General features: G+C 54.0%; 94 protein-coding genes, 2 pseudogenes and 1 riboswitch. Of the genes and pseudogenes, 52 read left to right on the top strand and 44 right to left on the bottom strand.

Going from position 1 to position 96,408, the window contains the following annotated elements; translation table 11 throughout:
• Positions 1–105 precede the first annotated feature (105 nt).
• From DW806_RS09285 to DW806_RS09260, 6 genes are all read left to right on the top strand, one after another.
• Complete coding sequence (locus DW806_RS09285) at positions 106–801, top strand: 4Fe-4S binding protein (protein WP_118729762.1); 696 nt, start codon at positions 106–108, stop codon at positions 799–801.
• Positions 802–1,068: 267 nt separating this feature from the next.
• Positions 1,069–2,091, top strand: coding sequence for a LacI family DNA-binding transcriptional regulator (locus DW806_RS09280; RefSeq protein WP_118729761.1), 1,023 nt, complete (start codon positions 1,069–1,071; stop codon positions 2,089–2,091).
• Positions 2,092–2,099: 8 nt separating this feature from the next.
• On the top strand, positions 2,100–2,873 hold the full coding sequence (locus DW806_RS09275) for an alpha/beta hydrolase (RefSeq protein WP_118478566.1): 774 nt from the start codon (positions 2,100–2,102) through the stop codon (positions 2,871–2,873).
• A 2-nt stretch (positions 2,874–2,875) separates the two neighbouring features.
• Positions 2,876–3,370, top strand: a complete 495-nt coding sequence (locus tag DW806_RS09270) for a GNAT family N-acetyltransferase (protein WP_118478568.1) — start codon at positions 2,876–2,878, stop codon at positions 3,368–3,370.
• Between the two features lie 138 nt (positions 3,371–3,508).
• Positions 3,509–3,811, top strand: a complete 303-nt coding sequence (locus DW806_RS09265) for a DUF2089 family protein (protein ID WP_110437322.1) — start codon at positions 3,509–3,511, stop codon at positions 3,809–3,811.
• Complete coding sequence (locus DW806_RS09260) at positions 3,811–4,185, top strand: hypothetical protein (RefSeq protein ID WP_118478570.1); 375 nt, start codon at positions 3,811–3,813, stop codon at positions 4,183–4,185. Before DW806_RS09265 ends, DW806_RS09260 begins: the two co-directional genes overlap by 1 nt.
• 841 nt (positions 4,186–5,026) lie before the next feature.
• Here DW806_RS09260 and DW806_RS09255 read toward each other — a convergent pair.
• From DW806_RS09255 to DW806_RS09230, 6 genes are all read right to left on the bottom strand, one after another.
• A complete protein-coding gene (locus DW806_RS09255; RefSeq protein WP_118729760.1) occupies positions 5,027–5,569 on the bottom strand; it encodes a nitroreductase family protein in 543 nt (180 codons plus the stop codon).
• 65 nt (positions 5,570–5,634) lie between these two features.
• Positions 5,635–6,036: a secondary thiamine-phosphate synthase enzyme YjbQ gene (locus tag DW806_RS09250; RefSeq protein WP_110437318.1), complete on the bottom strand. Its 402-nt coding sequence runs from the start codon at positions 6,034–6,036 to the stop codon at positions 5,635–5,637.
• Between the two features lie 2 nt (positions 6,037–6,038).
• The gene (locus DW806_RS09245) at positions 6,039–6,608 is read right to left on the bottom strand and encodes a hydrolase (protein WP_118729759.1); all 570 of its coding nucleotides are present in this window, start codon (positions 6,606–6,608) and stop codon (positions 6,039–6,041) included.
• Positions 6,598–7,932 (bottom strand): CCA tRNA nucleotidyltransferase, encoded by a 1,335-nt coding sequence (locus tag DW806_RS09240; RefSeq protein WP_118729758.1) that lies wholly within the window; start codon positions 7,930–7,932, stop codon positions 6,598–6,600. The genes DW806_RS09245 and DW806_RS09240 overlap by 11 nt, the downstream gene beginning before the upstream one ends.
• The gene (locus DW806_RS09235; RefSeq protein WP_116704796.1) at positions 7,932–8,138 is read right to left on the bottom strand and encodes a DUF896 domain-containing protein; all 207 of its coding nucleotides are present in this window, start codon (positions 8,136–8,138) and stop codon (positions 7,932–7,934) included. Before DW806_RS09235 ends, DW806_RS09240 begins: the two co-directional genes overlap by 1 nt.
• Before the next feature lie 45 nt (positions 8,139–8,183).
• Positions 8,184–8,684 carry a hypothetical protein gene (locus DW806_RS09230; RefSeq protein ID WP_118729757.1) on the bottom strand — a complete coding sequence of 167 codons (501 nt, stop codon included), beginning with the start codon at positions 8,682–8,684 and terminating at the stop codon, positions 8,184–8,186.
• A 142-nt stretch (positions 8,685–8,826) separates the two neighbouring features.
• On the opposite strand from DW806_RS09230, the gene DW806_RS09225 reads away from it, so the two are divergent.
• The 3 genes from DW806_RS09225 (at position 8,827) to DW806_RS09215 (ending at position 11,229) form a co-directional block, all read left to right on the top strand.
• Positions 8,827–10,092: an O-acetylhomoserine aminocarboxypropyltransferase/cysteine synthase family protein gene (locus DW806_RS09225; RefSeq protein ID WP_118729756.1), complete on the top strand. Its 1,266-nt coding sequence runs from the start codon at positions 8,827–8,829 to the stop codon at positions 10,090–10,092.
• A gap of 56 nt (positions 10,093–10,148) precedes the next feature.
• Complete coding sequence (locus tag DW806_RS09220; protein WP_118285100.1) at positions 10,149–10,604, top strand: GNAT family N-acetyltransferase; 456 nt, start codon at positions 10,149–10,151, stop codon at positions 10,602–10,604.
• Between the two features lie 109 nt (positions 10,605–10,713).
• Complete coding sequence (locus DW806_RS09215) at positions 10,714–11,229, top strand: HD domain-containing protein (protein ID WP_110437311.1); 516 nt, start codon at positions 10,714–10,716, stop codon at positions 11,227–11,229.
• A gap of 45 nt (positions 11,230–11,274) precedes the next feature.
• Here the strand turns inward: DW806_RS09215 and DW806_RS09210 are convergent, their stop codons facing one another.
• Both DW806_RS09210 and DW806_RS09205 read right to left on the bottom strand, forming a co-directional pair.
• Complete coding sequence (locus DW806_RS09210) at positions 11,275–12,264, bottom strand: hypothetical protein (RefSeq protein ID WP_118729755.1); 990 nt, start codon at positions 12,262–12,264, stop codon at positions 11,275–11,277.
• Positions 12,251–12,745: an RNA polymerase sigma factor gene (locus DW806_RS09205; RefSeq protein ID WP_158578337.1), complete on the bottom strand. Its 495-nt coding sequence runs from the start codon at positions 12,743–12,745 to the stop codon at positions 12,251–12,253. The genes DW806_RS09210 and DW806_RS09205 overlap by 14 nt, the downstream gene beginning before the upstream one ends.
• 223 nt (positions 12,746–12,968) lie before the next feature.
• On the opposite strand from DW806_RS09205, the gene DW806_RS09200 reads away from it, so the two are divergent.
• Positions 12,969–14,063 (top strand): stalk domain-containing protein, encoded by a 1,095-nt coding sequence (locus DW806_RS09200; RefSeq protein ID WP_118729753.1) that lies wholly within the window; start codon positions 12,969–12,971, stop codon positions 14,061–14,063.
• Positions 14,064–14,110: 47 nt separating this feature from the next.
• Here the strand turns inward: DW806_RS09200 and DW806_RS15420 are convergent, their stop codons facing one another.
• Entirely contained in the window at positions 14,111–14,671 is a 561-nt protein-coding gene (locus DW806_RS15420) for a hypothetical protein (protein WP_188885673.1), read from the bottom strand.
• 234 nt (positions 14,672–14,905) lie between these two features.
• Between DW806_RS15420 and rlmB the strand changes: the two genes are divergently transcribed.
• The gene (gene rlmB, locus DW806_RS09190) at positions 14,906–15,679 is read left to right on the top strand and encodes a 23S rRNA (guanosine(2251)-2'-O)-methyltransferase RlmB (RefSeq protein ID WP_117752336.1); all 774 of its coding nucleotides are present in this window, start codon (positions 14,906–14,908) and stop codon (positions 15,677–15,679) included.
• A 13-nt stretch (positions 15,680–15,692) separates the two neighbouring features.
• A complete protein-coding gene (locus DW806_RS09185; protein WP_118729752.1) occupies positions 15,693–17,903 on the top strand; it encodes a hypothetical protein in 2,211 nt (736 codons plus the stop codon).
• Positions 17,904–18,067: 164 nt separating this feature from the next.
• Here DW806_RS09185 and DW806_RS09180 read toward each other — a convergent pair whose 3' ends face one another.
• Complete coding sequence (locus DW806_RS09180) at positions 18,068–18,949, bottom strand: AraC family transcriptional regulator (protein WP_158578336.1); 882 nt, start codon at positions 18,947–18,949, stop codon at positions 18,068–18,070.
• Between the two features lie 369 nt (positions 18,950–19,318).
• Here DW806_RS09180 and DW806_RS09175 point away from each other — a divergent pair, with 369 nt between their 5' ends.
• A complete protein-coding gene (locus DW806_RS09175) occupies positions 19,319–20,125 on the top strand; it encodes a 5-deoxy-glucuronate isomerase (protein WP_110437304.1) in 807 nt (268 codons plus the stop codon).
• A gap of 309 nt (positions 20,126–20,434) precedes the next feature.
• On the top strand, positions 20,435–22,396 hold the full coding sequence (gene iolD, locus DW806_RS09170) for a 3D-(3,5/4)-trihydroxycyclohexane-1,2-dione acylhydrolase (decyclizing) (RefSeq protein ID WP_118729767.1): 1,962 nt from the start codon (positions 20,435–20,437) through the stop codon (positions 22,394–22,396).
• A 224-nt stretch (positions 22,397–22,620) separates the two neighbouring features.
• On the opposite strand, the gene DW806_RS09165 is transcribed toward iolD, so the two are convergent.
• The 14 genes from DW806_RS09165 to DW806_RS09100 form a co-directional block, all read right to left on the bottom strand.
• Complete coding sequence (locus tag DW806_RS09165; RefSeq protein WP_118285092.1) at positions 22,621–23,025, bottom strand: VOC family protein; 405 nt, start codon at positions 23,023–23,025, stop codon at positions 22,621–22,623.
• Between the two features lie 119 nt (positions 23,026–23,144).
• Entirely contained in the window at positions 23,145–24,863 is a 1,719-nt protein-coding gene (locus tag DW806_RS09160; protein WP_118729750.1) for a solute:sodium symporter family transporter, read from the bottom strand.
• A 416-nt stretch (positions 24,864–25,279) separates the two neighbouring features.
• Positions 25,280–27,283, bottom strand: a complete 2,004-nt coding sequence (locus DW806_RS09155) for an LTA synthase family protein (RefSeq protein ID WP_118729749.1) — start codon at positions 27,281–27,283, stop codon at positions 25,280–25,282.
• Between the two features lie 73 nt (positions 27,284–27,356).
• Positions 27,357–29,168, bottom strand: coding sequence for an aspartate--tRNA ligase (aspS, locus tag DW806_RS09150; RefSeq protein ID WP_118729748.1), 1,812 nt, complete (start codon positions 29,166–29,168; stop codon positions 27,357–27,359).
• A gap of 103 nt (positions 29,169–29,271) precedes the next feature.
• The gene (locus tag DW806_RS09145; RefSeq protein ID WP_118285089.1) at positions 29,272–29,481 is read right to left on the bottom strand and encodes a hypothetical protein; all 210 of its coding nucleotides are present in this window, start codon (positions 29,479–29,481) and stop codon (positions 29,272–29,274) included.
• A 75-nt stretch (positions 29,482–29,556) separates the two neighbouring features.
• Positions 29,557–30,915: a histidine--tRNA ligase gene (gene hisS / locus DW806_RS09140; protein WP_118285088.1), complete on the bottom strand. Its 1,359-nt coding sequence runs from the start codon at positions 30,913–30,915 to the stop codon at positions 29,557–29,559.
• Positions 30,916–30,990: 75 nt separating this feature from the next.
• Positions 30,991–31,401 carry a methylglyoxal synthase gene (locus DW806_RS09135; RefSeq protein WP_110437294.1) on the bottom strand — a complete coding sequence of 137 codons (411 nt, stop codon included), beginning with the start codon at positions 31,399–31,401 and terminating at the stop codon, positions 30,991–30,993.
• 40 nt (positions 31,402–31,441) lie between these two features.
• Positions 31,442–32,182: a nucleotide-binding protein gene (locus DW806_RS09130; RefSeq protein WP_117490997.1), complete on the bottom strand. Its 741-nt coding sequence runs from the start codon at positions 32,180–32,182 to the stop codon at positions 31,442–31,444.
• Positions 32,183–32,402: 220 nt separating this feature from the next.
• A complete protein-coding gene (locus tag DW806_RS09125) occupies positions 32,403–34,739 on the bottom strand; it encodes a penicillin-binding transpeptidase domain-containing protein (protein ID WP_118729747.1) in 2,337 nt (778 codons plus the stop codon).
• Positions 34,740–34,765: 26 nt separating this feature from the next.
• On the bottom strand, positions 34,766–35,278 hold the full coding sequence (gene mreD, locus DW806_RS09120; RefSeq protein WP_118729746.1) for a rod shape-determining protein MreD: 513 nt from the start codon (positions 35,276–35,278) through the stop codon (positions 34,766–34,768).
• 3 nt (positions 35,279–35,281) lie between these two features.
• A complete protein-coding gene (mreC, locus tag DW806_RS09115) occupies positions 35,282–36,127 on the bottom strand; it encodes a rod shape-determining protein MreC (protein WP_158578335.1) in 846 nt (281 codons plus the stop codon).
• 60 nt (positions 36,128–36,187) lie between these two features.
• On the bottom strand, positions 36,188–36,748 hold the full coding sequence (locus tag DW806_RS09110) for a Maf family protein (RefSeq protein ID WP_118729744.1): 561 nt from the start codon (positions 36,746–36,748) through the stop codon (positions 36,188–36,190).
• Positions 36,748–38,781 carry a U32 family peptidase gene (locus tag DW806_RS09105; RefSeq protein ID WP_118729743.1) on the bottom strand — a complete coding sequence of 678 codons (2,034 nt, stop codon included), beginning with the start codon at positions 38,779–38,781 and terminating at the stop codon, positions 36,748–36,750. Before DW806_RS09105 ends, DW806_RS09110 begins: the two co-directional genes overlap by 1 nt.
• Positions 38,778–39,089 carry a cell division protein ZapA gene (locus DW806_RS09100; RefSeq protein ID WP_158578334.1) on the bottom strand — a complete coding sequence of 104 codons (312 nt, stop codon included), beginning with the start codon at positions 39,087–39,089 and terminating at the stop codon, positions 38,778–38,780. The genes DW806_RS09105 and DW806_RS09100 overlap by 4 nt, the downstream gene beginning before the upstream one ends.
• A 287-nt stretch (positions 39,090–39,376) precedes the next feature.
• On the opposite strand from DW806_RS09100, the gene proB reads away from it, so the two are divergent.
• The 8 genes from proB (at position 39,377) to DW806_RS09060 (ending at position 49,479) form a co-directional block, all read left to right on the top strand.
• Complete coding sequence (proB, locus tag DW806_RS09095; protein WP_243022701.1) at positions 39,377–40,183, top strand: glutamate 5-kinase; 807 nt, start codon at positions 39,377–39,379, stop codon at positions 40,181–40,183.
• Positions 40,184–40,202: 19 nt separating this feature from the next.
• A complete protein-coding gene (locus tag DW806_RS09090) occupies positions 40,203–41,459 on the top strand; it encodes a glutamate-5-semialdehyde dehydrogenase (RefSeq protein WP_442861149.1) in 1,257 nt (418 codons plus the stop codon).
• The gene (locus tag DW806_RS09085) at positions 41,459–42,064 is read left to right on the top strand and encodes a CYTH domain-containing protein (protein WP_118729740.1); all 606 of its coding nucleotides are present in this window, start codon (positions 41,459–41,461) and stop codon (positions 42,062–42,064) included. The genes DW806_RS09090 and DW806_RS09085 overlap by 1 nt, the downstream gene beginning before the upstream one ends.
• A gap of 41 nt (positions 42,065–42,105) precedes the next feature.
• Positions 42,106–42,200, top strand: a riboswitch (Fluoride riboswitch).
• Between the two features lie 48 nt (positions 42,201–42,248).
• On the top strand, positions 42,249–43,466 hold the full coding sequence (locus tag DW806_RS09080) for a cation:proton antiporter (protein WP_118729739.1): 1,218 nt from the start codon (positions 42,249–42,251) through the stop codon (positions 43,464–43,466).
• 161 nt (positions 43,467–43,627) lie between these two features.
• Complete coding sequence (gene putP, locus DW806_RS09075) at positions 43,628–45,124, top strand: sodium/proline symporter PutP (RefSeq protein ID WP_118729738.1); 1,497 nt, start codon at positions 43,628–43,630, stop codon at positions 45,122–45,124.
• A 117-nt stretch (positions 45,125–45,241) separates the two neighbouring features.
• On the top strand, positions 45,242–45,475 hold the full coding sequence (locus tag DW806_RS09070) for a DUF3006 domain-containing protein (protein WP_117490977.1): 234 nt from the start codon (positions 45,242–45,244) through the stop codon (positions 45,473–45,475).
• Between the two features lie 31 nt (positions 45,476–45,506).
• Positions 45,507–46,775, top strand: coding sequence for a diaminopimelate decarboxylase (locus tag DW806_RS09065; RefSeq protein ID WP_118729737.1), 1,269 nt, complete (start codon positions 45,507–45,509; stop codon positions 46,773–46,775).
• 919 nt (positions 46,776–47,694) lie between these two features.
• On the top strand, positions 47,695–49,479 hold the full coding sequence (locus DW806_RS09060; RefSeq protein WP_118729736.1) for a Na/Pi cotransporter family protein: 1,785 nt from the start codon (positions 47,695–47,697) through the stop codon (positions 49,477–49,479).
• A gap of 62 nt (positions 49,480–49,541) precedes the next feature.
• Here the strand turns inward: DW806_RS09060 and DW806_RS09055 are convergent, their stop codons facing one another.
• Both DW806_RS09055 and DW806_RS09050 read right to left on the bottom strand, forming a co-directional pair.
• A complete protein-coding gene (locus tag DW806_RS09055; RefSeq protein ID WP_118729735.1) occupies positions 49,542–50,837 on the bottom strand; it encodes a M23 family metallopeptidase in 1,296 nt (431 codons plus the stop codon).
• A 129-nt stretch (positions 50,838–50,966) separates the two neighbouring features.
• Complete coding sequence (locus DW806_RS09050; protein ID WP_118729734.1) at positions 50,967–51,869, bottom strand: hypothetical protein; 903 nt, start codon at positions 51,867–51,869, stop codon at positions 50,967–50,969.
• Positions 51,870–52,008: 139 nt separating this feature from the next.
• On the opposite strand from DW806_RS09050, the gene ychF reads away from it, so the two are divergent.
• The 4 genes from ychF (at position 52,009) to DW806_RS09030 (ending at position 55,038) form a co-directional block, all read left to right on the top strand.
• Positions 52,009–53,112 (top strand): redox-regulated ATPase YchF, encoded by a 1,104-nt coding sequence (gene ychF / locus DW806_RS09045; RefSeq protein WP_118729733.1) that lies wholly within the window; start codon positions 52,009–52,011, stop codon positions 53,110–53,112.
• A 348-nt stretch (positions 53,113–53,460) separates the two neighbouring features.
• Positions 53,461–54,234 (top strand): IclR family transcriptional regulator, encoded by a 774-nt coding sequence (locus DW806_RS09040; RefSeq protein WP_118478628.1) that lies wholly within the window; start codon positions 53,461–53,463, stop codon positions 54,232–54,234.
• Positions 54,235–54,246: 12 nt separating this feature from the next.
• Positions 54,247–54,795, top strand: a complete 549-nt coding sequence (locus tag DW806_RS09035; RefSeq protein ID WP_118729732.1) for a tRNA (mnm(5)s(2)U34)-methyltransferase — start codon at positions 54,247–54,249, stop codon at positions 54,793–54,795.
• A 6-nt stretch (positions 54,796–54,801) separates the two neighbouring features.
• Complete coding sequence (locus tag DW806_RS09030; RefSeq protein ID WP_118285072.1) at positions 54,802–55,038, top strand: hypothetical protein; 237 nt, start codon at positions 54,802–54,804, stop codon at positions 55,036–55,038.
• A 61-nt stretch (positions 55,039–55,099) separates the two neighbouring features.
• Here the strand turns inward: DW806_RS09030 and DW806_RS09025 are convergent, their stop codons facing one another.
• The 3 genes from DW806_RS09025 to DW806_RS09015 all read right to left on the bottom strand — a co-directional run bounded on the left by DW806_RS09025 (position 55,100) and on the right by DW806_RS09015 (position 58,689).
• Positions 55,100–56,725, bottom strand: coding sequence for a class I adenylate-forming enzyme family protein (locus DW806_RS09025; protein WP_199677293.1), 1,626 nt, complete (start codon positions 56,723–56,725; stop codon positions 55,100–55,102).
• Between the two features lie 246 nt (positions 56,726–56,971).
• Positions 56,972–58,207, bottom strand: a complete 1,236-nt coding sequence (gene fabF / locus DW806_RS09020) for a beta-ketoacyl-ACP synthase II (protein WP_118729731.1) — start codon at positions 58,205–58,207, stop codon at positions 56,972–56,974.
• 221 nt (positions 58,208–58,428) lie between these two features.
• On the bottom strand, positions 58,429–58,689 hold the full coding sequence (locus DW806_RS09015) for a manganese catalase family protein (protein ID WP_367399550.1): 261 nt from the start codon (positions 58,687–58,689) through the stop codon (positions 58,429–58,431).
• A 259-nt stretch (positions 58,690–58,948) separates the two neighbouring features.
• Between DW806_RS09015 and DW806_RS15210 the strand changes: the two genes are divergently transcribed.
• The 16 genes from DW806_RS15210 (at position 58,949) to DW806_RS08940 (ending at position 72,503) form a co-directional block, all read left to right on the top strand.
• Positions 58,949–59,104 (top strand): hypothetical protein, encoded by a 156-nt coding sequence (locus DW806_RS15210; RefSeq protein WP_158574629.1) that lies wholly within the window; start codon positions 58,949–58,951, stop codon positions 59,102–59,104.
• Complete coding sequence (locus DW806_RS09010) at positions 59,091–60,152, top strand: DNA cytosine methyltransferase (RefSeq protein WP_118360194.1); 1,062 nt, start codon at positions 59,091–59,093, stop codon at positions 60,150–60,152. Before DW806_RS15210 ends, DW806_RS09010 begins: the two co-directional genes overlap by 14 nt.
• A gap of 17 nt (positions 60,153–60,169) precedes the next feature.
• A complete protein-coding gene (locus DW806_RS09005) occupies positions 60,170–60,493 on the top strand; it encodes a YdcP family protein (RefSeq protein WP_116704820.1) in 324 nt (107 codons plus the stop codon).
• A gap of 22 nt (positions 60,494–60,515) precedes the next feature.
• A complete protein-coding gene (locus DW806_RS09000; protein WP_117751331.1) occupies positions 60,516–60,896 on the top strand; it encodes a YdcP family protein in 381 nt (126 codons plus the stop codon).
• Positions 60,896–62,206: an FtsK/SpoIIIE domain-containing protein gene (locus tag DW806_RS08995; protein WP_118360193.1), complete on the top strand. Its 1,311-nt coding sequence runs from the start codon at positions 60,896–60,898 to the stop codon at positions 62,204–62,206. The genes DW806_RS09000 and DW806_RS08995 overlap by 1 nt, the downstream gene beginning before the upstream one ends.
• Positions 62,207–62,286: 80 nt before the next feature.
• Positions 62,287–62,589, top strand: a complete 303-nt coding sequence (locus DW806_RS08990) for a type II toxin-antitoxin system RelB/DinJ family antitoxin (protein ID WP_110437267.1) — start codon at positions 62,287–62,289, stop codon at positions 62,587–62,589.
• Positions 62,586–62,891 (top strand): type II toxin-antitoxin system RelE/ParE family toxin, encoded by a 306-nt coding sequence (locus DW806_RS08985; RefSeq protein WP_110437266.1) that lies wholly within the window; start codon positions 62,586–62,588, stop codon positions 62,889–62,891. The genes DW806_RS08990 and DW806_RS08985 overlap by 4 nt, the downstream gene beginning before the upstream one ends.
• A 282-nt stretch (positions 62,892–63,173) precedes the next feature.
• Complete coding sequence (locus DW806_RS08980) at positions 63,174–64,328, top strand: replication initiation factor domain-containing protein (RefSeq protein WP_243038521.1); 1,155 nt, start codon at positions 63,174–63,176, stop codon at positions 64,326–64,328.
• The gene (locus DW806_RS08975; RefSeq protein WP_110437264.1) at positions 64,328–64,549 is read left to right on the top strand and encodes a hypothetical protein; all 222 of its coding nucleotides are present in this window, start codon (positions 64,328–64,330) and stop codon (positions 64,547–64,549) included. The genes DW806_RS08980 and DW806_RS08975 overlap by 1 nt, the downstream gene beginning before the upstream one ends.
• Before the next feature lie 46 nt (positions 64,550–64,595).
• A complete protein-coding gene (locus DW806_RS08970) occupies positions 64,596–65,084 on the top strand; it encodes an antirestriction protein ArdA (RefSeq protein ID WP_199677292.1) in 489 nt (162 codons plus the stop codon).
• Between the two features lie 2 nt (positions 65,085–65,086).
• A complete protein-coding gene (locus DW806_RS08965; RefSeq protein WP_243022699.1) occupies positions 65,087–65,419 on the top strand; it encodes an antirestriction protein ArdA in 333 nt (110 codons plus the stop codon).
• 172 nt (positions 65,420–65,591) lie between these two features.
• Complete coding sequence (locus DW806_RS08960) at positions 65,592–65,984, top strand: conjugal transfer protein (protein WP_118360191.1); 393 nt, start codon at positions 65,592–65,594, stop codon at positions 65,982–65,984.
• Complete coding sequence (locus DW806_RS08955) at positions 65,968–68,418, top strand: ATP-binding protein (protein WP_118360190.1); 2,451 nt, start codon at positions 65,968–65,970, stop codon at positions 68,416–68,418. Before DW806_RS08960 ends, DW806_RS08955 begins: the two co-directional genes overlap by 17 nt.
• Before the next feature lie 3 nt (positions 68,419–68,421).
• Positions 68,422–70,548: a CD3337/EF1877 family mobilome membrane protein gene (locus DW806_RS08950; RefSeq protein ID WP_118729730.1), complete on the top strand. Its 2,127-nt coding sequence runs from the start codon at positions 68,422–68,424 to the stop codon at positions 70,546–70,548.
• The gene (locus tag DW806_RS16075; protein WP_118360188.1) at positions 70,548–71,582 is read left to right on the top strand and encodes a lysozyme family protein; all 1,035 of its coding nucleotides are present in this window, start codon (positions 70,548–70,550) and stop codon (positions 71,580–71,582) included. Before DW806_RS08950 ends, DW806_RS16075 begins: the two co-directional genes overlap by 1 nt.
• Positions 71,583–71,600: 18 nt before the next feature.
• Complete coding sequence (locus DW806_RS08940) at positions 71,601–72,503, top strand: conjugal transfer protein (RefSeq protein ID WP_118360187.1); 903 nt, start codon at positions 71,601–71,603, stop codon at positions 72,501–72,503.
• Positions 72,504–72,638: 135 nt separating this feature from the next.
• Here DW806_RS08940 and DW806_RS08935 read toward each other — a convergent pair whose 3' ends face one another.
• The 8 genes from DW806_RS08935 to DW806_RS08900 all read right to left on the bottom strand — a co-directional run bounded on the left by DW806_RS08935 (position 72,639) and on the right by DW806_RS08900 (position 81,064).
• Positions 72,639–73,787, bottom strand: coding sequence for a hypothetical protein (locus DW806_RS08935; protein ID WP_118360186.1), 1,149 nt, complete (start codon positions 73,785–73,787; stop codon positions 72,639–72,641).
• A 580-nt stretch (positions 73,788–74,367) separates the two neighbouring features.
• Positions 74,368–75,411 carry a stalk domain-containing protein gene (locus tag DW806_RS08930; RefSeq protein WP_158578333.1) on the bottom strand — a complete coding sequence of 348 codons (1,044 nt, stop codon included), beginning with the start codon at positions 75,409–75,411 and terminating at the stop codon, positions 74,368–74,370.
• A 141-nt stretch (positions 75,412–75,552) separates the two neighbouring features.
• Positions 75,553–76,251, bottom strand: a complete 699-nt coding sequence (locus DW806_RS08925) for a hypothetical protein (protein WP_117491610.1) — start codon at positions 76,249–76,251, stop codon at positions 75,553–75,555.
• A gap of 506 nt (positions 76,252–76,757) precedes the next feature.
• Positions 76,758–77,390 (bottom strand): copper amine oxidase N-terminal domain-containing protein, encoded by a 633-nt coding sequence (locus DW806_RS08920; RefSeq protein WP_117491608.1) that lies wholly within the window; start codon positions 77,388–77,390, stop codon positions 76,758–76,760.
• A 46-nt stretch (positions 77,391–77,436) separates the two neighbouring features.
• Positions 77,437–78,579 (bottom strand): amidase domain-containing protein, encoded by a 1,143-nt coding sequence (locus DW806_RS08915; protein ID WP_158574627.1) that lies wholly within the window; start codon positions 78,577–78,579, stop codon positions 77,437–77,439.
• 207 nt (positions 78,580–78,786) lie between these two features.
• On the bottom strand, positions 78,787–80,052 hold the full coding sequence (locus DW806_RS08910; RefSeq protein WP_118360183.1) for a sensor histidine kinase: 1,266 nt from the start codon (positions 80,050–80,052) through the stop codon (positions 78,787–78,789).
• A complete protein-coding gene (locus tag DW806_RS08905; RefSeq protein WP_117491603.1) occupies positions 80,049–80,735 on the bottom strand; it encodes a LytR/AlgR family response regulator transcription factor in 687 nt (228 codons plus the stop codon). The genes DW806_RS08910 and DW806_RS08905 overlap by 4 nt, the downstream gene beginning before the upstream one ends.
• Before the next feature lie 11 nt (positions 80,736–80,746).
• On the bottom strand, positions 80,747–81,064 hold the full coding sequence (locus DW806_RS08900; RefSeq protein WP_117491601.1) for a helix-turn-helix domain-containing protein: 318 nt from the start codon (positions 81,062–81,064) through the stop codon (positions 80,747–80,749).
• Positions 81,065–81,284: 220 nt separating this feature from the next.
• Here DW806_RS08900 and DW806_RS08895 point away from each other — a divergent pair, with 220 nt between their 5' ends.
• The 7 genes from DW806_RS08895 (at position 81,285) to DW806_RS08865 (ending at position 90,266) form a co-directional block, all read left to right on the top strand.
• Entirely contained in the window at positions 81,285–81,881 is a 597-nt protein-coding gene (locus tag DW806_RS08895; RefSeq protein ID WP_118360182.1) for an accessory gene regulator B family protein, read from the top strand.
• Positions 81,878–82,024 carry a cyclic lactone autoinducer peptide gene (locus DW806_RS08890; protein WP_117491597.1) on the top strand — a complete coding sequence of 49 codons (147 nt, stop codon included), beginning with the start codon at positions 81,878–81,880 and terminating at the stop codon, positions 82,022–82,024. The genes DW806_RS08895 and DW806_RS08890 overlap by 4 nt, the downstream gene beginning before the upstream one ends.
• 293 nt (positions 82,025–82,317) lie before the next feature.
• Positions 82,318–82,803: a sigma-70 family RNA polymerase sigma factor gene (locus DW806_RS08885; protein WP_118360181.1), complete on the top strand. Its 486-nt coding sequence runs from the start codon at positions 82,318–82,320 to the stop codon at positions 82,801–82,803.
• A 446-nt stretch (positions 82,804–83,249) separates the two neighbouring features.
• Positions 83,250–83,450, top strand: coding sequence for a hypothetical protein (locus DW806_RS08875; protein WP_110437253.1), 201 nt, complete (start codon positions 83,250–83,252; stop codon positions 83,448–83,450).
• 131 nt (positions 83,451–83,581) lie between these two features.
• Positions 83,582–88,396: an isopeptide-forming domain-containing fimbrial protein gene (locus DW806_RS08870; RefSeq protein ID WP_118729727.1), complete on the top strand. Its 4,815-nt coding sequence runs from the start codon at positions 83,582–83,584 to the stop codon at positions 88,394–88,396.
• A 94-nt stretch (positions 88,397–88,490) separates the two neighbouring features.
• The gene (locus DW806_RS15415) at positions 88,491–88,640 is read left to right on the top strand and encodes a hypothetical protein (protein WP_188885711.1); all 150 of its coding nucleotides are present in this window, start codon (positions 88,491–88,493) and stop codon (positions 88,638–88,640) included.
• A gap of 69 nt (positions 88,641–88,709) precedes the next feature.
• A complete protein-coding gene (locus DW806_RS08865) occupies positions 88,710–90,266 on the top strand; it encodes a recombinase family protein (RefSeq protein WP_118360179.1) in 1,557 nt (518 codons plus the stop codon).
• Between the two features lie 110 nt (positions 90,267–90,376).
• On the opposite strand, the pseudogene DW806_RS08860 reads toward DW806_RS08865, so the two are convergent.
• The 3 genes and pseudogenes from DW806_RS08860 to DW806_RS08850 form a co-directional block, all read right to left on the bottom strand.
• Positions 90,377–90,784: pseudogene (locus tag DW806_RS08860) on the bottom strand (manganese catalase family protein); the annotation flags it as partial.
• Positions 90,784–91,041: a spore coat protein CotJB gene (locus DW806_RS08855; protein WP_118729726.1), complete on the bottom strand. Its 258-nt coding sequence runs from the start codon at positions 91,039–91,041 to the stop codon at positions 90,784–90,786. The gene DW806_RS08855 and the pseudogene DW806_RS08860, both read right to left, overlap by 1 nt.
• A complete protein-coding gene (locus DW806_RS08850) occupies positions 91,038–91,217 on the bottom strand; it encodes a spore coat associated protein CotJA (protein ID WP_117491585.1) in 180 nt (59 codons plus the stop codon). The genes DW806_RS08855 and DW806_RS08850 overlap by 4 nt, the downstream gene beginning before the upstream one ends.
• A gap of 181 nt (positions 91,218–91,398) precedes the next feature.
• On the opposite strand from DW806_RS08850, the gene DW806_RS08845 reads away from it, so the two are divergent.
• From DW806_RS08845 to DW806_RS08835, 3 genes are read left to right on the top strand one after another with little or no spacing between them, the layout of a single operon-like run.
• Positions 91,399–91,959, top strand: coding sequence for a TIGR01440 family protein (locus DW806_RS08845; protein ID WP_110437247.1), 561 nt, complete (start codon positions 91,399–91,401; stop codon positions 91,957–91,959).
• 7 nt (positions 91,960–91,966) lie between these two features.
• Positions 91,967–92,671: an HAD family hydrolase gene (locus DW806_RS08840; RefSeq protein ID WP_118729725.1), complete on the top strand. Its 705-nt coding sequence runs from the start codon at positions 91,967–91,969 to the stop codon at positions 92,669–92,671.
• A gap of 25 nt (positions 92,672–92,696) precedes the next feature.
• The gene (locus DW806_RS08835; RefSeq protein WP_118729724.1) at positions 92,697–92,951 is read left to right on the top strand and encodes a TIGR03905 family TSCPD domain-containing protein; all 255 of its coding nucleotides are present in this window, start codon (positions 92,697–92,699) and stop codon (positions 92,949–92,951) included.
• Between the two features lie 45 nt (positions 92,952–92,996).
• Here DW806_RS08835 and DW806_RS08830 read toward each other — a convergent pair whose 3' ends face one another.
• The 4 genes and pseudogenes from DW806_RS08830 to DW806_RS08815 all read right to left on the bottom strand — a co-directional run.
• Positions 92,997–93,656, bottom strand: coding sequence for a 4'-phosphopantetheinyl transferase family protein (locus DW806_RS08830; protein ID WP_118729723.1), 660 nt, complete (start codon positions 93,654–93,656; stop codon positions 92,997–92,999).
• A 229-nt stretch (positions 93,657–93,885) separates the two neighbouring features.
• On the bottom strand, positions 93,886–94,287 hold the full coding sequence (locus DW806_RS08825) for a (deoxy)nucleoside triphosphate pyrophosphohydrolase (RefSeq protein ID WP_118729722.1): 402 nt from the start codon (positions 94,285–94,287) through the stop codon (positions 93,886–93,888).
• A 12-nt stretch (positions 94,288–94,299) separates the two neighbouring features.
• Positions 94,300–95,955 carry a DUF3427 domain-containing protein gene (locus DW806_RS08820; protein WP_118729721.1) on the bottom strand — a complete coding sequence of 552 codons (1,656 nt, stop codon included), beginning with the start codon at positions 95,953–95,955 and terminating at the stop codon, positions 94,300–94,302.
• A gap of 128 nt (positions 95,956–96,083) precedes the next feature.
• A pseudogene (locus tag DW806_RS08815) lies at positions 96,084–96,408 on the bottom strand (MobQ family relaxase); the annotation flags it as partial.

The raw sequence follows: 96,408 nt of genomic DNA, 5'->3' as shown, positions 1-96,408 counted from the left end.
ACCGCAGGTGTCTACCCTCTTGTGCCCCCGCCGGGTAGGCGGCCCCCCGCTGGCTCAGCGGAACCATCTCAAGACAAGAAACAGGATATATAAGGAGAAAACACTATGATTCGCAAAATTATCGAAATCGACAAAGAAAAATGCAACGGCTGCGGCCTGTGTGCCCACGCCTGCCACGAGGGCGCTATCGGCATGGTGGACGGCAAAGCCGCTCTGCTCCGCGACGACTACTGCGACGGCCTCGGCAACTGCCTGCCGGTCTGCCCGACAGGCGCTATCTCGTTCGTCGAGCGCGAAGCCGCCGCTTACGACGAAGCCGCCGTGCAGGCCAATATGCAGGCAAAATCTCAGCCGCACACCGGATGCCCGGGCAGCATGGCACGGAGTATGGAACACGCCCCGGTCAATCAGCCGGCCTCGTTCATTCCGATGCCGAGCCAGCTGCGCCAGTGGCCGGTGCAGATCAAGCTTGTGCCGGTGAATGCGCCTTATTTTGACGGCGCAAACCTGCTCATCGCGGCAGACTGCACCGCTTACGCGTACGCAAATTTCCATCAGGATTTTATCCGGGGGAAGGTAACGCTCGTCGGCTGTCCCAAGCTGGATGATGTGGATTACAGCGAGAAGCTGACCGAAATCCTCCGTCAGAACAACATCAAAAGCGTAACCGTTGTCCGCATGGAGGTGCCGTGCTGCGGCGGACTGGAATACGCCGTCCGCACCGCGCTGCAGAACTGCGGCAAGCTGTTGCCGTGGCAGGTGAAGACCATTTCCATCAAGGGCGAACTGCTGGACGACTGACCGATTTCTGTCGATTTCACTGATTTGCATTTGCAATTTTCGTTCAAAACGTGTAAAATAAAAAGGTAACACCACATAATTGGACAAGAGTGATTTGTGAGTAAAGTTTGTGTTCTGACGCGGCACGGTTTCGCAGCAATACTTGATGTGTTGCAAGAAATCGTAACAAAGTCAGAGTGCAAAATTTCCACAAAGCACCGCAGTCAAATTGTGTGGTGGTGCCTTTGGAATGACACCGCGCAACGCGGTATGTAGGAGCGAAAATTCATGGCAGTCACTTTGGCAGAAATCGCTGCGCTGGCGGGCGTTTCCCGCGGTACGGTGGATCGGGCACTTAACGACAGAGGACGCGTCGATCCCAAGGTTGCGGCACGCGTGCGCTGCATTGCAGCAGAGCGAGGCTACCGCCCGAACCGTGCGGGACGCATGCTGGCACGCGCGAAAAACCCGATCAGGATCGGCGTGATCGTCCAGTCGGTCGAGACCATGTTCATGCACACGGTATTTGAGGAGATCGAACGCGCATCGGCGCACTTTACCACCACCGGCGCAGAGGTGCTCGTGCGGCCGCTTGAGGGCATCGATGCACAGCAGCAGCTGGACGTGATCGACGAGCTGCTCGAGGCAGGCGTGCAGGGCATCGCGCTTTCTCCGGCGGAGGACGAGCGGATACGCGCCCGTATTCAGGAGCTGTCCGGGCGCATGCCGGTCGTTACCTTCAACTCGGATCTGCCGGACTCGGGCCGCCTGTGCTATGTCGGCGTGGACAATTTCGCGTGCGGACGCATGAGCGCCGGTCTGATGGACCTGCTGCTCGCCGGTCACGGGGAAGTCCTGTTGGTTGCCGGTCAGGAAAACAACTGGTCACATCAGCAGCGTGTGGACGGCTTTCAGACCGAGGCTGCCGCAAATTTCCCCGGTTTGAGTCTGCTGCCGCCGCAGACCTGCGGGGACGATCAGCAGCTGGCGCATGATATTGTGTGCCGCGCCGTGCAGGAGCATCCGTCGCTGCGCGGTGTGTACGTTTCGGTAAACGGTCAGCTCGGCGCGTGCGACGCGCTGCGTGAACTGGGTTTACAGGGCAAGGTGCACCTGATCTGCCACGATTTGATTCCGGCAAATGCGGAGAATGTCCGCCGCGGACTCATCGACTTCCTGATCGATCAGGATGCCGCCCTGCAGGGGGCACGTCCGATCGAGCTGCTCATGGACTACCTGTTGGCAGGCGAAAAGCCGGAGACCGACCGCATTCTTGCGTGCATTGATATCCGCAACCGCTACAACGTGTGAGGTGCGCGATGAAAGAGGTTTTGCGGCTCGATCACGGCGTTTTGACGCATTTTCCGGCACCGGCCGGATGGAATAAGCCTGCGCTCATCCTGTGCCCGGGCGGCGGCTACGAATACTGCTCCATCCGGGAGGGCGCACCGGTCGCGCGTGCGTTTGCGCGGGACGGTGTGGAAGCGTTCGTGCTCGAGTACGACTGCACGGAGGTGCCGCTTGGCGTAAAGCCGCTGCACACGCTGTCCGCGTCTGTCGCCTGGGTGAGAGAACATGCGGCACAGCTCGGCATCGCGGCAGACCGCATTGCGGTCGGCGGATTTTCGGCGGGCGCCCATCTGGCGGGACTGCTGGCGGCGACGTGGCACGACGCGGACTGGTTTCCTGCGGGCACGGATTTGCAGGCGCACCGACCGAATGCGGCGGTGCTGTGCTATCCGGTGGTCTCGGCGGGAGCGTATGCGCATCGCGGCAGCTTTGTGCGTCTGGCAGGTGAAAATGCTGCGGAACAGCGGAGATTTTCGCTGGAAACGCTGGTTTCCGCGCGCATGCCGCGTACATTTTTGTGGCACACCCTGACGGACGCGACCGTTCCGGTCGAGAACACGCTGCTGCTCGAGGCGGCTTTGCGCCGAGAGAACATCAGCCACGAGCTGCACCTGTTCCCGCACGGCGTGCACGGACTCGCGCTCGCGGATTTGGAGACAGCAGACCCGATGAAAGGGCGCGTGCCCGACCGGCATATAAACCGCTGGCAGGTACTCTGCGCGGAATGGCTGAAGGAGGAATAACAATGCAGATTCGACACGCCCGGCCGGAGGATCTTCCGGCGATGCAGAAAATTTTTGCGGACGCGCGGGCATTTATGCGCGAAAACGGCAATCCCGATCAGTGGGGAGACAGATTCCCGACGCAGGAAATGCTGGACAAGGATCTTGCACTGCACCGCAGCTACGTCTGCGAGGACAACGGCAAAATCGCAGCGACCTTTGCGTTTACGACCGACGGCGAGCCGACCTACCGCGTCATTCGCGGCGGCGCCTGGCTGGACGATGCGCCGTACGGCGTTGTCCACCGTATCGCGGCGGCAAAGGGCACGCACGGCGCGGCTTCGTTCTGCATGAACTGGTGCATGGAGCAGTGCGGCAACATCCGCATCGACACGCACGCGAACAACAAGCCCATGCAGGGTCTGCTGAACAAGCTCGGCTATACCTATTGCGGCGTCATTGAGCTGGAAAACGGGCGCGGAGAACGTCTGGCGTTCCAGAAACGAGTAGAAAAGTAAGTAAGAAACAGCAAACGGCATACCGGAGAGAATCTCACGGTGTGCCGTTTTTTTATTTCCGGACTTTGATAAAATTAAAGATTGACTTTAATATAATTTGATATTATAATGAAGTTGCAATGAAAGGAAGTGATAGCCGTGGCAATCGAGGTAATGCCGGAGTGGCTTGCATCGCTGGACGAGGAGGACGTGTCGTTCATCAAAAAATTCGTGCTGGCGTCGGGTTCGCTCAAGGAGGTCGCGGGCATTTACGGTGTGACCTACCCGACCGTGCGCCTGCGTCTGGACCGTCTGATCCAGAAGATCAGACTTGGCGAGCAGGCGGACGAGGAGCCGTATATCGCGCTCATCAAGCGTCTTGCGGTCAAGGACAAGCTGGATTTTGACACGGCGAAGCTGCTCATCAACGAGTACAAAAAGCTGAGAGAGGGGAACAAATAATGCTGATTGCAACGGTTTCTACAATTATTTCGCTGATTTTTCTGATCGCGTTTGTCGCGGCAATGATTATTTTGCAGGTCTATCTTTCCAGACGGAAGAGCAAAGTGCCGGGACTGGTACTGCCTGCCATCACGTTTTCGGGGGAGCTGTTCATCCTGCTGAACGTGGTGACGAATGTGGTGATGACCTCAGTGGCTGACAATGCGGTTGGCGGAGTGGATTCGTATGACGTGTTCGTGACGGTGCTCAACACGGTGCTGACGCTGCTCGTTATCTCCATGCCGACCATCGTGCTGCTGGTGATCTACTTCCTCAGCCGCAGAGGGATGAACCGCAAAAAGCAGATCGAGAAGATGAATATTCAGGATTTGTGAGTTTTTCGCTGAAATTCAGCGGGACATGGCCTGCCCGGCCGGGGCACAAGAGGGTAGACACCTGCGGTTTCCACCCTCTTGTGAATCACCCCTTTCCCTTGGAGGGCACGGTGGTGATGGGAGAACTGAGACTATAGAGGAACGGCAGAGGATTTTTTCTACCGTAGGGGAGCACAGTGTGCTCCCATTTCTTTACCTATTCGCAGTGTCAGATACCGTTCTGCTACACATAAGATTAAGTCCACGCAGAGGGCGGCATGACAGTGCCGCCCAATTTTTTTGCGCGTTATACCGCCCGGCACCTGCGAAGATAAATTGTACCGAATGCTTAATTCGCAGGTGCCGTGCGTTACAACATGCCAAAGTGTTGCGCGACACTGTTATGTCGCGCCTGCGTAGAGTAACTCGCCTGTGTAGCAGTATGCTATCTGTGAACTGCGAAAAGGTGGAGAGAGCCACGCAACGGTAACCCGACTGCCGTTCCTCTTTTCGAAGCGGTCGCCGGTCTCTGGTCTGCGCCAGATTAGGAAGCAAGGGAAAGGTAGGAGTTCAAAGAGGAAGGAAAACCGCAGGTTGTCCTTCCTTTTTGCCCCCGCCGCGGGCGCGGCGAATCCCCGCGCTCCGCAGAGCGCAACTCCCCGCTGAGGTTCAGCGAAAAACTCCCCGCCCGTCAGGGTCGAACACGCTAACGCAGTTCGCGCACCCCGGCTTTCCGGTGCAGAAAAAGGAGCCGCCCAGATAGGGCGAACCCGCCGACGGCAGTTCGTGTGCCCTGGTCACCTTGTGTCGAGAAAAGAAAAGCACCGCAGAATTGCTTCCACGGTGTTCAAAGTATGCGCTTTTACTCAAATCGCAGCAGCGTATCGACATCCTTACGCGCCGGCGCCTGCGGGTCCTGTGCCGGATGACCGAGCGCGATGAGCGCGGCCACTTCCTGACCCTCGGGGATTTCCACAACCTTGGCAACCTCAGCGGGATCGTAAATACCCATAATAACCGTGCCGAGACCGAGCGCATGCGCGGACAGGCAGAAGGTCTGTGCGGCGATGCCCGCATCAAAGGACTGCCAGTGAGTGGCAAGCGGGGTACTGAACGAGCCGTCGCGCTCGTAGCCGGAGCGCTCCTTGATCATGGTCAGCACGACCAGCGCCGGTGCGCCGTGGGTGGTCTTCTGGTTGTAGGTAAAACCGAGCATGCAGTTGTCGGCCAGCTTGTCCTTCTTTTCCTTGTCGGTCACAACGATGTAGCGCGCGATCTGCGTATTCTTCCAGCTCGGCGCAAAGGCGGCAGCTTCAACGACCTGACGAACCTCGTCCTCGGTCACAGGCTGCTCGGTGAACTTGCGGATGCTTCGGCGGGTTTTGATACATTCCAGTGCTTCCATGAGAATATCTTCCTTTTTAGAGTATGTTTGACTTTATTATAGCAGAGCGGAAAAGCAAGTGCAAGTTAATTATCCGCCATTACCTTAATATAGTAGCGGCGATGGCGCGGACCGTCGAACTCGCAGAAGTACACGCCCTGCCAGATGCCGAGGATGGGCTTGCCGTCCTCGATGAGCACGGTCTGGCTCGGGCCGACATAGCTGCACTTGAGGTGCGCGGTCGAATTGCCCTCGGCATGCCGGAACTCCCGCCTGTCGGGAAACGCCTCGCGCAGACCGAGCAGCAGGTCGTGCTGCACATCCGGGTCAGCGTTTTCGTTGATGGTGATACCGGCGGTCGTATGCGGGCAGTACACCACGGCAAGGCCGCTCTGCACGCCGCTTTCGCGGATGACTTCACGCAGTCTGGCGGTGATATTGTACATGCCCTCGTGATCGGTCGAGATGGAAAATTCCCTGGTTTTCATGCTCATTCTCCTCGGCTTTCGTGCAGATAGGTCGCTTCCAGATCGGAAAGGTGCAGCTTTACGGCAAGCGGGTACTTCTCGAACGCATGCGCGAGTGCGAAGCTGCCGCCCTTGACCGACTCGTCAAAGCCGCCCATGTGCCAGCGCACGGCGATCGCTTCCTCGGTGCGCAGCCGCATGAACCGCTCGATCAGGAACACGGATTTTTCGCCGTGACCGTACGGAAACTGGTCGTCTACTGCGTAAACCGGCACCTTTTCCCACTCGCCGCGGTCGTTTTTGCGGTTGCGCAGCTCGGTCTTGTAGAAACCGGCCTTGCACAGATCGTGCAGGAGCGAAACGATGGTGTAGCTTTCCAGATCGTCGGTTTCGGGATTGAAATGCTTGGAGATCAGCACGTTGTACACGTTGAGCGAGTGGTCGAGCAGACCGCCCTCATACGCAGCGTGGAACCGCGTGGACGCGGGAGCCGTGAAGAAATCCGTGCCCTCGAGCCACGCAAGCAGCTTTTCCGCGCCCGGACGATGGATGTTTTTGTTGTAGGTTTCGATGAAAATCTCTTTATTTGTCATGTTGTTCCTCCATTCGGGTGCGGGCAAGCCGCAGAAGCGTATCCCGCCGATTGTCGGTCTGACCGTCTATCACGGCATCCAGCAGGGCGTGCAGCATTTCACCGACCGGCCTGCCGCGCAGACCAAGCGCCTGTAAATCGGTTCCGTTTACGGCAAGCTGCCGCAGCGAGAAGCATTGCTCCTGCGCGAGCACGCGGTTCAGCAGCGCTTCGGTCTCAAACAGCTGCGCTACATAGTCGCGGCTGGTGCCCTGACCGACCGCATCGCCTTTTTTGATTGCCAGCAGGTCGCGGAACCGCGCCTCTCCGATGCGCGACAGGCTGCGCCGCACCAGCTTTTCGTTGTCACCGAGCGGTGTGTCGTGCCGCTCGACCAGCAGGAGGATGCGTTCGGTGTCCGCGCTCGAGAACCGCAGCCGCGGCAGGAGCTCGCGCGACAGCGCAAGGCTCGCCTTAGGATGTCCCCGGAAATGCCCGATGCCTTGCTCGTCCACGGTCTTGCAGGCGGGCTTGCCGCTGTCATGCAGTAGCATCGCCCACCGGAGCACCGGCTCGGCCGGCACCTGACCGACCGCGCGCACGGTGTGCTCCCACACATCGTACAGGTGGTGCGGATTCTGCTGCTGACAGCCCTGCATGGGCGCGAGCTCGGGCAGGGCAGAGGTGATAAGGTCAGCATAAGTCATCAGTGTGCGCTGCACATAGCGGCCGCACAGCAGACCGGTCAGCTCCTCGCGGATGCGCTCGGCGGCAATGCAGTCCAGGCGATGCACCTGCCGCCGCATGGCAGCGGCGGTTTCCGGCTCGATGGCGAATCCCAGCTTGGATGCGAAGCGCAGTCCGCGCAGGATGCGCAGCGCGTCCTCCTGAAATCGGGTGTCTGCATTACCGACCGCGCGCAGAACGCCGTTTTTGAGGTCGGTTTGCCCGCCAAACGGGTCGCACAGACCGCGTTCCGGGTGCCACGCCATCGCACCGACCGTGAAATCCCGGCGGGCCAGATCCTCACGGATGTCGGTGACAAAGCGCACGCCGTCCGGATGCCGCCCGTCCGAGTAGCCGCCCTCCGTGCGGTAGGTGGTAATCTCGAGCGGGCCGCCGTCCGTGAGCACGGTCAGCGTGCCGTGCCTGAGTCCGGTGGTGAGCACACGCGCGTCCGCGAACACAGCCTGCATCTGAGCCGGAGACGCGGACGTACACAAGTCCCAGTCGTGCGGTTCGACTCCGCGCAGACTGTCGCGCACGCAGCCGCCAACCGCCCACGCCTCAAATCCGGCACGCTCTAATCGCCGGATGGCGTGTGCCGCGTGTTCGGGCAGCCGCATCACTTTTTGTCCTGCTTCAGCTTGTACGAGCTGCCGTCCGGATTGATAACCACCGTGTTGTCCAGCTGTGCCTTTAGGCTCTTGCGGAAATCGGCAACGTACTCTGCGCGGAGCTCCTGCTGCTCCTTCTTCTCCGCGTCGGTCAGTCCTTCGGTTTTGGCCTTTTTGGCAAGCGCGTTGATGCGTGCAATTTTTTCGTCTGTCATATTGCAAAATCTCCTTGATTATCCTTATGCTATCTTTATATTATATCAAATTTCTATCCGTAATGAAAGCCTTTTGCGGACGCTGAGCAGCCGTTTCCGGTTATATCGCTGAATCCACGCGAACGGCAGGTTCGCCAGCTGAATCGCAAGCGCAATGACCGCATACCGGATGAGCCACGCCGTCCGGTCGGCGCTCAGCAGACAGAACGTGAGCGACACCCATCCGAGCACGCCGATCACATAATGAATCACCTCCGCGCGGCAGGTGATGAACAGAAAACGGTCGAGGTATGCCGTATCCCGCCCGGATTTGAGGTGCCGCTTGTCAAATTCGGGATTAAACTGCGGCAGCCGGTCCTTCCATTTCGGCAGACCGATCTTGCGGAAAACCCGCATTTCCCAATCGGAAACCGTGAAAAAGCGCCGGTTTGGGTCGAACCACCGTGTCTGCACGTCCTGCGGCAGAGCGCAGAATACGCCAGCCGTACCGAAATGCAGTCCGACCCAGAACGCTGTATTCAGCAGAGTAATGAGCAGATCCTTCATGCGGTTTGCCTCCCTTCGTACTGCCTCTATCATACCATGATACCGCCGTTTGTTCAACCGAACTGCCTTGACCGACAGGCTTCTGCATGCTACAATAAATGGAGATTCTTCTACGTTAAATCATAGTAAAGAGGTAGTCTATATGAAAATCGAAACAAAATGCCTGCATGAAGGCTACAAGCCGGAAAACGGCGGTCCGGGCGTCATGCCGATCGTGCAGTCCACCACTTACCGCTTTGACTCGACCGCAAAGATCGCGTCCCTGTTCGATATGCCGACAGAGTGCATCTACTCGCGCTTTGCCAACCCGACCTGCGACGCGGTAGAGAAGAAAATCGCGTCCCTCGAGGGCGGCGTCGGCGCGATGCTGACTTCCTCGGGTCAGGCGGCATCCCTGCTGTCCATCCTCAACCTGTGCTCGGCAGGCGACAGCTTCATCGCGGCTTCCACCATCTACGGCGGCACGATCAACCTGTTCGGCGTAACGCTCAAAAAGCTGGGCATCGAGTGCATCTGGGCGGACGCAGAGGCAAGCGAGGAGGAAGTGCAGAAGCTGTTCAAGCCCAACACCAAGGCTGTGTTCGGTGAGACGCTGGCCAATCCCGCTCTGACCGTGTTCGACATTGAAAAGTGGGCGAACATCGCGCACAAGAATAACGTGCCGCTCATCGTGGACAACACGTTTGCAACGCCGGTGCTGTGCCGACCGATCGAATGGGGCGCGGATATTGTCATCCACTCCACCACCAAGTACATGGACGGCCATGCCGTACAGGGCGGCGGTGTGATCGTGGACGGCGGCAAGTTTGACTGGGCGGCATCGGGCAAGTTCCCGGATTTCACCGAGCCGGACGAAAGCTACCACGGCGTGGTCTACACCCGCGAGTTCGGCGCGATGGCGTACATCATCAAGGCGCGTATGCAGCTGATGCGCGACTTCGGCTGCTATCCGGCAGCGCACTCGGCGTTCCTGCTCAACCTCGGTCTGGAGACCCTTCCGGTGCGTATGCGTCAGTACTGCGAGAACGCGCTGACCGTTGCCAAGTTCCTCGAGTCGAGCGATAAGATCGCATCCGTTCGCTATCCCGCACTGCCGGGCAACGAGCACTACGAGCGTGCACAGAAGTACCTGCCGATGGGCACCTCGGGCGTTATGTCCATCGACATCAAGGGCGGCCGCGCTCCGGCGATGAAGTTCATGGACAGCCTCAAGCTGGCGTGCAATGAGGTTCATGTTGCCGACATCCGCACCTGCGTGCTGCATCCGGCGTCCGAAACCCACCGTCAGCTGACCGACGAGCAGCTGGTTGCCGCAGGCATTGAGCCGGGCATGGTTCGCATTTCGGTCGGTCTGGAGAATGTTGAGGACATTATCGCTGATTTGGAACAGGCTCTTAACCAGATTTAATTTACAGCAAAACAGGGTGTGTCAACGGACATGCCCTGTTCTTTCAGGAGGAAACTATGCGTATTCGCTCTATCGAGGCATCCGACCGCGAATTCTTTATCGACCGCTGCCATGCGTTCTACAAAACGCCTGCCTGCGACCATGAAATCCCGCAGCAGAACGCCGAACGCACGTTTGAGCTGCTCCTGCACGGCACGCCGTATGCGGACTGCCTGATTGCCGAGGACGAGAACGGACAGCCGTGCGCGTACTGTCTGCTGGCGCTCACCTGGTCGAATGAGGCGGGCGGTCTGTGCGTCTGGCTGGAGGAAATCATGGTGGATGACGAGCAGCGCGGCAAGGGCATCGGCAGCAGGATCATCGCCGCGGTGCACGAAAAGTACAACACAGCCGCGCGGTATCGTCTGGAGGTAACGGAAAGCAACGTGCGGGCAAGTGCCCTCTATCACATGCTCGGCTTTGAGGATTTAGAGTACAGGCAGATGATACTGGACACGCCGCCGCTCGGCTAAGCAGATCGTTGGTATTTTTGTCACAAACTTGTTACAAATTACCTCTTGATTTTGTGCACTAAGCGCACTATAATAAAGACATCAAAAGAAAGGAAGGAAGGTGGGTCCGATGGACAGTGAAATCCAGCAGTACGCGGGAGATATCCTTGCACATCCGCGTTTTCAGCAGCTTCGCACGTTCTGTCACCACGGACTGGACAACTCTGTGTATGACCATTCCGTTGCGGTAGCGGAAGCAGCCTGTCAGATCGCCCGCCTGATGCGTCTGTCGGAGAGCGAAACGACTTCGGTTGTCCGTGCCGCGCTGCTGCATGACTTTTTCGGCTATGACTGGCACGGCGAGCGCTTTCGCCGTTATCTGAGCCATTTTTCCGGCGTGCACCGCATTGCGCACATGCACGGGTTCATTCACGGCCACATCGCAGCCGACCGCGCCAAGCATACCTTCGGTCTGTCCGAGCGGGAGTGCGAAGCCATCGCACGGCACATGTTTCCGCTGGCGGCCATGCCGCGCACAAGAATCGCGTGGATCGTCACCGTGGCGGATAAAGCCGTGGCATCCAAGGAAATGACCGCCGCTGTCGGCGGTTACGTCTCGCACGCGTACCATAAAATTTTCGCATAAAAAAGCACCCGATCTCCATTGTGTCTGTTGGAGATCGGGTTTTTGTTATTCGTAGATGGAGTCGATGATTTCCTTTACCTCATCTACCGAAAGCGGTGCAGAAATCAGCACTTCATATTGGTCAATCATGGCAACCGCGTTGATTTGCTCCAGATTGTGCATGATGTACCATGTGGCATTTGGTTTTTTATATTCGATAACCGGACGGTCGTCCTTTTCGATGCCACCGGCACTGCCGTTTAGTGGAACTTCAATGAGTACCAGAATATAAGGACCGTTAGGGTCGGTGGGTTTGGTATAAGAACCGACAAAAGTTACTCGATCGGAGAGATAATCTTTTGTGATTTGAATTTGGGGTATGGAATACGCAGAAGGAATTTTAGTAGGTGCCATTTTCTGTTTTACACCGAATTCCGCTAAAGTGGTTTTCAAATCCGCATTGGTGATATCGAAATACTCCATAACGTGCATTTCATTCCAAGTGGACTCGGTTTTCTCTAAGTTGGTATCGGACAAATCTGTATCCGGTAAATCTTCATATCCGGGTTCAGGTACCTGTGGGTCAGCAGGCAGAGGATTCGCCTCTGAGCCGAGCGGTGCATTCGGGTCGTATTCCACCGTGTCGGTCGCGTGCTCATAATTCACCGATGTACCATCCGGAAAATGCGTATACCCGTCCTCAGTGGTCTCAAAATCGTCATGTCCGCTCTGGAAAAAGCCGAACGTCTCGGAATCCCACATCGCCGCATAGTCGAACGGATTGTGACCGGTAGCCAGCGCAAACACGGTTCCTGCGGCGAAAACAGCCGCCGCGACAACAAAAACGCGGTAGCACAGCCGCCGCCCGCGGTGCGGCTTGACGAAAAATTCCCTATGGTCGGCCTTGAACTTTTTGAGTGACGCTTCTGTGTCGATTTCCGGCACGTCCGTCTGCGTCTGCAAATACTGCTCGAGCGCAGGCAGAGCCGCATCACCGTTTTCGCAAACGTCGTCCATCAGCCGGAACAGCTCGTCAATCTGCTTAGAATCCTGCATTGTCGTCACTCCTTTCCATAAGTTCGGCGCAGTGCCGCCGTGCGCGGCTGTACTGGCTGCGGCAGGCGGTCTCGGAAATGCCGAGTTTTTCCGAAATGGTGGAATAGTCCATGTCCTCAGCGAGCCGCAGGGTCAGAATGCGCTGTTCGGACGCGGATAAGCCCTTTGGCAGCATACCGGAAAACGGTATCAGCTCGGGTTCGGCTGCACGCAGAATGCTTTCCTCAAGCGGCGCGGCCGCGTGTCTGCACTGCGCGCGGTATTCGCTGATGGCGTTGTTTTTCAGCACACGGAACAGCCACTTGACCGGCTGCTCGTGCTCCATCACGCTGTTTATCTTGGCCAGCAGGATGAGAAAGGTGTCGGCCACAATGTCCTCGGCAATATCGCGGCTGCCGACAATGGGCAGAACGGTCTGCACCATCATCCTGTAATACTTTGCATATGATTCCTCGAAAAAGAGGATTTGCTCCTGTGTCAATTTGGTTCCCCCTTGGGTTGGAAATGATACCATTCAATTATACAACGCCTGAGCGGGATTTTCTGTGGCAAATTTTTTGAAAAATTTTTTTAGCGGCTTGTTGTCACAAAACGGCGCTCTCGGTCGTTATAATAGTATCGGGAAAAATGGATTGACAGAATATGATTTTTGTTGTATACCATAGGTATGGATAGAAAAAACTGTATTATGTGGAGGGGCAATTATGACTAAGTTCAAGAAAATCGTAAGCGGCACACTCGCGGGCTGCCTGATGGCGTCCGCACTGATGATGAGCGCAGGCGCAGCCAATGTGCAGACCTATATACCGTCGGGTACGGTGCAGGCAGCTGCACAGAATACGGCGCAGACCCGCACTGCCGTAAAAATCAATCCGCAGAGCGCGAACATCTATGTTGAGGGCATTCCGGCCACCTTCCCGAGCGAGGACGGCAAGACGGTTTACACGGCGCTGAGCTACAACGGCTCGACCTACATGCCGCTGCGCACGGTTGGCCGCTGGATGGGCAAAAATATCTCGTGGGACAGTGCATCGCGCACGGTGTTCCTGTCCGGCACTACGGAAAAGTCGTATCCGTGTGCGGATGACGATGCGTACCACAAGGAAGGCGTAAAATATGTCGGTGCGACCGGCACGGCTACACTCGATAAGGGCGTGAAGGTGCTCGTGGACGGCAAACAGCAGACCTTCAAGAACCAGAAGGGCGAGACCATTTATCCGCTGTTTTACCGGAATTCCATCTATCTGCCGCTGCGCAACATCGGTGAGCTGACCGGCATGGATGTAACGTGGTACAGCGCCAAGGCAGAGAATGACGTGAACGCCATCTTCCTGCGCATGCCGCTTTCGGACAGCAAACGCGCCGAAATGGAAGCCTATGCGACGAACCTCATGAAGCAGCTGCTCGATATGCGAACGGATACGCAAAAGTTCAAGAATTGCGATTCTGCGGTGAAAAACGGCAGTTATACCGACTATGTGATTACCGATAAGGCGGCTGCTATGGCGGCGCTGGATTCCATCAAGCGCAAGGCGCAGACCATCCGCAGCGGCATGACCGAGCAGGCCAACCCGATTCGCTACTACAACAGCAGCCTGATGAACGAACTGGATTTCCTCATCAATAACGCGGATACCGTGATGGACCGCGTGAAGAACGGTCGGGTTGTGGTCGGCAGCAGCAATCCGGATACGAGCGTAGTCGATCAGACCGCCGTTATGTTCGGCGCGGATGATACCATGCTCGACTGCGAACGTATGGTTCGCATGCTGCGGCAGAATATGGATAGACTGTTTTAACAGGCAAACAAAAGAAGCTGAGACAAAATCTCAGCTTCTTTTTCATGTTATCCGCCGCAGACCGAGCAGGCGGTGTAACCCTGCCGCTTGGCCTCGGAAAGCGACATTGGAATCTGGCTTTTCTTCAAATACCGGCAGCCGGCGCTGTGATATTTGGAGCCGGTGTCCGTGACGTAAACGGTCTCGCTCTGGTCGTCCGAGCTGCTGTAAGCTGCCGGGACGGACGAACTGTCACTCGAGGAACCGCCGGAGGACGAACCGCTCGATGCACCTGCTTTGAGCGTATCCACCTGATTCTGTAAATCTGCCTTCTGGCTCGTGAGCGTGTCCACCTGCGTCTGCAGGCCGTTCTTCTCCTCGGTGAGCGAAGCCACCTGCGCTTTCAAATCGTCAATGGCCGGCTGGGATTCGTCCGCCTGCGCCTGCAGGTCGGAGACCGAGTCTTCCAGATGGCTTACCTGCGACTGCAGGGAAGCGGTCTCGTTCATCTGCTCCGCCAGATGGTGATAATAGGTGTACGATGCACCGCCTAAAATGCAGTTCAGCAGCAGAGAAGCCGCGATTACAAGTGTTTTCAGCGTGTTTTTATCAAATTTTTTGCCATCCATAGATGTCCTCGCTCCTTTCAGTCCGGTTTCATTGTATCGCCTAAAATCTGGCTGTGTAAATGCGGCAGAGCGAATTGTCGATATCTGTCGAACTTATGGCAGCACTTTTGCGGCGATGTTTGTATAATTTTCGTGTCTAACATTGAAAAACAGTCGGGAAGTGTGTATAATGAAACTAACTGAAAGTATCTGAGGATATGCAAAGTTATTTCTCATTTTGGAGCGTAAAAATTTATGGCATATGAAAAAAACAGACGCCGTCCTCCGGTCGAGGATGACGGCACGCTGATTGAGGGACGCAACGCCGTCCTCGAAACGCTGCGCGCAGGCCGTGCAGTGGATAAGGTGTTTGTGGCCGAAGGCGCACACATCGGTGATGTGGCGGCAGAGGCGCGCAAGCATCGCGTTCCGGTCGTCACCTGCGACCGGCGCAAGCTGGACGGCATGAGCCCGACCGGCAACCATCAGGGCGTTATCGCACAGGCGGCGGCACAGGAGTACGTCTCGCTCGACGATATTTTCCGCGTCGCCGAGGAGCGCAGTGAGGTGCCGCTCATCGTTGTCTGCGACGGCATCGAGGACCCGCATAATCTGGGTGCCATCATCCGTTCGGCAGAGACCGCAGGCGCACACGGCGTTATCATCCCGAAGCGCAGAGCTGTCGGTCTGACCGCGGCTGTCGCTCGTTCGGCGGCGGGCGCACTCGCCTATGTCGGCGTACACAAGGCAAACAACCTTGCGTCCACGCTCGATGAACTCAAGGAACGCGGTGTATGGCTGTTCGGCGCGGAGGCTGACGGTACGGTCGGCCTGTATGACGCACCGTTTGACCGCCCGACCGCCATCATCATCGGCTCGGAAGGACAGGGGCTCAGCCGCCTGACCCGCGACAAGTGCGACTACATCGTCAGCATCCCGATGAGAGGCCGTGTCAATTCGCTGAACGCATCCAACGCGGCGGCTGTGCTGCTGTTTGAGGCGCTTCGCCGACGCACACAGGGCAATTAAGGGGGAAGTGAACATGGATAGAAAAGACGATATGGATCTGGAATCGCTGAAAAATATGCTCAGCGACGTACCGGATACCGATGAATTTGATCTGGATTCCATCATCGCCGAGGTGTCCGGTCAGGCGCCCGCAAAGGCGGCAGAGCCAATGCCTAAGGCAGCGGCAGAGCCGGAAAAGCCGGTCGAGCCGCAGCCCGCACCGGCGGCAGAGACCAAGGCAGAGGAGCCGCAGACGGCTCCCAGAAATAAGAAGGATAAAACGGCAAAGAAGGCTGCAGAGACCGTAGCCGCCGCACACGAGTCTGTTGAAGAAGCACGCGAAGCGCGCATCGCGGCGCGCGAGCAGAAAATGGCAGAGCGTGAGCACAGGACCGCGCAGAAGATCGCAGAGCGGCAGGCACGCCGCGAGGCCAAGTTGGCAGAAAAGGAAGCTGCCGAGAAGGCCGCCGAGCAGCAGGAGATCGTGGAAGAAGCCGCTGCCGAGGAAGCAAGCCGCAAGGCGAGCATCTCGCGCAAGCAGGCAAGAGCGGCACGCATTGCCGCCGATCAGGCAGAAGAAGAGGAGGACATCAAGCTGGTCGATCCGGAGGTAGCTATGCACGCGGCACGCCGCCGTTCGGGCATTCTGTCGTTCCGGTCGCTGCTGGTGCTGATCCTTGCCGCAGCTGCCGCGTATCTCAGCTTTGCACCGAGCTTTGAGGCACTGCCGCTTCCGGTCGTGCTCGATATTCTGCAGAACCCGACCATCGGCATCGGCGCACTGGCTGCCCTGCAGATCCTGGCGCTGCTGATCGGTATTGACGTGTTCGGCAACGGCTTTTCCTCGCTGCTGCATGGCCGTCCGGCACGCGGCACGCTCGTGTCGTTCGCGGCGCTGGCATCGCTGCTGCACTGTGCCTCTCTGCTGGTATTTCCGGATCAGGGCGGCGTCGCCGTACCGTACACGGCGGTTTCCATCCTTCTGCTTTACGCCGAAATGCGTGAGGCACGCGGCCGCAGTCTGGCGCAGGCGCGTTCCTATCGTGCCGTCTGCGAGGCAGAGCAGCCGCTGGCGGTTTACAGCCACTACGACAGCGAGATTGACGCGTGCAATGCCGTCAAGTGCCCGCTGTATGATGCAAGCTCGTTCCTGACCGAGATCGAGCGACCGGACACGGTTGACCGCTTCTCGCTCATCTACACGCCGATCGCACTGGCGCTGGCAATCATCCTGTCGCTGGTCGCTTCGTTCAACTGCGGCGAGCCGGTGCGCTTCTTCTGGGCGTTCTCGGCGATCCTGTCGGTGTCTGCTCCGATCGGTCTGCTGTGCGCGTTCGGCGCAAGCTACAAGAACACCGCAAGCCGCCTGCTGCGCTCGGGTGCAGCCATTGCGGGTGCGCGTCAGGCCAACCTGCTGCGCGGCACGGAGAAGGTCATGCTGCTCGAGAACGATCTGTTCCCGACCGGCTCGATCGAGCTTGAGGCCATCGACAATCTGGGCCGTATCACGGACGAGCAGATTCTCGGCTGTGCAGCCGCGCTGACCGAATCTGCCGGTCTGGAGCTGGGCCGCGTGCTGACCGATACCACGAAGGAGCGCTTCGGCATCACCTTCACCGCGCGTGACGTGCGTCTGGTCGAGGGCGGTGTAACCGGCGCTGTCGGCACCAGCCGTATCGTGCTCGGCACAGCGGCGCTCATGGTCAAGATGGGCGTTCCGATCGAATCCGGCCATAAGGGTCAGATCAATATGTATCTGGTTGTGGATAACGCGCTTGCAGGCGTGCTGACCATGCGTTACCAGACTACCAAGAATACCTATAAGGCGATGCGCCTCATGCGCCGCATGCACATGAATGCGGTCCTCGCTGTTCGTGATTTCAATATCTCCCCGGCGATGATTGAGGAGGAGTTTGACCTTCGACGCGGCTTTGCCGACCAGCCGGACCCGACAGGCGTGGATCGTCTGCTGAATCCGAATTACGCCAAGGGCGATGCACCGGCAGCTATCCTCACCCGCGAGGGTGCCGGTCCGTTCATGCAGGTGCTCCGCGGCGCGGATAAGCTGGCAGGCGCCGTCCGCTCGGCGCTGACGCTCGGCACGTTCGCCGGCCTGCTCGGTATGCTGATCGTGTTCTACCTGCTGTACCAGAACGCCGCAGACGCGCTTCCGGTGATGAATATCCTGCTGTATCAGCTTATTTGGTACATTCCGGTGTTTATTATCACCCAGCAGACGAGATAAGACATAGAAAAAACCTCCGTATGGTTCATACGGAGGTTTTTGCGTTTTCTGGCAGTAATTAGGCGGGGGACACAAACTGCGTCAGCGTGTTCGCCCTGTCAGGGCGAACACGCTCGCGCAGTTCGTGTGCCCCGCTCCGCCGGTGCAGAAAACAAGTCTCGTGTTTAAGTTAAACTGTTTTTCCGATAATGCGACGGCGAAACGCCATACACAAGCCGAAACCGCTTGATAAAGTAGCTGAAATTATCAAATCCAACGCGAAACCCGACCTCCATGACCGGAAGATCGGTCTCACGGAGCAGACGCGCCGCCTGCTCGATCCGCAGGGAATTGATATGCTGGGTGAATGTCCTTCCGAAATTATCCCGGAAAAAGGTGCTGAAATACTGCGGCGACAATCCAAACTCCGCTGCAACCGCCGACAGCGAGAGCGGTTCGGTGAAATGCTCACCGAGGTAGCCGACGATCTCCTTCAGCTGCTGCGCCTTATAGTCCGCGCCCGGGCGCATTTGATGTCCGACAAGTCTGCCGTACTGCGCGCACACCGCCACGATGCCGAGCAGCGCGGCCTTCACGGCAAGCTGACAGCCGGGCGCCTGCACTTGCCACGCGCGCACGATCTGTGCGAGCAGCGCACGGATTTCGTTCTGCCCGGGTTCACCGGCGCGGATGCAGGTGTCGAACCGCAGCCGTCCCTCCGCGAGCGGCGCGAGCAGCGCGAATTCGCTCTGGTCGGCGCGCGAAAACTGCAGGAAATCCGCCGCAAACACGAACGAGCGGAACTGATTTTCCCGTCCGGCGGCGCGGATTTCGTGCAATTCCTCACCGGCGGCGAAGAACACATCGCCGTGGGTGCCCTCGTAGGTGTGGTCAGCGATGGTGAGCGAAACGTGGCCCGCGTCCACCGTGATGATTTCCAGCTCCGGGTGCCAGTGATAGGGGATAAAATCGCTGTCATCGGCCTCGCTGCCGTCCAGCGCGGGGTAGATCTGGAACGGAAACGCAAGTGTGCCGTGCTCTTTTTTTTCTCGGCGGGCTGCATCCATGGCGAAAATCCTTTCTGATGCACACGCTGCGTGCATACCTTAAAATCGTGTTATTACTGCTGAAGAAATTGCAAGCAATCCTTTGAATATCTGCTATAATTATAGATGAAAAAGGAAGGGAAGGCAAGAGTGCGACACAAACCAATCGTATTTTTGTTGTATCATTTGCGAGAAAATCCACTCGGATTTTTGTGCTGAATGACAAAGCCTTTCCGCACCGCGCCGAATCCGTTCAATGAGTGGTTGAAACTGGCTGTTATGGCGTGGTATAATGATAACAGATAGGCTGTTTTTCACAGCTGAATCTGCGTGATCGGGTGGGATATACCGGTCACCGCACCAAAAAATTATTTTTTGGAGGGAATTCCTATGTACATGGATAAGCAGGTCAAGCGCGGATACAACGAGTACATCCGTCTTGACGAAGGCATCGGCAAGGATGCCATGATGGACGTTGCTCTCCTCGTGATGGAAGACGGCGACACCTGGAGCTGCGAGGAGCCTGAGAAGGAAGTTGCAGCACTGGTATTCGACGGCAAGTGCACCATCAAGTGGGAGAATGAGTCCTACGACGTAGACCGTCCGAATCCGTTCGATTACAACCCGTCCTGCCTGCACGTTTGCAAGGGCGTAAAGTTCGAGATCATCGCACACGGTCCGTGCAACATCTACATCCAGAAGACTTTGAACGAAAAGACCTTCCCGAGCAAGATGTACAAGCCGGAAGACACCGATACCTGGGCACGCGGCAACAAGGGCGAGCTGATGGGCTGCATCAAGCGCGATGTACGCACCTGCTTCGATCTGGACAACGCGCCGTACTCCAACATGGTTCTGGGCGAAGTTGTCAACCTGCCGGGCAAGTGGTCCTCTTACCCGCCGCATCATCATCCGCAGCCGGAGTGCTACTTCTACCGCTTCGACAAGCCGATGGGCTTCGGCGCAGGCTGGGGCAACGGCGAGATTTACGAGACCCATCACAACGGTCTGGCTATCATCACCGACAAGATGCACTCCCAGGTAACCGCACCGGGCTACTCCTGCTGCTACGCTTGGGGCATCCGTCATCTGCCGGGCAACCCGTGGGACAAGACCCGCATCGACGACGAGGAGCACCTGTGGCTGCTTGAGGACGATGCCAACGATCATATCTGGCACTGCCCGAGCGGCAACTAAAGCCTGCCGGAGTATAGGGGGGACGCTGTCCCCCCTATATACGAAAAAAGTTCCGTAGAAACTTTTTTCGATACCCCCCTCTCGTTCGCACAGCGAACGAGGCTCGGGACACCACGTCCCGAGGCAGTGGTATCAAAGTCCGGCGGAGCTGGACTTTGATAAGGAACTGCATCTGCCGCGTGCACGCGGCAGGCACGAGACCTGTCTCGTGCGTTTGGGAACCTATGGTTCCCTTGCCCCTCCTTTTGTGGAGCGGAGGCATTGCTACCTTTATAAAATATTTATGGGAGGATTTCCAACATGATTCATATGGAAACCGTTCGTCTGACTGCGTCTCAGGCACTCGTTCGCTTCCTCGAGAACCAGTATATCAGCTACATTGATATGGATGGCAACGAGCAGGAGCACAAGTTCGTTAAGGGCATCTTCATGCTGCCGGGCCACGGCAACGTAGTTGGCTTCGCTAACGGCGTTGAGCAGGAGCTCAAGGACATGGTTGTTTACCAGGGCAAGAACGAGCAGGGCATGGCTCTGGCTGCAGTTGGCTACGCTAAGCAGATGCGCCGCAAGTCCATCTTCGCCTGCACCTCTTCCGTAGGCCCCGGCGCTTGCAACATGGTTACCGCTGCTGCAACCGCTACCGCTAACAACATTCCGGTTCTGATCCTGCCGGGCGACATCTACGCTTCCCGTCAGCCGGACCCGGTTCTCCAGCAGATGGAGCAGCCGCAGAACCTGTCCATCTCTGCTCATGATGCTTTCCAGGCTGTTACCAAGTACTGGGGCCGCATCAACCGTCCGGAGCAGGTTATGACCGACATGATCTCCGCTATGCGTGTTCTGACCGATACCGCTAACACCGGTGCTGTTGCAATTTCTCTGCCGCAGGACGTTCAGGCTGAAGCATACGATTACCCGGTTGACTTCTTCAAGAAGCGCGTATGGCGCATCGACCGCCGTCCGGTTACCAAGTATGCTCTGGACAAGGCTGTTGAGGTCATCAAGAACGCAAAGAAGCCGCTCCTGATCTGCGGCGGCGGCGTTCGTTATGCTGAGGCACACAAGGTATTCAAGAAGTTCGCTGAGGACTTCGGCATCGCATTCGGCGAGACCCAGGCCGGCAAGTCCGCTGTTGTTTGGGATCACGAGCTGAACCTCGGTGGTCTGGGCACCACCGGCGGCATCGCTGCAAACAAGCTGGCGCACGAGGCTGACGTTGTAATCGGCGTTGGCACCCGTTACACCGACTTCACCACCGCTTCCAAGTGGCTGTACCGCACCGACGCTAAGTTCGTCAACATCAACCCGTCTGAGTTCCAGGCTTACAAGATGGACGCTACTCCGGTCGTTGCTGACGCAAACGAGGCTCTGACCGCAATCGGCGAGGAGCTGGCTAAGATCGGCTACCACACCGACAAGGCTTACGCTGAGGAAGTTGCTGCTCTGCGCAAGGAGTGGTGGACTGAGGTTGAGCGTCTGGACAAGGTTGAGTACACCGACAAGGAGCACTTCACCCCGGAGTGCAACGACGACAACCGTGAGTGCGTTGAGAAGTACATCGAGGATACCGGCTGCAAGCTGTGCCAGACCACCGTTCTGGGCACCATCAACCACATGATCGATGACAACGCTATCGTATGTGCAGCAGCAGGCTCTCTGCCGGGCGACATGCAGGGTCTGTGGCGTGCACGCAAGGAGAACACCTACCACATGGAGTACGGTTACTCCTGCATGGGTTACGAGGTTGCCTCCGCTCTGGGCGCTAAGATCGCTTGCCCGGATCAGGAAGTTTACGCTATGTGCGGCGACGGTTCCTTCGACATGCTGCACTCTGAGCTGATCACCTCGGTTCAGATGGGCCACAAGATCAACGTAATGCTGTTCGATAACGCTTCCTTCGGCTGCATCAACAACCTCGAGGTTTCCAACGGCAATGCTTCCATCTGCACCGAGAAGAACATGCTTGAGGAAGGCGTAACCAACGGCGTACACAAGGGCAAGGTAATCCAGGTAGATTACGCTGCAATCGGCGCTGCTTACGGCTGCAAGACCTACACCGTTAAGACTCTTGACGAGCTGAAGGCTGCAATCGAGGATTCCAAGAAGCAGACCGTTTCCACCCTGATCGACATGAAGGTTCTGCCGAAGACCATGTCCGCAGGCTACGAGGCTTGGTGGCGTGTAGGCGTAGCTGAGGTATCTCAGAAGGCTGAGGTTCAGGCTGCACGCAAGCGCATCGAGGATCACCTGTTCGAGGCTCGCCACTATTAATCCGGCGCGATAAACTCGCTTTAGGTTTACGAAAGCTCCCAACCGTGAGGTTGGGAGCTTTTTTGTCGCTTGAGGGCTGAATAATGGAGAATTGAGAATTAGTGTGGTGGTTTCGTTTTTTATTTGTATGCTGTTTCATTTTTAAGGAGCGAATTAAATAGTTTCCGTAGGTCGGGCTGCATAAAAAACACCTCCCATCGATACAGACGGGAGGTGTTCGTTTTTTACAGCATTTGCAGCAGCTCGATCTGCTCACCGGACGGGCCGGTGAAGAACCAGTTCTGCAGGCCGCCGAAGGTATTCGGCAGCACCTTCTTCTCCGGTGCGGTGAAGCTGATAACGCCTGCTGCCTTGAGGTCAGCCGCGGTCTTGTCGAGGTCGTCAACGTAGACTGCGAAGTGCGGGATGCTGCCCTCGCCGGACGGCACGAGCGTGCCTGCGGGCGGCTCGATCAGCTCGAGCAGGAAGCCGCCGAATTCAACGAGCGCCAGCTTCTTCAGGCCCTCCGGTGTCTCTACGCCGTCGCGCTTGAATACACTGCCGCCGATCATTTCGTAAAATGCAATGCTCTGGTCCATATCTACGGTGTAGATCGCAATATGGCCGATACCTTTATAGTGTTCCTTCATGGTGATTCCTCCTTGTACGGGCATTCTCGCCTTAGTATTAGCATAGCACGTTTTTGCGGATTTGCATAGGGGACAGGCATAAAAAAACGACCGTCTTTTGACGGTCGTTTTGAGTTGCATTACTGAACGGAATCGGAAACCGAAGCAGTGGTCTGATTCTCGAGGTAGTTCTGGTAGGTGGTCTTCTCGCTCTTGCCGAAGCCAAGGGGAGAGAAGATTACATAAGCCAGAACCATGATCAGCAGGGTAACGGTAGCCCAGATCTTGCCGTTCTTCCACGGGGTCAGATCTACAGCGCCTACGTCCTTCAGCTCGAAATCGGTTGCACGCGGATGCTTCTTAACGATTACCCACATCAGCAGCATGTCGAATACAAACAGGATCGCGGTGAAGTACAGGTAGTGGATGTTGTTCAGTGCCGGGATTACGTTGCGCAGACCGAACTGGAGAATGAAGTACAGTACAACGTGAACCGGGATGACGATCTTAGCAGCGATAGCCGGAACCTTCTTCCAGAAGAAGCCGCACAGCAGGCAAACAAAGATCGGGGTGTTGAACGCAGCGAAAGCAGAGTTTACGAAGCTCGTGATGCCGCCCATGTACAGCATGAACGGGGACATGATGGTGGAAACAACTGCTACTACAGTACCGAAGTTCTGACCGATCTTAACCATGCGTGCATCGGAAGCGGTCGGGTTGAACAGCGGACGGTGAATATCGAGTGCGTAGATGGTGGATGCGGAGTTCAGTACCGAGTTGAAGGAGGACAGGATCGCGCCGAACATTACAGCAGCGAAGAAGCCCAGGATCGGCTTCGGCATAACCTCTGCTACCAGCATCGGGTAAGCGGAGTCGCCGGAACCCCAGTCCATGCCCGGGTAAGCCAGTGCGCAGATAACGCCCGGAACAACGATGATCAGCGGAGTCATGATCTTGAGGAAGCCTGCAAATACGGCGCCCTTCTGTGCTTCCTTCAGGTTCTTAGCACCGAAGGTACGCTGGATGATGGACTGGTTGGTTGCCCAGTAGTACATGTTGTTGACCAGCAGACCGGTGAACAGCAGCGGCCACGGGAGCCACGGCTCCGGGGTGTTAACCTCGTTGATGGCGTTCAGGTAGGACGGATTGGTGTGCAGGAACTTGTCGAAGCCGTCCATGAAGGAGCCGTCGCCGCCGAGCTGGCCGGACAGGAACATGAAGCCGAATACCGGAACCAGCAGGCCGCCGACGATCAGGCCGAGGCCGTTGATGGAGTCGGACAGTGCGATTGCCTTCAGGCCGCCGAAGATGGCGTAGATAGAACCGATGATTGCGGTTGCAACACAGACGATTGCGATTGCTGCAAAACGGGAAATACCGAACATCTCGTCAATGCCGAAGATGTTTACGAATACCTGTGCGCCTGCGTACAGGATGTTCGGCAGCATGATTACAACGTAGCTGAGCAGTACGATGATGGAAACCAGACGGCGGGTGCCTTCGTCGTAGCGCTGCTCAAAGAACTGCGGAACGGTGGTCAGACCGGTCTTGAGGTACTTCGGCATCAGTACGAATGCGAGGATTACCAGAGCGATTGCAGAGGTTACCTCCCAGCCCATGGTGGACATGCCGACGCGAACTGCCTGACCGTTGTTGCCAACGAGCTGTTCTGCGGAAAGGTTGGTCATCAGCAGAGAACCGGCAATGACCGGGCCGGTCAGGCTGCGGCCGCCGAGATAGTAGCCGTCCTGCGTGTCGAGGTTGTCACCGCGGGTTTTCCACCACGAGATGAGTGCGACGAGTGCCGTGAACGCCACGAAGGTGATCGCGGTAAACGCCATGGAGTTTACGAAGTTCATCTTTTTCTCCCCTTGTAAAAATTTCGTGTCCCGGCGGAGATCCCTCAAAATCCACCGAAACGATTTCTGAATGACGGCCTCGGTCTGCGCTTGCGTGCGCGTGCCCGCAAGATCCCAAAAAACAAGACCATCAATCGAAGGACTGAAGATCTGTCGAATGGGCAAACCGCGTTGCCGTTTGTCCGAGAGTTATTTTAACACTATACAGAGGCTATAGCAAAGCATTTTTTTTGCTTTTTTCGCACTTTGGATACTTGCACATAAACAAGAAGGTGTATTTGTGCATTTCGACGTTAACTGAAGGCGGATTTACAAAGTGAACGTTAAAAATTTATCAGGAACAACAAAAAAATTCGTAAAACTGTATCTTTTTTACAAGGAAAAATCCCCACATAAAGTGGGGATTCTGCACGGAATTACGGTGTATACCATTCATCGCTGCGATTTTTTGCATCAAAAATCTGCGCATATTCCGCATTGTGATAATCGTTCAGCAGGTCGTTTTCCGGCTGTTCGCCCTGCGGATACCAGTTGCCGTCCGGCAGGCGGTAGCCGTTGACGTTCATCACCGGAATCTGCTGCTGCAGGGCAAGGCGCATCTGGTCAAAGCCCGAGGTCGAGCAGCCGAGCGCGTTCAGCGCATACGCGGATAGATAGTTCGCGCTGATCTGCATGTTTGTCTGCTCCTTGATGTCGTAGTTCGCCCAGATGAAGAACGGCGTTACCATCTTTTTCTGGCGCAGTTCGGCATCCGAGAGATCGCCGCGCTGACTTTCGAGCAGGGTGTTGTAAAAGTCCTCCGGCAGATTGGGCTGGTGGTCGCCGAAGAACACGATCGCCGTCGGCTCATCCACCTTGGAGAAGTAGCTGATCAGCTCCTGCACGGCGTCGTCGCTGTACCGCACGAGAGACAGGTACTGGTCAACCGTCGGGTACTTGTCCTGCTCCTTACCGGTGAGGTAGATGCGCTTGTCGAAGTAACCGTCGCCGTCCCAGTCGTAGCCGCCGTGGTTCTGCATCGTTACGTTGAACACGAACAGCGGCGTGTTTTCCCTCTTGTTCTCGTACAGCTCGAAAATCTTCTTGTAGCTTGCGCTGTCGCTGATATAATCGCGCACACGACTGGCGTCAGCGGCAAAATCGTCCTGATAATACTGTGCTTCAAAGCCAAAGAAACGGTAAACGTTCGTGCGGTTCCACGAGGTGGACAGATAGGGGTGAATCGCCGCCGTCTGGTAGCCGAGCGAATCCAGACCCGAGGTCAGATTGGGCATTTCGCTCTTGATGAACACCTGATACGCCGAGCAGTTGTACGGCAGGAACGCCATTGAATCGCCGGTGAGGAACTCCAGCTCGGTGTTGGCGGTGCCGCCGCCGAAGGTCGAAACGGTCAGCTGACCGCTGATGGTGTTCTCCTGACCCTGCATCAGCTTGTGCACATACGGCATGGGGTCCTCGTTGGTCTCAAGCGCACCGACCGAGCCGAGATCCGAGAAGGATTCGTTCATAATCACGATCAGATTGGGCGTTTTCGTGCCCTGTTTGCCGGTAAATTCGCTCTGTGCGGCAGAAAGCGCGTCCGCGCTGTAGCCCTCCGGCTGCTTGACAAACGAGCTGGTCGCGCAGCGCAGGAAGTAGAAAATCTCGCTGTACTGGCGGCTGGACTGCCAGAAAGCCAGTCCGGTGCCGACCGTCTGGATGCCGGTGTAGGCGATGAACGCCAGCACGAGCACACACGGCAGCGAAAACAGTCTGCGGAAGTACCAGCGCTTGTGCACCTTGAAGCTGCGCTGCATCAGGCACACGCTCACGCAGAACAGCACAGCCGCCGCTGCGGCGCGGAGCACGGAAAGCTCTATCGGTGCAGAGTAGCCCTTGGACACGTTGGCTGCCGTGCCGATGGCGGCAATGTCGCTCAGCATGACAGGCGTGCCGCGGAACAGCATAACGTAGTGGTCGATCATGCCGTGGATCATCGAAATTGCCATGCCGAGGCATACGCCGATACGCACGTTGCCGCAGATCAGATAGGCCGCGGCGTAAACCGCCACATAGCAGATCCAGCCCTGAAAAAACGACTGCTTGAGCGTGATGACACAGCCCTTGACCATGTATTCCACCAGGATCAGGCTGACAGCCGCCGCAGACAGGAACAGCAGCACGTCATGCACGAGCAGAACCGCCGCGTACAGCCGCGTGTGATTTTCCGCAAACGGGTGGTTGCGGCGCCACGGACGCAGCACCAGCGGCACAAATGCGCCTGCGGTCAGCCAGTGCGAGATGGTCGGCTGATACATCAGCGAGCCCCTGCTCAGCAGGGGATGGAACAGCAGGAAAAACGCAACGAGCAGCAGTACGTTTGCACCGATTCGGTACGGATTTCTTCCGGTTTCGTTTTGAACCTTACGTTCAATGCTCAAAAAAGTTGCTCCTTTCGCAGAAACGGAAAAGCCGCTGTGGTGTTTCCGCAGCGGCTTCTCAAGTCGTTAGAATTTATGCCTCAGGCGTTTCCTCTACGCGGGTAACTGCGATAGAGAGATCGTCCAGCTGCTTGTCATCTACGGTATCCGGGCAGTTCATCATCAGGTCGGACGCGTTCTGAACCTTCGGGAAGGCGATCACGTCGCGGATGGAATCCAGACCGGCGAGCAGCATGCACAGACGATCCAGACCGTAAGCCAGACCACCGTGCGGAGGTGCGCCGTAGGAGAACGCAGTGATCAGGTGACCGAACTGCTCCTTGGCCTTCTCCTCGGTGAAGCCGAGGGCCTCGAACATCTTGGTCTGCAGCTCGGGATCGTGGATACGAATGGAGCCGCCGCCCAGCTCACAGCCGTTGAGGATAATGTCGTAAGCCTTGGCACGAACCTTGGCCGGATCGGTGTCCAGCAGCGGGATATCCTCGTCCATCGGTGCGGTGAACGGATGGTGCATGGCTACGAGGCGGTTCTCCTCCTCGCTGTACTCGAACTGCGGGAACTCGGTGACCCACAGCAGCTTGAAGTCGTCCTTCTTAGCCAGACCCAGGCGCTTAGCCAGCTCGCAGCGCAGCGCGCCCAGAGCCACAGCGGCGGTCTGCCAGTTTGCGTCGGCAACAACGAACAGCAGGTCGTTCTCCTTTGCACCTGCGCGCTCCTTGATGGCTGCAATCTCGTCCTCGGACAGGAACTTGGCGAACGAAGAAGTCATGCTGCCGTCTGCAGCGAGCTTCATCCATGCCAGACCCTTTGCGCGGTAGGTCTTGACGAACTCGCCGAGCTTGTCAATCTCCTTGCGCGGGAACTTGTCCGCGTAGCCGTTTACGTTGATGAGACGAACCGTACCGCCGTTCGCTACGGTGTCCTTGAACACCTTGAACGAGCAGTCCTTGGCAATGTCGGAAATATCCTTGATCTCAAAGCCGAAGCGAACGTCCGGCTTGTCCGAGCCGTACTTGTCCATGGCGTCCTGCCAGGTCATGCGCGGCAGCGGCAGCTGAATGTCAACATCGAGCACTTCCTTGAATACGCGCTGGAGGAAGCCCTCGTTGACGGCGATAACGTCATCCTGCTCAACGAACGACATCTCAAGGTCGATCTGGGTGAACTCGGGCTGACGGTCAGCGCGCAGATCCTCGTCGCGGAAGCAGCGGGTGATCTGAATGTAACGGTCCATGCCGGACAGCATGAGCAGCTGCTTGTACTGCTGCGGGGACTGCGGCAGGGCGTAGAACTTGCCCGGATGTACACGGGACGGCACGAGGTAGTCGCGCGCGCCCTCCGGGGTGGACTTGGTCAGCATCGGGGTCTCGATTTCGAGGAAGCCGTGCTCGTCGAAGTAGTTGCGGGCAACCTGCGTTACGCGGTGGCGCAGCATCAGGTTCTTCTGCATGGACGGACGGCGCAGGTCAAGGTAGCGGTACTTCAGACGGATCTGGTCACCGACCTCCTTGGTGTCGTCGATCTCAAACGGGGTGGTTTCTGCCTTGGACAGAATGCGGATGTCCTCGGCAATAATTTCGACCTCGCCGGTCGGCATCTTCTTGTTGATGGCTGCCTCATCGCGGGCCACCAGCTTGCCCTTTACCGCTACAACGAACTCGGTGCGGCAGGTGAAGGCAATGTCGAACAGGTCAGCATTGACCGACTTGTCGAACGTGCACTGTACAATGCCCGCACGGTCGCGCAGCAGCAGGAACAGAACGCCGCCGTTGTCACGCACGCGGTCAACCCAGCCGTTTACGGTAACGGTCTGGCCCGCGTGCTCCAGGCGAAGCTCGCCGCACATATGCGTGCGCTTCATGCCTGCAATAGATGTGTTATTCATGTTTATCAATCCTTTAAGATTTGTTTATTACAGTTTTGATTTGCAGAGCAAATTCTATTTAATACGCGCTGTTGCACGAATTAGCTGAAATATAGATGGTAAGTTACTGATTGTCCTTATCCTTCATCGCCGGACGAACGTGCTCATAATAGCCGAGAAAGGCCATAATCGCAAATAAAATAATGCCGGCGAAGGCGATAAGGAACATAATGGAAGCGTTGTCGGCAATCGACGCGGAAAGCGCCAGAATAGCCGCAATGACACCGAGCATGCCGGTTATCATGAGAATACCGCCGTAAACAAGCTGTTTCATAAACAATCCCTCCATATTCAGTTGAAAATCTATCTCTACTAAAGGCGGGGGGCACCCGCCCTGCAATTTAGCGATTTATTTGTCGCAGATTACTTTGCCTGCGTTTTTCTTCGCCAGACCGTCATGGATGAGCTTTGCTGCCTCGTCAAGCGAAATCTTGACCTGCTCGCCGCTCTCCATATCCTTAACAGCGACAACGCCCGCGTTGATCTCATCCTCACCGAGGAAGATAACGAACGGAATGCCCAGCTTGTCGGCGTAGCCGATCTTGTGCTTGAACTTCTTCTGCTCGCTGTACAACTGGGTGCGGATGCCCGACTCGCGCAGAGCGGTAGCGGTCTTGATAGCGGCGCCCATGTCGTCAGTCATCGGCAGGATAAGTACGTCCGCCGGTGCCTTGTTCATCTGGTCGTTCAGATAACCCTGCTCACCGAGAACGTAGAACAGACGGGTCAGACCGATGGAAATGCCCACGCCCGGCAGCTGCTTGTCGGTGTAGTACTCGGCAAGGTTGTCGTAGCGGCCGCCCGAGCAGATGGAACCGATTTCCGGATGGTCGAGCATAGCGGTCTCGTAAACGGTACCGGTGTAGTAGTCCAGACCGCGTGCAATGGTCAGGTCGATCTCGAAGTGGTCAGCCGGAACGCCGAACGCCTGCATATAGGTTGCAACCGTTTTCAGCTCCTCTGCGCCGAGGTCGAATACCTCGTTCCTGCCCTTGTAGCCCTCCAGCGCCGCGAGGATACCCTCGGTGCCGCCCGGGGTCTCGATGAACTTCAGCAGCTCGTCAGCCGTAGCCGCTTCCACGCCGAAATCCTCGACCAGAATGGTCTTTACCTTCTCTGCGCCGATCTTCTCCAGCTTGTCGATGGTGCGCATCACGTCGCCGGCCTTCTCGGTCAAACCGAGGATAGCAAAGAAGCCGTTGAGCACCTTGCGGTTGTTGATGCGGATCTTGAAGCGCTGAAGACCGAGCGAGGTGAACGTCTTGTAGATGATGCTCGGCACCTCGGCCTCGTTGATGATGTCCAGCTTGCCGTCACCGATGACGTCGATGTCCGCCTGATAGAACTCGCGGAAACGGCCGCGCTGTGCGCGCTCACCGCGGTAAACCTTGCCGATCTGGAAACGGCGGAACGGGAAGGTCAGCTCGCCGTAGTGCTGGGCAACATACTTTGCCAGCGGTACGGTCAGGTCGAATCGCAGGGACAGATCGCTGTCGCCCTTGGTGAAGCGGTAGATCTGCTTTTCAGTCTCGCCGCCGCCCTTGGCAAGCAGTACCTCGGAGGACTCGATCAGCGGGGTATCCAGCGGATAGAAGCCGTACAGCGCATAGGTTTCGCGCAGTACCTGCATGATGCGCTCCATCTGCACCTGCGGTGCCGGAAGCAGCTCCATAAAGCCGGATAAGGTTCTGGGTTTTACTTTTTCCATAACTATTTTGATTCTCCTCAAGACAGACGTATGCACCGAATTGGCGTACCCGATCCGGTGCAACGAATGCTATGTTTATTTTTTGTTCTTCGGGTTGACAATATTACGCCAATCCAGATCACCGCGGTCCAGACCGAGGATGAGCATCTCGGCGGTTGCCGAGTTGGTTGCAATCGGGATATTGTGCATGTCACACAGGCGGGAAATCGCATGAACGTCCGGTTCGTACTGTGCGTTGGACATCGGATCACGGAAAAACAGCACGAGGTCGATCTCGTTGTAGGCTACGCGCGCGGAGATCTGCTCCTCGCCGCCCTGCATACCCGCAAGGCACTTGTCGATTTTCAGACCGGTAGCTTCTTCAACAAACTTGCCGGTGGTGCCGGTGGCACAGATATTATGCTTTGCAAGAATACCGCAGTATGCCATGCAAAATTGTACCATCAGTTCTTTTTTGCGGTCATGTGCGATCAGTGCTATATTCATCAGGAATAACCCCTTTCCTGTATATTCATGTTGAGATTACTTACAATTTAAGTGGAATACGCTCGCCGTTGAGCCGCCGGGCGATATTCATAAAGGCGCGAGCCGCGCCCGTGTGCTTGACGGCATGAATGCTCCTGCCGCTGTTGCTGCACGAAATGAGGTCCACATCCTCGGGTACGAGACCGAGCAGGGGAAGTCCCGCTTCGTCCATCGCGTCGTCGATGTTGCCGGATTTGCCGTGGCTGATGAGCTGCGGACGCACGCGGTTAAGCACCATGCGGATGCGCTGTATGCAGTATTCCTCCTCCAGCTTGCGGGCGCAGCGTTCTGCGCCGCGGACACACACGCGGTCGGTCGAGGTGACGATGATCGCCTGCGTGGCAATATGCGCCAGAAAGGAAAGCTCAGCCGGCAGTCCGGCGGGACCGTCGATCAGCAGGTAGTCGAACCCGGCCTCCTCGGCCTGCACAGCCAGCTGCTCCATGCCGCGCTCGCTGAGAGCGGGAAGCGCCACCGGTGCAGTGAGTAAGTACAGCGTTTTCATATCCGGATGACACGCCATGGCATCCGCGAGGGGGACTGCGCCGCCTGCCACATCGGCAAACGAGTAGACCACCCGGTCGGACATGCCGAGCACGATATCCAGATTGCGCAGACCGCAGTCGCCGTCAATCAGCAGCACTTTGCTGCCAAGCTGCGCGAGAGCCGCGCCTACGCCCGCTGTAAGGGAGGTTTTTCCTGTGCCGCCCTTACCGGACGCAACAAGAATCACCTTCAACATACCGCCTCCGAAAGAAAACCTTATTTAAGGCAATACTGCATAAATCTGCAGATTCGCCTACAAGTGTATTATAAACTAACAGCGGGCGGTTTACAAGCGTTCCTCGAGATTTTTTTGTTGAAAACTTGGAAAGCCGCCTGGTTTGAACGCAGAAAACCCGGCAAAATCACATTTGCCGGGCTTAGGCTGCCGCGAAACTGCAGTTTCGCTTACAATTGTTTTATCGAATCAGGGTGTTCTCCGCCTGACGGGAGGCTGCGCGGTCCGACTTGCCGACAGAGAAATACTCATCAAGCATATCACGCACAATCGGCGCAACGTAAGCGCCGTGGCCTGCGCCTTCACCGACCACGCAGATAACGATCTGCGGGTTGTCAAAGGGTGCAAACGCGATGAACAGACCGTTGTCGAATGACTCGCCGTTCTCGAACATCTCGGCCGTACCGGTCTTGCCGCCGACCTTGATGGGGTAGTCCGCGAAAACGCTGCCTGCGGTACCGCCCTCGTCGGTAACCTCGCTCATGCCCTGCATGACAAGCTCACGCGTGGCATCCGAAATGTCGATCTTGCCGCGCACCTCGGATTCATCGGTTTTCATAAAGCTGCTGTAATCGTAGCTTTTGATGCTTTTGACGAGCGTCGGCTTGTACAGCGTGCCGCCGTTTACAATCGCGGAAACATAGTTTGCCAGCTGCAGTGGCGTAAAGCCGTTATCCGACTGACCGATCGCTGCGTTCAGATCATCGCCGCCCTGCCATTCGCGGATCGCCGGGTCGGCCTTGCGCTGCTGCTCACGGTAGGTCGGGCCTGCCGCCTGACCGGTGGTTTCACCGACCTCGATGCCGGTCGCCGTGCCGAGACCGAACTTCTTAGTCCACTGTTCGAGGTGCTCACCGGTCAGCTTCTGACCGACCGTGTAGAAGAACGTATTGCACGAGTATTTGAGCGCATCCGTGACGTTGAGCGTCATGGGTGTGTCGTGGTTGTTGCAGCGGAAGGTCTGTCCGCCGTACTCGTAGGTGCCGGTACAGGTAACGTAGGTGTCACCGGAGATGATGCCTTCCTCCAGACCCGCGATGGCGGTCACCATCTTAAAGGTGGAGCCCGGCGGGTACACACCCGAGGTTGCACGGTTTACCTCCGGATGGCGGCTGTCCGCCTGGATGGAGGCGTAGTTTTTGTTGTAGTTTGCCAGATCGTAGGTCGGGTAGGACGCCATCGCGAGCACCTCGCCCGTGTTCGGGTCGAGCGCAACAGCCGCGCCGCCCTTGCCGTAGGCAGACAGATTGCTTTCCAGCGATTTCTCGGCGACTTCCTGCAGGTCAAGGTCAATCGTGGTGATAACATTGTCGCCCGGCTTGGGAGCCGTAGCGGTGGTCTGCTCGGCAATAGCCGAACCGCCAAGGTCGGTCTCCACCGTGCGGGAGCCTGCCGTGCCGTGCAGGTAGGACTCGAGCGCGCTCTCCAGACCGGATTTGCCGATGAGATCGCTCATCTGGTAGCCTGTCTTGTCCTTGTAAGGGCCGCCGTTTTTGTCGGAATTCCACTCGTCGGAGGTCAGGGAGCCGATCGTGCCGAGCAGGTGCGCGGCGGTGGCGGTGTCGTACTGGCGGACGGCTTCGCTCTGGATTTCAATGCCCTGAAAATCCGCGCTGTGCTCCTTGATATAGGCGATCAGGTCCATCGGCACATTGTCCGCGAGTGTGTAGGTCGCCTGATTGCTGAAGCCGACCGTGCGCATGCTGTAATAGATGCCGACCATCGTGCGGGCGTCCGCAAGCGAGAGATCGGTCGGCATGCCGAGGTTTTTCTCCATATAGGCGCGCATGGCGTTGATAAACTCGGTCGGGGAGACCAGCTTGGTCGCATCCACCTGTGCCGCCTGATCAATGGTGTTGCCGTTCTCGTCGGTCTTGGGGTCGGTCTCGTTCGCCTGCTTGGCAGCGTCTACAGCCGCCGTAACCGCATCCAGACCGAGCGACTTGGCGCTGTCCTTCATATAACCCGACAATTCGGCCAGCGATGAACTGTTGTAGGTGAACGGCGCGGACTGTGTGATCGGCAGCCGGTCGTTGATGGACGGAATCGCCGCCGTGTCCGCAGAAACCGCCTGCGCGGTGTCGGTCGGGGTGTCCGAGGACGTATCCGTGCTGTCTGCGGCATCCGCAGAGGTGTCACTCGAGGTATCGGTGGCAGCAGCCGCCTTTGCGGCATTCTGCTTGGCGGTCGCGTCCACGGCTGCGGTCTGGATACGGTGCGTCAGATCGAGCAGGGTATCAAACCGCTTATCGTTGCCGTCCCAGAAGGACGAGTAGATGAGCACGAGCGAAAAGCCGGTGTTGTTGGTGACGAGCGGCCTGCCGTAGCGGTCGAGGATCTCACCGCGGGCAGCGGAAACCGTAGACGTGGTGGTGAGAAACTCCGCCGAGCGGCGGACATACTTTTCGCCGCTCAGAATCTGCAGCTGGAATAACTGCGAGAGCGCCACACCGCTGCACAGCAGCAGCAGTCCGCACAGCGCGAGCAGACGGCGAAGCAGTTGAGGTTTATTTAACATGGGGAAGTGCTCCTTTCCGCAAAGGGTCAGCGGCTGCGCTTACGGGATTTGCCGCTGAGCCTGCGCAGCGGCAGGTAAACGACAAAGCAGAACAGGCAGGTCAGCACCGTACCGACGGCAAGCTGCCGCAGGACGATCAGGAAGGACGCGCCTGCATGCATCAGCGAGAAGAGATACCGCAGCAGACCGAGCAGCACACACTCAAACGCCGTAAGGATGAGCATGGAAATATAATTGCGGGTGAGCAGTCTCTGGCAGAGCTTTCCGGCGGCATAGCCGAACAGCAGGAAAAACAGGGGATAGAGACCGTCCACGCCGGTGAAGCTGAGGTCATAGCAGATGCCGACCGTCAAGCCGGTAACAGCCGCCTCCGCCGGGCCGCCGAGCAGCGCGGCTGCCGTGACAAGTGCGGGCAGCAGATCGACCGCAGAGCCGAAAATGCGCATGCCGCCGAACGTGCCGGTCTGCAGCGCGAAGATAATCACCGAAAAAAGCACATACGCGATCAGCTTCGGGATGGAAATATGTTCTCTCTGCATGGCTTACTCCGCTGTGTCCGTGTATTCGGTGATGATGGAAACCGAGGAAACGCTGTCCACGCTGACAAACGGCTTGATGACCGCGTAATACGACAGACCGCTTTCCTCCGGCTGTACGCTTTCCACCGTGCCGATGAGGATGCCCTTGGGAAATACACCGCCGCGTCCCGAGGTCTCGACCGTATCGCCGACGACCACCTTGGAGTCCTCGCGCAGATAGGACAGGCGAAGCGCACCGCGTGTCATCAGGTTATAGTCGCCCTCCGCAATGGCGGTCTCGCGCGTGCGGGTGACAAGCGCGCCGCACTGCATTTTCGGGTCGGTGATGGAAGTCACCTCGCAGGTGTTGTCGGTCACCTCGCTGACAAAGCCGAGCATGCCGTCCACGGTCGTTACAAGATCGTCCTTGTTGACGCCGCTCGAGCTGCCCTTGTCCAGCGTCAGCGTATCCGCCCAGTCGCCCGGACTGCGGGCGATGACCTCAGCACTGACCGTGGTGGTGGTGCGGGTGTTCTCCGGCTGCCCAAGCTGAGAGCGCAGCTGGTTGTTTTCCTCGAGCGCGATCTGTGCGTCGCGCACAAGCTGTGCATTGTCGCTGATCTGCTGCTTGAGCTGCTCATTCTCGGCCTTGAGTGCATCAAACTCGGTGAAATAATCCAGTCCCTTGTTGAAAAAGTGTCCGACACCGGTGCCGAACCGCTGAAACGGCCGGACAACCGCACCGGCGGCTCTCGTGATCGGCGAGGAATTGCCGCTGATGCCGCTGTACACCGCGGAGAAAATGCACAGCAGAATGACGACTGCCGCACCGATCAGGAGCGGAGAGCCGACTTTATGACGTCGTCGCAAAACGAATCTTCCTTTCATAATGTTGCACTGAAATGTGGAATTTCAGCAGGTAAATGCGGCTTACACCGCATGAATATCGCGCAGAATGGTATAAAGCGGAGCCACAGGCAGACCCATGACGCTGTAATAGTCGCCCTCGATGCCCTTGATGAGCAGTGCGCCGTGGCCCTGGATGCCGTAGGCGCCGGCCTTGTCGAGCGGCTCTCCGGTGGTGAGGTAGGCGGCAAGCTCGTCCTCCGCAAAATCGCGGAAGGTGACGCGCGTGCAGGTGTGCAGCGTGTGCGCCCCGCCGTCCGGCGTGAGCACGGCAAGTCCGGTCAGCACCTCATGGGTGCGTCCGCGCAGACGGCGGAGCATGGAAGCGGCCTCGTCCGCGTCCTTCGGCTTGCCGAGGCGCAGTCCGTCAATCGTGACCATGGTATCCGAGCCGATGCACACGGCGTTCGGGTGCTGCGCCTGCACAGCCTCGGCTTTCAGGCGGGAAAGGCGGGTGACTTCCTCGCCGAGCGGCGCATCTCGCAGGGTTTCGTCCGCATCGGCAGGGCAGACCGTAAAGTGTTCGGTGATAAGGCTCAGAAGCTCCTTGCGCCGCGGCGAAGCGGACGCTAAAACGATCTCCATTATTCGACTCCTCTTTTATATAATCCGTTGGTAAATTCGCCGTCCAGCGGTGCGCCGGACAGGAACGCGCGGGCAATCCGCACACATTCCTCGGGCGATTCGATGGTGAACTGCAGACGCGCGGTCTGTACACCCAGGCGGGCAAAATCCTCACGCAGACAGAGCGGACGGCTGTTCAGCAGCGTGTTGCGGCAGCCGAATTCGTTCAGCAGCGGGAAACGCTCCTTGCGGCGGTCGGTGAGGTATGTCACGCCGTTCTGGCACGAGCACTTGCCGCCGTGCTGACGGCGAATGGCGCAGTTTTCAAAGATCATCAGCGGCAGACGGCCGTAGACGATCAGGTCGGTCTCGAGCGGACCGCGCATATCTCGAATCTGCGCCAGACGAGCCTCGAACGAAAGCGTCTGGCGGGAAACGCCCATTTCAGCCAGCGCACTCAGCGTTTTGCTGTTGTAGGCGTTCAGACCGAAATCGCCGTGTACGGTAAAGCCAAGCCGCTTGGCAAGCGGGATGTGACCGATGTTTCCGGCGAGAACCGTGTCGGTTCCTCGGCTCATGGCTTCACCGAGCAGCATCTCGATCTGCGGCTGCTCATTGTCCGAGAACACGCGCGGCAGGATGGCGGGCAGTCCGGTCTGCGCTGCAACTTCAAGCGGGACGTAAACGGTCTCCAGACCAAGCTCGCGCAGCGCATCCGCCTGCGCCTTGGTGCGCACGGCTGCGGTGTAGCCGCGGAAGCCCTCGCGGGCAGCGGCCTCGTCGTCGCGCGGCAGCACGTTGCCGTGCAGCCAGTCGCGGGAGGGCGCAACGCCGCGTTTTGCCAGCAGAAGGTCGAGTGCATCGCGGCGCATGCCGTTCATCACGGACGCCGGGATCATCAGACCGTCCTGCACCTCGATACGCATATTCTCAATATAAAACGGCGTGCCGCCGATCTTTCTGAGCGATTTTTCGATCATCTCCGGTGTGGTCGGGCGGTTCTGCGCCTGCTCCACCGGCATGACGACCGAAACGCCGTCCGCGCTGAGCACCGCGCCGGTGTCCTTGCGGGCGGTAAAGCAGAGGGAAACCGGCACGAGCGGTGCCTCCTTGCCCTCGGCAAAGCGGTGCGCGGCCTCGTCATAGAGTTTCTTTACCTCGTTCATCGGCACATCAGTCTTGGTGCCGAACATGCTGTTGCCCAGTTTGCCGGTGTAGTAGCCGTCGGTGAAGCCGTCGCGCGAGAATACGCGGCGCAGAATGTCGCGCTCCTCGGCGGTCGGTCTGCGGTGTTCGCGGAGCAGGTCAGAGTAAACCTTGGTTACAATAGCGGCGTACTCCGGACGCTTCATGCGGCCCTCGATCTTGAGCGAGGACACACCCCAGTCGGAAAGCTCGGCAACGTGTCCGGCGAGCATGAGATCCTTGAGCGACAGCGGATAGCCGCCGCTGTACGGCAGGCGGCACGGCTGTGCACACAGACCGCGGTTGCCCGAGCGCTGACCGATCACGGCGGACAGGTAGCACTGACCCGAGTAGCACATGCACAGCGCACCGTGCACGAACACCTCGGTCTCGACACCGGCCTGCTCGGTGATGAGTTTGATCTCCTCGCGGGAGCATTCCCGGCTGAGCACTACGCGCGAAAAGCCGATGTCGCGCGCCTGCTTTGCTGCGTCGAGCGTGTGAATGGTCATCTGCGTGGAGGCGTGCAGCGCGAAATCCGGCGCGTGTGCGTGGATGAGCCGCGCCAGCCCCAGATCCTGCACGATAAGCGCGTCCGCGCCTGCTTCGTACAGGAATTTTGCATCCTCGAGTGCATCCTCAAGCTCGCGGTCACCTGCAAGAATGTTGAGTGTGATATTGGTTTTTACGTCGCGTGCGCGGCAGTAGGCGATGGCATCTGCCATCTCGTCATGCGAAAAGCCCTGTGCGTTGCGGCGTGCGTTGAACATGCCGAAGCCCATATAGACCGCGCCTGCACCGGACTGCACAGCGGCGCGAATGCCCTCCGGCGAACCGGCGGGAGCAAGAAGTTCTACTTTATTCCTCATTTGCGGTTGTGATTCGGGTGCTTGCCGTTATTCTGCGCCTGTCGGTCGCGCAGTGCGGCAAGCTCGGCTTCGAGGGCACGGCATTTTGCCTCAGCGGCTTCGGCGGCAGACTTGGCCTTGATGTAATCATCCGCCAGCGTGACCGTTGCCAGTGCCAACGCGCGTGTGGACGCAAACGACGGCGAGCCGCCGCAGTGCGCTACGGTCTGGCGTGCCAGCTCGGCTACCTCATGCATATAGTCCGCGCTCTCGTTGGAGACCAGGTTGTATTTTTGACCGGCAATATGAAGAACCATGCGGTTTGCCATAACGGGTCCCTTCCTTTCATTATAATATATATGCGGACAGCGCCGCTGAAAAGCGGTACTGTCGAATTTGGGCATAAGAAGATAAGATATAGTATAGCACAATATGACAGGTTTTGAAATAAAAATTCTGTGCAAACGATAAAAATCTCCGTATAGAATTTTCACAATGTGTATAAAGTGTAAAAGATTTGTGTTCGGCTTGTCTCTCGCGTTTTAGTGTGATAAAATGTGTATATTGGCGGAAGTCCGGGAAAAGGCTTCCACGTTATCTTTTGGAGGTCATTTTTATGCTGAACATGAACGAGGTCCGGCGTATTGTCGTCAAGGTCGGCTCCTCGACGCTGACTTATGACAACGGCAAGCCGAATATCCGCCGTATCGAGCGTCTGGTACGCACGATCAGCGACCTGCAGAACCGCGGCTTCGAGATGGTGCTCGTATCCTCGGGTGCGGTGGCGGTCGGCACGGCAAAGCTCGGCCTGGCGGAGAGACCGAAGGAGCTGTCGGTCAAGCAGGCGGCGGCGGCTGTCGGGCAGTGCGAGCTGATGCACATTTACGACAAAATGTTTCTGGAATACGGCATCAACGTGGCGCAGATCCTGCTGACGCGCGAGAATATCGTCGATGACGACCAGCGCACCAACATCCATAACACGTTTACCGCGCTGACCAAGATCGGCGTTGTGCCCATCATCAACGAAAACGACACGGTTGCAACCGCTGAGCTGAAGCATATCGAGAACTTCGGCGATAACGATACGCTGTCCGCGGTTGTGGCACGCATGTGCGATGCCGATCTGCTGGTTATCTTCTCGGATATCGACGGCCTGTACGACTCCAATCCGCGCACCAACCCGCAGGCCAAGCTGATTAACCACGTCGGCAGGATCGACGCAAAAATCCGCCGTATGGCGGGCGGCGCCGGTTCCGCGCACGGCACGGGCGGCATGGCGACCAAAATCACCGCCGCAGAGCTTTGCATGGACGCAGGCATTCCCATGATGGTCGCCAACGGCGATAAGCAGGGACTTTTGTATGATATTGTGGACGGTAAAGAGGTTGGAACCCTGTTCCAAAAGGATTATAATTACTAATAATTCCTGATTATAAGAGGTGAAAGTAATGCGACAGCTTTTAGAAATTGCCGAGGACGCCCGCCGCTCCAAGTACGCAGTGGCGAAGCTCGGCACGAACGACAAAAACCGCGGCATTCTCGCCATTGCGGACACGCTGATGGCACATGCGGACGAGATCATCGCGGCAAACAGGATTGATATTGAAAATGGCAGAGCGGCAGGTCTGAACGACGGCCTGATCGACCGCCTGATGCTGGACGAAAAGCGCATTGCGGGCATTGCCGAAGGCTGCCGTCAGGTGGCGGCGCTGCCCGACCCGGTCGGTGAGGTGCTTTGGATGCACAAGCGTCCGAACGGCCTGAACATCGGTCAGAAGCGCGTGCCGATGGGTGTGATCGGCATTATCTACGAGGCTCGTCCGAATGTCACCGTGGATGCGGCTGTGCTGTGCTTCAAGGCCGGCTCGGCGTGCATCCTGCGCGGCGGCAAGGAGGCATTCCGGTCCTCCATGTGCCTGACCAGGCTGATGCGCGCAGCACTGGCGGCCGAGGGTCTGCCGGAGAACGCCATCAATCTGGTGGAGGACACCAGCCGCGACACCGCAACCCAGATGATGAAGCTGAACGGCTATCTCGATGTGCTGATTCCGCGCGGCGGTGCAGGACTGATCCGTTCGGTTGTCATGAACGCGACCGTGCCCGTCATCGAGACCGGCACGGGCAACTGCCACGTTTACGTTGATGCGGCTGCCGACCTTGAGATGGCGAAGAATATTCTCGTCAACGCCAAGTGCCAGCGCCCGAGCGTATGCAATGCGGCGGAAAGCCTGCTTGTCCACAAGGACGTTGCGGAGAAATTTCTGCCGATGGCAGCAGAGGGCCTTGCACCCGATCATGTGGCAATTCACGGCTGTCCGCGCACGATGGACATCCTCGGTGACAGCATTGCGCCCGCGACCGATGAGGATTACGGCAGAGAATACCTCGGCTACGAAATTTCGTGCAAGGTGGTCGATTCGCTGGACGAGGCCATTGAGCATATCAACCGCTTTAACACCGGTCACTCGGAGTGCATCGTCACCCGCGATTATGATGCGTCGCAGCGATTCCTTGAGGAAGTGGACGCGGCGGCTGTCTATGTCAATGCGTCTACGCGCTTTACCGACGGCTTTGAGTTCGGCTTCGGCGCTGAAATCGGCATTTCTACCCAGAAGCTGCACGCACGCGGCCCGATGGGTCTGACCGCGCTCACCACCACCAAGTATATCATTTACGGAAACGGACAGGTGCGATAATGGATAAAACGATGGAGAAGGAATATAAGTGGCGTGCCGACGAGAAGCTGCTCGGTCAGGCGCTGCTGTGGGCTTCCTCGCGGATTGGCAGCCAGAGCCGAACCATCAACATGGAATCCAGCTATTTTGACACGGCGGACGGACTGCTGAAGGAACATCAAGCGGCACTGCGTCTGCGCCGCGAGAACGACCGCAGCGTGTGCTGTATGAAGCTGCGCAACACGGATACGCCGGACGGCATGCGTGCCCACGAGGAGTACCAGTGCGAGGCGGTCTCTCTGCTTGACGGTCTGCGCCGTTTGCCCGAGCTTGGTGCACCGAACGACCTGTGCGAGCGGGCGCTGGCAGCCGACCTGCATGAAATCTGCACGGTTTCGTTCCGCCGGTGTGCGGTTCTGCTGCAGGAGGACGACACCGTGTGCGAAATGGCGCTTGACGAAGGCGAACTGCGTCATAACGGTAAAGCGGCGCCGCTGTGCGAGATCGAACTTGAGTATGTCGCAGGCAGCGAGGATACCTTCCACGCGCTTGCCGCAGAGCTGGCGCAGCAGCTTGACCTCGTGGTTGAGCCGACCAGCAAGCTGGCGAGAGCGATGGCGCTGTAAATTCCGCTTTACAAACCGGTTTCTATACCTTATAATAAGAACTGCAACAGGGGAATGAGGTTCTCCCTTGGACGAACGTCCTAAACCGCTTTTTTAGACTTTTTTTAGACTTAAAGCTGATGACTTCTGCGTTAAATTTACGCAGATGCCATCGGCTTTTCTGCGTTTCTGGGAGGAAAAAACTATGCTTACTTCACTCGCGCTTGCATTTCTGCTCGGTCTGGCTGCGGCGGCACTGTGCAGCCGGATTGGTCTGCCGCGCATCATCGGCATGCTGCTTACGGGCATTCTGATAGGCCCGTATGTGCTGAACTGGCTGGACGATTCCATTTTGTCCATCTCGTCCGACCTGCGGCAGATGGCGCTCATCATTATTTTAATTAAAGCGGGTCTGTCGCTCGATTTGTCCGACCTCAAGCGGGTGGGACGTCCGGCGGTCATGATGGCGTGCGTGCCTGCAAGCTGTGAGATTCTGGCGTTTTTTCTGCTCGCGCCGCACATTCTGGGCATCAACCGGATAGAAGCGGCCGTCATGGGTGCCGTGCTCGGTGCGGTATCTCCGGCGGTGGTTGTGCCGAGAATGGTACAGCTGATGGAAGAAAAGCGGGGAACAGGGCAGGGCATTCCGCAGATGATACTGGCGGGCGCGTCCTGTGACGATATTTATGTGATCGTGCTGTTCTCGACCTTTGTCGGCATGGCACAAGGCGGCAGTGCCAACATGATGGATTTCGTGAACATCCCGGTTTCCATTGTGCTCGGCGTGGCGCTCGGTGCGGCTGTCGGTCTGCTGCTGCACCTGTTCCTTGAGACCGCTTATCGGCACGGCTGCTATGTCCGCAACAGCACGAAGGTTATTCTGATTCTCGGCCTGTCGTTCCTGCTGATGGCGGTGGAGACCTGGCTCAAGGGCATCGTGTCCGTGTCCGGACTGCTGGCCGTTATGAGCATGGCGTGCGTCCTCAAGATCAAAAGTCCGGAGAAAGTCACCAAACGTCTGTCCGCCAAGTTCGGCAAGCTGTGGATCGCTGCCGAAGCGATTCTTTTCGTGCTAGTCGGCGCGGCTGTGGATATCCGCTGCGCAGTACAGGCCGGTGCCGCCGCTGTGCTCATGATCGCACTTGCGCTCGTGTTCCGCGCAGTCGGCGTAAGCATCTGTATGCTCGGTACCGGGCTGAACCGAAAGGAGCGCCTGTTCTGTGTTATTGCCTATCTGCCGAAGGCAACCGTGCAGGCGGCCATCGGCTCGGTGCCGCTGTCGATGGGTCTGCCGTGCGGACAGCTGGTGCTTTCGGTGGCGGTGCTCGCCATCCTGATTACCGCGCCGCTCGGCGCCATTGGCATCGACCGTACCGCCGGACGCCTTCTCGTGCAGGAGAGCCCGTCTGATATTGCAGAATGAGGATATGTTGGGTGCGTTTGTGATAACTGCTGTCATTTTCCTCGGCGGAAAATTGTGCAAAGTGTATATTTTTCGCTAAAGATGCAATTTCCTTCGTGAAATCTTGCAAAATTGCACGTTTCCGTGTATAATTAAAATGAAATTTTAGGAGGGTAAAACATATGACTTTCGACAGCATAATCACAATAGCGGCATTCTGCTGTTACCTGATCTTTATGCTCTGCATAGGCATGTATTTCGTCGGCAAAAACCGCACGACAAATGAGTATTTTCTGGGCGGCCGACAGCTTGGCTCGTGGGTAACCTCCATGAGTGCACAGGCATCCGATATGTCCGGCTGGCTGCTGATGGGTCTGCCGGGTGCGGCGTACCTGTCCGGTATTTCCGCAGGATGGATTGCCATTGGTCTGGCTATTGGCACTTACCTTAACTGGCTGCTCGTTGCAAAGCGTCTGCGCCAGTACACCAAAACCGCAGGTGATGCGATTACGCTGCCGCAGTTCTTCAAAAACCGTTTCCACGATGAAAGCGGCTGGATTTCGGTTGTTGCAGCGGTGTTCATTCTGGTGTTTTTCCTGTTCTACACCGCGTCCGGCTTTGTATCCTGCGCGAAGCTGTTCTCGTCCGTATTCGGCATTCCGTACATAGTGTCGCTGCTGGTCGGTGCAGTAGTCGTTATTTCGTACACGTTTGCAGGCGGCTTTTTCGCTGTTTGCTGGACCGACTTCTTCCAGGGCATCCTGATGTTCTTCTGCGTGCTCGCGGTTCCGACCATCGCTATCTTCTCGATGGGCGGCCCGACCGAGTTCTTCTCGCAGGTGGAAGCGTTCGATCCGAATTTCCTGAATATGCTCGTTGACGGTGCGACCGGCGTGCCGTATACTGCAATGGGCATCATCTCGCTGCTTGCATGGGGTCTCGGCTACTTCGGTCAGCCGCATATCCTCGTGCGCTTCATGGGCATTTCGTCTCCGCAGGCGATCAAGAAATCCCGACGCATTGCTACGGTATGGGTGCTTATCTCGCTGACCGCAGCTATCATGATTGGCGTTTCCGGCCGTATGTTCCTCGGCGACGGACTGCTGCTCAATGACGGCAATCAGGAAACCATCTACATTAACATGGTAGCGAAGATCTTCCCGGTATTCATCGCCGGTATCTTCCTGTCGGCTATTCTGGCAGCCATCATGTCCACTGCGGACAGCCAGCTGCTGGTTACCGCATCCGCTATCACGGAGGACTTTTACCACAACAAGATCCGCAAGAACGCAAGCGAGAAGGAGCTGATGTGGGTCTCCCGCGGCTGCGTTATGGCGGTAGCAATTATCGCTGTTCTGATCGCAACCAACCAGAACAGCACCATCCTTGGTCTGGTATCCTACGCATGGGGCGGCTTCGGCTCTGCCTTCGGTCCGCTGGTTCTGTGTTCGCTGTTCTGGAGACGCACGAACAAGCAGGGCGCGTATGCCGGCATTATCGTCGGCGGCGTAGTCGATCTGGTATGGGCGCAGCTGTCCGGCGGCATCTTCGATCTGTATGAGATCGTGCCGGGCTTTGTGTTCGGTCTGCTTGCCATCGTTGTTGTCAGCCTGCTGACACCGGCACCGACCAAGGCAGTGACCGATGAGTTCGATTCCTACCATCACTGCGTAGAGTAATCTGCAAAAGCAGAATTTAAGAGTAAGTAAAGCAGAACTTAAGAGTAAGTAATGTAAGTAAAAGGGAATACCCAATGTGGTACCGCCCAGAATCAATGAGGCGAGGAGGAGACTGCTATGACAAAGCAGACCGGAATTGTAGATCGCTTTGAAGGCGATTCCGTAGTCGTTGAAGTAAACGGCGAAATGGTGAATTTCGACCGTGCCGATGCACCGGCAATGCTGTGCGAGGGCATGGTGGTCATCATCAAGGACGGCCGTATCGTTGATATCGACGAAATCGAGACCCAGCGCATGGAAAACGATATGCGCCGTCGATTTGAGCGAATTCTCGGTAAGAATACCGATTGAATACCCCAGTAAAGGAAAGGCGAACACACCAATGGAAAAGAAACCCTTTTTGACGCTCCAGCAAGTGCAGGAGATCACCAAAACCTATCCGACTCCGTTCCACATTTACGATGAGAAGGCGATCCGTGAGAACGCCCGCAAGGTAAAGAAAGCATTTGCGTGGAATCCGGGCTACAAGGAATACTTCGCTGTTAAGGCGACGCCGAACCCGCGTCTCATCCAGATTCTGCATGAGGAAGGCTTTGGCTGTGACTGCTCCAGCCTGCCCGAGCTGCAGCTCAGCGATGTTTGCGGCGTAAAGGAGCATGACATCATGTTCTCCTCCAACGTCACTCCGGCAGAGGACTACAAGCTCGCGTCCGACCTGAACGCCATCATCAACTTCGATGATATTACCCACCTCGGTTTCTACGACAAGGTAGTAGGTGACTGGAAGGAGACCATGTCCTGCCGCTTCAATCCGGGCGGTGACTTCGTGCTGAACAACTCCATCATGGATACCCCGCAGGAGGCCAAGTACGGCATGACCCGCGAGCAGCTGGTCGAAGCGTTCAAGTACATGAAGCAAAAGGGTGTTAAGCATTTCGGCATTCACGCATTCCTCGCCTCCAACACGGTTGCCAATGAGTATTATCCGGCACTGGCACGCATCCTGTTCCAGCTGGCGGTTGACGTGCAGAAGGAGACCGGCGTGCATATCGCATTCATCAACCTGTCCGGCGGCGTAGGCATTCCGTACCGTCCGTCGCAGGAGCCGAACGACATCATGGCCATCGGTGAAGGCGTACATCAGGCTTACGACGAGGTTCTTGTTCCGGCCGGCATGGACGATGTTGCCATCTACACCGAGATGGGCCGCTTTATCCTTGGCCCTTACGGCGCTCTGGTTGCCCAGTGCATCCACCAGAAGCATACCTATAAGGAGTATGCCGGTCTGGACGCCTGCGCGGCAAACCTCATGCGTCCGGCGATGTACGGCGCATACCACCATATCACCGTGCTCGGCAAGGAAAACGCGCTGTGCGATCATACCTACGATGTGACCGGCGGTCTGTGCGAAAATAACGACAAGTTTGCCGTTGACCGCAATCTGCCGCAGATTGACATCGGCGATTACGTTTATATCCACGATACCGGCGCGCACGGCTTCTCGATGGGTTATAACTATAACGCAAAGCTGCGTTCCGCAGAGCTGCTGCTGCGCGAGGACGGCTCGGTAGAAATGATCCGCCGCGCAGAGACCCCGAAGGACTACTTTGCAACGTTTGATTTTACCGGACTGTTTGATAACATTAAGTAAGAGCCTTACGCACACAGAAAAGGACCCCTTTGGGGTCCTTTGAGGCTGTCGAAAAACTTCGTTTTCCGAACAGCCTCTCGCTCGAAACCACGCTTTCGAGCGAATCTCGAAGAAAAACCGCGTCCTGCGGACACATTTTTTCTTCCCTTGTATAAATTCCGAGATACATGCTCCCGGAATTTATGAATTTGCAAAGCAAATTCGATTGAATGCGTGCTGCCGCACGAAGCATAAAAATCGAATATTGCTTTTTCGACAAGCTGAAAGGACCCCTTTGGGGTCCTTTTTGCGTTCTGTGGAGTAATTGAGGATTGAAAATGGAGAATGGAAAATGAACGTACAGATGAAACAATGTCTCCGGTTGGGTTTAACATAAGGGGGTTATTGGGGAACGGCGGGGTGAGGGCACCCCGCCCTACGGATAGTTGTTAAATGATATTAATGGATTATATTCGTAGGTGCCGTCCGTAATAACGAGCCAACGAGTTGCGCGACACGGGTATCCTCCAGAGGACCTTCTCTTGCCCTTCGGGCAATTCACCTTGTGTCGCGCCTGCGTAGAGTAAACCATATGTGTAGCAGTAATGTATCTGGCATTGCATAGAGGTAGGGGAATGGGCGGACACATTGGTCCGCCCCTACGGAAGAAAAAATCCTCTGCCGTTCCTTTATAGTCTCAGTTCTGCAAATTTCGCCGTGCTATCCCAAAGGGAAAGGGGTGAAAATCAGAGGGTGGAAACCGCAGGTGTCTACCCTCTTGTGCCCCTGCCGGGTAGGCAAACCAATGTTAAATATGTGTAAAGCCTGCGTATTAACGCAATTTTTATTGACAGTACCATGTAAAAACAATATAATTAAAATGTATGCGAATTGTGAAGAAATAATGAAAATGATTATGTAACAAAACGGGAGGAAGCATATGGATTTTGATGTGCTGTCAATCGTGCAGATGATCGGCGGTCTTGCGCTGTTCATCTACGGTATGACGACAATGGGAAAAGGTTTGGAGCGCGCAGCAGGCTCTAAACTGGAGAAAACGCTTGAAAAAATGACGGGCAATGTCGTTACTGCTCTGCTGATGGGCATGGTCGTTACCATGGTCATTCAATCTTCGTCCGCAACGACCGTTATGGTTGTCGGCTTTGTAAACGCCGGTATCATGACGCTCAAGCAGTCGGTCGGCGTTATCCTCGGTGCCAACATCGGTACCACGATTACCGCGCAGATCCTGCGTCTGTCCGGCGGCGAGGGCAGCGGCAGCCTGTTCATGGATCTGCTCAAGCCGAAGAATCTGGCATATATCATCGTACTTGTCGGCGTAATCATTATGATGATTGCAAAAAAGCGCCGTACCCGCGATATCGCGGATATCTTCACCGGCTTCGGTATTCTGTTCATCGGCATGTCGGTCATGGAGGGCGCGGTTGCACCGCTGGCTGATCTGCCGCAGTTCGCGGATCTGTTCGCTGCTATCTCCAATCCGGTGCTCGGCGTGCTGGTCGGCGCGGGCGTTACCGCGATCATCCAGTCGTCCTCCGCGTCGGTTGGTATTCTGCAGGCGCTGTCTACCACGGGTGCGATCACCTATTCGGCTGCTATCCCGATCATCCTCGGTCAGAACATCGGTACCTGTATCACCGCATTCCTGTCCTCGGTGGGCGGCTCCAAGAATGCCCGCCGTACCGCGATGGTACACTTCTACTTCAACCTGATCGGCTCCATCCTGTTCCTGATCGGCATTTATGCGATTCAGTACACGGTTGGTTTCTCTTTCTGGGATAACGCAATCGACAAGGGCGGTATCGCAAACTTCCATACGCTGTTCAATCTTACCTGTACGGTGCTGTTCCTGCCGTTCACCGGTCTGCTGGTCAAGCTGGCAACGGCGAGCGTGCCCGCAGAGGAGACGCAGGAGGATCCGCTGGCAAAGCTGGAGCCTCGCTTCCTGACCACGCCATCTCTGGCACTCGATCAGGCACAGCGCTGCATTGCTGACATGGGCGACACTGCCAAGCAGAATTTCCATCTGGCAACCGACCCGCTGTTCGGCGGCGCGGCTGCAAACGAGGAGATCTTCCACGAGCACGAGGCCTTCCTCGACCGTGCAGAGGTTGAGATTGGCCGTTACCTGACCACCATCCACAACATCCGTTCGGTCGATCAGCGCCGCCAGATGGCCGAGATGATGCACTCGCTGTCCGATTTTGAGAAGATCGGTGACTATGCGCAGAACATCTTCGAGCGTGCCGACGAGTTCCGTGAGGCCGGTCTGTCCTTCTCGCCGAGTGCGATGCAGGAGCTGCGCACCATGTGCGAAGCGGTTGCCGAGGTGCTCGACATGACCGTTGACGGCTATGACAATCAGGCTGTTTCGACCGCCCGTATGGTCGAGCCGCTGGAAGAAGTTGTGGATACGATGAAGGAGCGTCTCAAGAGCCGCCACATCGAGCGTCTGGGCCGGAACGAGTGCACCATGCAGACCGGTATCCACTTCCTGGATATTGTGCATGACCTTGAGAAGATCAGCGACCACTGCTCGAATATCGCCATTTATACCATCCAGCTGGCCGAGGGCGCAGCCGAGTTTGATACGCACGCCTACGTCAAGCAGGCGTATAAGGAGACCCCGCAGTTCGCGGAGAAGCTCAAATTCTATCAGAATAAGTACCTCACCAAGATTGATGAAGTCGAGGCGATGGAGTAATCAAAAAGAGATTGGCTTGTGCCAATCTCTTTTTGATTGAGAATGGAAAATGATTGCGGCGGTCATTCGAGGCTGACATACTGCTGGGGATCTACCTTTTCATCATTCACCTGCACCTCAAAATGCAGATGCGGGCCGGTGGAGTTGCCGGTATTGCCGGAAAGCGCGATTTTATCGCCCTTGCTGACCACATCGCCGACCGACACGAGCAGCTGTGAATTATGCCCGTACAGCGTCTTGAAGCCGTTCCGGTGGTCGAGGATGATATAGCTTCCGTAGCCGTTGCCGGAGTCCTCTGCAACGATGACCTTGCCGTTATCCGCGGCATAGACCGGCGTGCCTTCGTCCACGGCGAGGTCCACGCCGCCGTGCAGGCGGCCCCAGCGGTACTTGAACGCCGAGGTGAACGTGTAGCTGGTCAGCGGCACGGCAAATTCTCCGGTGCCGATGCCGACATTGCGCGTGCCGACCTCGACAATTTCGTCGGTGGCCTGCCGGAGCACGGTGCGCGCAAGGATGGTGCGCGTGCGCTCCTCGCCGTCCACGGTTTCAATCTCGGCGGTGACCTGCGCTGTGCCTGCGCAGCCCTGCTGGACGGTCTCGCGGTAGGTCTGGTCCTGATTTTTGTTCTCCTGCGTCACGGTGTCGAACGGAATCTGCTCGGTGTAGGTGACGGCGCGGGTCGCGGTCACGTCAAGGTATTGCGACAGGGTATCATACAGCGCGGAATCGGTCTCTGCAAGCGCGGCTGGCGCAACGGCCTTGTCCACGCGGACGGTCTGCAGGAAGTGTACGTTTTCGTCTGCCGCTGTCGTGTACGCGGCCTTGATCTGGTCGAGCGCGGCCTGCGCGCCGTCCGTATCGGCGGCAATGGCGGTCTGTTTGCCGTCCACCGAAATAATGGCAAGCGTGTCCAACTCGCCGCTGGCAGTAATGAGATTGCGCTCGAGTTCCTCCTGCGTCAGCAGCGGAGCAGCTGTCCGCACCGGTTTGGCCTGCAGGCGCAGCGGCAGGTAATAGTCCGTGCCGGAAACGGCAGATGCGCTGGATTCAACCGCGTTTACTGCGTTCAGCAGCGTTGCGCTGTCCTCGATAACACCGAGCGGTTGACCGTCCGCAAGCAGCAGCGTGCCCGGCCGGGTCAGCAGCAGAGCGGGCAGCAGGAACAGCAGTCCGAATACGCTCAGCGCACAGACCGAACGGCGGCGGCCTGCCTGCCGCAGAACACCGGCGAACCGGCTCCAGACCGGCAGGTCGTATACGCGGCAGATCGTGCGGTCGAGCAGCAGGATGAGCCGCAGAAGCAGGTAGAGCAGGCGTGAAATCACGCCCAAAACAAAAGATAACAGGTTTCGCATGATAGTAGTATGGCGGAATGATGTGCGCCATATTCACTCCTTTCAATGGTTACAGTTTGGTAACAGCACCAAGAATACCCATTTCAGGGAGCGAAGTCATACGAAACCTGTCGCTAAGTTATCAAATTTTTATTTTTTGATGGGTGTGCCCGTAAAATCCGTGGGGAAAAAGCGCGGATCGAGCGGCTTCTGCTGATAATAGCGGTCGAGAGCGGCACGCTGCAGCGAGACCGCCAGCGGCACGGCGGCATCAAACAGATCGTAGAACGAATCCGTTCGCTCGCCGGTGCGGGATGTCCACGGACGGTGCTCCTGATTGGTGCAGTCCGCCGAGAGCGGCTCTGTCGGACGGATAAGCGAGGACGCAAAACCGGATTTGCCGATCAGGTGCTCGAACCGCTGCAGACGGGTGAGCGCAGAGGTACCCTGATGCGCGAGATGGTGCATGCGGCGCATATCGTTCATCGAGTGGTAGACGGCGGCAGGCGTGATGTGCACGCCATACGTCTCCCGCAGGGCCTGCGCCAGAATTTTCGCCGCGAGAGGGGACTCGGGCGCATCCGGCTCCAGCTGACGGTACGCCTCGTACTCGGCGGGCGTGTCCGAGACAAAATCCGCGATCATCACACCGTCGATGTCGCTCTCGACTAAATGACGGCGTGCCTCGGCAGAGTAGCCCGGCATGAACTGCGACAGCCTGTCCGCCTGTGCGGAAACAAACGAATAGGTTACGCGGCTGAGTGCATAGTGCGTGCAGAATCCAAATACATACGCGAGTGCAGCCGTGTTGTGCGACGCAACGGCGGCTTTGCACAGTGACTCGAACAGCGGCGCGGGCGGCTCGGTGCAGACGCGGTTCGCCAGTCTGCGCAGCGCGGACGGGAACGGCGCGTGATAGAGCGCCAGCGGGTCCGGTCCCTGCGAGCCCCATCGGTAGGCTGCCGGGTAGGAGGACGCGATATGGGCGACCGAATCACTGGTTACGCGCTGCACGGTAGCCGCAAAAATATGGTAAGTGACATAAGAAGGCATGGCTTTTCACCTCTTGCAGACAAATTGGTATCTTTAGTATAGCGCAAAACATTGCAAAATTCCAGCGAAAGCGGTATACTATTTTTATGCAGAAAACGGGGAGCAGAAAATCCCCTTATAAAGTTGGAGGAATTACATTATGAAACTCGGCATCGTCGGACTGCCAAACGTCGGCAAGTCTACCTTGTTCAACGCAATTACGCAGGCGGGCGCGGAAAGCGCAAACTATCCGTTCTGCACCATCGACCCGAACGTCGGCATGGTCGCTGTACCGGATGAGCGTCTGCAGCCGCTGACCGATCTCTATCACGCAAAGAAGACCACGCCTGCGGTGGTCGAGTTCGTGGACATCGCCGGTCTGGTGCGTGGCGCAAGCAAGGGCGAGGGTCTGGGCAACAAGTTCCTGTCCCACATCCGCGAGGTTGACGCCATCGTTCACGTTGTCCGCTGCTTCGACAACGAGAACATCGTGCATGTTGAAGGCTCGGTCGATCCGGCCCGTGACATCGAGACTATCAACCTCGAGCTGATCCTTGCGGACATCGAGCACCTCGAGCGCCGTCTCGACCGCACCCGCAAGGCTGCAAAGGCAGACAAGAAGCTGCTCCGCGACGTGGAGATCCTCGAGAGCCTGAAGGCGCATCTGGAGGAGGGCAAGACCGCCCGCACCTTCGAGGGCTTTGGCGAGGACGAGGACATTGAACGCGTCATCGGTGAGAGCGACCTGCTGTCCGCGAAGAAGGTCATCTACGCAGCAAACATGGACGAGGAAGGCTTTACCGGCAACGATACCGAGAACGAGCGCCTCAAGGCGGTACAGGCCATTGCAGACGCAGAAGGCGCGATGGTTCTGCCGATCTGCGCAAAGCTGGAGGAGGATATCGCCGGCATGGACGCAGAGGAGAAGGAGATGTTCCTGTCCGAACTCGGCCTGCACGAGTCCGGTCTGGACCGTCTGATCAAGGTCTGCTACGACCTGCTCGGCCTGATGAGCTACCTTACCGCCGGTGAGCAGGAGGTTCGCGCGTGGACCATCGAGAAGGGCACAAAGGCGCCGCAGGCTGCCGGCAAGATTCACACCGACTTCGAGCGCGGCTTCATTCGCGCTGAGGTTATCAACTATAAGGACCTCATCGAGCTTGGCTCGCTGGCTGCTGCCCGCGAAAAGGGTCTGGTTCGCTCCGAGGGCAAGGAGTATGTGATGCAGGACGGCGATGTTGTTCTGTTCCGTTTCAATGTTTAATTGCTGAATTTTATGCAGACCACAGTCGTTTTGACTGTGGTTTTGCTTTGTAAAAGGAGAAATTTCGCTCCCTGCAAGATAGCGTTTATCAGCAGCTTTATTCGCAGGTGACAGACGCAACAACGTATAAACGAGTTGCGCGGCACTGTTATCCCCAGGGGACCTTCTCTTGCCCTTCGGGCAATTCGCCTTGTGTTGCGCCCGCGCGGTGTCAGCGCAAATTCCGTCCGCTTCGCAAGTGACCAATCCCAATTTGGCGACCACACCAAAATAATCCCTTGTTTTTTGTGCAGCTTTGCTGTATAATGGAGTTGTGTTTTATAATACGGAACGAAGGGAAGCGTTTTCATGGCGGAGCAATCGACCGTTCAATCGCTCGACCGCGCATTCGATTTGCTGGAAACTCTGTGCCGCAGCCGCAACGGCATGAGCATCGGCGGCCTGTCTGCGGAAACCGGCCTGCACAAAAGCACGGTTCACCGTCTGCTGACCAGCATGTGTGCGCGCGGCTATGTGCAGCGCGACGCGGAAACCAGCGTCTACCGCGCCGGTATGCGCCTGTGCGAGATGAGCAGCTATATTGTGGATAATCTGGATATTGTTGAGAGAGCACGCGCGTCGCTTGAACGGCTCGAGCAGTGCACGGATGAGACCGTTCACCTTGTCATGCGCGACGACAAGGACATTGTGTACATCCATAAAGTGGATAACGGCTCGTCTGCCATCCGCATGTTCTCGCGCATCGGCATGCGCCTGCCGCTGTACTGTACGGGCGTTGGAAAGGCAATTCTTGCCACATGGGACACCGCAGAGGTGCGCGATGTGTGGCAGCACAGCGATGTGCATGCGTGGACCGAGCACACCATCGTCGATGAGGACGCGTTTTTCCGTGAGATCGACAAGGTGCGTCAGCTTGGTTACGCGCTCGACAATGAGGAGAACGAGCTTGGCGTGCGCTGCATTGCGGCCGCCATTCCGGACTACCGCGGACGCGCGTCCTACGCGATTTCGCTGTCTGCGCCGGTCAGCCGCATGACCGACCAGCGCGTGGCAGAGCTGCGTGCGCCGCTCATGGCTGCGCGGGACGAAATCGCGCGCGCGCTCGGCGGCGGCCGCTTTTGAGGAGGGCAGAGCATGAACACACTTTCGGTTGTGCATGATGTGCTCCGGCGGCAGGTTCGGGAAGGCGATTTTTGTATTGATGCGACCGCGGGCAAGGGCAGAGACACAGCACTGCTGTGCCGTCTGACAGGCGAAATCGGCCGTGTGCTGGCCTTTGATGTGCAGGAGGATGCCGTCCGGCAGACCCGCGAGCTGCTGGCGAAAGAGCACCTCAGCGCCGAGGTTTACCTCGACAGCCACGCTAACATGGCGCACTACGCCGAACCGGAGACGGTGGACTGCATCGTGTTCAATTTCGGCCGTCTGCCCGGCGGAGACCCGACAAAATTCACCACCGCAGAGACTTCACTGCCTGCTGTTGATGCGGGACTGAAACTGCTCAAAAAAGGCGGATTGATCGCGCTTGCGCTCTATTATGGCAAGGAAAACGGCTATGAGGAGCGCGATGCGCTTCTGGCTCACTTGCGGGAACTCGACGACCGAACCTATACCGTGCTCGGCTGTGAGTGGATGAACCGAAAAAATGATCCGCCGCTGCCGATTTTCATCTGGAAGGAGTAACGAATTATGCCTTGGTGCCCGAAATGCGGCGCGGAATACGTCGAGAATGTTCGTAAATGCAAGGATTGCGGCGTGGGGCTGCTCGACCATAAGCCGACACCGGACGAAATGCTTCCTCCGGACCCGAAGCCGACCGGCTGGCGGCGGTTTGTCACAAGAGAACGATTCCTGCGCGTGCTGAAAACGCTGATCGCCATTTTGCTGGCGCTGGCGGCTGCGCTGTCGCTGCAAGGATTACTGTAAACGTGTTGTAGATGAAAAAAGGAGAATGGAACGAATCCATTCTCCTTTTGTGCTGTCTGGGTTATTTTTGCTTGCGCAGGGCGCGGTGCATGATTTTGCCGGTCGCGGTGTGCGGCAGGGAATCAACGATGTTGTAGATGCGCGGCCACTTGTACGAGGACAGCATGGGACTGTTCGTGCAGTACTCCTTCAGCTCCTCAACGGTGAGGGAGGGGTCGCTCGGCACAACATATGCCGCAACAACTTCGCCGCGCAGCTTGTCCGGCGCACCGATAACGGCGCTCTCTGCGACCTTGGGATGGTCGTTCAGCACGGCCTCGATCTGCGGCGGATAGATGTTCTCGCCTGCGGAAACGATCATATCGTCCTTGCGGCCGCGCACGGTGACGAACTCGTTCTCGTCCCATGTGCCGACATCGCCGGTGTACAGAAAGCCCTTGTAGAACTTCTGTTCGGTCATTTCCGGGTTATTATAGTAACAAAATGCGCTCTTTGCCGGAGAGGAGATGATAATCTCGCCCTCGGCCACGTTGTCGTGCGGGACCAGGTCATCCGGCTCGGAATGGGAGCCGTCCTCGCGCAGCTTTACGATGCGGACCTCGTCGTCCGTACACGAGCGGCCGGCCGAGCCTGCGTTATCCGGCAGGTCGAACGGGCGCAGAAATGTGTTCCAGAAGGATTCCGTCGTGCCGTAGCCGTTGAAAATGTTCGGCGTGAGCAGCTTTATATACTTCTCACATGCGCTCTTTTCAAACGGCGCGCCCATGGTGACAATGCCGCGCAGCGCGGACAGGTCGTGCGGGGTGCGCTCCTGCGTGCGGGCCAGCATGGCAATGATGGTCGGCACACCGATCAGGAACGAGATGTTGTACTTCTCGGCATAGTTCAGGCAGCGCTTCGGTGCAAAATCGCGCAGAATGACAACTTCGCCACCCGCATAGAGGGTCGGGCACGGGCCGCCGGAGTGGATGCCGCCGCGGTGGAACCACGGGGTCATGTTCATCGTGCGGTCGGTCGGACCGAGAGGGAAGTGCATCATAACGTCATGCGCGGAAAGCACCTCGTTGATATTGTTGATCGGCACACCCTTCGGACGGTTGGTTGTGCCGGAGGTGTACAGACGGGTGGTCTCGTCATAGATGTGCGGGTCGAAGTCGATCGGCGGGTCGTTCTCCGGCTGATCGGCAACGTAATCCGCATAGCGCACCTGACCGGCAGGTACGGCATCGTCCGCGCCGACAACGATCTTGATGGCAGGCTTGCTCTCGCACAGGTCGAGCGCACCGCCGGACAGCTCGCCGAACTCGGCGTCATAGATGAAAGCCTTGGGCGTGCTGTCATCAATGACGAGTGCAATCTCGCCTGCGCCCTGCCGGTAGTTGACCGGACACGCGATCGCACCAATCTTGTGCGCCGCCAGATAACAGAAAACAAACTCCGGCGAGTTGAGCAAGGTGAACATGACAACGTCGTTCTTGCCGACGCCGTTCGCGCGCAGCGCATGCGCCAGACGGTTGGCTTCGGCGTTCAGTTCGCGGTAGGTCCAGCGGCGGCCGGAACGCGGGTCAAAGAGTGCCGGTCGGCTGCCGAAACGCGAAACATTGCGCAGAAAACCGTTCAGATAGGTGAAACGGGTTTCAAATGTGTCGCGGAACATGGAAATATCATAGGTGTATTCGTGACTCAAGGGATCACCTCTTAATAATTTGTATGGGGTATTAGCAATTCATAATTACCTCAGGGGATGGTTGTATATAGAGTTAAAAACCATTTAACGAATATTATAATACCACATAATCACGAAATTGCAAGAAGAAAAATCTTACAGGGACACAGGCTGCGTGCCGGTGTCCCTGTTACTTTTATTTGCAATAGGATAAAGATTCGCAATTTTAAGGATGCATAATCACTAACTGCGTATTCTTGATAGGAATTATTTCTCGTATTTGGCAACAATCAGGCTGGAATTCTGTCCGCCGAAGCCGAGCGAATTGCTCATTGCAGCGTTGATTTCCGCCTTGCGCGCGGTATTCGGCACATAATCCAGATCGCATTCCGGATCGGGCTTTGCCAGGTGCAGGGTGGGCGGCAGAACGCCTTCCTCGATGGCTTTGATGCAGGCGATGGCTTCGGTCAGGCCGCCGGCGCCCATGAGGTGGCCGGTCGCGGACTTGGTGGAGCTCATCGGCGGTGCGCTTTCGCGGCCGCCGAACACGGCCTTGACTGCCAGCGTTTCGGCCTTGTCGCCGAGCGGCGTGGATGTGCCATGCGCGTTGATATAGCCAATGTCGGACGGCTGCATGCCGGCCTTCTTGAGCGCCAGCTTCATGCAGCGGGAAGCGCCTTCGCCGTCCGGGCAGGGCGCGGTAACGTGGTGTGCATCCGAGGTATTCGCGTAACCGGCGAGTACGGCGTGGATTTTTGCGCCGCGGGCGAGTGCATGCTCCTCGGTCTCAATCAGGAGAGCGCCGCCGCCTTCACCGATAACGAAGCCGTCGCGGTCAATGTCGAACGGGCGGCACGCCTGCTCGGGGTCGTCGTTTCGGCGGGAAAGCGCCTTGGCCTGCGACAGACCGGAAACCACGATCGGGCACAGAATGCTCTCGCCGCCGACTGCCAGAACCGCGTCTGCCTCGCCGGAGCGGAGCAGCATCGCTGCGGTCATGATGGCGTCGCCGCCTGCCGAGCATGCCGTGTTGAGCGTCAGACTCGGGCCGTGAATGCCGTGTGCAATCGAGATCTGGGCAGCAGCGATGTTGCCGATGGTCATCGGCACAAAGCGAGGGCCGACGCGCTTGCCTGCGTCGAACGCAGCTTGCGTCTGTGCAACGGTGGTAACGCCGTCCATTGCAGTGCCCATGACGATGCCGATACGGTCGCTTTCGCTCTCGATGGACAGCTCACTGTCCTTGAGAGCCTCCTCGGCCGCAACAAAGGCAAACTGCATGAACGGGTCCATCGTGCGGGCCAGCGTTTTCGGCATGTAGGCAGCGGGATCGAAGTCCTTCAGCTCTGCCGCGATCTGCACGGGCAGCTCGGATGCATCAAAGCGGGTAATTTTTCCTACACCGCATTGTCCCTCCACCAGTGCGGACCAGTATGCGTCCACACCAATACCGATCGGCGTAACAGCGCCCATACCGGTGATGACCAATTTCTGTTCTTTCATGCTTGTTCCCCTACTTACTGAAATTTATGCGAAGGCCTGTCCGATAGTGATCAGGCAAATATATAATATGCGCTACTTAATAGCATTATAGCAGAAATGCACGGAAAAGAAAAGTCACTTTACACGGTAAAGTGTTCAAATTTGTTTTGCACAGTGCCCCGGATTGATGCAGTATTTGCACAAAAAAGGAGACGGTCAGGGACCATCTCCTTGCAAATGCGTTATTTCTCTTTGGGCCGGATGTCGATGGACGGGTTGTAGGCGTAGTAATTCTTGGCATCCAGATTATCTTGCACAACGCGCAGCGCATCTCCGAACCGCTGGAAATGCACGACTTCTCGTTCCCGCAGGAATTTGAGCGGCTCGCGAACATCCGGGTCGTCGATCAGGCGGAGAAGGTTGTCGTAAGTTGTTCTGGCCTTTTGCTCTGGTACGATGGGATAAGAACAACTTTTGAGGGGAATTTGTACAAGCCTTTTCATGCTGCGGTGTGACAAGAACAACAAAATTACCGTAAAATGACAAAAATAAAGCAGGACAAGCTGTTTCCTAAAATACAAACCATATTACGTCAAAAACTGGTAAAGCGAAAGCCGTTCTCAAAGAAGGACGGCTTTTTCATTACCCGAAAAAGGAGAAGATCATGCTTACTCAATATAAAATCTATTGTTTGTTTGCCAGACCGCCGCCGTTCAGCGTACAGATAGTATGACAATTCATGTAATAGCAGGAGGGATACTCATGTACTACAACATCTGTCCGCACTGCGGGGCACACTTAGACCCGGACGAGCACTGCGACTGCCTTGCCCGTGTACGCGGCAAGAAAATCCGCACCGGCAACTGCCGTATCCACGGCATGATGGGCCGCACGAGGTATGCGCGTGACCGCACTTAAACTCGGCAGTCTGTTCGATGGAATCGGCGTATTTCCATTGGCGGCGGTACACTGCGGCATTGAACCCGTATGGGCGAGTGAGATCGAAGCACGCCCGATCTCCATCACCAAACGGCATTTCCCGGATATGCTGCACCTGGGTGACATTACAAAGATCAGCGGCGCAGAGATACCGCCGGTCGATGTGATTACGTTCGGCTCGCCCTGTCAGGACTTGTCGCAGATTGGCACGAGAAATGGTTTTGCGGGCAAGAAATCCAGCCTGTTTTATCAGGCCATGCGAATTATCGAGGAGATGAGATATGCAACCAATGGTCGGTATCCAGCTTTCTGTATTTGGGAAAACGTTGCGGGAGCGTTTTCTTCAAATGACAGGCTGGATTTTGCAGCCATGCTCAGTGCGTTCACAGGTGCCGAGGTTTCAGTGCCTCCTCGTGGATGGGCGCACGCCGGAATGGTGCGAGGGGGACGCGCTGATACCGCTTGGCGACTGCTGGACGCCCAGTATTGGGGAGAACCCGCCCTCGCACAGCGGCGCAAGCGCGTGTTCGTCGTGGCGGATTTTGCAGGCCAGCGTGCCGGAGAAGTATTATTTAAGCCCCGGACTGTGCTCCCGTTTTCTACGATTAGCGGTCCGGGCGGGTTGTCCGCCACCCAAAGAGGTGGAGTGCCTGCTGCTCAAACAGGGCGGCAGGTACCCATCGTCAGACCGTTTTCCCTCCGGCGTATGCGAACTATGGCACAGGTCGGAGATCAGAAAGGGTTCTGTGCCAGCTTCGGACGAGGAGGAGAACCGTTCCCAACTCTGCTTGCGAGTGTAACGGCGCCGTTTTCGTTTTGGTACGAGAGTGAGGAACGGGACGGATTCCTGCGCGTGCTGACACCGCTGGAATGTGAGCGGTTGATGGGTCTGCCTGAAAACTGGACAAAGTACGGCTGCAAGAATGAAGAAATCAGCGATCATGCCCGTTATCGCGCACTTGGCAACTCGATTGCCCTGCCGTGCGCAGAATATGTGATGGCGGGTATCGCGGAAGTAATGAATTAGAATTTGGAGGTCTTTTTATGGAATTGAAATTTGTGATTCCGAACATGGCGAAGTCGCTCGGCAATCTGGAATTTGGCGGTCCGGCCGAGGTAAAGCGCGGCGACACCCGTCGCAACGGCACCCAGACCAAGGTGCTGTACCGCCGCTACAAGCTGTTCAGCGATGTGCAGCGTGCGGATGATATTGAGGTCGTGATCGACGGCGCAGCAGGTCAGAAGCAGTTCGCGTATATGGAGCCGGTCAAGCTCAAGAACCCGTCCGTGACGGCTGAGGGCTACGTTATCAACGGCCGCGCGTTCGTGGACTACATTCTGCACGCGGAAGATATGGAAAAGGCGTAAACGAGAAAGGACGGTACGATTTATGAGATTCAGCAATGGTTTTTTTGGTGAAAATGAAGCAACGCTCGGCACGCTGCGTTTTTCGGCAATGCGCCGCGAGGTGTTCGAGGAGAACGCAGACGGCACGCCGTCCGAGGTGGTCAAGGAGCGCACCTACGATCTGAAAAGCGACAAGCAGGGCCGTATGATTCAGGTCAGTGTTCCGGCGAGCGTTCCGGTGCGCGATTTTGCGTACAACGCGGAAGTGAAACTGGTCAATCCGATGTTCGGTGCAATCGCCCATGTGACGTTCGGCAACAGCGCCGAGGTGGACTGGTACATCAAGGCGGACGATCTGGTGCTCAAAACGCCCGCACAGAACAGCCAGCCGCACAAGGATGTTCCGGCGGATAAGAAATCGTAATGCACAGGCTGTGGAGAAAGCGCGGCAGGCGGATTCGTCCGAACGATAAAGATTTGGTGTTCCGAACGGTGTTTTTCCTGCTGTTCGCGGTGTTTGCCGTGGCATTTGTACTGCTGAATATCCGCACAGACTGGCGCAGTCCGTCCGTGGCTTACCTGCTGTTCAGCGCGGCCATGGGTGTAAAAGTGTGTACCGTGACGGCGTGGCTGCTGTACCGCCGGTTTCCGGACAAGCTGAATGAAATGCGCCATCGGCAAAAGCTGGCGCGCATGGTACTGGAAAACCAGTGGTATGAGCAGAGCGACACCAAACAGTCGGAGGGATTTTTTAAGGACCTGCCTGCAAGTTCAAAACCGAAGATTGCCCGTTTTCTGCGAATGTATTACCGCATGGAAAACGGGCTTTTGCATATCACGGCGGAGATTACGCTCGGAAAGTTTCAAGAACCGCTGCTGCACTTGGAAAACAAGCTGGAAAGCGGTTTGTATTGTGAGCTTGTCAGCAGGGAACTGCTGGACGGATTTGTGGAGTACACGCTGCTGTATGACATGATCGCAAACCGTATCCCCATCTCTGAGGTGTGCGTGGAGCACGGCAAAATGCGGCTTATGCAGAACACCTATTGGGAGTTTGACAGTCTGCCGCATATGCTGATCGCGGGCGGTACAGGCGGCGGCAAAACGTACTTTATCCTGACGTTGATTCGGGCATTGTTAGAAACTAATGCGGTTTTGTACATTCTTGACCCGAAAAACGCAGATTTAGCGGACTTATCCAGTGTCCTGCCGAACGTATGCAGCCGCAAAGAGGAGATCGTGCAGTGTATCACCGAGTTCTGCACGGCTATGCACGAACGCAGTGCGGATATGAAGCGCATGGAAAATTACAAAACCGGCGAAAACTATGCATATCTCGGACTTTCACCGCATTTTCTCGTGTTTGACGAGTACGTTGCGTTTATGGAAATGCTGACCAGCAGGGAGCGCGAAGATGTGCTCAACAAGCTGCGGCAGATTGTCATGCTGGGACGGCAGGCGGGATTCTTCCTGATTCTCGCCTGTCAGCGCCCGGATGCTAAATATCTCGGTGACGGTATCCGCGACCAGTTTAATTTCCGTGTCGCGCTTGGTAGAATGTCCGAACTTGGATACAGTATGATGTTTGGAGAAACGAAAAAGGAGTTCTTTTTCAAGAATATCAAGGGAAGAGGTTATGCCGATACCGGAAAGGGGGTGATTACGGAGTTTTATACTCCGATCGTGCCGAAAGGGTACGACTTTTTGCAGGAGATTGGGAGGTGTGCAAAATAATTATGTAGCAACAATGTAGCTACATAATTGACGCATAGAATACGATGTGTTATACTAAATTTGAAAAGGAGGTCTGCAAGATGGATAATGTTATTTCTTCTGCAAAAACAGATATGTTCCGTATTCGCATGAATCCTGAAATTCGTGAAGAATTGGAGCAGATTTATGCAAAAACGGGGTTGACACTCACGGACGCAATCAATGTGTTTTTTCAGCAGTCATTAAATGCAGGCGGTTTCCCCTTTGCAGTGACAGGAGATAATGCGGAAATTGTTAAGGCAAAGGCTCTGGCACGGTTGGTGAAAGAACTGAAAAAGGGCGATGATTGCACCGAAAGCTATTCTGCCGAGCAGGCCCGGGCTATGTTGGGTATTGCTGAATGAGAATTAAATTTAAGAAAACTGCTGTTGAAGATATGCGGGCAACGGAACGATATATTAGGGAGCAGCTTAACAATCCGTCAGCAGCAGCAAAATTAACTCGTCGGGTGTATGACGCGATTATGCTGTTAGAGGATAATCCGTTTATGGGCACAGAATTGTGCAGTCGCTATGCGGTAGATACGGACATTCGGTTTTTAGTAGTAGCAAAGCAGATTGTGTTCTATCGTGTTGTGGGCAACGAATATGTAGAAGTTACCCGTGTACTTGATGGGCGTCAGGATTATATGGCGCTGCTTTTTTGAAATTAAATATGTACACGCAAAACGCGCAGAGAAAAGAACTCTGCGCGTTTTTCTATGCCCTCGCGCCGTCTGTGCGGCGGCGTGCAGCGCGAAAGCCGACGGCACGGAACGGTGCGTTGGGCGCGGCGCAGCCGCGCCCGAACGTCGGAACCCCCTTTCTCTAACAGGGGGGTACAAATCGGACAAGATAGGCGAACTACGCAAAACTTTGAACAAAATCAATCAGAAACGGAGGTAAAATTGCAAAACAGGACTTGGATAACGGACTTTCGGGCAAAACGGATGCAAATTGGCGTATCCGAACAGGAACTGGCTCTGGAAGCCGGACTGACACCGGAATATTACCGCCGGTTGGAGCAGGAAAACCAATCCGTGCCGCAAAAGGTACGCAGGCGGCTGAAAGACGCGCTCATTCGGCTGCACCCTGAGCCGCTGACACTGCTGTTCGACTATGTGCGTATCCGCTTTCCAACAATGGATGTGAAGCACATCATTGAAGATGTACTTCGGCTGAAAATGAAATATCTGGTGCAGGAGCCGCGTGGAATGTACGGCTACACGAGCACTTACCGGATTGGTGACGTGATGGTGCTGACCTCGCCGTTGGAAGAAATGGGCGTGTTGCTTGAACTGCGCGGCAAAGGCTGTCGGCAGTTTGAAGCGTATCTGGACGGACAAAAGCGGACTTGGTACGAATTTTTCCGTAAGTGTATGAAAGAAAAGGCGGTGTTCAAACGGGTAGACCTCGCGGTGAATGACTTGGTGGGTATGCTGGATATTCCGCTGCTTATCAGCAAATGCCGCAAGGAGGAATGCGTTTCGGTGTTCCGCAGTTTTCGGGCGTTTCGCTCGGGCGGGCTGGTCAGTCGGCAGGAGCAGGACAGCGCCCACATGGGCGCAACGCTGTACATCGGCTCGATGCAGTCCGATTTGTACTTTTGCCTTTACGAGAAAGCGTATGAGCAGCTTGTGAAAAACGGTACGCCGCTCGAACAGGCGGACATTCAGAACCGCTTTGAAATCCGGCTGAAAAATGAGCGGGCGGACAACGCCGTGTATGATCTTGTGTCGAACGAGAATCCGGAACAGACAGCGTTCGGCATTATCAACCGCTATGTGCGTTTTGTGGATAAGGAGAGCGGAAAACCGCGTGAGGAATGGCCGCTGAACCCGATGTGGGAAACCTTTATCGGCAAGCACCGCAATACGCTCAAACTGACAACTGCACCCGAGCCGTACACGCTGGAACGGACGCTGAACTGGTTTTCGCATCAGGTGGCACCGACGGCGAAAATGCTCATGCTGATTGATGAAAAGTGTGGAACGTCCCATGTCAAGGATATTCTGGACAACACAGAACTGCGGGACAAGCACCGTAAAATCATTCAGCAGAAGATGAGAACGGTTAATGAAATGATTCAGATGGAGGATAACTAATGAATTTTGGCGTAAATCTGTATAACTGGCTGCTGTCGAACGCCCAGCCGCTGGTGCTGGTTGCTATCGTGGTGATCGGCCTGTATCTCGGCTTCAAGCGTGAGTTTACGAAGCTGATTGGTTTTCTCGTGGTGGCCATGCTGTCGGTTGGTCTGGTGTTCAACGCGGCAGGCGTTAAAGATGTTCTGCTGAATCTGTTCAATCAGATTCTTGGTGCGTAAGGCTGGCTGAAAAGTCAGCCTTTTCTTATGAGATGGAGGTGAAAACATGGAAGAAATGCGCGTTTATATTGCCAATCTCGGCAAATACAACGAAGGCGAACTTGTCGGCGCGTGGTTTGAACCGCCTATCGACATGGACGAAGTGAGAGAGCGTATCGGGCTGAACGACCAGTATGAGGAGTACGCCATCCACGATTTTGAACTGCCGTTCGAGATCGGCGAGTATACGCCTATCGAGGAGGTCAACCGCCTGTGCGAAATGGTGGAGGACCTGCCGGACTACATTCGGGATAACATGGGTTCGCTGCTCAGTTATTACAGCGGTGTCGAGGACTTCTGCGAACACGCGGACGATATTATCCTGTGGAGCGGTTGTGATACAACGGCCGATGTGGCAGAGCAGATGTTGGACGAGGGCCTGATTTCGGATGAAACACTGCGCCGGTATTTCGACAGCGTGCAGTACGGACGCGATCTCTCGATGGAGGGCGACTTTGTGGAAACCAAAGACGGCGTGTTTGAACTGGTGAGGTGAAAATGATATTAGAAATGCGAGTTTACATCGAAAAGCGGCATAAGAGCCGCGAAATTGAGCTGGTCGGTGCGTGGTTTACGCCGCCCATCGACTATGACGAGCTGGAAGAACGTATTGGCGTGACCGACCAGGAGCCGGACTACGTTATCCGTGATTACGAGCTGCCGTTCGAGATTGATGAAGATATGATGATCGAAGAACTGAACTGTCTGTGTCAGCTTGTAGAATATCTGCCGGAATCCGTGCAGAACAATACGGGTGCACTGCTCAAAGAGTATGGCAGTGTGGAAAATGTGTATAAGCACTTTGCCAAAAATCAGAATCCCGTTCTATAAAAGGAGGGCCGCTGCGAGAATGGTGAGGGGGTGAAGCACGGCTGTGTGTAACTGCCGACAAGGAGTTATACATCAACCGTGTAGGGGGAGAGGAAAGACGCCTGCGGCAGGAACTCGTTCCTCTCCCCCTATACCCTTTATATAATGTAGAAAAGTGAAAAGGAGCTGCAATTTGAAAAAACTAAGAAGTTACAGCAGTGTATGGAAAGTAGAACAGGTAATATACTCGTTCGGTGACGCAAAACTGCCGACACCTGTCACCGTGACCCAGCTGCTCTGGCTGGCGGTAAGCGGTGTGCTGGTGTTCATGTTCCGTAAAGTGCCGCCGCTGGTGCTTATTCATAACCCGCTGATTTTGTGCGGTATTCCGTTCGGTGTGACGTGGTTTATGAGCAAAAAGACCTTTGACGGCAAGAAACCGTACAGTTTCGTGTGCTCGGTAATCGCCTATGCGCTGCGTCCGAAAGTCACCTTTGCCGGAAAGTCTGTCCGGCTGAAAAAGCACCGCGAGAACGCGGATATTACCGTAGTGAGGAGTGAGATTATCCGTGCCGTATCCGATTAAATATATTGAAAATAACCTTGTTTGGAACATTGAGGGCGAGTGTTTTGCATATTACGAACTGATTCCGTTCAACTACTCGTTCCTCTCGCTGGAACAGAAAGACGCGGTGCATGACGCTTTCCGGCAGCTTATCGCGCAGAACCGTGATGGCAAGATTCACGCTTTGCAGATTAGCACAGAAAGCAGTATCCGCGCCGCACAGGAGCGTTCCAAGAAAAGCGTGACCGGACGACTGAAAGAGATCGCTTGCGCCGAGATTGACGAGCAGACGGAAAATCTGATTGCTTCTCTCGGTGATACACAGGTCGATTACCGCTTTTTCCTCGGCTTTAAGCTGGTTGTGACGGATAAGGAGTTGTCCGTGAAAGATGTGGGAAAACAGGTCAAGAATGTGCTGTTCGATGCGGCAAACGCTATCAGCAGTTCTTTCATGGGTGATTTCGTGAGTATGCCAAACGACGAAATCCGCCGTTATTCCCGCATGGAAAAGTTGATGGAAAATAAGCTGTCGCGTCGTTTTAAGGTGCGTCGGCTAAATAAGAATGACTTCGGCTATCTGCTGGAGCATATCTACGGCAGGACCGGCACGGCCTATGAAGATTTTGCGTTTACGCTGCCACTTAAAAAACGCAAGCGTGATACACTGGTTAAAAAGTATGATCTTATCAAGCCTGCCCGTTGTCTGATTGAGGAAAAACAGCGGTATTTACACATGAAGTCCGAGAATTCGGAAAGCTACGTTGCGTACTTTACGATTTCGGATGTGGTCGGTGAACTGGATTTCCCATCCAGTGAGATTTTCTACTATCAGGAACAGCAGTTTGACTTTGCGATTGATACCTCAATGAATGTAGAGATTATCACGAATAAAGCTGCATTACATACGGTTCGCAACAAGAAAAAAGAGCTGAAAGACCTCGATAATCATGCGTGGGAAAATAACTCGGAAACCACCAATCAGGTGGCAGAAGCGCTGGACAGCGTAGATGAACTCGAAAGTGTTCTTGACCAGAGCAAAGAATCCATGTACAAGCTGTCCTATGTTGTGCGCGTTACCGCGCCGGACGTGGAAGAACTCAAACGCCGCTGTAACCAAGTGCGCGATTTCTACGATGACGCAAGTATCAAGCTGGTTCGGCCGATCGGTGATATGATGGGACTGCACAGCGAATTTATTCCGGCAAGTAAGCGGTACATGAATGACTATATGCAGTATGTCACCAGTGATTTTCTCGCCGGTTTGGGATTCGGCGCAACGCAAATGCTCGGTGAGCGTGACGGTATCTATCTCGGCTACAATGTCGATACCGACCAGAATGTCTATGTTCAGCCTGCCAAAGCGGCACAAGGCGTTAAAGGCTCTGTCACCAATGCGCTGTCCGGTGCATTTCTCGGCTCTCTGGGCGGCGGTAAATCGCTGTCGTTCAACCTGCTTACTTACTACGCTGTTCTGAACGGCGCACAGGCTCTTATCCTTGACCCGAAATCCGAGCGCGGCCGTTGGAAAGAGAGGTTGCCGGAGATTGCAGACGAGATCAATATTGTAAATCTGACCTCGGACGAGGAAAACAAGGGGATGCTTGACCCATATATCATCATGCGGAAAACTAAGGATGCAGAAAGCCTTGCGCTTGATGTGCTGACTTTCCTTACGGGCATTTCCTCGCGTGACGGCAAGCTGTTTCCTGTCCTGCGACGGGCGGTGCGTGCGGTCACAAACAGCGAAACGCGCGGTCTGCTCCGCGTCATTGATGCGCTGCGGGACGATGGCTCGGAAACCGCGCTTGCGATTGCCGAGCATATCGAATCGTTCACGGACTATGACTTTGCTCACCTGCTGTTCTCAAATGGCAAGGTGCAGCAGACGATCAGCCTTGAAAAGCAGCTGAATATCATTCAAGTTGCCGATCTGGTTCTGCCGGATAAGGATACCGCGCCTGCGGACTACACCACCATTGAAATGCTGTCTATCTCCATGCTGATCGTCATTTCCACCTTTGCGCTGGACTTTATCCATTCGGACAGAAGTATCTTCAAGATGGTCGGTCTTGATGAAGCATGGGCGTTCCTCAATGTGGCACAGGGCAAAACGCTGGCAAACAAGCTGGTTCGCGCCGGTCGTTCGATGAACGCTGCCGTTTACTTTGTCACCCAGAACGCCGGTGATGTGGCAGACGAGAATATCAAGAACAATATCGGCATGAAGTTTGCGTTCCGCTCTACGGATATTAACGAGATCAAGAAAACGCTTGAATTTTTTGGCCTGGATTCCGAGGACGAAAACAATCAGAAGCGGCTTCGCAATCTGGAAAACGGTCAGTGCCTTTTCCAAGACCTTTACGGTCGCATCGGCGTTATCAAGTTCCATGTCATGTTCGATTATCTGTTCCATGCGTTCGATACGCGCCCGCCGGTTACAGGGAACGAGGTGTAACGTGTGACAAATGCCTTAAAAGTTCAGAAATTAGCCATTACAGCCTTTATCGCGGTTGTGATGGCTTTTCTTTTTCTCAATTTGTTCACCGTGCAGGCGCACGCCGCCGGACTGCTGGACGAAACCATTGATACGGCGCACGAGTTCAGCAGGTATCCCATTGATAACTACCAGCTTGATTTTTACGTTGATTCCTCGTGGGATTGGCTGCCATGGAACTGGCTGGACGGTATCGGCAAAACGGCGCAGTACGCAATTTACCTGTTCACGAATTTCCTGTGGACGCTGAATTTGTACATTTCAAATGCAGTTGGTTATCTGATTCAGCAGGCATATGACCTCGACTTCATCAGCAGTGCCGCCAGTGAGATCGGCAAAAACATTCAGTTGATCGCGGGTGTATCGGCCAGCGGATTTGACAGCACGGGCCTGTTTCCCGGTATGATGGCGATTGTCACGCTACTGGTTGGCGTGTACTGCACCTATGTTGGACTGGTCAAACGAGAAACGACAAAAGCGTTTCATGCGGCGCTGAATTTCGCCGTTGTGTTTGTGGTGTCGGTTGGGCTGATTGCCTACGCACCATCTGCAATTACCGGTGTAAACGAGTTTTCGAGCGACATCAGCAACGGTATTGTCGATGTGAGCGCGAAAATTCTTGCGCCGGACACGGCAGGCGAGAACACGGGCGTTTCTGCGATTCGGGACTGTTTGTTCGGTATCCAAGTCAAGCAGCCGTGGCTTATCATGCAGTTTGGCGATTCGAATGTGGAGAATATCGGAGAAGAACGGGTAAACAGCCTGCTCGGCACTTCGCCGGACGAGAATCGCGGCAAAGACAGGGAAGAAGTCGTGAAATCGGAACTGGAAGATTACGATAATGGCAATCTGACCGTAACCGAGGTGACAAGCCGGTTCGGCCTATCCGTGTTCTTCCTGATTTTCAATCTGATAGTGTCGGCGTTTGCGATTATGCTCACAGGCAGTATGCTTCTATCGCAGATTTTGTTTATCATCAGCGCGATGTTCCTGCCGGTGAGCCTGCTGATCAGCATGATTCCGGCGTTTTCTGGGACAAGCAGACGAGCAGTGATTTCGCTGTTTAACACAATTATGCTGAGAGTGGGAACAACGCTGCTGACCACGTTCGTTCTGGTGCTATCCTCGCTAGCGTACACGATTGCCAACGGAAAACCGTTCGTGGTGGTCGTATTGCTGCAGGTAATTGTGTTCGCGGGCGTGTACATGAAGCGCGACAAGCTGCTCGGCATGATCGGTCTGCGTGATGAGGGCAAGGGTCGTGTCGGTCGAGCCATGACAAACCGGCCGCGCCGGACGATTTCTCGTGCTGTGAGAAAGGCACTGCCGTTTGCGGCAGGTGTTGGAGTAGGAAAGCGCTCTGCGCAGCGCCGTGCTATGCAGAGTACACAGAGAACAGCTTCAACTTCGGCAAGCCGTGAAACCGTTCAGCCGAAGAAGAAGAATCTTGGTCAGAGAGTAGGCGAAACGGCAGGCAAGATTGCGGATACGCCATCTCGCGTGCGGGATAAGGCGGTAGAAACCGTGCAAAAGGTCAAGGACGCACCGACTAATGCGGAATATGCTGTCCGCAGCAATGTGGAATCTGCACGGGAAAGTGTGCGGGAAACCATGCAGAAACGTCGAGAAGCGCGTGCTGCACAGATGGAATCTCGCAGGACTACCACGGCAAGCTGCCGGGAACAGTTATCTCAGCGAAAAAGAGAACGCAATGAGGGTAATACGGAAAAGCCCAGAACGGAAAGCACTCGTGTTGCACCAAAGGAGCGCCCAACTGTCCCCAAACAGCAGAAAACCGAACCGGAAAAGCCGTCTGCACCGCAGAATCGACCTCGGTCGGAACGGATTGAACCGACACCCAGACAGCGGGAAGATCGTCCGACGGTCAAGGATAAGCCGCAGACTACGGTTGCAGACCGCAAGCCGGACCGTCCGGCAGAACGTCCGATGGTGCCGGACAAGCCGAAAACACGATATACAATGCCAAAAGGACTGGACGAAGAAACCTTTGGTGTGGAGTTCAAACAGCGGAAAACCGGAGAAATCACGCGCAAACAGCGGCGTTCGGAGAGCCGAGGTGAGCGCAAGTGATGAAAAAGGCGGCAATGGCAGGTGCCCTGGGCTTCGGACTGCTGATTGCTTTACTTCTGTCGATGTTTCTGATTATTGCTTCGGATGATGAGGGCGGCGGAAGTAATTCGGGACTGTATATCGGTGTGAATCTCTCAGCAGAAGTGCTCGCGCATCAACCCATGGTTGAGAAGTACGCACGGCAGAACGGTATCAGCGATTATGTCTATGTCCTGCTTGCTATTATTCAGGTGGAAAGCGAGGGCAAGCTGGAGGACGTTATGCAGTCGTCTGAATCTGCCGGACTGCCGATGAATACGCTCGGCACAGAGGACAGTATCAAGCAGGGATGCAAGTATTTCGCCGAATTGGTGACAAAGGCGGACAAACTCGGCTGTGATATGGACGCTGTAATTCAAGCGTACAATTACGGCAGTGGCTTTCTGGACTTCGTTGCGAAAAACGGCAAGCGGTACACCTTTGAACTGGCACAGGAGTTTTCTCGTCAGCACTCCGGCGGCGTGAAAGTCACCTATAAAAATGAGATTTCCACGCCGATCAACGGCGGCTGGCGGTATAACTACGGCAATATGTTCTATGTCAAGTTGGTAAAGCAATATCTGACGCAGACCGGCGGTGACGCACTCGGAACGGACGCACAGAATCGCATTGTCGAGGTGGCACGAAATTCAGAAAAGTACGGTATTTCGGCTGCTGGCGGATATTGTGAAGCATGGGCGGAAGAAGTTTACCGCAAAGCGGGTGTATCCATCGACCGGCATTGTTGTGCGGGCAAAAATCGTGCGCTGTATACGGTCGGAAAGTCCAGCAAGAATATTCCGCTCGGTGCGATGGTTTACAATGACCCGGCGGTATACCAGTCCCGAACGAACGACACCTGCGGACGAAATGCGGGTCACGTCGGCATTTACATTGGCAACGGCCAGATTATTTCCAACATCGGCGGTACTGTCATTGATACCGTAGAGGGCTGGACGGCCTACTATGGCTTCGGCGGCTGGGGCTGGGGCGGCGCTGTGGTTGCACAAAAATAAGACAAAGGAGAACGAATTATGTTTCAGAAAAAGACAGAAAAGCAGCAGAAACAAAAGAAACTGCGCGTTTACACGGTGAACAGCCGCAAGCCTGCTGTGATTGCACTGTGGCTGCTGTTCGTCTGTGGATTTGCGTTTGCATTGTACAAGAACTTTACAGCGATTGACACCCATACTGTTCACGAAAAGGAGATTGTTGAGCGCCGTGTGGAGGATACCAGCGGCGTAGAAGCGTTTGTGCGGAACTTTGCGAAAACGTACTATTCATGGAGCAACAACAAGGATTCCGTTGCACAGCGTACCGATGCGCTGACCGGTTATCTGACCGAGGACCTGCAGCGTTTAACGGCTGACACCGTGAAAAGTGACGTTGCGGTTTCCTCGTCCGTGCAGGACGTTCAGATTTGGTCTGTGGCGCAGAGAGGCGAAAACGATTTTGCGGTCGTGTTCACGGTAGCGCAAACCATTTCGGACGGCAAGAAAAAGGACACCGTATTCAGCGTTTATAAAACGATGGTCCACAAGGACGATAACGGCGATATGGTTATCACGCAAGCACCGACGATCACCGGAAAGCCTGCAAAATCTGCATATACGCCAAAAGCCGCAGAACCCGACGGAACGGTTTCTGCGGCCGAGAGCGAGGATATTACGGATTTCCTGACCACTTTTTTCACGCTGTATCCGACGGCTACGGAAAAAGAGCTGTCTTACTATGTCAGCAGTGGTTCCATGCCGTCGGTAAAGTGCGTGGACTATGCGTTCAATCAACTTAAAAGCACGGTGCTGAACAAGGACGGCGATACCGTAACGGCAACTGTGGCGGTGGAATATCTGGACAGCGTTACACAAATGACGCAGATTTCGCAGTTTGAGCTTGCGCTGAAACTGGTGGATGGGAATTGGAAAATCGTCGGGTGATGTATGCGTTTGTACGGGGAAAAGTAGCAAGTAACGAAGTGTGAAAATCGAATACCGAAGAGGAAAAAGGCTCGTCGCAGAATGTTTCGATTCTGAGACGAGCCTTCTATTCTCGCGGTGGCGAGCGCAAAAATTTTATGATTCACTTGATATTTTTATACATGGATACTTAGTTTCTTGCGTTTGTGTATTTGTTTCACACCAAACCAGATAATCTTCATCAAAAGGATATAATACATAATCAATTAACCCAGAAACATTTTCGGACAAATCCAATACTTTATTGGTTGTTATATCCCACACATAAAGTGCATTTCCAGTAATCGGACGCCATGTTATAAAATCGTTTGAAGATTGCAGTTCAGCAAATTCTAAGGTGCTGTCAATATTGTTTGGATATAATTTCGTGGTGGCGTCTATCTGTTTTGACCATTTCTTATGAGCGAAGTCATAACAGTATAACGATTCTGATTTTTGCGGCTGCCACTCCGAAACGCCTACGATAAAAGAGTTTGTGATGCATATTTCCTGCAACGGTTCGGGCGGCTCGATACACATACGTTTATGTTTTTCTATGTCATATGTCCAAAGGGAACTGCCATTAGAATCATATTTTAGATAAACAACATTTTTGTCATTCACAGACGGTGAACCAAAAGTGGTTTGCATGGAATCTGCTGTATCTGCAATTTCCAATTTATGATTGTTCAAATCATAAATTTTTATTGCAGGGTAAATACCATCTTCATTAGCTGTATAGCTGGCGTAAACAACAAAGCTGCCATTTACCGAAAGCGACCACGGGTGCGGGTCAAAATTCCGTGTTTTAGGGAAGAAATCGTTTTCGCCGTCTACGAATATGATTTCTCCTGTACGCAGGTCAGCCGCGTATACAGCCCAATTTTCACCAATAGAACTTCCTACACGCAGTTCGGCGTCTTGGCTCTCGGACCAGACAAACCAATTATCCTTATAATCAAAGGTTGTCATGGTGCCGTTTGTTTGCGTGTCCAATTTAATAAGTTCCTGTTGCTCTTGGGTATTTAAGTCAACCGACCTGATATAGTTATCAGCGTAATTTTTATATAATATCTCATGGTCGGATTTGTGACCGATATAAATGCTTTTTTCAAAATCAATATAATCTGATAAGATTACTGCGGTTTCGGTGTATGGTTCAATGGAAGCAACTAAATTTTTATTTTCACGCTCTCGATAACAATAAAGACCGAACATAGTTACTACAGCTAATAGAATGCATGAAATGGAAAGGTTCTTTTTCATTACTTTTCTCCTGCAATAGCCATTATAATTTAACTCAAATATAGCTGGTAAGACTATAAAATGCTTTACAGTTATTGTGAAAGATAATCGAGTATGTAAATTGTTTATTTCATATTTGTATTATACCATTAAAAGTGGAATTTGTACTGAAAGTGCAGAGTTCAGTATGATTTTTGCAGTAAAATGCACAGATGACGAATGGCGTTTTGGAGAGCTGTTGTCTGTTGTTTTACATTTTTAAAATAATCGCTACGGTATATCGATTATTATTCGTTGCGTGTTATGGATTTCTTGATTATCTTTTTCATATTATAGCCGACGGCAACCTAAAGGACTATCTTACTATGTTAGCAATGATTCCATGCTTACATATATGGTCAGCCAGCTTAAAAGCATAGTGTTGAACAGGCATAGCGATACTGTAATGGTAACTGTGACAGTAGAATACTGGATAATGTTATGAAAATGACGCAAATTTCGCAGTTTGAGCTTGTGCTGAAACTGGTAGATGGGAATTGGGAAATTGTCGGATAAATAAAAAGCTGAGGTAATCCTCAGCTTTTTATGGTCTTGGTTTGCATTAAAAAAGTCTATCCATGTTCTGCCGCAGCATACGAACCATGCGTTCGCAGTCCAGCATAGTATTATCAGCGCCGAACATGACAGCGGTCTGATCGACCACGCTCGTATCCGGATTGCTGCTGCCGAGCACGACCCGCCCGTTCTTCACGCGGTCCATCACGGCGTCCGCGTTATCGATGAGGAAATCCAGTTCGTTCATCAGGCTGCTGTTGTAGTAGCGGATCGGATTCTCCTGCTCGGTCATGCCGCTGCGGATGGTCTGCGCTTTGCGCTTGATGGAGTCCAGCGCCGCCATGGCGGTTGCCTTATCGGTAACTACATAGTCGGTATAGCCGCCGTTTTTCACCGCAGACGCACAATTCTTGATCTTCTGCGTATCCGTCCGCATATCAAGCAGCTGCTTCATGAGATTTGTCGCGTAGGTTTCCATTTCGGCACGCTTGCTGTCACTCAGCGGCATGCGCAGGAAGATGGCGTTCACGTCATTCTCCGCCTTGGCACTGTACCACGTTACGTCCATGCCGGTCAGCTCACCGATGTTGCGCAGCGGCAGATAGATGGAATTCTGGTAAAACAGCGGATAAATGGTCACGCCCTTCTGGTTTTTGAAGGTCTGCTGTTTGCCGTCCACGAGGACCTTTACGCCCTTATCGAGCGTAGCATGACCGGTCGCACCGACATATTTCACGCCTTCCTTGTGGTACGCATCGTCATCCGCACACGGATACGACTTTTCCGTAGTGCCGGACAGGAACACCGTGCGCGATGCACTGTCCCACGAGATATTTTTGCCCATCCAGCGGCCAACCGTGCGCAGCGGCATGTAGGTCGAGCCGTTGTAGCTCAGCGCCGTGTAAACCGTCTTGCCGTCCTCGCTCGGGAAGGTGGCCGGAATGCCCTCTGCATAAATGTCCGCGCTCTGCGGATTGATTTTTACGGCGGTGCGGGGCTGTGTTGTAGTCTGTGTAGCTGCCTGTTCAGCAATTTGAGCTGTAGTGTGTGCCGGAATATTTGCGGCTTGCGCGCCAATACTTGCAGCCATTAGAGAGAAAACACAAACAATACTTCCTAATATGCGTTTCAGCTTCATACGATACACCCTTTCTCTGGTTACTATAATATTGCGTATAATATTACAACGAAGCACAACGGTTACTTTCATTGTACTTCGTTGATAGGGCGCTTAGTAGATGCCGTACAGTTCGGTAGTTACCTCACCAGAACCCGACACCGCGCTGCCAAAAGCTGTGATGTTATCGCCGGGGCTAATGATAAAATTATCTGCACCATACTGAATATCATCATAAAAGAGTACAGTGCATTCACTTTTCGTATTAACAACGCGTCTCAGCTGATAGCAGTTGCTCTGACCCATTGCAGAAGTCCAAACGCTGACGTTCATCTTAGTGATAGAACGATCAATATTATGCATATATACTGCCAAACCACTGTAGTCAACATTTCCGGCCAAGCCATCGGCTAATGTGACTCCCTGGTTGCCATCAACGTTTGTATATACTGTTGCGGTACGCGAATCGCCAAGACGACGGCCATTCGGTGCAGAGCGCGCAGCCTGAAGCATAATACCAGTAGAATCAGACGCCTGTACAGCTGCATTTACAATGATAGAACCCTGCTCATCGTTGGTCGTATCTTCGGGAATTGCTACTTCTACGGGAGTCTGCGTAGTGCTGCCATCAGCCTTGACATGAACGACATTGACAGTAACATTATCACCGGCAAATGCCGAAATCGACTGAGAATTTGCGAGTGCTGAGGACGGAACATCCTGCGAATTTACTGCGCCTGCGCTCATCATAAGAGCGGATGCGGCCATACAGCCTGCGAGCGTTGTGCTCATCATCTTCTTAAATTTGCTCATAGTGTTAATAATCCCTCCATATTCTGGTGTACTCTCGATGATTGCCATCGTATGGGTGCGACAATCATTCATGCTTTTATTGTAGAATAGTATTTGGTACATTAACAATGCGGTGTTTATCTGCATGATTGCAATTTACTTTTGATTGTTGCTCGGTGTAGCAATCTATGCAGATTTTTGTTAAACCATGGGAACCACTTCCATATGATAAAATGTGTATTAAAGAATTGTTTTTGATGTTTGCATTATAACATTTGAAGTAAAATTTTCAATAGATTTGCAGAGTTTGGTATGTCTGGTGCAGAAAGATGCAAAGGTTAGTAATTAAAGCAGGATTTGGTGGATGTATCTGATAATCAGCTAAGGATATGGCGAATAAATAATACATACTTAATAATCAATAGCTAAAAACATATGTGAACGCAAATATAAGCAGACGCCAATGCGATTGGCATTGGTGTCTGCTTATGAGTGATATTGTAAGTTTCAGAGTATGCGTTGAGAATTTAGAAACCGCTTGCAAATTCATCAATCAAGAACTGACTGCCGACCTTTTTTACATAAATCAAGCAGGTAGTGCTGGTTTGATTGGGGTCATACACCGAGTTTGCGGCGGGTTTCATTGCAAAAGAACATTCAAAAACGAGTTCTTTGGCTCTTGCGGAATAATCACCGTTATAAGTGCAGGACTTTAGTTTTGCTTCTTTCATACCGAATACGCCAATGCTGTAGTCAAATCCTGCGGCATCGCCGGTGCATAGCGTATTCATCTTCTGATACTGCTGATTGCCGAACAGCGTAAAGAACTCACTGATTACATTTTTAGCAGATGAAACGTCGCTGTCAGAAAAGACAGAATCGTTGATAAGAACAGAACTGGTGCTGCCTTGCCATGTAACCGTTTTGCCCAGCCATTCGCTGACAGCGCGTATCGGCACATAAGTCGTACCCTGATAGATCAACGGTTCTACTACCTTGCCGTTTACATCGGTAGCAACCTGTTTCTGGCCGTTCAGGTAAATGGTGATGCCGCCGTAGGTTGCAGTGATTTTGCGGCCATTGACTGCGAAAGCAATCGTACCCAGCAGCATACAGCAAATCAAGCCGATAATTGGGATGCGAAAACGCTTTTTCTTCATGTGCAATACCTCCCTGAATGATTATCGTTGTTACAGCAGGTATGCGTTAGTAGTTTTTGATTACATAGAAGCTGTAATTGCCGTTCAAATCTGCCGAGGAGAACGCAGCGTCTTTTCGATCGGTGGTGTGTGCTGTGTACGCGATTTTAGCACCATCATTGATGCTTACTAACACAATATGACCCGCACCGCTCGAAGTATAGGCAAAGCTGCCAGCCGTAGCATTGGTGTAGCTGGTTTTTGTTGCATAACCCTTGTTTACCATATACGAGGGTACTGCGGATGCACGAATCCACGAAACAGAATCGGCTTTCCAAGTTGCATCGGTGGGAATACCACCAGCATGGATACACTGAGAAACGAAATTAGCGCAGTCACCGCCGTTGCCCTTATAGCTGGTATATGCCGGATTGTAAGACGACCAATACTTGTATGCGTAGTCGCGGGCGGCAATGCGGTTATAGCTGTTGTAGTTATTGATCTTGGTTGCAACCCAAGCGGGGGAAACCATCATGCTCTGAACAGCAGCCTGCGCATCTTCTGCACCATTTCGGTAAATATCATCATACGACCGCAGCTCGTACTCGTTGATATTGACATCATTGTCGAACTCGTCAAGGCCGGTTAGTGTAATGTTGTCCGGCTCGGCAACGGGTGCAGAAACCTTGATGTGATAGGTAAAATCGCTGGTTTCACCAATGTATTCGTCGAACATCTCAACAGTTGCATCCATCGACTGAACGAATGTGTCAACAACATTCTGCTGGGCCGCTGTCAGAGTAACATCCTGATCTAAGCCGAAAGTGGATTTTGCCAACTCCGCCTTATCGGATGCGGCCATTGTGGCATACGAAGAAGCGCCGAGTTCATCCAGATAGCCAGCGATGTACGGCATTTCTTCAACGCTCTGTGCTTTAAGGCGTTCGCTGACAGTTACTGTGGTTTCGTACTGAACCAAGCCGTCGGACTGGGTTACTTCACTGTCATCGAAGCGGAAGCCAACAAGCGAATAGAGGTCTTCATCGCTCTCACGGAAAAAATGCTCAATCTCGTTTTGTGCGGTTGCCTTCAACTGATTGATCGTGGCATCATCGAGTGCGTTGGGTTCCAGTGCAGCGACACCTATGTTGAGACACGAGAGAACCATTACGGAAGAAAGACTGCCTGCAAGAAACTTTTTGATAGTCATACTGCTGTTCACCTCCATGTTAGCAGTTCGGCTTGGATGAAAACTCATTAACTGAACTTACTGCATTGGAGTCATTCCCTTCATTTGGTGTATTTGTATTATACAACATATGATAAAATGCACAATATGAGTGCAGAGTTTGGTAGGTATGGTGCAGTAAAATGCACAAAGAAAGGACGACAGCTTTTAAAACTGTCGTCCATGATTTTACAAATTCAAAATAATCTCTACAGTATATTGATTATTCTCCTGATTGATTTGCATTGTGCCGCCGATTTGTTCTACTGTGGAACTGACGTTTTTCAGCCCATAACCATGAATACCCTCGCGTTTCTTAGAAGAAAATTCTGGGTCATAGGGATTGGAAATGCGGTAATATAGAATACTGTCCTTTTGTCTTAAAGTTAAACTTACGATTTTAGGCGTATCGGCAGATACACCGCTGCACGCGCGAATTGCGTTATCCAATGTATTTCCGAGAATAACACTTAAAACCAGCGGGGACAGGGCAAGCTGAGGGGAAACAAAAACGTCGATTTTTAAAGTAATACCGGCAAGCGAGGATTTTCCCAGTGCATCATTCAAAATTGCGTTAATAACCGGATGGTCTACATCAACGATTTTGCTAAGCGAATTAAATGATTTGGTAATGGTTTCGAGATATAACTCTGCTTGTGATACATCACTGTCCTTGACTAATGCAGTAACAGCAGTTAATTGCTTCTTTATATCATGCCACAGGCTTCGCGTTTGCTCGTTAGCGGATTTCATCTGTTCGTAATAAGACAGCTGAGTTTCGAGTTGCTGTTCAGCCAAACGCCGCTGCTGCTCGTTTTCGTAATTTGTACGAATAGATCGCATATATACGAAGAATACAATGTTGATGTACAAAATTCCGGCAATAGAAAGTGTTAATAATATTAAAAGAAAGTGCGATACGGTTCCGACCAATTCCAATGATACAATGCAGATAAATACACTGACGAGCTGGCAGGTCGTGAGTGGGAGCAATTCTTTGAATGGAATATCAAGTAAACCTTTTTTGCCGAACAGTGTGACAATAAAAAGAATGAGCAGCAAGTTTATCAGCTTTGCAAAGATGATAAATATGCAGCGTGCTAACCCCTGTCCGAGGATAATCGTTCGTGAAATGCCGGAGAGATAAAAAGGATATTCACATATTACGTCAACCAACACACTGAGGGTTATAAATGCTGTTGAAGTTAAAAGTGCCTTGCGAACAGTGGATTCAAAAATCGCATATGTTGATACACTGATAATGCTCCAGCTAAGTAGGATACGAAGTATACCCGGCATAGGGATACAGCTCATCACGATAATAAAAATACCTACAAGCAAGTATAAATGTCCTTTGTATTTAGTGCTGCGATATTTTGAGTAAAATCCAGATGCAAAAAGATAGAGTAGAAAAGTGTCTAATACACCACTGAGGGCTTCAATTAGCAAAGTCATATGTTTTCCCTCGCAAACTTTGTAAAAGCTGCAATGACATCTTTCTTTCGGTTTCTACTGATTTTGATGAGTTGATGGTCCTGCATTTCTATATCGTCTTTTGTTATGCGAATTACATGATGCAGATTGATTAAGAAACTGGCATGAATACGAAGAAAATTGGCTGATGATAATTGGGGTTCGACCTCTTTCAGGCTCAAGCGAGCTTTGTAAATCTGCTGCTGTGTATGAACGAAAAGCATATAATTACGAGACTCGAAATACAGAATTTCTTGTACAGGGATACGATACAATTCGCCGTTCGAGGAGAATGTAAAATACTGCGGAATAATCAGACGCAAAGCGCGCTTTAGAACTTCGTGGAACTTTGCCTCATTAAGAGGTTTTACAAGATAATGAAAAGCCACATCATAACCACGAATCGTATATTCGGTGCTCTTGGTTACAAAAACAATAAGCGGTTTTGCGCTTCCTGACATAAGTTCTTCTGCAGCATCAAAGCCATTTGTATCATCCATTTCAATATCCAGAAAAATCAATGGGAAAAATGTCGTCTTCGCTGCTGCCAGCAGTTCGTCTGCTGAGGAAAAAAGGACAATAGATAATTCGGGGGCATATCGCTTGACTAATGCTTCGATATTGAGCCGTTCCTGATCTTCATCATCACAAATTGCAATTCGCATAAATACTCCTGTTAAAAATCACATCTCGAAATAAGTTTTAACATTCCAAGGGCTAATTGTTGCTGTTTCTTTGAGAGTTTGGAATAGAGTTGTGCGTATTCTTGCTTCAGTTTTGCGCTTTCTTCGAGTGTTGATGTGCAGAATAAAGATTGTACATCAAGTTCTAATGTCTCAATCAACTGTAATAAAACCGGATAAGATGGATAACTGAGTCCGCGTTCAATTTGGCCGATATATCCGGCGGTTTTTCCGATTTTCTCAGCAAGACGCTCTTGCGTCAACCCTAACTCTTTTCGTTTGGCTTGAATAATTTCTCCAAGACCTGTCATTTATAATCACCTCAGGTATAGCGATACTATTATTCTAAGTAGTATGGATACCAATTAGAAGCGACTAATACTATTATTTTATAATAGTTATACTATCTTTTCAACTAATTACTGCAAAAACATGACTAAACTCTGCAAGGACATTGAAATACTTCAAGAGGTCGATATAATAGTGGGTATCAGGTATAGTAAAGTAAATAAGAGAGAATAGAGTATTTTTATGAAGAAATTTGTCGATTCTTATTGTAACTATCTCCAAAAGAAGCGGATTATTGTATCAAATGAGCAATGGGAAATCTGTGCGTATGGCTTGGAATTGATTGTTTCTGCAGTTCTAAATATTGTAATTTTGGTAATGTGTTCATTTATACTACATGAAGAAAGGTATATTTTATTTTACTTTTTGGGATTTATTCCGTTGCGCTTGTTTGCAGGGGGATACCATGCGGATAATCATTTGAATTGCTGTATAATATTTGCAGGAATTTACTTGGTATCAGTTTTTCTGAGATGTATTGCTGAGCCTCCTTTAGTTCTTTGCTTCATTGTGATTGAAACAATATTGATTTTGCTGTTATCTCCGGTCGAATCAGCTAATAAACAGATTACATACAAACGTCGTAGAATTAGCAGAAATAGAAGTATATGGATATTGCTGGCGAATGTGGTTGTATGTATAGTATTTCTTTGGGTTCAGCCCAATAACAGTTATATAGAATACTATCTTATCAGTGGATTTTTAGCATCATCTACGATGATTGCTGGAAAAATAAAATTACATTTTGCAAGTCGTAAAAAGGAGGGTGCATCTTTATGAAAAAATTTATCAACTGGTGTATTGTGCATGGTGGTCAGATTATTACTGCACTGGCAATTGTTGCAGCAACCGCTTCTGTGGGCACTACTTGTCTGTTTGAATCGTATCAGCCGGAAGTTCCAGAATGCCTTCGTGAGCGATAATATGTGGGCGGATGTACAAATATTGAAGTAAAAAATTCAAATCTGTAAAATTTGATCAGAACGCTACTGCAATCCTAATCAAGGGTGTTGTCAGTAGCGTTTTGATTTGTAAAATGTTTTATGAAGCAAAGCCATTTGTATAGCTTAATAGCTGTGCGAAAGGCTTTATTTTTTTGCCCTAAAATCAAAAAGTGCAGAGTATTTCGCTCTTTTATAGATTCCTGGCAAGCCTGTATTGCCCGCTATCCATAATCTCCAATCTCAAACAAAAACTTTGAGATTGGAGCTTGAAAATGAAAAAGTGGCAGAAAAACCGCAACTACAAGCGGATTAAAGATAAGGACGGCAACGTGGTTGCAAACATCATCACTGTGTTCGGACAGGATGTAGAGGTTTCGGACGAGATATTTGATACATACTCGCAGATGGACCGGCGTGCAAGATATATCGGAGAGGATATTCCCGCAGAGAGCGAAATATCGCTGGAACGCACGATTGAGGATGGTATACATATCAAAACGTTGGAAAACGCAGAACTGAGTGCGGAGGAATATTGCTTGCTTGAGGAAGAAGCAGAACATGAAGCAAAAATGCTGGATGAGTTGCCTAAAGTTATTGAATCACTGCCGGAAAGTGACAAAAAGCTGATTAAAGCGCTGTACTATGACGGCTATTCGACCCGAGAATATGCACAAAAATTGGGTATTACGCAGGCTGCAATGCTTAAGCGCCGAAATCGTATTTTGAAGTATCTGAAAAAATATTTTGAAAAATTCTGATTTTCAGGGTGTTCAGTAGGCGTTTTTCTTGGGGGTACAGTGAGGGGATAAATATTCTCTCACTGCTCCTTGGCAACTGAACATCAAACATCAGGTACAAATTCTGTGCGGAGAGCTGCGGCGCAAAGCCGCGAACTGTCGGGCGGCTCCCGACAAGGCGATGACCCGCATAGATGATAATGATACTCCCGATCAGTCACCGTCCGAGCGTTGAAAGCGTCGCAGGCTATGAGATCGGACAACGAGATAGGTGCAATGCCTGTGAGGTCGGTACGCTGCTGACCGCCTGATGTTTCCCGGCAGCCGGGGGTGAGGACGAATAGGCTGACAGAGAAATGCGAGGTGATGATATATATGATAGTGTAAAAATCCAGACAACAGAATAATCACAAACCGGAAGAACCGCATGGATTCCTCCGGTTTTGCTTTTACAGAGAGGTTTATCTATGGAATGGAAAAACGCAAATAAGATACTGCCGGAACGCGGTCATCGGGTTCTGTGCCTGTATCCGAACGGCAAAATGGACGTACAGCTTTACTTAGGCCGTGAGAGTTTCGTTCACGATCTGTACGGACGCTGTATTTTCTGGACGGAACTGCCGAAACGCCCGAAAGCCTATTTTAAGCTGATGGGACGCAATGAATAAAGAACAGCAGGCAATCGCTCGTCTGGCAGAGCGGGGAAGAAGTGCTGCACTGGTGGCTGCAGGACGGCGTGCTGCCGGGGCAGTTGAGTATTTCAGATTACTTAACAGAAATGGAGTGAAGGAGTGAAACAATGTCAATCATAAAGCGAATCACCTCAGCAGGACTGTCGCTGGCGATGGCGGCAACGATTATCCCAAGTTCGTTTGCCGTCAGCACGAAGTCTGCAAGCACGCTGTCCTCGGTGACGGCAAAATATCTTGACACAGAAAACGGCAAGGAGATTGCCAAAAAGCAGACATACAGCGTCACACACGAGGAAAAGTCCCCGCAGACGATCACAAACTACACCTACGCAGATTATACCGAAAGTGTTGAGTATGTGTATTCGCATAAGGACTTGACCTACATCATCGGTTATCCCGACAAGGGCGTACACCCGAACGGTGATCTGACCCGCGCCGAAGCTGCTATGATCTTCTACCGTCTGTATGACGGTGATTATCCCAGCTTCACGCGCCGTATGTCAAACAGCACCTTCAAGGATGTAAGCGCAAAGAACTGGTTCTATGAGCCGGTCGAAACGCTGTACAATATCGGTCTGCTGGAAGGTAAGTCCAAGGACAGCTTTGCACCGAACGCGCCCATCAGTCGTGCGGAGTTCGCCGCGCTGGCGGCTCGTTTCCAGAACCTCAAATACACCAGCGGCAAGGTTTTTTCCGATGTAGAGAAAGGTCACTGGGCATACAGCTATATCAACGCTGCGAGCGAAGCAGGATGGATTCAGGGCTATCCCGACGGCACTTTCCGTCCCGACAAGGAGATTACCCGAACCGAAACCGTAACGCTGGTGAACAGCATGATTAACCGCACTGTTACCCGCGAAAAGCTGAAAGCACTGAAAGTGCGAAATCCGTACAACGATCTTGCAGAATCGTTCTGGGGCTACACAAACCTTATGGAAGCAACGGTATCCCATACCGCCGAAGAATGGCATGACGCGAAGTACAACGATGGCAAGTACAATATCATTGTCGAGAAATTCGTGGACATGAGCGGCAAGGAGATCGCAAAGTCTGTCACTACGGCGGGCAAGGCAGAAACCGCGCCGAAATCCATTCCGGCGTATGAGTATCGCGGCTATATTCGCACGATTACTTATAAGTACAGCACCGGTGATGCGCTCCCGTCCATCGAAAAGACGGCAAGCGTCAAGGACGCTAAGGTAGGCGATGAGATCACTTACACGATCAAGCTGTCAAACGATAAAAAGGCAAGTTCCGCATGGAAAAGCGTTGTTTTGACTGACAACATTCCGTCCGGTCTGACTTTCGTTGAGGGTAGCGTGTATGTGAACAATGTAGCGGCTACCCACACTGCAAAGAACGGCACTCTGACCGTGGGCCTCGGTGATATTGCCGCTGGCAAGACCGTGATTGCCACTTTCAAGGCAAAAATCAACGGTGATATGTACAATCAGACGATCTACAACACCGCTGTTGCCAAGGGTACGAACGGTTATGTGACCGCTGCGGACGGCAAGAAAACCAACATTTACGAGGACAAGGACGATGGCGTGTATGTCAAAAAGGGCGATACCGCGCCGTATGTGACCAAGACTGCGGATAAAGAAACCGCGAATGTCGGTGACAAGATCACCTACACCGTCAAGGTTGGCAACGGTGACGGTGCTGTTTACGAAATCGAAAACGCTAAAATGGCAGATACCATTCCGGCTGAATTTGACTTCGTAGACGGCAGCGTGCAGGTGGATGGCAAGTCCTATCCGTACAGCTATGACAACGCCAGCCGCAAGCTGTCTGTTGTGATCGGCAATCTGAAGCCGAACGCTGCCCGCACCGTAACTTTCGCTGTGACCGTGGGCAAGTCGGCTTACGGCAAGACCGTACACAACACCGCTGTCCTCTCCGGCGATAACATCAAGGACACCGAGGACAAGGACAAGGGCGTTGAGATTGGTGACGGCAAGACCAAGCCGGAAGTTACCAAGACTGCGGACAAGTCCACTGCCAATGTTGGCGATAAAGTGACTTACACCATCAAGCTGGCAAACGGCGAGTTCGCAAGCGTGACAATCAAGGGCGCTGTGCTGACCGATACCATTCCGAACGGACTGGATATTCAGTACGGTTCTGTCACGCTCAACGGCAAGCTGACCAACGATTACAGCTATGATGAAGCATCCCGCGTTCTGACCGTCAAGGTCGGTGATCTCGGCGTGGAAGAAAGCGCAACGGTAACTTTCGTTGCAGTGGTCAACACCGCCGCATACGGCAAGACTATCTACAACACCGCTGTGATGAAGTCCGACAACACGCCGGACACCAGCGGCAAGGACAATGGCGTAACCGTTGGTGACGGCAAGGCAAAGCCACAGATCGACAAGACTGCAAACAAGTCCTCTGCCAGCGTGGGCGATAAGATTGCGTACACGCTGACCGTAAAGAATGATGATACCGCAACTGTTCCGGTTGAGAACGGCGTTATCACCGATGTTCTTCCGGCTGGACTGACCTTTGAATACGGTTCTGTCACGCTGAACGGTAAGAACACGAACGATTACACCTACGATGAGAATACCCGCCTGCTGACCGTCAATGTCGGCACGATTGAGCCGGACGCAAAGCAGATCATCGGCTTCACCGTAACGGTGAACGAATCCGCGTACAACACCACCATCCAGAACCTTGCAACGCTGACATCTGATAATGCAGACCCGGTGCAGGACAAGGACGATGGCGTAGCAATCGCGGACGGTGACGCGCTGCTGACCGTTTCCAAGTCCGCAGACAAAACCACTGCCAAGGTTGGCGATACGATCACCTACACCGTAAACGCTGCCAATGCGACTGGTGCGGATGTGAATATCCGCGACGCGGTTATGACCGATACCATTCCGGACGGACTGACCTTCCGCGGCAATGTAACCGTAGACGGCTACTCCGCAGAATATCAGTACGACAATACCGGCAAGACCCTGACCGTATCGCTTGGTGAGATCGCGCCGAACCAGACCAAGGCAATCCGCTTTGATGTAACCGTCAACAGCGACGCTTACGGTATGCACATTGAAAATACCGCCCTCGTCAGCGGCAGCAATACGCCGGACAAGAGCGGTACGGATAACGGTGTGGATATTGAAGATGGTACGGCAGATGGTCATGCGAGCAGCAAGACCGCAAACAAGACCACCGCAGCAGTTGGTGATACGATTACCTATTCTATCCGCCTGGAAAACGGTGCAGCAGCTACCGCTGATTGGGAGAACATGAAAGTGATTGACGTTTTGCCTGACGGCGTAAGTTTTGCAGGAAACGTGCAGGAGAATGGTTCGGCAACGGTCAATTATTCGTACAATGTTACGATGAAAACAATCACTTTCACGCCGGATGCTATCGCAGCAGGCGCACAGACCGTTCTTAGCTTTGATGTAATCGTAGATGATGGTTCGCAGGGAAAGTTTATCGTAAACACTGCTATCCTCGATGATAACGGCAAGGAAACACCCATGCCGGACGGCGGCGTACAGATTGACGAGGGCAACGCTGCTCCGATCGTAAAGAAGTCTGCAAGCGTCACCACTGCCAATGTAGGCGATACCTTCACCTACACGATCACTGCAAAGAACGGCAACAAGGCAACTGCCGCATGGAAGAATGTCGTAATGACCGATACGCTCCCGACCGGCGTGAAGCTGGTGGGCGGCGTGTATCTCAACAATGAGTTTGCGCTTTACAATCTCAGCGGCAATGCGCTGTCTGTGCTCGTAGGTGATCTCGAACCGGGCGAATCGGCTGAAATCACTTTTGACGTGCAGGTGCTTGAAAGTGCGGCTGGTACAACGATTACCAACACTGCTTCGCTTGATGGCGATAACGGTCACGGCACTGCAACGGATAAGGGTGTAACGATTCCTGACACGGCAGAACAGCCGGACGACACCACAGCGTTTTATGTAACCAAAGAGGTTGACAAAACCGTTGTGAATGTGGGGAACGGCGTTTCGGCAGACCGCAAACGTGCGACATTTACCATCACGGTTGGCAATGATTCTAACCAGACGTGGAAACGGGTTATCCTCAAAGATACGCTGGACACCACACTGGTAACGCCGGTTTTGAAGAACAACGTCTATGTGGATAGTGTTCTGAACGGCAAATGGAGTTTCCGGAACAAAGTATTTACGCTGGAGCTCGGTGACATTGCGCCGAACGAAAAGCGCGTGGTGAAAATCACGGTTGAGTTTAAGACCGATGCGGGCGGCAAGACGTACACCAATCTTGCCACAGCTACGGGTGACAACGGTTCGGCTTCGGGCCGCTCGCCGGAGATTGAGGTGGTTTCGTCTGGTTCGTCCGGTACACCGGTGCTGACGGATATTCACTATCAGCTGTTCGGTGGCTACGCGGACGGTCTGTGGCGGCCGAATGATCGCGTATCCCTGCAGGAAGCCTGCACGGTTGTATATCGTCTGATTGCAAACGGCGGCAATACTTGGTTGCCGCGCGGCACGATTACCGTTCCGAAATACAAGTACGATATTCCGGAAGAAGCAAAGTATTTCGTTTCCATCGGCGTTCTGCCTGCGTCCGCATTTGATACCGCTCGCATGGACGAGGGTGACGATTACGAGATCAACTATACGATCTCGAAGAACGGTTATCTGCGTATCTGGGCTACATCTGGTCAGCTTAATTCACTGGTGGCGTATGCGACAAAGGCAAATATTGGCCTGAGCGGTGATGTATCCCGTCTGACGTTCGCAAAGGCAATCTGCCAGATTACCGGACGCGACACCTCGCCGGATGTTTCCGATTACAGCGGCAATCTCCGTACATGGGCGGATGCGCCCTCGTCCGTCGTGACCGAGGTTTCGCACGAACACGATTTCATCATGGACAGTGACCGCAACGAATACTGGATTTGAGAGTAGAATGAGAAAACCCGCCTGTTTTGCAGCAGGCGGGTTTTACATTAGCAGAGAGCAACATAGGCTATTCTGAAAGGAAGGGTGAAGCCGTATGGCAAAACAGCAGATCAAAGCGGTTTGCACACACGTTTTTCAGAATGGAGGGGAAACCTGCGACCGGAAACGATTTACAGAGAAATGGGTAGAGATGATCAATCGTATCGAACGGACAGAAACGAAAATTACGGAGAAAAGGCAATGACAAAAGTGCAGTTATGCGTTACAATAAAAGTAGGAAACAGCTTGTTCTTATCTGAATGAGGGATAGAACATGAAAAAAGCAGCAATTTATTGCCGTTTATCCGAGGAAGATAAAAACAAGCTATGTGCGACCGATGATTCGGGCAGCATTCAGAATCAGAAAGCAATGCTGGTGCAGTATGCAGAAGAACAGGGGTGGGAAGTTTATCAGATTTACAGTGATGATGATTATACTGGTGCAGACAGGCGGCGGCCGCAGTTTAAGCGGCTGCTGAAAGACGCAGAACAGCACAAGTTCGATATTATCCTCTGCAAAACACAGTCACGTTTTACCCGTGAATTGGAACTGGTGGAAAAGTATATCCACGGTCTGTTTCCCATCTGGGGTATCCGTTTTGTCAGCATTGTAGACAATGCGGATACGGACAATAAGGGCAACAAGAAATCACGTCAGATCAACGGTCTTGTAAACGAATGGTATCTGGAAGATATGTCGGATAACATTCGCAGCGTACTGACCAACCGCCGTGTCAACGGTTTGCATATCGGTGCGTTTGCACTATACGGCTACCGCAAAGACCCTGACCGCAAAGGGCATTTGCTGATAGACGAAGAAGCGGCAGCAGTAGTCCGTGAGGTGTTCAATCTATTTGCACAGGGATATGGGAAAACTTCGATCGCCCGTATTTTGAACACACGCGGGATTCCCAATCCCACCGAGTACAAACGACAGCATGGCTTACGCTACAAGCAGGCGGTGAGCAAAAACAGCACCTTGTGGAAATACTTTGCGATTGCGGATATGCTGGAAAATGAAATTTACATCGGCAATATGGTGCAGGGCAAGTATGGCAGTGTGTCGTATAAAACCAAGCAGTGTAAGCCGCGTCCGAAAGATCAGTGGTATGTTGTGCGTGGTACGCACGAGCCGATTATTGACCAGGAACTGTGGAACAAGGTATGTCGGCGGCGAGCAGAGCGCAGCAGACCGTTCAGTGATGGAAAAATTGGTATTTTCGCACGCAAAGCACGGTGCGCATATTGCGGCTATACGCTTCGGTCCTCCAAGACGCAGGACCGGCACTATCTGCAATGTCCGAATCGGCATATCTCTGTGGAAGCCTGTCCCGGTGCGTTTATTGCGGTCAGCCATTTGGAGGAAGCTGTACTGGAAGAGCTGAACCGGATGGCGCAGGAATTTCTCGATAAGGATGAAGCGGCCGAGAGCGTAGCGTTCTGCAAGGATTTGCAGAAACAGAAGAAATGCCTGCAAAAGGAGATCAACACCTATCGTCAGAAGCAGGAGGAATATACAACAGGCATTCGCAATCTGTACCTCGACAAGGTAAAGGGACTGCTGACAGAGCAGGACTATCTTGCTATGTCGAAAGATTTTGCCGGAGAGCGTGATCGGCTGGAGCATGTGATCGAGGATGGCGAAAAGCAGATGCGAGAACTTGAGGAGCGAATCGCTATCGGAGATAACCGCCGTGCGCTGGTCGAGAAGTACATGAACATTGAGCACCTGAATCGTGAGATGGTCGATACGCTGATTGACTATGTGACTGTCGGTCGGCGCGCAAAGGGCACGAAAACGGTTCCCATAGAGATTCATTGGAATTTTTGATCAATTATCGTTCAATGAGTATACCGCGTATGATAATATACAGAAATGTGGCGATATATACACTAAAATGGTGCGAAAAGCCTAAAGGATTGTTCTTGTAAAGGTGTAGCTTCTGCTGCCATATCCTCAAACAGATCAGTGATCGGGTCTCCTTTGGACTGGAACGTTGCGGCGCTCCACGGCACACCGGAGGCCGACTGCGGGTAAATGCCGGTCGTGTGATCGACAAAGTAGGCGTCAAAGCCGCCCTCCTTGATCTGCTCGGGCGTGAGATTGCGCGTCAGCTGGTACACGATGGCGGAGATCATCTCCATGTGCGCAAGCTCTTCCGTGCCGATATCCGTCAAAATGCCCTTGCATTCCTTATACGGCATGGCATACCGCTGGTTGAGATAGCGCATGGACGCACCCAGCTCGCCGTCCGGGCCGCCAAGCTGAGAGATAACAATTTTGGCGGTCTGCGGATTCGGATTCTTGATCTTTACCGGAAACTGCAATCGTTTATCGTATGACCACATCAGTCCTCAGCTCCTTCCCACGGCCACGGATCGTCGATCCACGTCCAGTGTCCGCTGCGGGTATCCACCTCGCGGGCGGTCAGCGGACCGAACGCGTCCTCGTACTCGGCGGCGGCCTTGTCAAACGCCGTGCGCATTTCGTTGTAGTATTTGAGCGCGGTAGCGTTGTCCGGATGGCCGTCGAGGTACTCGATCACCTCAACGAGCGCGAAATCGTACATGCGCACGCGCCCGAGCAGCTTCTCCTTGTCGGTCATTGCGGCACGGCCTCCTCTCCGAGAAACGGCTTGTCGAGTGCCGGAAAGATCGTGCCGCGCGAGAACGCGAGCACCGGATCATACGGCGTATCAAATTCCTGCGTCGGCACAAAGGCCATCGCAAGCGAAAGCAGACCGGCAGGGATACTCTCCTTGGTCTGTAAATGATTCTGCATGGTTATTCTCCCTTCGTATAAGGTAGGAGTTAGGAGATAGGAGTGGATAATGATTCACCCCGCCCTGCAATATCATCACGATACCGCCTAACTCCTCACTCTCAACATACGCCGTTGGGTCTTAACAAGTTCCGACATTTATGTTATACTAATAGTACTCTTATAAGGGGAGGCATGAAAAATGGAGCTTTCTAAAATCAGAGAACAAAGTGCGAAGGCGGCAGAGCAGGTTTGTGAGGCAGCCAAGCTGAAGATCGGCGACCTGTTTGTGGTCGGCTGCTCGTCAAGTGAGATTCTGGGCGAGAAGATTGGCACGCATTCCAGTGTAGAGGTAGCCGAAGCGGTATTCGAGGGCATTCACAGCGTACTGCATGAGCACGGCGTGGAACTGGCGGCGCAGTGCTGCGAGCACCTCAACCGTGCGCTGATCGTGGAGCGTGCTGTGGCAGAGCAGTTCGGTCTGGAGGAGGTCAACGTCGTTCCGCAGCCCAAGGCAGGCGGTTCGTTCGGCACGACTGCGTACAAGCGCTTTGATGATCCGGTGGCGGTTGAGTCGCTCAAGCAGAGCGCCTCTGCGGGCATGGACATCGGCGGAACGCTGATCGGCATGCACATCAAGCCGGTGGTCGTACCGCTGCGCATTGAGACCAAGAAGATCGGCGAAGCCGTTCTGCTGTGCGCACGCCGCCGTCCGAAGTTTGTAGGCGGCAGCCGCGCAGTCTATAACGAAAAACTTTTGTGAGGATTTTATGGGATTAAAAGCAGTTTTTTTCGATCTGGATGACACGTTATACACCAGCTTTCGGGCAGGGGACGCCTACGCCTACGAAAAGCTGGAGGAATGGGCCATCAGCACGTTTGGAGACAAAGGCAAGGGGTTTGCGGACGCATTCCGCGTCAACCGCAAGCGTCTGGCACGGCAGCAGCCTGCCATGCCGCCTACGCATGACCGTGTGCTGTTTGCACAGGGTGCACTCGAGCGCATGGGCCTGAACGCCGTTCGCTATTCGCGCGAGGCATTCCGCGTGTACTGGAATGCGGTGTTCGCTAAGATGACCTTGCGCCCGGGCGTGGCTGAGTTTTTGGACGAGTTGCGTGCGGCGGGCGTTAAGGTGGCCATCTGCACCAACATGCTGGCGGATATCCAGATGGAAAAGCTGGAGTACCTCGGCATTGCCGACAAGGTGGACTGCCTTGTTACGAGTGAGGAAGCCGGTGTGGATAAGCCGGGTTCGGCGATCTTCTGGCTGGCGATGCACAAATGCCGCTGTCTGCCGGAGGAGACCGTCATGGTCGGCGACAACTTCACGCACGATATTCAGGGCGCACTCGATGTTGGCATTGACGGCGTGTGGCTCAACTGGACGGACAAACCGAAACCGGTCGGTGAGCTGTCCTATACCGAGGTACGCACATTTGAGCAGGCAGCGGCGCATATCCGCACCCTGCTCTGATAAGTTAGGGAGGACAAGAAAAGACATGCAGCATTTTGACTACAAGCCGCACGGCGTATGTCCGATGAATATTTCGTTCGATCTGGACGGCGATACCGTGCACAACGTATCCTTCAAGGGCGGCTGCAACGGCAACCTGCAGGCGATCAGCCGCGTGGTCGAGGGCATGACCGTGGAGCAGATTGAAGGCTACTTCAAGGGCATTTCGTGCAACGGACGCGGCACAAGCTGCTCGGATCAGCTGGCGACAGCGGTTCGCAAGGCGAAAGACGCGGAATAACACAAAAAGAACCGATATCTTGCGATATCGGTTCTTTTTTACGCTTTACTCGGCGGAAAAATTCCGCAGAACGGTCAGCTTGGGCGCTTCTGCGCCGGTTTCGCGCACACATACGCCGAGCCTGTAGGCGGGATCGGGGAAATCCGGCACAAATAGGGAACCGGGTGCGCCGACGGTGATTGCCGGCGGCTGACAGGCGATATCTACGCAGAACTGCCGCAGCAGCCGCAGACCGCGGCCGTCGGCCTTGACGTAGCTTTCCTTGAGCGCCCACAGTGTGTAGAACGCGTTTTCGCGCTCGGCAGGCGAGAGCGAGGACAGGTACTGCACCTCATCGGGGTGGAAGAAGCGGTCGGCAATATTGGGTTTGAAGGAGCGGCACTGCTGAATGTCTACGCCGACCGGGTGGTCGCTCACCGCACAGACTGCCCATGCGGCGGAATGCGACAGGCTGAAATGGACATCCGGCGCGGCGGTCAGATACGGCTTGCCGTTCTCGTTCGCGGCAATGTCGAGCGGGCGCGGCACGGACGGACAGCAAAGGCGGATTGCCTCATCCAGCAGCAGGGAAGCAGTGAAGCTCTGCTGACGGGAGGTGCCGTGCAGGCTGTCGATATACGTCAGCCGCGCGGCGGACAGGCGGGAACGAAGCGAAATATTCATAATATCGGCGGCCGCTGTGGACAGGGCGAAAAGATGGGTCAAAGTAATGCTCCTCTTGCAACATTCATGTGATTTGCTGTCTGATTAACGAATAAATGCATCAGTTCGGTATTCATAATACCGGTTTGCGTCTGGTTTCTGTGTAAACCAATATACCTCCAACCGGTTTCGCTGTCAACAAGTTTCGGCAAGACGATTATTTTTCGCATATCTGTTTTTTGAATACCGGAAAGGCTTCACAGATGATGGCTGCACCGCCTTGCATTACAGTTCAAGATGGCAGCAAAGCGAGCGCTTTCTCAATCTTTTCAATCAGCCCTGAATCAGCCGGCAGCCATTCCACGCTTTTCAGTGTTTCCTTGGTCAGCCATCGCGCTTCGGCGGCCTCTAACAGTTCAAGATTACCGCGAACCAGCTGACACCAGAAGCAATCCATTGAAAGGTGAAAGGTCGGATAATCAAATTCAACGGTATCAATCAACTCGCCAACCGAAATCTCGGAGGCCAGTTCTTCCCGGATTTCTCTTTTTAAGGCCTCCTGCGGCGTTTCGCCGGACTCGATTTTTCCGCCGGGAAACTCCCACAGTCCCTTAAAGTCACCGTAGCCGCGCATGGTGGCAAAGATTTTTTCGCCATCACGAATGACTGCGGCGACCACTCGGATTGTTTTCATAAAATGCCTTCCTTATCCGACTACCAGCTTGTTCGTCTTGCGAAGATACTTCGCCGGAATCGGCTGGTCCAGATGCCATGTAATATTCATTGGCTTGCTGCCGGTGTGCTTCACATAGGCTGCTGTTCCAAGACAGGTATACGGTGCAGCGCCGATGCCATCCTGCTTGAACTCCCGCACGAAGAGAACGACCTTGCTGCCGCGCTGCCGGTGGTTAATATAACGCTGACCGGTGCTTGCCGTGTCGGATGTGGTGCTTTGACTTTGCCAATGGAACAGGCTTTCGTTGATCGAATAGTCGTTGTACATGGTAGTCGGTGAGTAGTCCTTGTCCGCCTTGTTGAGCGTGATAAAGAACACATTGACCTGCTTGTCCGGCAGCCACTTGACACCCTCCCGCACATTTTTCGGCACTGAAATAAATAGATGCTCCAAGCTGCTCGGCTTGAAGCTGCCCACAAAAAGCTCTCCGAAATTGGGGTCCTTTAATACAGCGCGGAAAGCACTTCGGCTCTGTTTCAGAATTTCCTCTCGATGAACGACAAACAGCAGACGGGGCTTCGAACCGGAAAAGGCTTTGCAGAACCGTCGGTAATCAAAGGCAGAGATTAAGGTTTTTCCGGTGCCGGTTGCTGCAACGACAAGATTGCGGTAATAGCCGCGAACCTCGCGCTCTGCCTGCAGGCGATCCAAAATCTCCTGCTGGTAGGGGTAGGGCTGAATATCGAAAACGAACTGCATCTCGCTTGTCGGATTGGCCTTGCCGTTTGCTGACAGTGCACGCTCCAGTCTTTCCCTGCACCCGCCCTCATAGACTTCAAAGCTGGCGGTGTTCCAATAACTATCGAAGGTTGCTTCCATCTTCTGAATGGTTGGCAGCATATCCTTGGTTGTCAGCTTAACATTCCATTCCAGTCCGCTGGACATAGCCGGATTGGAGAGGTTGGAAGAACCGACATACGCCGTGGTAAAGCCGGTTTCACGATAGAACATATACGCCTTTGCATGAAGTCTGGTACGCTCGGTATCGTAAGATACACGGATTTCTGTGTTGGGGAGCTTGCGAAGCGCTTCCACCGCTTTCACGTCCGTTGCGCCCATGTATGTTGTCGTAATAACGCGGAGCCTGCCGCCACGGTCCGCAAAATGCTGAAGATCATCGATGATTAAACGAAGACCGCTCCATTTGACAAACGAAACCAGCATATCAATGCGGTCTGCGGAGGCGATTTCTTTCTTCAGCTCGGAAAACATCTGCGGCTCATGAACTGCTCCGGTAAATAAGCTGCTTTGCGCAATCGATGTTTCGGGGCGAGGGAGGTCCTTTGCTTTTTTCCGGCCGATGCGCATCATAGGATCATCGCGGGACAGCAATGCGAATAACTGCTCGCCCTCATCGTCCACAGTAAAATCGCGCAGGTCATCCTGCGCTGTCTCCTGCGAAATCAGATCAACAATTTTGTTGACCAGATTTAACTGCGCAGAAATATCGTCACCGGCAATGCGGTCAAGACCTTTGTGAACGACTTCGGACAGGTACTGCGTTAAGACCGAGGAGGACTCGGCAGCATCGATTTTCTCGACATGCTTGCTGCCTTCCGGAAGCTGACACAGCTCATCTTTGATTTCGGTATTCACTACTTGCTCGTAAAGGCCTTGTTTAAGCATGAAAGAAGTCTCCTGTGCGATAGCGTAATTCGTAATAGGTGTTATTCCTTGAACTGTTTTGAGTAATTTCGACAATTTTATTGTACTCTAAACCGCAAGGAAAATCAATCCATTCATCAGCGTCCAACCTTCAAGCTCTCTGTGGCAGCACTGTGTTCGCTGACACGGCGTTCCAAATCCTCAAGAGAGTAAATGCCGTTTGCCCGGAGATAATTGAAGGTATCGTTCATCTCCTTTAGGTTGCTGATTTTACCTTTTTGGGAATACGCCCCGGCTTTGCGCTGGGTGTAATAGGCGTTCAGCAGAGAAACAAGGTCGGGTGCCTGCGGCTTGGCAAGCTCTGCTTTTGCTTCGGCAATCCAATCGAACAGGAGAGCGATTTTCTTCTTGATGTCTCGGATAACGGCATTGGTTGCCTTGATCCAGCGGTTGAACTCGCCTTTCTCGGTGCGG

The sequence above is a fragment of the Butyricicoccus sp. AM32-19 genome (assembly GCF_003480365.1).
GTDB lineage: Bacteria > Bacillota > Clostridia > Oscillospirales > Butyricicoccaceae > Agathobaculum > Agathobaculum butyriciproducens.
Note: the sequence above shows the minus strand (reverse complement) of the source record. Positions and strands in the feature narration are given on the sequence as shown.

Coding starts and splice junctions, on each gene's coding strand:
- DW806_RS09285 (WP_118729762.1), top strand. CDS start 106: ATGATTCGCAAAATTATCGAAATCGACAAAGAAAAATGCAACGGCTGC.
- DW806_RS09280 (WP_118729761.1), top strand. CDS start 1,069: ATGGCAGTCACTTTGGCAGAAATCGCTGCGCTGGCGGGCGTTTCCCGC.
- DW806_RS09275 (WP_118478566.1), top strand. CDS start 2,100: ATGAAAGAGGTTTTGCGGCTCGATCACGGCGTTTTGACGCATTTTCCG.
- DW806_RS09270 (WP_118478568.1), top strand. CDS start 2,876: ATGCAGATTCGACACGCCCGGCCGGAGGATCTTCCGGCGATGCAGAAA.
- DW806_RS09260 (WP_118478570.1), top strand. CDS start 3,811: ATGCTGATTGCAACGGTTTCTACAATTATTTCGCTGATTTTTCTGATC.
- DW806_RS09255 (WP_118729760.1), bottom strand. CDS start 5,569: ATGGAAGCACTGGAATGTATCAAAACCCGCCGAAGCATCCGCAAGTTC.
- DW806_RS09250 (WP_110437318.1), bottom strand. CDS start 6,036: ATGAAAACCAGGGAATTTTCCATCTCGACCGATCACGAGGGCATGTAC.
- DW806_RS09245 (WP_118729759.1), bottom strand. CDS start 6,608: ATGACAAATAAAGAGATTTTCATCGAAACCTACAACAAAAACATCCAT.
- DW806_RS09240 (WP_118729758.1), bottom strand. CDS start 7,932: ATGCGGCTGCCCGAACACGCGGCACACGCCATCCGGCGATTAGAGCGT.
- DW806_RS09235 (WP_116704796.1), bottom strand. CDS start 8,138: ATGACAGACGAAAAAATTGCACGCATCAACGCGCTTGCCAAAAAGGCC.
- DW806_RS09230 (WP_118729757.1), bottom strand. CDS start 8,684: ATGAAGGATCTGCTCATTACTCTGCTGAATACAGCGTTCTGGGTCGGA.
- DW806_RS09225 (WP_118729756.1), top strand. CDS start 8,827: ATGAAAATCGAAACAAAATGCCTGCATGAAGGCTACAAGCCGGAAAAC.
- DW806_RS09220 (WP_118285100.1), top strand. CDS start 10,149: ATGCGTATTCGCTCTATCGAGGCATCCGACCGCGAATTCTTTATCGAC.
- DW806_RS09215 (WP_110437311.1), top strand. CDS start 10,714: ATGGACAGTGAAATCCAGCAGTACGCGGGAGATATCCTTGCACATCCG.
- DW806_RS09210 (WP_118729755.1), bottom strand. CDS start 12,264: ATGCAGGATTCTAAGCAGATTGACGAGCTGTTCCGGCTGATGGACGAC.
- DW806_RS09200 (WP_118729753.1), top strand. CDS start 12,969: ATGACTAAGTTCAAGAAAATCGTAAGCGGCACACTCGCGGGCTGCCTG.
- DW806_RS15420 (WP_188885673.1), bottom strand. CDS start 14,671: ATGGATGGCAAAAAATTTGATAAAAACACGCTGAAAACACTTGTAATC.
- rlmB (WP_117752336.1), top strand. CDS start 14,906: ATGGCATATGAAAAAAACAGACGCCGTCCTCCGGTCGAGGATGACGGC.
- DW806_RS09185 (WP_118729752.1), top strand. CDS start 15,693: ATGGATAGAAAAGACGATATGGATCTGGAATCGCTGAAAAATATGCTC.
- DW806_RS09180 (WP_158578336.1), bottom strand. CDS start 18,949: ATGGATGCAGCCCGCCGAGAAAAAAAAGAGCACGGCACACTTGCGTTT.
- DW806_RS09175 (WP_110437304.1), top strand. CDS start 19,319: ATGTACATGGATAAGCAGGTCAAGCGCGGATACAACGAGTACATCCGT.
- iolD (WP_118729767.1), top strand. CDS start 20,435: ATGGAAACCGTTCGTCTGACTGCGTCTCAGGCACTCGTTCGCTTCCTC.
- DW806_RS09165 (WP_118285092.1), bottom strand. CDS start 23,025: ATGAAGGAACACTATAAAGGTATCGGCCATATTGCGATCTACACCGTA.
- DW806_RS09160 (WP_118729750.1), bottom strand. CDS start 24,863: ATGAACTTCGTAAACTCCATGGCGTTTACCGCGATCACCTTCGTGGCG.
- aspS (WP_118729748.1), bottom strand. CDS start 29,168: ATGAATAACACATCTATTGCAGGCATGAAGCGCACGCATATGTGCGGC.
- DW806_RS09145 (WP_118285089.1), bottom strand. CDS start 29,481: ATGAAACAGCTTGTTTACGGCGGTATTCTCATGATAACCGGCATGCTC.
- hisS (WP_118285088.1), bottom strand. CDS start 30,915: ATGGAAAAAGTAAAACCCAGAACCTTATCCGGCTTTATGGAGCTGCTT.
- DW806_RS09135 (WP_110437294.1), bottom strand. CDS start 31,401: ATGAATATAGCACTGATCGCACATGACCGCAAAAAAGAACTGATGGTA.
- DW806_RS09130 (WP_117490997.1), bottom strand. CDS start 32,182: ATGTTGAAGGTGATTCTTGTTGCGTCCGGTAAGGGCGGCACAGGAAAA.
- DW806_RS09125 (WP_118729747.1), bottom strand. CDS start 34,739: ATGTTAAATAAACCTCAACTGCTTCGCCGTCTGCTCGCGCTGTGCGGA.
- mreD (WP_118729746.1), bottom strand. CDS start 35,278: ATGCAGAGAGAACATATTTCCATCCCGAAGCTGATCGCGTATGTGCTT.
- DW806_RS09110 (WP_118729744.1), bottom strand. CDS start 36,748: ATGGAGATCGTTTTAGCGTCCGCTTCGCCGCGGCGCAAGGAGCTTCTG.
- DW806_RS09105 (WP_118729743.1), bottom strand. CDS start 38,781: ATGAGGAATAAAGTAGAACTTCTTGCTCCCGCCGGTTCGCCGGAGGGC.
- DW806_RS09100 (WP_158578334.1), bottom strand. CDS start 39,089: ATGGCAAACCGCATGGTTCTTCATATTGCCGGTCAAAAATACAACCTG.
- proB (WP_243022701.1), top strand. CDS start 39,377: ATGCTGAACATGAACGAGGTCCGGCGTATTGTCGTCAAGGTCGGCTCC.
- DW806_RS09085 (WP_118729740.1), top strand. CDS start 41,459: ATGGATAAAACGATGGAGAAGGAATATAAGTGGCGTGCCGACGAGAAG.
- DW806_RS09080 (WP_118729739.1), top strand. CDS start 42,249: ATGCTTACTTCACTCGCGCTTGCATTTCTGCTCGGTCTGGCTGCGGCG.
- putP (WP_118729738.1), top strand. CDS start 43,628: ATGACTTTCGACAGCATAATCACAATAGCGGCATTCTGCTGTTACCTG.
- DW806_RS09070 (WP_117490977.1), top strand. CDS start 45,242: ATGACAAAGCAGACCGGAATTGTAGATCGCTTTGAAGGCGATTCCGTA.
- DW806_RS09065 (WP_118729737.1), top strand. CDS start 45,507: ATGGAAAAGAAACCCTTTTTGACGCTCCAGCAAGTGCAGGAGATCACC.
- DW806_RS09060 (WP_118729736.1), top strand. CDS start 47,695: ATGGATTTTGATGTGCTGTCAATCGTGCAGATGATCGGCGGTCTTGCG.
- DW806_RS09055 (WP_118729735.1), bottom strand. CDS start 50,837: ATGCGAAACCTGTTATCTTTTGTTTTGGGCGTGATTTCACGCCTGCTC.
- DW806_RS09050 (WP_118729734.1), bottom strand. CDS start 51,869: ATGCCTTCTTATGTCACTTACCATATTTTTGCGGCTACCGTGCAGCGC.
- ychF (WP_118729733.1), top strand. CDS start 52,009: ATGAAACTCGGCATCGTCGGACTGCCAAACGTCGGCAAGTCTACCTTG.
- DW806_RS09040 (WP_118478628.1), top strand. CDS start 53,461: ATGGCGGAGCAATCGACCGTTCAATCGCTCGACCGCGCATTCGATTTG.
- DW806_RS09035 (WP_118729732.1), top strand. CDS start 54,247: ATGAACACACTTTCGGTTGTGCATGATGTGCTCCGGCGGCAGGTTCGG.
- DW806_RS09030 (WP_118285072.1), top strand. CDS start 54,802: ATGCCTTGGTGCCCGAAATGCGGCGCGGAATACGTCGAGAATGTTCGT.
- fabF (WP_118729731.1), bottom strand. CDS start 58,207: ATGAAAGAACAGAAATTGGTCATCACCGGTATGGGCGCTGTTACGCCG.
- DW806_RS09015 (WP_367399550.1), bottom strand. CDS start 58,689: ATGAAAAGGCTTGTACAAATTCCCCTCAAAAGTTGTTCTTATCCCATC.
- DW806_RS15210 (WP_158574629.1), top strand. CDS start 58,949: ATGTACTACAACATCTGTCCGCACTGCGGGGCACACTTAGACCCGGAC.
- DW806_RS09005 (WP_116704820.1), top strand. CDS start 60,170: ATGGAATTGAAATTTGTGATTCCGAACATGGCGAAGTCGCTCGGCAAT.
- DW806_RS09000 (WP_117751331.1), top strand. CDS start 60,516: ATGAGATTCAGCAATGGTTTTTTTGGTGAAAATGAAGCAACGCTCGGC.
- DW806_RS08995 (WP_118360193.1), top strand. CDS start 60,896: ATGCACAGGCTGTGGAGAAAGCGCGGCAGGCGGATTCGTCCGAACGAT.
- DW806_RS08990 (WP_110437267.1), top strand. CDS start 62,287: ATGGATAATGTTATTTCTTCTGCAAAAACAGATATGTTCCGTATTCGC.
- DW806_RS08985 (WP_110437266.1), top strand. CDS start 62,586: ATGAGAATTAAATTTAAGAAAACTGCTGTTGAAGATATGCGGGCAACG.
- DW806_RS08980 (WP_243038521.1), top strand. CDS start 63,174: ATGCAAATTGGCGTATCCGAACAGGAACTGGCTCTGGAAGCCGGACTG.
- DW806_RS08975 (WP_110437264.1), top strand. CDS start 64,328: ATGAATTTTGGCGTAAATCTGTATAACTGGCTGCTGTCGAACGCCCAG.
- DW806_RS08970 (WP_199677292.1), top strand. CDS start 64,596: ATGGAAGAAATGCGCGTTTATATTGCCAATCTCGGCAAATACAACGAA.
- DW806_RS08965 (WP_243022699.1), top strand. CDS start 65,087: ATGATATTAGAAATGCGAGTTTACATCGAAAAGCGGCATAAGAGCCGC.
- DW806_RS16075 (WP_118360188.1), top strand. CDS start 70,548: ATGAAAAAGGCGGCAATGGCAGGTGCCCTGGGCTTCGGACTGCTGATT.
- DW806_RS08940 (WP_118360187.1), top strand. CDS start 71,601: ATGTTTCAGAAAAAGACAGAAAAGCAGCAGAAACAAAAGAAACTGCGC.
- DW806_RS08935 (WP_118360186.1), bottom strand. CDS start 73,787: ATGAAAAAGAACCTTTCCATTTCATGCATTCTATTAGCTGTAGTAACT.
- DW806_RS08930 (WP_158578333.1), bottom strand. CDS start 75,411: ATGGCTGCAAGTATTGGCGCGCAAGCCGCAAATATTCCGGCACACACT.
- DW806_RS08925 (WP_117491610.1), bottom strand. CDS start 76,251: ATGAGCAAATTTAAGAAGATGATGAGCACAACGCTCGCAGGCTGTATG.
- DW806_RS08920 (WP_117491608.1), bottom strand. CDS start 77,390: ATGAAGAAAAAGCGTTTTCGCATCCCAATTATCGGCTTGATTTGCTGT.
- DW806_RS08915 (WP_158574627.1), bottom strand. CDS start 78,579: ATGACTATCAAAAAGTTTCTTGCAGGCAGTCTTTCTTCCGTAATGGTT.
- DW806_RS08910 (WP_118360183.1), bottom strand. CDS start 80,052: ATGACTTTGCTAATTGAAGCCCTCAGTGGTGTATTAGACACTTTTCTA.
- DW806_RS08905 (WP_117491603.1), bottom strand. CDS start 80,735: ATGCGAATTGCAATTTGTGATGATGAAGATCAGGAACGGCTCAATATC.
- DW806_RS08900 (WP_117491601.1), bottom strand. CDS start 81,064: ATGACAGGTCTTGGAGAAATTATTCAAGCCAAACGAAAAGAGTTAGGG.
- DW806_RS08895 (WP_118360182.1), top strand. CDS start 81,285: ATGAAGAAATTTGTCGATTCTTATTGTAACTATCTCCAAAAGAAGCGG.
- DW806_RS08890 (WP_117491597.1), top strand. CDS start 81,878: ATGAAAAAATTTATCAACTGGTGTATTGTGCATGGTGGTCAGATTATT.
- DW806_RS08885 (WP_118360181.1), top strand. CDS start 82,318: ATGAAAAAGTGGCAGAAAAACCGCAACTACAAGCGGATTAAAGATAAG.
- DW806_RS08875 (WP_110437253.1), top strand. CDS start 83,250: ATGGAATGGAAAAACGCAAATAAGATACTGCCGGAACGCGGTCATCGG.
- DW806_RS08870 (WP_118729727.1), top strand. CDS start 83,582: ATGTCAATCATAAAGCGAATCACCTCAGCAGGACTGTCGCTGGCGATG.
- DW806_RS15415 (WP_188885711.1), top strand. CDS start 88,491: ATGGCAAAACAGCAGATCAAAGCGGTTTGCACACACGTTTTTCAGAAT.
- DW806_RS08865 (WP_118360179.1), top strand. CDS start 88,710: ATGAAAAAAGCAGCAATTTATTGCCGTTTATCCGAGGAAGATAAAAAC.
- DW806_RS08855 (WP_118729726.1), bottom strand. CDS start 91,041: ATGACCGACAAGGAGAAGCTGCTCGGGCGCGTGCGCATGTACGATTTC.
- DW806_RS08850 (WP_117491585.1), bottom strand. CDS start 91,217: ATGCAGAATCATTTACAGACCAAGGAGAGTATCCCTGCCGGTCTGCTT.
- DW806_RS08845 (WP_110437247.1), top strand. CDS start 91,399: ATGGAGCTTTCTAAAATCAGAGAACAAAGTGCGAAGGCGGCAGAGCAG.
- DW806_RS08840 (WP_118729725.1), top strand. CDS start 91,967: ATGGGATTAAAAGCAGTTTTTTTCGATCTGGATGACACGTTATACACC.
- DW806_RS08835 (WP_118729724.1), top strand. CDS start 92,697: ATGCAGCATTTTGACTACAAGCCGCACGGCGTATGTCCGATGAATATT.
- DW806_RS08825 (WP_118729722.1), bottom strand. CDS start 94,287: ATGAAAACAATCCGAGTGGTCGCCGCAGTCATTCGTGATGGCGAAAAA.
- DW806_RS08820 (WP_118729721.1), bottom strand. CDS start 95,955: ATGCTTAAACAAGGCCTTTACGAGCAAGTAGTGAATACCGAAATCAAA.